Here is a 110,764-nt window from a genome sequence, read left to right as displayed (position 1 = left end):
CGTCCGGACTTTCCAGCCCGCACGCTCGACGAGTTCGTGCGCGAGGTGAAGGCGCATCCCGGCAAGTACAGCTACTGCTCCTGGGGCGCCGGCTCAGGCGGACACCTGGCCATGGAAAGCCTGAAGAAGCAGGCCGGCATCGACATGCTGCATGTGCCCTACAAGGGCACCAGCCCCTGCGTGCAGGACCTGGCGGGCCGGCAGGTGGACGCCGCCTTCGGCGACACCTCGTCGACCATCGAACTGGTCAAGGCGGGGCGCGTGCGCGCCCTGGCCAACAGCGGCCCCAAGCGGCTGCCGATGCTGCCCGACGTGCCCACGATGACGGAAGCCGGCTATCCCTTCACCACCTACAGCTGGTACGGCCTGCTGGCACCCGCGCACACGCCGCCGGACATCATCGGACGCCTCAATGCGGCCGTGCAGAAGGCCCTGGTCGACCCCGAGGTGGTGCGGCGCATGCGGGAACTCAACTTCGACGATCTTCCGCAGACCACGCCTGCGCAGTTCGGCGCGGTGATCCGCCAGGATCTCCAGGACTGGCGCGGGCTCATCCGCTCGATCAACCTCAGCCTGGATTGAAAGCCGCCGCGCCCAAAGAAAAGGGGCCCGAAGGCCCCTTGGTCTGGCGATGCGCCGGAGGTGCTCAGCGCACCACGGCGATCTGCGTGCGCGCGCCACCCTTGTAGGTGTAGAGCGTCAGCGCGCCGTTCTTGATGTCGCCCTTCTCGTCGAAGGCGATGGGGCCGGTCAGGCCCTTGTATTCGATCTTGCCGACTTCAGGCAGGTACTTGGCGGGGTCGGCCGAGCCGGCCTTGGCCATGGCGGCAGCCAGCACCTGCACGGCGTCGTAGACGTACGGCGCGTAGATCTGCACGTCCACGCCGTTCTTTTCCTTGAACTTGGCCTTCCAGGCGTCCAGCGGCGCCTTGAAGTCGCCGTCCACGCCGCCGGCTTCGGCGCAGTAGACCATCTCTTCGCCGATGGCATCGCCGGCCAGCTTGGCCAGCTCGCCCGTGCACAGGCCGTCGCCGCCCATGAACTTGACGTTCAGGCCCAGCTGCTTGACCTGCTTGAGCATCGGGCCGCCGACGGCGTCCATGCCGCCAAAGAACAGGATGTCGGGCTTGGCGCCCTTGAGCTTGGTCAGGATGGCGTTGAAGTCGGTGGACTTGTCGGTGGTGAACTCGCGGCCCACGATCGTGCCGCCGGCGGCCTTGGCGGCCTTCTCGAACTCGTCGGCGACGCCCTGGCCGTAGGCCGTGCGGTCGTCGATCACGGCGATGTTCTTGCCCTTGAGGGTTTCGACGGCGTACTTGCCCAGGGTGCCACCCAGCTGGGTGTCGTCAGCCACCACGCGGAAGGTGGTCTTGAAGCCCTGACGGGTGTACTTGGGGTTGGTCGCGGAGGGGGAGATCTGCGGGATGCCGGCGTCGCTGTAGATCTTGGAGGCGGGGATGGTGGTGCCCGAGTTCAGGTGGCCGACCACGCCGTTGACCTGGCTGTCCACCAGCTTCTGGGCCACGGCCGTGCCCTGCTTCGGATCGCCGGCATCGTCCTCGGCGATCAGCTCGAACTTGGCCGTCTTGTCGCCGATCTTCATGCCCTGGGCATTCAGGTCCTCGATGGCCATCTTGGCGCCCAGTTCGTTGTCCTTGCCCAGGTGGGCGATGGCACCGCTGGTGGGCGCCACGTGGCCGATCTTGACCGTGAGGGTTTCACCCGCCGGAGGCGCAGCAGGTGCGGGCGCCGCCGCCGTGGCTGCCGGGCTCGCTGCGGGTGCTGCGGCTTCTTCCTTCTTGCCACAGGCCACCACCGAGAGTGCAGCCAGGGCGACCGCGGTCCATTTCAATTGCATGAGAAACCTCCAGAACGATGAAGACAGGATTGATGTTGGTCTACCGGTCGATGCAACCGGCGCGCCATGCTGGAGCAAGTTCCAAGCCGACGCACCGGCTGGCGGCACCCGCGCGCCCTCCGACCTGCGAGTCAGTTTAGCCCAACGATGGTGCACGAACCCCGGCGGAAACACGGGGTTGGGCGGCCGAAAGCTCCTCGGCCAGGGCGTTCGAAATGAGCTGCCGCAGCTGGTCTTCGAGACGGTTCCGAAGCACCGGGATCATGGCATCGAGCTGCTGCTGGACGGCCTGCGAGACGACATCGGTCAGCGCCTCCTCCAGCCGCAGGTCGACGCGCTGGAGCACACGGTGCAGCAGTTCTTCCTCGATCTCGAAGACGTCCTCCGGGCGGATGGCCACCATGGAGGCGGTGGGCGCCGGCTCGGCAGAGGCCTGCGCCACGGACATGGCTTCGGCGGCCGGCGGGACCGTGGCGGCGGGTGCATCGGCCTGGAGCACCGGAGCGGGCGTCTCGGGCCAGACCAGCTCGGGGCCCACCACCGACGGCGCGTCGAGGTCGACCACCGCGGTGAGGGTCGGCACGAAGCGCGGCGGGGTGCGGGGCGGCACGCTCATGCGCTGCGCGATCCCACGTCGTGTCGCGTGATGGCGTAGCCGCGATCCGAATAGTGGCGCCAGCGCGTGCGGCCGGCCAGCCGCTCGTCGTCATCGAGGCCCACCACGTCGATCAGGCGATCGAAGCGCTCGAAGCCCTGCGGCAGGGGCCGACCCAGGTTGAGCATCACCTGGCGGTGGGACGGTGGTTCGCCTTCGGCCAGGCCCAGCAGCACGGCGGAGCGCCCGCGCACATGCACTGGCGCGTCGGCCTTGCAGTGCGGGATGAAGTCCGCCGGCGAGAAGCGCCACAGGGCTTCGTCCAGCGCGTCGAGCAGTTCGCCGGGCCCTTGCACCACGACCTGCGCATCGGCGCCGAGCACGGCCTTGCGCAGGAGCCGGCAGGCATGCTGCAGCTTGTCGGCCGTGTTGTAGTGGACGTCGATCTCGGTCACGGGGCGTTACGCTCGGCCTCAGGCCGGGGCTGGCGTCTTGCGGGCGCGCTTGCGCGGCGCCGTCGGCACGGCGCCTGCGGCAGCCTGCGACAGCAGGTAGTCCAGCAGCAGGCCCACGGGACGGCCCGTGGCGCCCTTGGCCGCACCGCTTTTCCAGGCGGTGCCGGCGATGTCCAGGTGCGCCCAGGCGAAGTCGGCGGTGAAGCGCTGCAGGAACTTGGCGGCCGTGATGGCGCCGCCCGCGCGGCCGGCCACGTTGGCGACGTCGGCAAAGCGCGTCTTCAGCCCTTCGGCGTACTCGTCATCCAGCGGCATGCGCCAGCAACGGTCCTGCGCGTTCTCGCCCGCACGCTGCAGGGCTCCGGCCAGGGCATCGTCGCTGGAGAACAGGCCGCTGCGCACGCCGCCCAAGGCCACCACGCAGGCGCCCGTCAGGGTCGCGATGTCGATGACCGCCTTGGGCGAAAAGCGCTTGGCGTAGGTCAGCGCATCGCACAGGATGAGCCGGCCTTCAGCGTCGGTGTTGAGGATCTCGATGGTCTGGCCGTCCATGCTGGTGACCACGTCACCGGGCTTCACGGCTCGGCCGTCGTTCATGTTCTCGCAGCTGGGAATGAGGCCGACCACGTTGATGGCAGGCTGGATCTCACCCAGCGCACGGAAGACGCCGAGCACGCTGGCCGCGCCGCCCATGTCGAACTTCATCTCGTCCATCTCGGCCGCGGGCTTGAGCGACACGCCGCCCGTGTCGAAGGTGATGCCCTTGCCAACCAGCACCTGCGGCGCCACGTCCTTGGCCGCGCCCTGGTAGCGCAGCACGATGAAGCGCAGCGGCTGCTCGGAACCCTGGGCCACGGCCATGAAGGCGCCCATGCCGAGCTTGGCCACCTCACGCGGACCCAGCACCTCGACCTTGAGCTTGGGGCCGCGGGCCAGCGACTGCGCGGCCTCGGCCAGCATCGTGGGCGTGGAGTGGTTGCCCGGACGGTTGGCCCATTCCTTGGCGAACTCGATGCCCCGCACCGTGGCGCGAGCGACGTCGAAGCCGGCCTGAAGGCCGGAGGCATCGGCCACGCCCAGCACGAGCTGGCGGATGGTGCGCGGCTCGGGCTTGGACTTTGTGGTGGTGTAGACGTAGCTCGCGTCGGCGGCGGCGAGCATCGCCGCATGCAGGGCCCGGGCATCGACGGCGCCCGCGAAGACCATCGCCAGCTTCTTGGGCGCGGCGGACTTGACCGCCTGCAGGGCCGCACCGACGGCACTGCGAACAGCCGTGGACGAAAGATCACCGGCAGAGCACAGCACGAGCCGCATCGCCGAGACGTCGGCCGCCCCATAGGCCTCGACCAGCTTGCCCGGCTTGCCCTTCAGGTCGCCGGCCTTGCGGGCCTGGGCCAGCAGCCGCGACACGCCGTCGCTGCCCTCGCCCTTGAAGTCGTCATGCACGAGGACGACGAGTGCGTCGCCCTTTTCCGAGGCAGCCTGCGCGAGGCCGAGGGTCTTGAGTTGGAAGTCCATAATCCGTCTTTTCGCTCGGACGATGTTATTCCATTCCACTTTGCGCAAGGAGCTGTCGCGCAGCTTCGGGGCCACGCTGGTGGTGCTGATCGCGATCGTGATGACGATCATCCTGATCCGCACGCTGGGCCTGGCCTCGCGTGGCAGCGTCAATCCCTCCGAGGTCTTCCTGGTGATGGCCTATACGGTGATCGGCTACATGCCGACCATCCTCAGCCTGAGCCTGTTCATCTCGATCGTCGGCACGCTCTCGCGCATGTACCGCGACAGCGAGATGGTCATCTGGTTCTCGGCGGGTCGCGGCCTGGCGGACTTCATCTCGCCCTTGCTGCGCTTCGCCTGGCCGGTGCTGCTGCTGATCGCCGTGCTGTCGCTCGTTGGCTGGCCCTGGGCCAACTCGCAGACGCAGGGCATGCGTGACCAGTACGAGCGCCGCGGCGACCTCGACCGCGTGGCGCCCGGACAGTTCCAGGAATCGGCGGCCCGCAACCGCGTGTTCTACATCGACAAGGACTCGCCGGACGCCACCTCGGCCTCCAACGTCTTCATCTCCTCGCTGGAGCGCAACCAGCAGATCATCACCTCGGCCCAGAGCGGCAAGGTGGAGACCCTCATGGGCGGCCGCTACCTGGTCCTGTCCAACGGCCAGCGGCTGGAGCGCAGCTTCGACAACAGCGACCTGAAGATCAGCGAATTCGGCACCTACGGCGCGCGCATGGGCAACGACAGCCCCTTGCCGGGCGAGACCGTTGCGCCGAAGGCGCTGTCCACGCTCGCTCTGCTCGCATCGCCTTCGCTGCCCAACCAGGGCGAGCTCGGCTGGCGCGTGGGCATGGTGTTGGCCGCCGTGAACTTCGTGCTGCTGGCGCTGGTGGTGTCCAACGTCAACCCGCGGGTGGGGCGCAGCGGCAACCTGCTGTTCGCCCTGTTCTGCTTCGTCATCTACTTCAACCTGCTCAACCTGGGCCAAAGCTGGGTGGGCAACGGCCGCTTCTCGCTGCCGGGCTTCCTGGTGGTGCTGCATGGCGGCATGCTCGTGGGCATGCTGCTGTGGATCGCCCTTCGCCACAACAGCTGGCGGCGTCCGCGCCCGCGCGCCGCCACATCCTGAACGCATGAGAACGCTGCGCCGCCTGATCTACGCCGAGGCGATCAAGTCGATCGCCTTCGTCACGCTGGGCTTCCTGAGCCTGTTCTTCTTCTTCGACTTCGTGGACGAGCTGTCCTCGGTGGGCAAAGGCACCGTGGCACCTTACGGCCTGCCCCAGGCCCTGCTCTACGTCACGTTGCTGGTGCCCAGCCACCTCTACGAACTGCTTCCGATCGCGGTGCTGATCGGCAGCATCTTCGTGATGGCCAATCTGGCGCGCAGCTCGGAATACACGATCCTGCGCACCAGCGGCCTCGGTCCATGGCGAGCCTTGCGCATGCTGCTGACGCTGGGCCTCGGCTTCGTGGTGCTGACCTTTGCGGTGGGCGACTACGTGGCGCCGCTGTCCGACCGTGCGGCGCAGTTGCTCAAGTCCCGCTACCAGGGCTACCTGGCGACGGCCGGCCTCACGGGCGGCTGGCTGAAGGAGCGGCAGGGCGACCATTCCTTCGCGGTCAACGTGGTGTCCATCGACCGCGACGGCACGCTGAAGCTGCCGCGCGTGTTCGAGTTCGACGACCGCGGCTTCCTGCGCTCGCTGACCACGGCCGACACGGCGCGCATCGTCGCAGGCGGCTGGGTGCTGCAGAACGCCCAGCGCCAGGAGTTCCAGACCGCGCCCGGCACGACGTCGCCCAAGGTGATCAATGTTCACCAGCCGCTGCTGGCCTGGCAGACCGGCCTGACCACGGACATGGTGGCGGTCGCACTGCTTAAGCCGGAGCGCATGCGCACGGTCGACCTGTTCGAGTACACGCGCCACCTGGATGCCAACGGCCAGGCCACCCAGCGCTACAAGATCGAGTTCTGGCGCAAGGTGTTCTATCCGCTGTCCTGCCTGGTGATGGTGGTGCTGGCCCTGCCCTTCGCCTACCTGCACTTCCGCCAGAGCGGCATCGCCGGCTATGTGTTCGGCGGCGTGATGATCGGCATCAGCTTCTTCCTGCTGAACAACGTATTCGGTTACATCGGCAATCTGCGCGACTGGTGGCCGTGGGCCACGGCGGCGGCGCCGGGCCTTCTGTATTCGCTGATGTCGCTGGGCGCCTTCGGCTGGCTGGTGCTGCGGCGATGACGATGCACGGCATCGTCCTCTTCGCCCATGGCTCGCGCGACGCGCAGTGGCGCGAGCCGGTGGAGGCCGTGGCGCGTCGCGTCGCCGAGCAGGCGCCGGACGCGCGCGTGCGCTGCGCCTATCTGGAACTGGTCGCGCCCGACCTGCCGGCGGCGGTGGCGGAACTCGTGGCCGAGGGCGTGGCCAGTATCCACGTCGTGCCGCTCTTCCTGGGCATGGGCCGCCATGCGCGGGAAGACCTGCCGCTGCTCATGGCCGAACTGCGCCAGAAGCACCCCGCCGTGCAGTTCACCCAGGCCCCAGCCGTGGGCCAGGATCCGGCCGTCATCGACCTGCTGGCCCGGCTGGCGCTCCAACCACTTCAATAGATTCATAAGGCATAATGAATCTCGATAAACATCGGGATTTGTTATGAACCTTCACCAGTTCAAGTTCGTTCAGGAGGCGGTGCGCCGCAACCTGAACCTGACCGAAGCCGCCAAGGCGCTGCACACCTCGCAGCCCGGCGTCTCCAAGGCCATCATCGAACTGGAAGAAGAGCTGGGCGTGGAGATCTTCGCGCGCCATGGCAAGCGCCTGAAGCGCGTCACCGAGCCCGGGCAGCACGTGATCGCCAGCATCGAGCTGATCATGCGCGAGGTGGGCAACCTGCGCCGCATCGGCGAGCAGTTCAGCGCGCAGGACAGCGGCACGTTGTCCATCGCCACCACGCACACCCAGGCCCGCTACGTGCTGCCCGTCCCCGTGGTCAAGCTGCGCGAGGCCTATCCCAAGGTCAACGTCAGCCTGCACCAGGGCTCGCCGGCACAGGTGGCCCAGATGGTGCTCGACGAAGTGGCGGAGGTCGGCGTCGCCACCGAATCGCTGGACGATTACGACGGCCTCGTCACCCTGCCCTGCTACGAATGGCAGCACGTGCTGGTGCTGCCCAAGGACCATCCCCTGGCCGCCAAGGAGCGCGTGAACCTGGAGGACCTGGCGGCCGAGCCGATCATCACCTACCACCCTTCCTTCACGGGCCGTACGCGCATCGACCATGCCTTCGCGCAGAAGAAGCTGTCGCCGCGCATCGCGCTGGAGGCCATCGACTCCGATGTCATCAAGACCTATGTGCGTCTGGGCCTGGGCGTGGGCATCGTGGCCGAGATGGCCGTCCGCGAGGACAACAACGAGGACCTCGTGGTGCGGCCCATGGGCCAGGTGATCGGCCAGAACGTCGCCCGCATCGCCTTCAAGCGCGGCGCCTACCTGCGCAACTTCGTCTTCAAGTTCGCCGAGCTGCTGTCGGACCGGCTGGACCGCAACCTCATCGCCAAGGCCCTGAGCGGCCATTACGACGACTACGAACTCTGATTCCGCCGCATCGCGCCTTCACTGCCATGACCGCTCCCCGCACGCCCGAGCCGGGCACCAAGCTGCCCGCCGTGGGCACCACCATCTTCACCGTGATGTCCGCCCTGGCGACCGAGCACGGCGCCGTCAACCTGGGCCAGGGCTTCCCGGATTTCGGCTGCGACCCGAAGCTGCTGGACGCCGTCACGGCCGCCATGGCCGCCGGCCACAACCAGTACCCGCCGATGACCGGCGTGCCGCTGCTGCGCGAGCGCATCGCCGCCAAGATCGAGGCGCTCTACGGCCGGCGCTACGACGCCGGCACCGAGATCACCGTCACGGCCGGGGCTACGCAGGCCATCATCACCGCCATCCTGGCGCTGGTGCGGCCGGGCGACGAGGTGATCGTGCTGGAGCCCTGCTACGACAGCTACGTGCCCAACATCGAGCTGGCCGGCGGCACGGTGGTGCGCGTGCCGCTGGTGCCCGGCAGCTTCCGGCCCGACTTCGACCGCATCGCCGCAGCGCTCACGCCGCGCACGCGCGCGGTCCTGATCAACACGCCGCACAACCCGAGCGGCACCGTGTGGACCGCCGACGAGATGCGCCAGCTCGAAGCCCTGCTCGCGCCCACCGACGTGTTCGTGATCAGCGACGAGGTCTACGAGCACATGGTCTACGACGGTGCCCTGCACCAGAGCGTGGCCCGCTTCCCGGCACTGGCGGCGCGCAGCCTGATCGTCAGCAGCTTCGGCAAGACCTATCACGTCACCGGCTGGAAGGTCGGCTACGTGGCCGCGCCGGCCGTGCTCACGGCCGAGTTCCGCAAGGTGCACCAGTTCAACGTGTTCACGGTCAACACGCCCATGCAGCATGCGCTGGCGCATTACATGGCCGATGCGGCGCCCTATGTCGAGCTGCCGGCCTTCTACCAGCGCAAGCGCGATCTGTTCGCCGAAGGCCTGGCACGCACCCGCCTGCGGCTGCTGCCCAGCGAGGGCAGCTACTTCCAGTGCGTGGACATCTCGGCGGTCAGCGACTTGTCGGAGGCCGACTTCTGCCAGTGGCTCACGCGCGAGATCGGCGTGGCGGCGATCCCGCTGTCGGCCTTCTATGGCGATGGCTTCGACCAGCGCGTGGTGCGCTTCTGCTATGCCAAGCGCGATGAGACGCTGCGCGATGCGCTGACGAGGCTGGCAAAACTCTGACACCCGACCGCGGCGAGGGCCTGACAGCGCAAGGGGCCCGCCGCCGTCTGCCCGGCCCCTTCGACATGCGCAGCATCCGCTCTGTCAACAACTCACAGAGCTCGGAGCTACGCCATGTCCCTTTCCTTCATCCTGCTCATCGTCCTGATCCTGCTGCTGATCGGCGCCCTGCCCAGCTGGGGTTACAGCCGCAGCTGGGGCTACGGCCCGAGCGGCGGCCTGGGTCTGGTGCTCGTGATCGTGATCGTGCTGCTGCTCATGGGACGAATCTAGCCCTCCGCGCGCACCACCAAGAAGCCGCCCGCGCGGGCTGGGTCGAAGACCCGGCCGACGCGGGCGGTTTTTCTCGTCGGTCTTTGGCGCAGCTCCGGCGCAAGTCGCTCTCTGCCCGAACCTTGAAGTCCGCTTCGCCCGCGCCGCTCAGGCCAGCGCCCGCACCTGCGACAGGATCAGTTCTCCCACTTGCGCCATGAGTCCGCTCTCGGTGGTCGTAGTCCGGTTCCAGAGGTAGATGGGCCGCGCCGCGGGCGGTCCCGGCCACGGCAACGACACCAGCCCGAAGCGCTGGCTCAGCCGCCGCAAGGGAAAGTCGGGCAGCACCGACAGGTGCCGCCCGCGCGCCAGCATCTCCAGTAGCACGAAGGCCTCGCCCAGCACCGTCACCTGTGCCCGCATCTGCTGCACGCCGCCGCCCACCAGCATGCTCTGCACGTCCTGGTCGAAGGGCGATGCGGTCCCCAGGCTGATCCAGTCGGCGGCGTCGGCCTCGCCGTGCGCCAGCGATGTCCGCCCGGCGAAAGGATGGCCCGTCCCGCAGTACACGCCCAGGGTGTCGGCCACCAGCAGTCGCCGCTCGATGCCCTGCGGCGGTCGCTCCAGCCAGGAGGGGCCGATGACGAAGTCGTGCTGGCCGTCGATCAACTGCTCAACGAGCACATGGGGCCGGTCGCTGCGCACCGACAGGGCCAGGTCGTCGAAACGGGCCAGCAGGGCGCGCGTCACCTCGTCGAGCACCGCGGCGCCCACCATGGGCCCCGAGCCGATGCGCAACTGGCGCCGGATGCCGCCGCGGTGCCGCGCGCTGACCTCCGCGGCGTCCTTGAGCCGGCGCGCAATGGCCCGCCCCTCGCGCGCCAGCATCTCGCCCAGCGGCGTGCTGCGCACGCCGTAGCGGCTGCGCTCGAAGAGCTGGCCGCCGGCCTGCATCTCCAGCGTCTGCATGTTGTGGGTGAGCGTGGGCTGCGTGAGATGCAGATGCCGGCTCGCCTGGGTGATCGAGCCTTTTTCCAGGATGGTCGCGAGCTGGACCAGGTGCCGAGGATCCATCGGAATTTTTATGGTTGGCGCGTGATTTTCAATTTTACGGATGGGTACATCCTGCCTAAGCTCGGTGGTTGCTCCTCGCAGTGCACGCTGTCATGACCTCCAGACCCAACATCATCTACATCGTCGCCGACGACCTGGGCTATGCCGACCTCGGCTGCTACGGTGGCCGCAGCGCCGACTTCGGCCTCGTCTCCCCGAACATCGACGCCCTGGCCCAAGGCGGCCTGCGCTTCACCGAGGGCTATGCCAACTCGCCCGTCTGCTCGCCCACGCGCTTCGCGCTGATGACCATGCGCTACCAGTACCGCCTGCGCGGCGGCATGGAAGAGCCGATCAACAGCCGCAGCAAGGGCAGCACCACGCTGGGCCTGCCGCCCGAGATGCCCACCCTGCCCTCGCTGCTGCGCGATGCCGGCTACGCCACGGCGTTGATCGGCAAGTGGCACCTGGGCTATCCGCCCAGCTTCGGTCCGCTGCGCTCGGGCTACGACGAGTTCTACGGAATCATGGCCGGCGGTGTGGACTACTTCACCCACTGTTCGGGCCGCGGCGACCACGACCTCTACGTCGGCGAAAGCGAGCACCATGAGACGGGTTACCTCACCGATCTGCTCTCCGCCCGCGCCGTGGGCCATGTGCAGGCCCGCGCGGCCGAGGCCCGCGCCGGCAAGCCCTTCTTCCTGAGCCTTCACTACACGGCGCCGCACTGGCCGTGGGAAACGCGCGACGACGCGCATGTGGCCGCCGAGACCGCCGCCAACCTGTTCCACCTGGACGGCGGCAACATCCACACCTACCGCCGCATGATCCACCACATGGACGAGGGCATCGGCCAATTGGTCGCCACGCTGCGCGCGGAAGGCCTGCTGGAGAACACGTTGATCGTCTTCACCAGCGACAACGGCGGCGAGCGCTTTTCGGACAACTGGCCGCTGGTGGGCGGCAAGATGGACCTGACCGAAGGCGGCATCCGCGTGCCCTGGATCGCACACTGGCCGGCCGCCATTCCCGCTGGCACCACCAGCGCCCAGCACTGCATGACCATGGACTGGTCGGCCACGATGCTGGAGCTGGGCGGCGGTGCGCCGCCTGAGGGCCACACGTTGGATGGCGTCTCGCTGGCGGCCGTGCTGCGCGATCCGTCGCAGGGCTTCGAGCGCCCGCTGTACTGGCGCATGAACCACCGCGGCCAGCGTGCCCTGCGCCGTGGGCCCTGGAAGTACCTCAAGGTCGACGAGCACGAGTACCTCTTCGACCTGCGCGCCGACGAGCGCGAGCGCGCCAACCTGGCGACGCGCGAACCCGCACGCTTCCAGGCGCTACGCGAGGACTGGCTCGCCTGGAACGAATCCGTGCCCGCCATCCCCGACGACGCGGCCGTGAGCCTGGGCTATTCGTACCGCGACATGCCGCAGCGCTGAGCGTTGCGCCCCCTCGACATCCAAGGAGACAGACCATGACCCCTTCAACCCGCTCGGCCGTCGCCCGCCGTACGGCGATCGCCGCCTGCCTGGCATTCGGCGCCTTCGCCGGCGTCGGTGCCCATGCCCAGGCCTGGCCCACCAAGACGATCAAGATGATCGCGCCCTCCACCCCAGGCGGCCCACCCGACGTCTATGCCCGGGCACTGGCCGACCTCATGTCGCGCGACCTGGGCCAGCCCATCGTGGTCGAGAATTCGCCGGCCGTGGGCGGCATGGTGGCCGCACAGCAGATGCTGCGCGCGCCCGCCGATGGCTACACGCTGATGGTCAGCACGGCCGGCATGCTGACCATCACGCCCAACGCCAACCCCAGGGCCAAGTACACGCCTGCCGACTTCACGCCCATCTGCCAGGGCGTGGACGCCGGCCTCGTGCTCGCCAGCCATCCGTCGCTAGGGCCGAAGGACTTCAAGAGCCTGCAGCAGTGGCTCAAGGCCGAGAAGACGCCGCCCACCTATTCGTCGTATTCGCCGGGCTCGCCGGCGCACTTCCTGGGCTTTCAACTGAGCGAAGCGCTGAACGTGCCCATGACGCATGTGCCCTACCGCAGCAGCCCGCAGCAGATCACCGACATGGTGGGCGGCATGGCGCCGCTGGGTTTCGTGCAGATCGCCACCGCCACGCCGCAGATCAAGGCAGGCAAGCTGCTCGCCTTCGCCACCACCGCGCCGACGCGTGCTCCCGAGCTGCCCGACGTGCCCACGGTGCGCGAACTCGGCCTGCCGCAGCTGGAGACCACCGTGTGGTTCGGCCTGAACGGCCCACCCGGCCTGCCCGCACCCATTGTCAAACGGCTTACCGAGGCGCACCGCAAGGTGCTGGCCTCGCCGGAGTTCCGCAGCCGCATGGCGCTTTCGGGCCTTGCGCCCTCGCCCGACATCTGCGGCGACGCCTTCCTCAAGAAGATGAACGACGAGTCCGCGCGATGGGCGCGCATCGTCAAGGCCACCGGCTTCGTGGCCGACTGAGGCGGCAGTCAGCCGGCACACACGGATACTCGGGCGATGGCCGAAAACGACACTGAACACAAGGCAGGCCCCGCCCCCCGCACCCAGCCCCGGCCGGCATGGCGCTCCAGCGGCGAAGAGCCGGACTACCGGTTCACGCTCGCCAACGAGCGCACCTTCCTGGCCTGGGTCCGCACGGCGCTGGCGGTGCTGGCGGCGGGCGTGTTGCTCGACCAGTTCTCCACCAAGTTACAGCCCCATCTGCTGGTGGTCGGCACCGCCATCCTGCTGTGCGTGGTGGCCGGCACGCTGGCCTCGCTGGCCTACACGCGCTGGCGCGACAACGAGGTCTCGATGCGGCACCGCGGTGCACTTCCCCATTCGCGCATGCTGGCCATCCTGACAGTGGCCGTGGTGCTCATCTGCGCGGTGCTCGCCGTGCTGATGGCCTGGGCCATCGCCATCCATCGCGCCTGAATGTCCACCGCCGCCGGCCGCGACCCGGGCCTGCAGCCTGAGCGCACCACGCTGTCCTGGACGCGGACCGCCGCCGGCCTGCTGCTGAATGCCGTGCTCAATCTGCGCAGCGGCTATGTGCACGACTCGGTGCCGCTGCTGGTGCTCTCCGGCGCGCTGGTCGTGGCTGCCGCGGCCGTCTTCAGCTTCGGCCGGCTGCGGCGGCGCCAATTGTCGGAGCATGGGCCCGAAGCCCTGGCCGATCCGCTGGCCATGCGCGCCGTGACGGCGGCCACGCTGCTGGCCTCGGCGACCGGCCTGGCTTCGATCCTGCTCGGCCACTGGCACTGACGCGCCCTAGATCAGGAGCCGCGCAATCGCGGGCGTCGGCCCTAAAAACAGAAAGCCGGCATGCTTTCGCATACCGGCTTCCGGGTTACCCGAAGGCATCCGCCCCGCCCTCGCCCGCTGACAACGGGCGTCGTGCTGGGCGGCGTCTATTACAGAGCCGCCTTGCGGTAGACCGACAGGCTGCCTTGCGTGTATTGCGTCGGGATCGTGCTGTTCACGAAGGCCTTGGCGTCCAGGTTGGACGTGGGATTGTGGGCAGCGGCCACGGCTTCGGTCTGGACGGCGGTGCGGCTGCGGGGAGCGGCGGGGGCCACGGCGACTTGCTGGCCAACGTATTCCAGGTTCTGCTCGGCGCGAGCAGCTTGCACGCCCTGGGCGTTCACTTCGGCGCGGCTGAAGGCCGACACGGGGGCGACGACGCCTTGGTATTCCTCGGCGCTGGCGCCGGCAACGGCGGCGAACGACAGGGCGGCGAGGGCGATGATCTTCGAGGTCTTGGTCATGATTTTTCTCCTAAGCAGAGCGTTGAACAGAGCGGGCGGGGCACCTGCCTCACCGGCTTCGGGTCTGCGTTCAATCGCTGGCCCGTGAGATGAATTGTGGACCGCCGACCCAGGGAAAACCCGAGGCATTGCCGAACGTGGTGTTCCGCCGCAAGAAACAATCCCTGTCTACCGCGGGCCGCTGGCGCGCGCTGACGCGAGGCAACCCTGCCCGGTCGCGGCCCGCTGCGCACGCGGGTGCCTTTCGTAGGCCCAGTGCAAGCCCCACGAACACGCGCGACTGATTCAATAACTCTTGTATCATCGAACAATGACCGAAAGCGAAGCCGTATCCGCCCTCGCCGCCCTGGCCCATCCGCAAAGGCTGCGGGCGTTCCGCGCGCTGGTCGTGGCCGGGCCTCAGGGAGCGACGCCCAGCACGCTGGCCGATCAGCTCGATGTGGCACGCAATACCTTGTCCTTCCATCTGAAGGAACTGGCCCATGCCGCCCTGGTGACGATCGAGCCCCAGGGCCGCAACCTGGTCTATCGCGCCGATTTCGCCCGCATGAACGATCTGCTGGGCTACATGACCGAGCACTGCTGTCAGGGCGAAGCCTGCGACGTCGTCGCCGCAGCGCCCAGGTGCACCGCCTGCTGAGTAACGACGATGACCCCTCCCTCTCTTTCGAGCCGCCGCCAGCCAGACGCGGACATGAGTGCCTTCGAGCGCTACCTGACCCTCTGGGTCCTGGCTTGCATCCTTGCGGGCATTGCCTTGGGCCAGTCCGCGCCGCGCGTGTTCGAAGCCATCGGCCGCATGGAAATCGCCCAGGTCAACCTGCCGGTGGGCATGCTGATCTGGGTCATGGTGATCCCGATGCTGCTCAAGGTGGACTTCAGTGCGCTCGGACAGGTGCGACAGCACTGGCGCGGCATCGGCGTGACGCTGTTCATCAACTGGGCGGTCAAGCCCTTCTCGATGGCCTTGCTAGCCTGGCTCTTCATCCGCCATGTCTTTGCCGGCTGGCTGCCGGCCGACCAGCTCGACAGCTACGTGGCAGGCCTGATCCTTCTGGCGGCCGCGCCGTGCACGGCGATGGTCTTCGTCTGGAGCCGGCTCACGGGGGGCGATCCGGTGTTCACGCTGTCGCAGGTGGCCTTGAACGACACCATCATGGTGTTCGCCTTCGCGCCCATCGTCGGACTGCTGCTGGGCCTGTCGGCGATCACCGTGCCGTGGGCCACGCTGCTGACCTCCGTGGCGCTGTACATCGTCATCCCCGTCGTCGTGGCGCAGTTCTGGCGACGCGCATTGCTGCGCAAAGGCCAGGCACGCTTCGATGCCGCTTTGGCGCGCATCGGCCCGCTCTCCATCGCAGCGCTGCTGCTCACGCTCGTGCTGCTGTTCGCCTTCCAGGGTCGCGCCATCCTGCAGCAGCCGCTGGTCATCGCCATGCTGGCGGTGCCGATCCTGATCCAGGTGTTCTTCAATTCCGGACTGGCCTACTGGCTCAACCGGCGAGTGGGCGAGAAACACGCCATCGCCTGCCCCTCGGCGCTGATCGGTGCGAGCAACTTCTTCGAGCTGGCCGTGGCGGCCGCCATCAGCCTCTTCGGCTTCCATTCCGGCGCGGCCCTGGCGACCGTGGTCGGCGTGCTGATCGAGGTGCCCGTGATGCTGCTGGTCGTGCGCCTGGTCAACCGCTCGCGCGGCTGGTACGAGCGTGGCGCGGCGTCCGCTTCCTGACCCCTGACCCCTGACCCCTGCCCCATGAGCGACATCACGATTTATCACAACCCCGACTGCGGCACCTCGCGCAACGTGCTGGCCCTGATCCGCAACAGCGGCGAGGAGCCGCTGGTCATCGAGTACCTGAAGACGCCACCCGACCGGCAGACCCTGGTCGGCCTGATCGCGGCCATGGGCATGCCGGTGCGCGCGCTGCTGCGCGAGAAAGGCACGCCCTACGTCGAGCTCGGCCTCGACGCGCCGACATGGAGCGACGAGCAGCTGATCGACTTCATGGGCCAGTACCCCATCCTCATCAACCGCCCCATCGTGGTCACGCCGCTCGGCACCCGCCTTTGCCGCCCGTCGGAGACGGTGCTGGACCTGCTGCCCCAGCCGCAGCGCGGCGCCTTCGACAAGGAAGACGGCCAGCCGGTCGTCGACGCGGAGGGCCGCCGTGTCTGAGGCCATCCACGATCTGCCGCAGGTCGACGGCGCGCTTTTCGAACTGCCCGACATCCGGCGCCTCATGCCGACCGAGCGCAGCACCCATGCGCCACGCTTCCTGCTGCTGTATGGCTCGCTGCGTGCGCGCTCCTACAGCCGCTTGGCCGCCGAAGAGGCCGCCCGCATCCTGCGCGCGCTCGGCGGCGAGACACGGATGTTCAATCCGTCCGGCCTGCCGCTGGTGGACGACGCGCCGGCGGACCATCCGAAAGTGCAGGAGCTGCACGCGCTCACCCAGTGGGCCGAGGGCATGGTGTGGTGTTCGCCCGAGCGCCACGGCGCCATGACCGGTCTGATGAAGACACAGATCGACTGGATCCCGCTCTCGGTCGGCGCCGTGCGCCCGACGCAAGGCAAGACGCTGGCCGTGATGCAGGTCTCGGGCGGCTCGCAGTCCTTCAATGCGGTGAACCAGATGCGCGTGCTGGGCCGGTGGATGCGCATGCTGACCATCCCCAACCAGTCCTCGGTCGCCAAGGCCTACCAGGAGTTCGACGAAGCCGGACGCATGACGCCATCGGCCTACTACGACCGCATCGTCGACGTGATGGAAGAGCTGATGAAGTTCACGCTGCTCAGCCGCGACGTGGCGCCCTACCTGTTGGATCGCTACAGCGAGCGCAAGGAGAGCGCGCAGGCCCTGAGCCAGCGGGTCGGGCAGGCGGGGCTCTGAGCGCTGTCCAGAGAGAAGCAGGCCGGCCGGAGCACGAGCCGACGTCTCAGACCAGTTCCCTGAGCACGAGCGCCCGCGGTCCCTCGGCGGTCATCAGGTGGACGGCCGTCCCAGGACGCGCGCGCAGGGCCTTGCGCAGAGTCCATCCTTGCCCTGGACCCAGAGGCAGGCCGTCCACCGCGCGCAGCAGGTCGCCCTCCTGCAGGCCCGCCAGCGCAGCTGGCCCGTCGGCCAGCACCTCGGCGACCTCGAGACCCCGATCCGTGTCGCGCCAGATGAAACCGGCGCGCGGACCCGGGAAGGCTTCGTCCAAGGCCGCATTGGGCTGCAGCGCGAGATGTCCACCGGAGGCGTCCAGCGCCAGGTTGAAGCGGCGCAGCAACTCGCCGCCGATGTTGCCCAGCCAGGCGTCGCTGCCAAACAGGCCGCCGCGCGCCAGCGACAGCTCGACCACGGGGCGCTGCAGCCGGTAGGCGCCCAAGTGCAGCGCTTGCGCGCGCACGCAATCGGCATGGTCGACGCCGCCCGTCGTCACGCCGGTTGCGAGGCGCACGCCACGGCCCCAGCGTGTGCGCAGCCCGAGGCGCTCCACGGCAGGCGCGAACAGGGTGACCGCCTGGCCTGCTCCCGTGTCGATCGAGAACCAGCCGACGACCCCGTCCAAGTCCGCCTCGACCAGCAGCTTTCCCGAGGCACGGCGCCGCAGCGGCAACCAGGGCTCAGGGCCGAGCAGTTGCCGCACGCCGTCCCGCGATGTCGCCGGGACCAGACCGAGGCGGCCACGCGGGTAGTCGACGCGAATGGCATAGGTCCGCAGGAAGTCGGCACCCAGCACGCCGTCCCAAGGAAACTCGCGCGGGAATGCCGTGACATACACCGGCTGGTCGCGCCGCAGTGCACCCCCGACGGCAAAGCGCGGCACCACGGCGCGGCGGATCTCGCCGGAGGGGCCGCTACCGCCCGAACCTGACACCACTTCCCGAGACAACGGCAGTCCCAACGCGCGCGCCAACCGAAGGTCCAGCACGGTGGCATCGGCCCCGGTGTCCAGCACCAGCGAGGCCTCAAGCGCCTGCAGCCGTGCGGTGACGATGGGATGTCAAGCGCCAAGGCAAGGAGCACGCATGCCCGCCACCCCGCCTTTTCCAGTTGCTGCCAGTCTGCGAGCGGCCCGCCACGCCCCCCTGGTAGGGTGGGCCGTGTTGCTGGCGGGCCTGCTGCTGCCGCTGCTGACCGCGTGTGCACTTTGGCAACTACCAGCCGCGCAGTGGCTCACCCGCGCGGTGCCCACAGCGCCGGACCTTGCATCGGCCGTGCCCGCGCTGCCCTGGCCTGTCTGGGCCGGTGTGGCCCTCCTGGCGATGGCGCCCGCGCTGATGATGGGGGCCGCCCTGCTCTGGGCCGGACTCGGCCTGCTGCGCATGGCGGCCGACCCGCCGCTTTCCCGGACGCTCGTGGTCCGGCTGCGGTGCTTTGCGGCATGCACGCTGGTCGCCGCGGTGTTGGGCCTGCTCTGCCCCACAGTGATCGGCCTGGTGTTGTCGGGGGCGCTCGGCGGACCGCTCCGGCTGGCCCTGGGGCTGGATTCGCGCGAGGTCATCCTTCTGCTTTTCGCGGCCGTGACCTGGCAACTCGCGGCACTGCTCGACGAGGCCACGCGCATCGCGGACGACCACGCCCAGATCATCTGACCCACCGCCATGCCGATCCATGTGACCCTGGGCGTCATCCTGGCGCAGCGCAACGTGCGCGCCAAGGACCTCGCCGCATTCGTCGGCATCACGGAGGCCAACCTGTCGTTGCTGCGGCGCGGCCATGTCAAAGGCATCCGCTTCGACACCCTGGAGCGGATCTGTGCCTACCTGCAATGCCAGCCCGGCGACCTGTTGACCTACACCGGGGACGCGACGGCACCGGCAGACGAGGATGAGGCATAGCGGGCTTCGCCACGCGTGGCAGCGACGCGCGGGAGCCGGCGGTTGAATTCACGCGGCGTATGACGGGCAGCCATCCGACTGGCGCAGTCCCCTTCGACGCCGCGAACAAGCCATCCGAACAGATCTCGGACGAGTCTGCGGGCTGACGTTCGTGGTCCTCGCCGGGCACTGCAATGCCCCGGCCGGCACGCGCCCTACTGCTGCGCAATGCGCGCCGTGAGTTCGGCGGCGGCCGTGGTCACCAGGTTGCAGAGGTAGCTTTCCTGGAAGGCCCGGAAGCGCTCGTTGCGGCCCACCAGCGTCATGCTGCCCAGCACGCGCTGCTTCTCATCGAAGATGGGCGCCGCCACGCCGGTGCGACCCGCATGCAGTTCGCTCTCGCTGATGCAGTAGCCCTGCTTGCGGATGGCGAGCAGGCCCTTGGAGAACGCCTTCCATTCCAGGCCCTGGGCCTGCGCCTCGGGCGTGCTGGCATGGGCATCGAAGATGCGGCGGATCTGCCGCGGCAGCAGGTAGGCCAGCACCACGCGCGAGGTCGCGCTATGGAACAGGTCGATGGGCCGTCCGCGGCCACCGCCCGCCGGGCCCGGGTCGGGGCCACGCCGGATCAGCACGTTGACCACCGCATCGCCGTACCACTCGCTGATCATGGCGTCCAGGCCGGTCTCGGCCACCAGCTTCTCGACCAGATCACGGCTGCGCACCAGCACCGGGTCGTAGTCGGTCATCTGGTGCTCCAGCGCAATGATGCGCGGGCCCAGCGCATAGCCGCGCGGCAGCCGTACCAGCAGGCCCGCGTCGCCCAGTTCGCGCAGGTAGCGGTAGGCGCTCGCCGGGGTGTAGCCGAGCTGCTGGCAGATGATCTCGACATCGATGACCGGCTGGTCGGGCCGGAAGAGGTCGAGGACATCGAGCATGCGTCGGAGGCTGTTCATCGTCAGGAAGCGCGGTCGGCGTGGCAAAGCGGGAGGAAGCCGCGGGGGCGCGGCAGGCCCGCATTCTCCGCCACGCACCTCGCCGCTCCGGGCCGCACCCGGCCCTGCACGGCGGGACGGCCCGCACCCGACGCGAGGAATACGTCCTGCATGCCGGGTCTCTCGCAGGCGGCTGTGGGCGGCCTGGGGTCGCTCACGCCTGCGTGATCAGCTTGGTGCTCAGGAAGGGGTCGAAGGACTCGGTGCCGCCTTCGCTGCCGAAGCCGCTGTCCTTGATGCCGCCGAAGGGCAGCTCGGGATGGGCCATGCCCGAATGGTTGATGTTGACCATGCCGGCCTCCAGACCGTCGCCCACGCAGGTGGCGGTCTGCAGCGACCGGGTGAACACATAGCTGGCCAGGCCGAAGGGCAAGGCATTGGCCTGCTGCAGGGCCTCTTCCACGGTGTCGAAGCGCGCCATCGCGGCGATGGGGCCGAAGGGCTCCTCGTGCATCACGCGCGCGCCAGGCGGCACCTGCACCAGCAGCGTGGGCGCGTGAAAGTGGCCCTGCGCGCCCAGGCCGCCGCCGCCGGTCAGCAGCTCGGCGCCGGCCGCGCGGGCGTCTTCGACCAGCGCCTGCACCGCCTGGAAGCGCCGTCCATGGATCAACGGCCCCATCTGCACGCCGGGCTCCAGGCCATGCCCCACCTTCACGGCAGCCAGCGCCTCGGCGAAGGCGGCGGCGAAGCGGTCGTGGATGCCCGACTGCACGTAGAAGCGGCTCGGCGAGACGCAGACCTGGCCGGCATTGCGCGTCTTCAGCCGCGCCAGCAGCGCGACGGCGGCGTCCACGTCGGCATCGTCGAAGACCAGCACCGGCGCGTGGCCGCCCAGCTCCATGGTCATGCGCTTCATGTGCTGCCCGGCCAGCGCCGCCAGTTGCCGACCCACGGGCACCGAGCCGGTGAAGGAGACGACGCGCACCGATGGCGCTTCGATCAGCTGGCGCGAGATGTCCGCCGGCACGCCCCACAGCAGGTTGAAGACCCCTGCCGGCAGGCCTGCGTCGTGGAAGAGCTGCGCCATGGCCACCAGGGCGCTGGGCGATTCCTCCGGCCCCTTGAGCACGATGGGGCAGCCGGCGGCGATGGCGGCAGCGGCCTTCTTCATGGCCTGGCCGAAGGGGAAGTTCCAGGGACTGAAGGCGGCACACACGCCGACGGGCTCGCGCACCACCAGCTGGCGCACGCCCGGCTGGCGGGCCGGCACCACGCGGCCGTAGATGCGCCGGCCTTCCTCGGCATGCCATTCCACATGCTCGGCGGCATTGAGCACCTCGGCCACCGCGTCGGCCAGCGGCTTGCCGTTGTCCAGCGTCATGGCGTGGCCGATGACCGCGGCGCGCTCGCGCGCCAGCGCGGCGACGCGTCGCAGCAGGTCCGACCGCTCGACGGGCGACACGCGGCGCCACTGGCCGAAGGCGGCGTGGGCGGCATCGACCGCCGAGGCCACATCTTCGGCCTCGGCCCAGGGCAGTTGCCCCAGCGTCTGAAGCGTGGCGGGGTCCTGCACGGCCTGCGTGCGGCGGCCTTCGGCCCCGATGAAGCGGCCGGCGATGTAGAGGGAGAGTTCGGGGTACATGGACTTAGGTCGAGCGGGCGGAAGGCGGCGGCAGGGTTCGCGGCGCAGGCCGACGCCTGGCGGCGGGGCCGCGCGGGGTCGGGGGATGACGGCCTCTGCCCTCGCGGGAGAGGGGAGCACGTCGTCAGGCGGCGATCGCGTCGGTCTGGGCAGGCGCAGGCTCGGCCGCCCTCCCTGCGGGCGCCATCACCTGCGCGGCAGGCGCCGCGTCCATCGGCGCAAGCACCGTGTCGCAGAAGGCGCCCAGTTCCGCCACCGCGTCGTCGCGGCGACCGACGGCCGCGATGAACCGGTCGGGGCGGATCAGCACCCAGTCCACGTCCTTGCCCTGGAACCACAGATGCAGGCCGTTCTCCAGATCCTCGATCACGGTGCCCGAGGGCTGCAGCGGCATGGGGGAGCCCGCTTCGTTGCCGGCGCTGCGCGAGCGCACCGCCAGGTAGTGGTCGCAACCCAGGCGCGCCAGCTGCTCACGCAGCGAAGGCGGCGCATCGGCCAGCGCATCGCAGCGCCAGCTGATGAGCGCGAAGCGCGCGCCGACCACATCGTCCAGCTTCTCGGCGCCACCGCGGCGGCGCTCCACGTTGGGCTGGATGAACATGCGCCCCACCAGCGCATCGCGCGCCGCAACGCCGCTGTTGCGCACCACGCCGCGCACGAAGCGCGGCATGGGCTTGAACTTCATCTGCAGCACGTAGTCGCGCACCGCGGGAATGCCGCGGATGGCCATGAAGAAGCGGTCGCGCACCCAGGCCAGCAAGGCATTGCGCTGCGAGAGCACGGCACCGAAGGTGTCGGCCAGGTCGATCATGGCCTTGGCATGGGCATGGCGCTCGTCGTGGTAGCTGGCCAGCAGTTCGGGCCGCAGCCGGCCCTGGAGGATCCAGGCCAGCTTCCAGCCCAGGTTGAAGGCATCGCGGATGCCGGCGTTGAGGCCCTGGCCGATCCACGGCGGCGTGATGTGGGCGGCGTCCCCGGCCAGGCAGACACGGCCGCTCACGAAGCTGGCCGCCACCCGCGAGTTGTGGGTGTAGACCCGCGCGCGGATCACGTTGAGCGCGGACGGATCGGCCACATGGCGGCGCAGCAGTTCGCGCACCTTGTCGGGCGCGAGCATCTGTTCGCCGTCCTCGCCGGGGAAGAGCATGAACTCCCAGCGGCGCAGGCCGTAGGGCAGGCGCAGGCAGACATAGGGACGTTCGGGCTCGCAGTGCAGCGCGGTGTAGGGCGCGTCCAGCGGGTCCTGGTCGCATTCGATCACCACCCACTTGGCCGGATGGGTGCGGCCCTCGTAGGGCAGTTGGAGCATCTCTCGCACGGTGCTGCGGCCGCCGTCGCAGGCCACCACATAGGCGGCGCGCACCTGCTGCTCCGCGCCGGTTTCGTCGCGCAGGGTGGCGGTGACGCCGGCCTCGTCCTGCGCCAGCGCGACCAGCTCCAGGCCCAGCCGCAGCTGCACGTCGGCAAAGCGTGCCAGCCCGCGGCGTAGCGTCTTCTCGCCCAGGGGCTGCGAGAACAGGTTGCGGCGGAACCAGCCGAACTCGCGCGTGCTGGGCAGGATCTCGGCGAAGCACTGCTTGCGTGCCGTGTACATGCGCATGGGCACGTTCTGGATCATGTCCTGCAGCATCTCCGCGGCCAGTCCGGTGGCCTGGAAGGTGCGTAGGGCCTCGTCGTCCAGGCCCACCGCGCGGGGAAAGTCGAGCACCGCGGGGCTGCGCTCGACCACCAGCGTCCGCACGCCGTAGGTGCCCAGCAGGTTGGCCAGCGTGGCGCCGACCGGGCCGGCGCCGATGATGAGGACGGGGACTTCTTCTTCCACGGGCGAGCTCATGGGGGGACTCCTGGATCGGGAACGGTTGGCCTCAGGCCGCAGACAGCAGCCGGCTTTCCTGCCGCACGAGCAGGTGGCGCACCTGCTTGCGGAATTCGGCGAAGGCCGGGTCGGCCATCAGCGTTGCACGGCGGCGGCTGCGCTCGTCCAGGCTGTCGAAGGCCCAATGGAAGACCAGCTGGTTCACATCGCCGCTCTCGGGCGTCATCAGTGCGACCAGGCGGCCGAGGGTGCGGGTCTGCAGCTCGCGGCCGGTCTCGTTGTAGATGCGCAGGTAGTCGCGCACGCCGCCGGGCACCAGGGTGTAGGTTCGCAGTTCGTGGATCATGGTCGGATCGGATCGCTGGCGGCGCCGTCGGGCCGCTTCAGGAAGGCAGTGACGGCCTCGGCGAACAGCGCCGGCTGGTCGTCGTGGATGTAGTGGCCGGCGTCGGGAATCGCGACGGCGGCGATGCGCGGATTGAGCGCCTGCATGTGCGCGACCATGGCCGGCTGCAGATAGTCGGATCGGCCCCCGCGCACCACCAGCGTCTCGCAGCGCAGCTGCTCCACATGCATGGCCAGATCGACCTTGCGGGCCGGGTCGGGGTTCAGCCGCGTGGCGACGATGCCGGCGTGGTCGTAGCGCCAGGTGAAGCCGCCGCCCGCCAGCGGCTTGAGCATGTTCCGCAGCCGCTGCTGGCGCGCCTCTTCGGTCACGGTGGGGCGCAGTGCGCGCATGAAGCCCGCGGCCTCGTCCCAGTTTGCGAAGGTGGTGGGCGTGGTCGCCAGTTCCTTGCGGATGCGGGTGGCGCCATCGCTGGCCTCGAAGGCGCCGGGGCCGGCGTCCTCGATGACCAGGCGGCGCAGCCGCTGCGGGTGCCGCGCTGCATAGACGATCGCATTGATGCCGCCCATGGAATGGCCCAGCAGGTCGAAGCGCTGCAGGCCCAGTTGCGCCACCAGCGCCTCGACATCGGCCACGTAGGCATCGGTGTAGTAGTCGTGCCTCGGGTCCCAGTCGGTCTCGCCGCGGCCGCGCTGGTCGAAGGCGATGACGCGCACGCCCGGCTGCAGCGCGGCGGCCACGCCGGCGAAGGTCTCGGCATAGCCGCGGATGCCATGCAGCATCAGCACCGGCCAGCCATCGGGCTCGCCCCATTCGGTGACATGGAAGCCCAGGCCGTTCAGGCTCAGGCGGTGGTCGCGGCGTTGCATCGATGGCTCTCCCGCCGCGCTCAGACCAGGCCGTCCTCGCCCTTGACCTCCGAGGCCTTCAGGCCGCCCAGGCGGGCATTGAGCCGGCCGCGGGTGGCAAAGGCCCAGATCAGCACCACCTCGTCGCGGTTGGGGCCGTCGCCGAACATGGTGGAGACGGTGTCGTAGTGCGAGCGCACGTACAGCGCGTCCTTGTGCGCGAGCGGGATGTCGATGATCGTCCCCGGACCGCCGCGCTTGCCGGTGGACGGCACCCAGGACTTGCCGCCGCCCACGCCTTCGCGCACCGGGTTGGCTGCGGGGTTGGTCAGCAGTGCGTTGCCGTGCTCGTACTCGCCGTCGATGCCCACGAGGCAGGCCTTGCCGTAGCTTTCGATGCGCTGGCCGGCGGCGGCCTCGCGGATGCGGCGGCCGAACTCCTTGCCGAGTTCGGGCGATGGGCCGATCCATTCGGACAGGTCCTGCACATAGCGGCCCGCGAAGGGGTTGCGCAGGCAGGCGGCGATGACGATCTTGCGCAGCGGCTCGCCGTCGGCGGGGGCGCCGGTCTCGCCGGCCAGGGTGTCCTCGATCTGGAGGTACCACTTGCGGATGTGGAAGGCGCTGAGGTCGGGGTTGCTCATGGTGCGTGTCGATGGATCAGTGAAGGTTCGCGGCCTGCGGCTCACAGCGGCTGCAGGTCGAAGGAATCGCTGGGCGCGTTGTACTCGCCCAGCAGCCGGCGGCCTTCCTCGTCGTCGTGGACCGTCTCCAGGAAGAACTCGAAGCGATGGCCGTCCGGGTCGTGGAAGTAGAGGCCGTAGCCCACCTTGTGGTCGGTGGTCTTGACCACCTCCACGTTCTTGCGCAGCAGCATGCCGTAGAGGCGGCGCAGGTCGTCCAGGCCGCCCTCGATCTCCAGGCCGTAGTGCTGCATGTTCACGCTGCCCCGGCTGGCCGCCTCGGGTTCGTCGACCTGGATCAGCGCGATGTCGTGGTGCTTCTGGCCGAAGGAGAGGAACACCCAGCGCGCGCCGCGCGCCGTGACCTGCATGCCCAGCACCTCCTGGTACCAGGGCGCCGAAGCGAAGGGGTCCTTCACGAACAACGCCAGATGGGTGCGGCGGATGCGGGGGCGAACGGGCTCGGCGGCAGCTGCGGGAGCGAGGGTGTTCATGGCAAAGCTGTGCGGGTCAGTTGATGGACTGCGGGTGGGCGTGCACGGGTGCGACGAAGGGCGTCCAGGCCACCGAGGTGATCTCGCTGAAGTCGCGCCATTCCTTGAACCAGGTGCGCCCGCCGTTGGTGGAGCGCAGCAAATGCCCGTACTTGGTGCCGGCGAAGAGCAGGCCGCGGTCGCTGGCATGCGTGCCGAAGGCCCAGACGGTGGAGTTGGGCGCCGTGTTCAGCAGGGTCTGCGCCCAGGTCTGGCCGCGGTCCTCCGAGCGGTAGATGCGCGTGCGCGAGCCCGGCGTGCCGTCTCCGATCGCCAGCAGCAGTTGCCTGCCTTCGGCGTCCAGCGGCTGTACCGTGCGCGTGTAGTAGAGGCCGTCGAAACGGTCCTTCGACGGGTGGCAGCGGAAGCTCTCGGCATCGTCCGTGCTCTCGCACACCGAATTGACGGTGACGACGATGTGCTTGGCCGGTGCGTCGGCCGTGGCCGGCAGCACCGCGATGGCATGGATATCGGAGTTGTTGATGCCGCGGCCGGGCGTGTCGATGCGCTCCCAGCTGTCGCCAGCGTCGCGGGTGCGCCAGGCGCCGCCTTCTTCCACGCCGAACCAGGCCTCGCCGGCCTTCTGCGGATGGAAGGCGATGGTGAGGATGCGGGGGCGGTTCACGCCGGCGCAGAACTCGGGCAGTTCCACATTCAGCTGCTCCCAGCTCAGGCCGCCGTCGCGCGAGCGGAACATGCAGGCCCGCGAGGGCGCGCCGGTGCCGGCCAGCACCAGCCGGGGGTCCGTGGGGCTGAAGGCCAGCGCCCAGACCGTCCGGCCGTCCGCGGGCGAGGTCATGCGCTGGAAGTGGGCGCCGCCGTCCGTGGACAGGCAGATGCCCACGTCCGCACCTGCCAGCACCCGGCTGGGGTCGGCAGGGTCCACCGCCAGTGCCCGCACCGTGCCGTCGAACTCGATGGCCTCCTTCAGGCCCAGGCGGTGCCAGGTCGCGCCGTCGTCCACACTGCGCAGGATGCCCTGCCCCGCCGTGCCCACCAGAATGGTTCCGTTCATGTCGCTCGCTCCTTGGATGGTTGCGTGTCTCAGAGGAAGATGCCGCGGGTGATGCCGCCATCGACCGCGATGGATTCGCCGGTGATGGCCGCCGCCCGGTCGGACGAGAGGAAGAGCACCACGTCGGCGATCTCGTCCACCTGAAGCACGCGGCGGATCGGCGTGGCCTTGGCGTAGTTGGCCTCCACCTGCGCGGGCGTCAGGCCTTGCAGCTTGGCCTCCTTGGCATAGAGCTCGTGGATGTGCGGCGTCTCCACCACGCCGGGATGGATCACGTTGACCGTGATGCCCGAGGGGCCGAGCTGGTCCGACAGTGTCTTGGTCATGTGGGCCACGGCCACGTTGCGCATGCCTGAGAGCTGCTTGCTGCCGCGACCGGTGAGCCCCCCGATGTTGACGATGCGGCCCCAGCCGCCCTTGCGCATGTGCGCCGCGCAGGCCTTGGCGAAACGCATGTAGCCCACGACCTTGATGTCGATGTCCTGCAGCAGGCCCTCGGGATCGGCGTTCTCGATCTCGCTACGCACCAGGCCGCCCGGATGGGCCGCGCCGTTGACGAGGATGTCGATGCGGCCGAAGTGCGCCGACACCTTGTCGACGGCCGCCTGCACCTGCGCCGTGTCGCTCACGTCGGCGGGGGCGGCCAGCACCTCGGTGCCGGTCTTTTCGGTGATCTCGCGCGCGGCCTGTTCCAGCGCGCCCTGGCTGCGGGCCACGATGGCCACGCGCACGCCTTCGGCCGCGAAGGCCTCGGCCACCGCGCGGCCGATGCCCAGGCTGCCGCCGGTCACGACGGCCACCTTGCCCTTGAGTCTGAGGTCCATGTTCGATTGCTCCTTGGATGCGTTGCGGCCCGTCGCAGGACGTCAGAGGGCCATTTCGATGAGCGCCGGGCCGCGGCGCCCGAAGGCGTCTTGCAGTTGGGCCGCGAGTTCTTCGGCGGTGGCGGCGCGCGTGGCGGGCACGCCGTAGGACTGGGCCAGCCCCACCCAGTCGATGCGCGGCGAGTCGAGCGCCGTCAGCGCCTCGGCCCGCTTGCCCAGCGCAGCGCCGCCGCGGCGCAGTTCGTTGCGCAGGATGGCGTACTGGTGGTTGGCGGCGATGAGCACCACCACGTCGAGCTGCTCGTGCGCCATGGTCCACAGCGCCTGGATCGTGTACTGCGTGCTGCCGTCCGACAGCAGGCCCACCACCTGGCGGCCCGGACAGGCGATGGCCGCGCCCACGGCCACGGGCAGGCCCTGGCCGATGGCGCCACCGGTGTTGGTCAGCGCCGTGTGCAGCGGCGCCGCGGCCGAGGCGGCATAGAAGGGATAGCCGCAGGTGCCGCCTTCGACCGACACGATGGCCCCCTCGGGCAGGGCGCGCGTGAGCACGGCACCGATGGCGGCGGGCGTGAGCGGGCCGGCGGGTGCGGCGGGCAGCGGATGCACGGGCGCTTCGAAGGCCGGTGCATCGAGCGCGTCGGCCAGCTGCTCCAGCGCCTCGGCCACCGGATGGCCGGGCGCGCCCAGGCTCAGCAGGCGCTCGGCCTCCACCATCAGGCTGGGATGGCCGGTGTAGCCGAAGTAGGTGACCGGCGGCAGCGCGCCGGCCAGCAGCACGAGGTCGGCGGGATCGAGCACCGCGCGCGCCGGCTCGGGAAAGTAGGGCAGCCGGTCGAAGGCCGGCAGGCCCTGGCCGCGCTCCGCACGGGCCGGAAAGGTCTCGGCATACGCGGTGGCGCCCAGCGCCGCACACAGGCGCGCGGCCGCCCGCTGGGCGCGCACCCCCAGGCCGCCGCGTTCGCCGCCACCGCCCAGCAGGATGACGACGCGGCGCGCCGAACGCAGGCGCTGTGCGCAGGCCGCCAGATCGAGCGCAGGCGCGTCGGCCGCGGCAGGCAGCGCGACTGCCGCGGGCGCCGCAGGCGCACCCGGTAGCGCCTCGGCCTGGTAGTCCGCCGGAAAGATCAGCGTGGCGCCCTGCCCGCCCCCGGCCAGCGACTGGTGCACCGCCTGCGCCGCCGCCCGCGGCGCATCGGCCGTGCTGCCAATGCGATGCACCCAGCCCGACACCGGCCGCGCCAGCGATTCGATGTCCGAGGTGAGCGGCGCATCGAAGGGCAGGTGCCAGCTGGTGTGGTCGCCGATGAGGTTGACGATCGGCGTGCGGGCGCGCCGCGCGTTGTGCAGATTGGCGATGCCGTTGGCGAAGCCGGGCCCCAGGTGCAGCAACGTGGCGGCGGGCCGCCCCGTCATGCGCCCATAGCCGTCGGCCGCGCCGGTGCAGACGTTCTCCTGCAGACCGATCACGCAGCGGATCGCGTCCTGGCCCTCCAGGGCGCGCACCAGGTCCAGCTCCGTCGTGCCGGGGTTGGCGAAGCAGGTGTCCACCCCTTCGCCGGAGAGCGCCGCCCACAGGGCCTGGGCGCCAGTCTGCTCAGTCATCGCCGATGTCCTCTTTTGCTTGTGTCTGGAAAAGCGGTGCGTCACTGCACCTTGATGCCGCGCTCGCGCACCAGGCGGCCGATGCGGTCGTTGTCGACGGCGATGCGGGCATCCAGCTCCGCCGGCGTCGACGCACCCGCACCCAGGCCGCGCTCGCCGGCCCAGCGCTTGAGCTCGGGCTGCGACAGCACCTTGGTCAGCGCTTCGTTCATGCGCGCCAGGATCTCGGGCGGCACGCCGCTCTTCGCGTGGAAGGAATACGAGGTGGACAGCAGCATGTCCGAGCCCCCCGCCTCCATGATGGTCGGCACGTTGGGCACGATGGTCTGGCGCGTGGGCGCGCCCACCGCCAGCAGCTTGAAGCTGCCCTTCTGCACATAGGGCAGCATGGCCTCGACGCCGCCGGAGGTGGCCTCGACCTGCCCGCCCAGCATGGCCGGGATGACCTCGGCCAGCGCCTTGTAGGGCACATGCAGGAACTGCACGCCGGTGCCGGACTGCAGCAGCTCCATGTTCAGGTGCATGACGCTGCCCACGCCGCCGGTCCCGAAGCTGACCTTGCCCGGGTTTGCCTTGGCGTAGGCGATGAAGGACTTGAAGTCGTTGGCCGGCAGCTGCGCGCTGGTGACCAGGTAGAGGTTCACGTCGGCGATGTTGCTGACGGAGACCAGGTCCTTCTTCGGGTCGTAGGGCGGCTGATAGAGCAGCGGATTGACCGTGAGGGTCAGCCGGTCGACCAGCAGGTAGGTGTAGCCGTCGGCCGGCGCCTTGACCAGCTCCGACGTGCCGATGATGCCGTTGGCCCCGGCCTTGTTCTCCACCACGATGGACGCCTTGAGCTCCTTGCCCAGGCCGTCGGCCACCAGCCGGGCCATGACGTCGGGCCCGGTGCCTGGTGGGTAGGGCACCACGATGCGGATGGGCCGCGAAGGCCAGTTGCCCTGGGCCGAAGCCTGCAGCGGCATCCACCACGAAGCGACCGCCAGTGCGATGGCACCGCAGGCCTGAAGAACGAATTTCCTTCTCATTGCACGATTCCTTGGCACCCCTGCGAAGACGGGGCCGGCACCAGGCGCCGGGGGAGACGCGCCTGGGCGGCAATGGACGGCGGCGGCATCGGACACCTCGTCGGCAACCAAATAGTATGCTGTTTTCTCGTTTAGACAAAACACAGCACTATTATTTGACTTTGGTGTTTTCACCTAATGCGCCATTTCATCCATACGCGATCCCGGCAATCAACTAACGTTCCATGCGCGCGCCTGCCCTGTCTTTTCGATATTCCCGCCATGCGATAACAGCCACGGTGGACAGCCTGGGCCAGCGAGACGTCGATCTCCCGAAGCAGGTGCACGGCCGGCATCCACCGGATGGTTGGCATTGAGTAGTTACACCAGCACGACGCGCCTGGCTCGGATGGCATATTTATCGCATAGCAGTAATCCAATGACCATGCATTCGACCCTATGCAACAAGCTGGTGCATGCGTGCACCAGCCCGCCTCACGGCGACCGCGACCGGAGTGCGGCGCGATGAGGCTCTATCTCACCCCCCACACCTGCGCACTGGCCGTGGACGTGGTGGCGCGCGAAATCGGCGTCGAACTCGATCTGGCCTGGGTGGACGTGCGCGCCAAGCGGCTGGCCGACGGCAGCGACCTGCACCGGGTCAACCCCAAGGGCCAGGTGCCCGCCCTGGCGACGGACGACGGCCAGGTGCTGACCGAGGCCGCGGTGATCATCCAGTACCTCTGCGACCGGCACGGTGCCGACGCGCTGCTGCCCCGCGCGCTCGGCATGGACCGCTACCGGGTGCTGGAGTGGATGAACTTCCTCGGCTCGGAGCTGCACAAGAGCTTCACGCCGCTGTTCCGCGCGAACACGCCGCCCGAGTACCGACGCATCGCCACCGAGAACGTGCAGCGCCGCCTGGCCTGGCTGGACGAGGTGCTCGCCACGCGCGAGTACCTGCACGGCGGCCGCTTCACGGCCGCGGACGCCCATGCCTACGCGATCGTCATGTGGGCCGAGCTGCAGGCCATGCCCCTGTCGGCCTGGCCGCACCTGCATGCCTATGTCCAGCGCATCGATGCGCGGCCCAGCGTGCAGGCGGCGCGCGCTGCCGAACGCGTCGAGATCGCCCGCCGCGCCGGTGCCTGAACCCCGCCCCCTTTCCGGAGAACCCCCATGAAGCTCTACCACGAAGTCCGCGGCTGCTCGCTCGCGGTCGACATCGTCGCGCGTGAACTGCAGCTGCCCCTCACCCTCGAATGGGTGGACATGAAGACCAAGCGGCTGGAGGACGGCCGCGACTACTTCAGCGTCAACTCCAAGGGCACCGTGCCGACGCTGGAGATGCCCGACGGCCAGCACCTGAGCGAGGGCTGCATCGTGATGCAGTACCTGGCCGACCAGTGCCCTGGCAACACGCTGCTGCCCTCCTCGGGACTGCCGCGCTACCGCGTGCTGGAGTGGATGAGCTTCATCGCGGCCGACCTGCACAAGGGCGGCTTCATGCCGCTGTTCAAGGCCATCACGCCGCCCGAATACAAGGCCATCGCGCGCGGCATCGTGCAGGCCAAGCTCCAGTGGGTGGACGAGCAGCTGGCCGGCCGCCCCTTCCTGACCGGCGAGCACTTCACCATCGCCGACGCGCACTGCTACACGATCGCGATGTGGACCCGCGCCCATGCCATCGATACGCAGGGCTGGCCCCATCTGGAGGCCTACCTGGCGCGCTGTGGCGCCCGCCCCAGCGTGCGCGCCGCCGAGGCAGCGGCCGCTGCGCAGGGCGTGCGCGAGCGCGAACGGGCCGCCGCAACCGCCGCCGCGCCGGCGCACTGACCGCCTTTCCCACTCCCCGCAAGGAACGACCATGCCGTTGTCGCGACGTCTTCTGATCACCGGCCTCGCAGCCCTGGCGCCGGCACTGGCCTGCGCCCAGCCGACCCCCTACCCTTCCGCACCCGTGCACCTGGTGGTGGCCTTTCCCCCCGGCGGCGGCACCGATGGCGCGGCCCGGCTCATTGCCGAGAAGCTGGCGCCCGAGCTGGGCCAGTCCATCGTCATCGACAACCGCGCCGGCGCCGGCGGCACCATCGGCGCGCAGTCGGTGGCCCGCGCCAAGCCCGATGGCCAGACGCTGTTCTTCGGTACCGGCGCGGAGCTGCTGATCAACCCGGTCACGCGCAAGACCGCGCCCTACGACCTGCTCAAGGACTTCGTGCCGGTCACCGAGGTGGGCATCGTGACCTTCGTGCTGGCCGTGCCCGCGGGCTCGCCGGTGCAGAACGTGCAGGAACTGATTGCCAGGGCCAAGGCGCAGCCCGGCAAGCTCAATTACTCGTCCTTCGGCATGGGCTCGACCAACCACCTGATCGGCGAGCTGTTCCTGAACGCCACCGGCACGCGCGCCACGCATGTGCCCTTCCAGGGCAGCCAGCAGGCAATGTCCTCGCTGCTGGCCGGCGACGTGGACTTCACCTTCGACACCACCGCCGTCGTGCTGCCGCAGATCAAGGCCGGCAAGCTGCGCGCCCTGGCCACGCCCTCGCCCAAGCGCCTGCCCAGCCTGCCCGAGGTGCCCACGCTGCAGGAGCTGGGCTACGACGGCCTGGTCGCCGAGGGCTGGATGGGCGTGTTCGCCCCCGCGGGCGCACCGCCCGCCATCGTCAAGACGCTGGGCACGGCGCTGGACAAGGTCATCCGCACGCCCGACATGGAGGCCAGGCTCGGTGCCCGTGGCGTGGTCGTCACGGCGGCCGACGGCGCGCAATTCCGCACCAAGCTGCAGGCCGAGCTGGACAAATGGCGCCGCGTGGCCCGCGAGGCCAACGTGTCGCTGGACTGAGACCTGCACCGATTGCCACGCCGACCGGAACCCGCCATGCCCCTTCTCGATGCCACCTGCCGCCGCGCCGGCTTGCTCCTCGCACTGGCAGCCGCCAGCCTCTTCGCCGGCGCGGCTGCAGGGGCCGATGCCTGGCCCTCGCGCCCCATCACGCTCATCGTCTCCTTCGAGCCGGGCGGCTCCACCGACATCTCGGCCCGCGCCGTGGCGCAGGCACTGGCGGTGGAGCTCAAGCAGCCGGTCGTGGTCGAGAACCGCACGGGTGCGGGCGGGCGCATCGGCACCAAGGCCGCGGCACTCGCGCGGCCCGACGGCTACACCCTGCTCTGGGGCAGCGGCAGCAGCCTGACCGCTGCGCCCGTGCTGTACCCCGACCAGGGCCATGTGGCCACGCTGGTGCCCGTGAGCCTGGGCGCGACCCAGTCCTTCGTCTTCGTCACCAACCCCACGCTGGGCGTGCGCACAGTGCAGGAATTCGTCGCGCTGGCCAAGCGCCAGCCGGGCCAGCTCAACTTCGCCTCGGCGGGCATGGGCTCCAGCAACCACCTGCTGGGCGAGATCTTCCTGGCCGCCACGGGCGCGCCCGTGGTGCACGTGCCCTACAAGGGCGCGGTAATGGCCAAGGACGCCGTGATCCGTGGTGAAGCCCAGCTGATGGACGAAGTGACCTCACCGCTGATCGGCGCGCTGCGCGCCGGTCAGCTGGTTCCGCTGTTCATGACCGGCGAGCGGCGCGACCCGGCTTTCCCCGACATTCCCACCGCCGCCGAGGCCGGCCTGCCCGAGATGACCATCCAGGGCTTCTTCGGTCTGCTGGCGCCCGCCGGCACGTCGCCGGAGATCGTGGCCCGCCTCAACGAGGCCATGCGCGCCGCCCTGGTCTCCGAGCCGGTGGCCAAGGCCTTCGGCAATCTGGGCTTCACCACCGCCTACAGCACGCCCGAGCAGATGGCCACCCGCATCGCCGACGGCCGCGCCACCTATGCGCGCATCGTCAAGGCGCGGCAGATCCGCGTCGACTGACGCCCAACCCTTACCGCCCCCTCCCATGCCTTCATCTCACACACCCTTCGTCCCGCAGCGCCGCCAGGCCCTGGCGCTGCTTGCCACGCTCGCCGCGACGGGCACCGGCCTGGCACGCGCCGCCACCCTGGCCGATCGGCCGATCAACCTGGTGGTGCCCTTCGCCGCGGGCGGCGGCACCGACACCGTGGCACGGCTCATCGGCCAGAAGCTGCAGGCCGCACTGGGCGGCACGGTCGTCATCGACAACCGGCCGGGCGCCAACGGCCTGATCGCGGCGCGCGCCGTGGCCCAGGCACCGGCCGACGGCCACACGCTGATGTTCGGCAGCAACTCCACCCATGTGATTGCCGCGCTGGCGTCCAAACAGTCCGTGGTGCCGGGCAAGACCATGCAGGAGGCCTTCACCATCGTCAGCGTGATGGCCAACGCCCCGCTCGTGCTCGCGGTGCGGGCCGACAGCCCGGCCAAGGACCTGCCCGGCTTCCTGCAAAGGGCAAAGGCGAACAAGCTCAGCTACGGCAGCTTCGGCGCCGGCTCGTCGGCCCATGTCATGGGCGAGGTGCTGGCCGAGTCGGCCGGCATCGAGCTGCTGCATGTGCCCTACAAGGGCTCCTCGCCGGCCATCACCGACCTGATTGGCGGCCAGGTGGATGCGGTCTTTCTGACCGTGGCTGCGGTCGAAGCGATGGTCACGGCCGGCTCCGTGCGGCCGCTGGCGGTGACCGGCCTGCGCCGCGTGCGTTCGCTGCCGGCCGTACCCACTTTCGAAGAGCTGGGCGTGCGCGACATGGGCAATGCCGGCTGGTTCGCGGTCTTCGCGCCGTCCGGAACGTCCGCGACCGTGGTGAACACGCTGGCCACGACGCTGCAGGCCATCGCTGCCGACACCGAAGTGCAGGCCCGCATGGTGGCCCTGGGGCTGGAGCCTGTGGTGAGCACGCCCGCGCAGGCGCTGGAGACCTGGCGCCGCTCGCTGGCCGCCGCGGCGCCCATCGTCAAGAGGGCGAACATCGTCTTCTGAGCGTCGCCCGCCGGTCCTGAACTGCGCCCGCTTCCCGGCAAGACGAACGGCAATGTCGAGCGATCGGCTACAGGTGTTGGTCCGCCGACAACCGCACGCTGATCATGTGGGCCGTGCGCTGCACGAGTTCGGCGATGGCCGCGGCATCGAAGAGTGCCAGCCGCGCATCGCTGCCCAGTGCCGTGACACTGGCCACCACCAGCCGCCCGCGCCCGAAGATGGGCGCCGACACGCCGGTCTTACCCGCATTGAGTTCGCCCGAGGTGCGGCAGTAGCCCTCACGGCGGATGCGCTGCGCCTCTTCGTAGAAGGCCTCCCAGGGTGGCGTGTCTGGCGACTCGCTCGCCAGCTCCTGGTGCAGCCGGCGCAGCCGCGCCGCGGGCAGGAAGGCCACCAGCGCCTTGGCGCTGGCGCCGCGCGACACGGGCACCGGCCGGCCACGGCCGTAGCGCAGGTGCGGCAGCGGGTCGTTGAATTCGGTGTGCACCGTGATGATGGAGTGGCCGTAGAGCTTGGACAGGAAGACGTCCAGCCCCGTCTGCTCGGCCAGCTCGCGCATGGGCGGTGCAGCGGCGCGGATCACGGGATCGGACTCGCGGATGCAGCGGTCCAGTTCGATGATGCGCGGCCCCAGCGTGATGCTGCGGTCCAGCCGCACCAGCAGCCCCACCTTCGACAGCTCCTGGATGTAGCGGTAAGCCGTGCTCTTGGGCACGCCCAGGCGGGTGGCGATCTCCTCGACGGTGAGCGAGGGGGTGTCGGTGGAGAACAAGCCCAGGGTGCCGAGCAGACGAGACAGGCTGGATTCGCTGGCCGCACGAGCGTTGGCAGCGTCCGCGCCTGCATCGCCGCCAGCATCGGCCGGTAAGCCGGCGCCCGCGACACCCCGGTCTGGCGCATCGAGCGCGCGAACCGTGGGATCCGCTTCTTCCTGCAGCGCCTTGCGCCGACCTTTCTGCGCCATCGAATCGACTTTCCTTGAACACCACCTGAGCGCGCGATGGTAGCCAAGGCAGAACGCTTCACATCTAGACCACCAGGTGGCGCTCGATGGCGGCGCGCCCGAGGGCTGTCATCTCACCGGAAAGCACTGCCTGACCGTGATCCAACACGAGTACATCGTCTGCGACCATCTCGACGAAACTCAGATTCTGTTCGACGACGACGAAGCTGCGACCCGTCGCCTTCAGGCCATTCACGAGGCGGGCCATGCGGTCGATGTTTTCCGGCTGGACGCCCTCGGTCGGCTCATCCAGCATGGATAGCGCTGCGCGCAGACCGAGCGTGCGAGCAAACGAGAGCAACTTGCGCTCCCCGCCGCTCAGCAGCCCGGCCCGCTGCCTCAAGCGCTCCGTCAGACGCGGAAACTCGCTCAGCACCGCCTGGTAGCGCGTGGCGTCCTGATCGGGCAGATGCAGCCACAGGTTCTCGGCCACGCTCAGTTCGCCAAACACCACGTTCTCCTGCGGTGCGTAGGCGATCCCGAGCCCCAACCGGGCATGAGCCGGGACGGGGGCCACGTCACGCCCCCGCCAGCGAACTGCGCCCTGGGATACCGGCAAAAAACCAGCCAATGCCTTCATCAAGGTCGACTTGCCGACCCCATTGCGGCCAACGATGCCCAGCGCGCGGCGGGGCGGCACGTGTCCAGAGACGCCGCGTACCACCATGGTGTCGCCATAGCCACAAACGACGTTCTCGAAGATCAGAGAGGACTCGTTCACTTGTGCGCTCCTGCATAGACCGCCCGCACCGCCGGATCCGCCTGCAGGGCTTCCAGCGATCCCTGCGCGAGCAGGCGCCCCTGGTGCAGCACGAACACCTCGCCCCCCAGCGCCGCCACCGCGGCGAGGTCGTGCTCGATGAGCAGTGCCGCCGCCTGCAGCCGATCCACGGCACGCTGGATCACCTGGATCATCTGATGCGTCTCCGATGGCGACAGGCCCGCACAGGGCTCGTCGAGCAGCAGCAGATTCGGCTCCGGCAACACGATCATGACGAACTCCAAGGCCTGACGGTGGCCCTGGGAGAGCCGGCCGGCCGGACTGTCGAGCGAAGCCGCGATCGCCGGAAAGCAGCCGAGCATGTCGTCGAGCAGCGCCGTGGACCAGTCGTGCGGCGCACTGCGCAGCGTCGCAGTGCCGCGCAGCCGACCCGCCCAGAGCGCCACGCAGAGGTTCTCACGCACCGTCATGTCGGCGAACACCGTCGGTACCTGAAGTTTGCGGCCCACGCCGAGACGCGCCACCTGCCAGGCCGGCTGCCCCGTCACGTCCCGTCCCCCGGCATGGATTCGTCCGCCGGTGACCGCGAGGCGGCCCGTCAAAACATTGAATGCGGAAGTCTTGCCTGCGCCGTTGGGTCCGATGATGGCCCGGATGCCCGGCCCGTGGAGACGAAGGCTCAATCCGTCCAGAATGCGCACCCCGCCCTGCGACGAGCGCACGTCGTCATAGACCAGCGCTGGTGCATCGCGCAGCGACGCCGCAGGCGGTGCAGTGATCGAGCGCCCCATGCCCTTCATCGACCTGGACGGAGTCGCGCGGACCAATCCCGCAAGCCCATCAGGCAGGAAGCGAACCACGGCAATAAACAGCAAGGCGACGAGAACCTCCCACATCGCAAAGTGGTCCCGAAGCTCCGCGGAGGTGTAGCCCACCGCCACCGCGCCCAGCAGGGCGCCGAGCGGACTGCCCTTGCCACCCACAGCGGCCCAGATCACGAACTCCGTGGCGAGCACGAAGCTCATGGCCTGTGGCGTGACGATGCCCTGGTGGATCGCAAACAACGCGCCGGCACCGGCCGCCAGGAGCGCCGAAATCGCATAACCCTTGGCCTTGATGCGGTCGGTCGCATAGCCGAAGAGCTGCATGCGTTCTTCGTTCTGGGCGATGGCCCGCCACAGCACGCCCAGGGGCCTGCCCACCAAGACGCCGAGCACGGCCGTACTGACCACCGCAGCGCTCGCAATCACCCAGTAGAGCGTGGAAAACCGCTCCAGGCCCGGCGGCTCCGGAATGTCGCCCAAGCCATTGAACCCTCCAGTCACGGAAGTCCATTGCTGTGCCGCCAGAAAGCCCAGCATCGTCATGGCCAGCGTGATCAGCGAGAAATACGGCCCGCTGCGCATGCTGCGCGCGAAGATGAGCCGTGCCACGCCCCACGCAAGCAGCGACGGAAGAAGCAGCGCCACGGGAAGCGCCGCCCACCAGGCTGGCTGGGCCAGCGCGGCCTTCGCGACGCCCCCAGCCAGGTAGGCACCCAGTCCGAAGAAAAGCGAATGGCCCAGCGGCAGGAAGCCCAGGCGCCCCCAGCACAGGGCCACCCCCTGGGTGGCGATGCCGTAAATCAGGAAGAGCGCGATCTGGTAGGCCAGGAAGTCGTTTCCCAGTGCCGGCAGCGCCACGAGTCCGACGGCGAGCAATGCGGCAGGCCACATCGATCGACCTCGCATGGCGCGTACGGTGGAGGCGCTGGGCGGCTCAGCGGCGAGAGAAGATGCCATCGGGCTTCAGCCAAAGAAAAAGAATTGAAATGATCAGCACGACGGCGTAGCCGCTCGTCTGCCCTGCGATGCTGCTGAACAGAGCCTGCGAGCCACCAATGACGCCAACACCCCCCGCCAGTCCACCGAGCGTGCCGAGCCCGCCGACCACCAGCACGAAGAAGGCATCCAGCAGATAGTCGACGCCGATGCCGGGCTCGATGCGAATCAGTGGCGCAAGCATCACACCGGCCATGCCCGCGAGCACGACGCCGACGACGAAGGTCTGCGAGGCCAGCCGTTGGGTGTCGATGCCCAGGGCTTGGGCCAATACGGGATTTCCTGTCATGGCTCGCACGCGCAAGCCGGCGCTGCTGCGCCGGTACCAGAGAAACAGCGCCACCAGCAGTGCGAACGCCAGCACGATCAGCCCGAGGCGATAGGCGGGGTAAGACGTGCCCCCCACCGGCACCGCCATGGTCCAGTTGCTCTCGACATTGCGGAAGCCCTTGCCCCAGATTGCTTCGACGATCTTGCGCATCAACATGGCAAGCGCCCAGGTGGCAAGAAGCGTGTCGAATGGGCGCCGGTAAAGCGGCCGGATCAGCCAGCGCTCGACCGCCCAGCCGAGCGCGGCGCACACCGCTGCGGCGAGCGGCACGGCAGCGATGGTCGGCAGCCCCCAATCCTGGACGGCCACCACGGCATAGGCGCCGATCATCACGAACTCGCCATGCGCCATGTTCATGACGCCCAGAAGGCCGAAGACCACGGCCAGCCCCAGGGTGGTCAGGGCCAGAGTGGCCAGCTCATAGACCAGGTTCAGCGCGTGCAGCAACGTTCCCCCGTCCATGTCATCCCACCTTGCAGCTCTGGCCTGAGCCGACCCGAGAGAAGGTCTTGACCACGCGAAAGCCCTTGTCCCCGACTTCGGCGACGTAGATGTCCTGTTCGACATGGCGGGACTTCATCGTGACCGTGCCCCGCGGACCGCTGTAGGAAGCGCCTTCGCTCGCCGCATCCATCTTGGCGACGGACAGTGCCCCTGCCCTGCCCGCGATGGCCTCGAGCATCATGAACCCTTCATAGACCGACTCCCCCAGACCGTTGAGCCCAGGTGCCTGTGGACCGAAGCGCTTGGCATAGGCCTGTGCAAATGCTGTGGCTGCCGGCGTTTCGAGGGTGGCGAAGTAGCCCGCGCTCGAATACAGGTTCTTCGCGTTGGCGACGCCGATGCCGGCGAGCGTGTTCTCTTCGATCAGCGTGCCCAGGCGAAGCGCCTTGTCGACCAGGCCGAAACTCGCGAAGGCCTTGTTGAAGCCGACGGACGCGCCGCCGACGAGCGACACCAGCACCGCGTCTGCGCCACTGTCCCGGATGCGCGCCAGGCTGGCGTCGAAGTTGTCGACCGTGAACGGCAGGTATTCATCACCGACGACCCTGGCGCCGGCCTTCTCGATGTAAGTCTTGGCCGCGGCATTCGTGTTGCGGCCCCAGACGTAGTCGTTGCCGATCATGTACCAGCGCTTCGGCTTGCGTTCTGCAGCGATCCAGGGAATCACCGGCTCCAGTTGCTGTTGGGGTGTCTCGCCGGTCAGATAGGTGCCACGGGCGCATTCGCCGCCTTCGTAGACCGGCGTGTAGAAGTACGGCACCTGGCCCTTGAAGAGGCCCACGAGGGCGCCGCGCACGGCGCTGTCGTGCATTCCGATCACCGCGGACGCACCTGCGCCCTTCCAGAGCTTGAGCGCGGTCTGCGCCGCTTCTGCGGGCGGCAGACCGGCGTCACCGAACAGCAGTTCGACCTTCTGGCCAAGCAGGCCGCCACGCGCGTTGAGGGTGTCGGCGGCAAGCTCGGCGCAGGCCTTGGCCGAGGGGCCGAACAGCCCGCCAGGGCCGCTTTGCGGGATCATCACTGCCACCTTGACGGGGCTGGCCGCGAAAGTCGGGCGCAGTGCGCCGAGAGCGGAGGCAGCTGCGCTCGATTGCAGGAACAGGCGACGGTCCATGAAATATCTCCTGGTGGGTGGGGGGGGGGGTAAGAAATCAGTACGGAAACGGTGCACGTGCCATGGGAGGCAGCAACGCCTCAACCGCACGTGCGAGGGACAACAGATGCCGGTCGCTTCCCGCCGGTCCGTCGAGCGCCAGCCCCACGGGCATACCGTCACTCAGGCCGATCGGCAGTGAAACGCCAGGGATACCGGCGCAACTGCCGGGATCGGTGTTGCGGATGAAGGTGGGGAACACCGGGCAGAGGCGTCCGTTCAGTGCGAACTGCTGATCCTGCCCGACCGGTATCGCCGTGCTTGGGGTGGTCGGGAAGATCAGCGCAGCCAGTTGCTGGCTGGCGAAGACGTCGTCGTAGAGCGCCTGCAGCCGCCGGCGCCCCTGCATCGCCTGCCGGTAGGCATCCGCGGGAACGGCGGCAAGGCCTGTCAGCTCACCCACGATGGAGCGGACGTCTTCGCTGCGCACCTCGGCGATCAACTGGTCGTACGAGACGCCTCGCTGCCGACTTTCAAGGTAGTCGCCCATGTCGCGCACAAATTCATGGAGCACGATCGCCATGCTGATTTCGCCAGCGAGCTCCGCCAGGCCGGGTACATCGACCTGCACTATTTCGGCGCCGGCCTCCCGCACAGCAGACAGCGCAGCATCGGCACGGGCTCGCACACCTGGCGAGAGGTCGTCCCAGAAGTGAGAGCGGGGCACCCCCAGGCGCACGCCGCGCAGCGAAGTGGGTCCGAAGGTGGACCTGTCGCCCGCGAGCACGCCATCCAGCAACGCGAGGTCGTCGACGCTGCGGGCCAGCGGGCCCGCCGTATCGCGGGTGGTGGAGATGGGGGCGATGCCTTGTCCGCTGACACGTCCGGCCGAGGGACGAAAGCCGGCGACGCCGCACAGCGCCGCGGGAATGCGCACCGAGCCCCCGGTGTCGGTGCCGATGGCGACCGGTACCAGTCGTGCAGCCACGACCGCACCCGATCCGCCGCTGCTCCCACCCGGGATGCAGGAGGGTTCCCATGGATTTCTCACGGCGCCCGTCACGGCGTTGTTGCTCGTGATGCCCATGGCCAGTTCGTGCATGCCCACCTTGCCGGCGATCAGCGCGCCGGCGTCGCGAAGCCGCCGGACCACGTCAGCGTCCCGCGCCGGACGACGGCCATGCAGCGCCCCGGTGCCTGCGCCGCAGGGCATGCCGGCGACGTCGATGTTGTCTTTCAGCGCCACGGGAATGCCTAGCAGCGGCAGCCGCTCGCCGGCTTCCAGGCGTGCGTCCGCCTCGGCCGCCTGGCGCAGCAGTCCGACCGCATCGAAGTGCACGTAGCAGTTCAGCGAGGAGGCCGCTTCGGTGCGGGCGATCAATTGCTCGGCCAGGCGGGTGCTTCGCACCTGCCCACTGGAAAGAGCCTCAGCGAGCTCAGTGGCGGTGCAGTCGATCAGATCCATGGAATCTCCGGTTTCGAAGCCAGCAGGTTAGGGCCCGGGATTCCGATGGGCACCTATCGAGAAAGCTAGGGGGGGTCTGCACCAATGCGAGCTCCGCCGCCACTTCCTAGCATGGCCGCCATCACGCTTGCACGAAGCTTGCTTCCCGTTCCTCATGCACCTGAACTCAACCCAGACGCGGGCACTCGGCGACGTCATGCGGCTGCTCGCGGAAGCGGTCGATGCCGATGGCCTGCGAGAGGCACTGGCTCTGCCCATGCTCGAGTTGATGGCGGCCGATCGCTACGTCTCGATGGTCTGGAATGCCGACGCTCAGCGCTTTGGCAAGCTCACCTCGGCCCATGTGTCATCCGCCAGCCTGCGGGCCTGGGACGACTACTACCGGTTCATCGATCCGCTGACGAGCCCCATGATGGAGCGGCGCCGGCCCACCTTGGCGACGCAGATCCTTCGGCAGACCGACCTGATGCGCACGGAGTTCTTCAACGACTTTCTGGTCCCCGAGCAGATGCACTGGGGAATCAACGTCTACTTCTTCGAGCGCGATGTCGCGGTCGGCGACTTTCGCATCTGGCGCAAGCGCGAGCGTGGCAACTTCGACACCAACGAGATCGAGCTGCTTCGTATGGTGGAGCCCGCGATCTCCGCGGCGTTGGGCCGTCTCTGCTGGAAGCAGGAGAAAGCGCCGTCTCCCGAGTCGACCGAGCGCGCGGAAGAGGTGCTACAGCGCGCAGCGCACCTCAGCCAGCGCGAAGCCGAGGTGGCCTGGTTGGTGGCATGCGGCTGCCCCGACAAGGAGGTTGCTCGCAGGCTGGCGGTGGGCTACCCGACGGTGCGCTTCCATCTTGCCAACGCCTTCCGCAAGCTGCAGGCCGACAACCGCGCTGCGCTCGCCTCCCGCGTGCAGGCATTGGTGGAACTGCGCCGCCAGACGGTGGGGCGAGCCGCCATCAACTGACGCCGCCTTGTTCACAGTCGGGGCGACGTGGCGCGATAGCCCCGCGGCTGTGCGACCTGAGCTTCAACGACCGTTCGGGCTCGTCGCCGTCGACGTCGGCAGCGAAGCGATGTGCCATCTAGAGGTTCGCATTCATCGAGGCATCGCACGAAGCGATGCGGGGCTCACCCCTCACCGCCAAAACGCGCTCCCAGCTCGTCGACATTGCGGGCGCCGAGCAGGACCATGGTACGAACGAGATCCTCGCGCAGCGTATGCAACCATGCCTCGACGCCCGGTTGCCCGGACGTTGCGAGTGCGTAGAGGACGGGCCGCCCCACCAGCACGGCTTTCGCGCCTAACGCCAGCGCCTTCGCAACGTCGGTACCTCGCCGAATGCCGCTGTCCATGAGAACGGGAATTCGTTCTTCCACGGCAGCGATCACCGACGGAAGCGCCGAGATCGCCGACGGCGACGCGTCTAGCTGTCTTCCGCCGTGGTTGGAGACGATGAGGCCGTCGACACCGTGATCGAGCGCCCGGCGGGCGTCTTCGGCGTGCAGTATTCCTTTGAGCAGCAAGGGGCCCTTCCACAGCTCGCGTAACCAGCCGAGCTGCTCCCACGCCAGTGTGCGGTCCATCGCGCGTGCCAGCAGTGCCGCCTGCAAGGCCGGAGATGCCGCCTCGCCATCGTCGGGTCTCAGATTGGCAAAGTCTGGTGCGCCATGGCGTGCCATGCGCAAGGCCCAGCCGGGATGTCGCGCCACATCGAGCGCGAGCCGTGGCGTGGGATTGAACGGCAGGCGAAACCCGTTGCGCAGGTCGAGTTCCCGGTTGCCGCTGACCGGCACGTCCACCGTCAGGACCAATGCCTGGTAACCGGCGGTCTGCGCGCGACGCACAATGCGCTCGGCCATCTCCCGGTGCATTACGTACAGCTGCATCCACTGTTCGCCCTCCGGCGCCGCTGCCCGCACGTCCTCCAGCCGGGTGTTCGACGCCGTCGACAGCGCAAATGCGATTCCGGCTCCCGCCGCACTGCGCGCAATGGCGCGGTCGCCGTCGGGACGAATCAGACCGTTCAGCCCCGTCGGTGCGATCCCGACGGGCATCGTCCACCGCCGGCCGAAGAGCTGCACGCCGATGTCGAGCCCGCTGGTGTCGCGCAGAACCCTTGGCTTCAGGGTGCAGGCATCGAGGTCGGCGCGGTTGCGCTGCAGGCAGAGCCCCTCATCCGCAGCACCGTCGATGTAGTCGAACACGAACCGCGGCAGATGGCGCCGGGCCGCGGCACGCCAGTCATGCGCACTGAGCAACATGGAGCCGCACGCGCTCAGTCGAGCTTGATGTTGGCCGCCTTGATGACCGCACCCCAGCGGGCGCGTTCGGCCTTCACATACGCATTCATCTGCTCGGGCGTTCCCGGGACGGCTTCGATGGCCAGAGCCTGCATGCGTGCCTTGACCGGCTCGGACGCCAGCGCGCCCTGCAATGCCTTGGTCAACGCCGCAACCTGTTCTGTCGACGCACCGGATGGCACCACCAACCCCTGCCAGGCGAAGGCCTCGAAATCCGGCAAGCCCTGTTCTGCCAGCGTGGGCATGTCGGGCAACACCTTGACGCGGTTTGCGCTGGCCACCCCCAGTGCACGCAGGCGGCCACCCTGCAAGTGCGCGACCACGCTCGCGCTGTCCATCAGCGCCATCTGGACCTGACCACTCATGATGTCCTGAACCGCCAGCGCACCACCGCGGTATGGAACGTGCTGGAGGTTCAGCCCCGTCTTTTCCCGGAACAGCTCGCCGGCCAGATGCTGTGGGCTGCCGATGCCCGACGACGCGAAGCTGACGGGGGTCTTGCTGGCCTTGGCCCAGGCGACGAATTCCTTGAAGTTGGTCGCAGGCACCTGCGGACCGACCACCAGCACCAGGGGAAAGCGCCCGAGCAGACCCACCGACTTGAAGTCCTTGTCGGGATCGAAGGGCAGTTTGGAGAAGAGCCAGGGATTGGCCGCCAGCGTTGCGAAGTCGGCCGTGAACAGCATGTGGTCCGGCGTTTTCGACTTCGCGACATATTCGGCCGCAATGTTGGTGGCACCGCCCGGCTTGTTGTTGATGATGATGGTGCGACCGAGAGTCCTGCCCATCTGTTCGGCGATGGTGCGGGCGAGCGCATCGGAGCCGCCGCCTGCTGCATAGCCGACGACCCATTCTGTGGTGCGCCCGTCCTGCGCGAAAGAACACAACGGTACGGCGAGTGCGAGTGCCGTCACGGCACGGCGGGTGAGCTGGAATGCGGTCATGGGTTGTCTCCTGGGACTCGGTTGAAAAGCGGCTGTAAGAAGGTCATGCTTCCTCTGGTTGGGAAGCTGAACGCATGCGGAAATCACGGTGCGGTTCGCCACGTCGGGCGCATGGCTGCGAGGCCACCGTGCGTGTGGCGTCGAACCCCTCGCCCGCGGCTCAGAACGGGTAGTGGCGCTCCGAGGTCTGCACCGTGATCCAGCGCAGCTCTGTGAATGCATCAATGCCCGCCCGGCCACCGAAATGGCCGTAGCCCGACTCCTTGACGCCGCCGAAGGGCATCTGAGGCTCGTCATGCACGGTCGGCGCGTTGATGTGGCAGATGCCCGATTCGATGCGGCGGGCCACGTTCCAGGCCTTGGCGACGTCGCGGCTGAAGACCGCCGCAGAAAGCCCGAAAGCGTTGTCGTTGGCACAGGCGATGGCCGCCTCCACCCCATCGACGCGCACGATGGGCTTGACGGGTCCGAAGCTCTCTTCCTGATAGATACGCATGTCAGGCGTCACGAGGTCCAGCAGCGTGGCCGGCATCAGCGTCGAGTCGGCCTTGCCGCCGCACACCAGCTTCGCACCCTTGGCGAGCGCGTCGTCGATCAGCGCGTTGCAGCGCTCCACGGTGCGCATGTCCACCACCGAACCCAGCACCACCGGGCCTTGGCGCGGATCGCCCAGTGGCAGCGCGCTGGCTTTGGCGACGAGCTTGTCGACGAAGGCATCGGCCACTTTGCGGTCCACGATGATGCGCTCGGTCGACATGCAGATCTGGCCCGAGTTGGCGAAGGCGCCGAAGGCTGCGCCGTTGACGGCTGCGTCCAGGTCTGCGTCTTCGAGCACCAGCAGCGGCGCCTTGCCGCCCAGTTCCAGCACGCAGGGCTTGAGGTATTTGGCCCCCAGCGCCCCGATGATCCGGCCCACCTTCGTCGAGCCGGTGAAGTTGACGCGGCGCACTGCGGGATGGGCCACCATGGCCTCGACCACTTCTGCGGCATCCGCCGGGTCATTGGTGACGAAGTTGACCACCCCGGGCGGCAGTCCTGCTTCCTGCAGGGCTTCGATGATCAGGCCGTGGGTGGCGGGCGACAGCTCGGAGCCTTTCAGGACCACGGTGTTGCCACAGGCCAGCGGCGTCGCCACGGCCCGCACGCCCAGGATGACGGGTGCATTCCACGGCGCCATGCCCAGCACCACCCCTGCCGGCTGGCGCACGCCCATGGCCAGGCTGCCCGGCACGTCGGAAGGGATGACCTCGCCGCCGACCTGCGTGGTCAGCGACGCGGCCTCCTGCAGCATGCCGGCGGCCACGTGCACATTGAAGCCAGCCCAGATCGCCGAGCTGCCGGTCTCGGCGGCCATGGCGTCGGTGAACGCTTCGGCCTTGGCTTCCAGGGCAGCGGCCGCCTTGAGCAGCAGACCGCGGCGCGCTGTGGGACCCATCTGCGACCAGGCCGGAAAGGCCTTCTGTGCCGCCTCGACGGCGCGGATCGCGTCCTGCGTGCTCGCGGCGGGCGCACGCGTGGCCACCTGGCCGTCGAGCGGGTTGCGGCGCTCGAAGAAGCGTGCGCCGGCGGCGTCGCACTTCTGGCCGTCGATGAGAAGCTGGATCTGTTGCATGGGATGTCTCCGTTGGATCTGGGGAAGAAAAGCGGCAGGCCAGGCTTCAGGCCACGACCAGTTCGATGAGGCAGGGACCCGCGTGCGCCAGGGCGCCGCGGAGCGCGTCGCGCAGTGCCTCCGGCCGCTCGACGCGCTGGCCCGGCATCCCATGGCCGCGCGCCAGGGCCACGAAGTCGAGCCCGCGCAGGTCGGTTCCCTCCGGCGTGTCGCCAGGGGCATAGCCGAACACCGGCGCGAAGTCCTGCAGCGCGGCATAGCGCTGGTTGTTGAGGATCACGAAGGTCATATCCAGCTTCAGGCTCGCCGCAGTAAACAGCGCCTGGATCGAGTAAAGGCTGGAGCCATCGCCGATGAGCGCGATCACGCGCCCGGGCAAGCCACGCTTGCGCCGGCCCAGCGCCACGCCCACGGCGGCGGGCATGCCATGGCCCAGGCCGCCGCTGGCCATGGTGTAGAACGAATCGGCGCCATGCATGGGCAGGCAAGCCTGCATCACACCGCGCGAGCCCGGGGCCTCCTCGACGACCACGTCGTGCGGCTGGCGCGCCACATCCAGGGCCTGCAAAGCGTAGGCGACGGACATCGGCAGTTCGGCCTCGGCGCGGGGGGCGGTCGCGCGCGGTTCTGGCGCTTGGCGCTGCCGCCCCGGGCCGGGCGCGGTCAGCAGCGCAGGCACGGCGATCTGCAGGCTGGCGACGATGCTGTCGCCCGATGGCGTCCAGGCCGCCACGTGCGGGTCGTCGACGATCTGCCAGAGCACAGCGTGGGCCGGCACGTGCGGCCCCTGACCCTCCACGTGGTAGCTGAAGGCCGGAGCACCGAGCACCACGACCAGGTCGTGCGGCGCCAGCGCCTGGACGATGCGCTCGCGCAGCGGTGGCAGGAAGCCGGCAAACAACGGATGGCGCTCTGGAAAGCCGCAGCGGGCGCTCATCGGCGCGGTGTAGACGGTGGCGGCATGCCGCTCGGCCAGTGCGACGACCGCGTCCATGGCCCCGTCACGGTCGACGCCGGCGCCGACCACGAAAGCCGGGCGCTCGCAGGCGGCCAGCGCCTGCGCCAACCGGTGCAGCGCAGATGGCTCGGGCGCAACGGCATGGGTGACCTGACGCACCGGAACCCAGTCGGTAGGTCGGTCCCAGTCGTCCGCGGGAATCGAGATGAACACCGGACCGCACGGCGGCTGCATGGCGATCTGGTAGGCCCGCAGCAGCGCCAGCGGCACGTCTTCCGCACGAGCTGGCTCGATGGACCATTTCACATAAGGCCTTGGCAGCTCAGTGGCCTGGCTGGCCGACAGGAAGGGATCGAAGGGAAGAATGGAACGCGCCTGCTGGCCGGCCGTCACGATCAGCGGCGTCTGGTTGCGGAAGGCCGTGAAGATATTGCCCATGGCGTGCCCGACCCCTGCCGCGGAATGCAGGTTGACCAGGGCCGCATTGCGCGTGGCCTGCGCGTAACCGTCGGCCATGCCGACGACCACCGACTCCTGCAGGCCCAGCACATAGCGCAAATCCTTGGGAAAGTCCCGGAACATGGGCAGCTCGGTGGAGCCGGGATTGCCGAACACCGTGTCGATGCCCAGGTCGCGCATCAGGCGGAGGAAGGCATCGCGCACGGTGGGGCGCTGGGAGATGTCGGCGGGCATCGTGTCTCTTTTGGCTCAACAATCGAAGTGGCCGCAGTGTGGGCGCGCCGGCATCGCCGGGCAACAATATGAGCCTACTAAGTGATATTGGGCATACCAATAATGGAACAGCTCGACCTGAATCTCCTCCGGGTGTTCGACGTCATCTACCGCACGCGCAACGTCAGCCATGCCGCGCGGGAGCTGGGCATGTCTCAACCCTCCACCAGCCAGGCACTCACACGGCTTCGCCTGGCGCTGGGCGACCCCCTGTTCGAGCGAACGCATGGCGGCGTCCGGCCCACGCCGCGCGCCGACGATCTGGCCCGTACGGTCCAGGCCGGCTTGGCGCTCCTCGAGTCGGGACTGACGTCACGCAGCACCTTCGACCCCACACAGTCTTCCGCGGAGTTGCGCGTTCACCTCACGGACATCGGCGAAGCGCGCTTCCTTCCTGTCTTGATGCGGGAACTGCGCCGCGCAGCACCGGGCATCACGCTTCAAGCCCGCGCATGGCCTCAGGCGGAGGTGGGCAAGGCCCTGGACAGCGGCGACATCCATCTGGCCATCGGCTTTCTCCCAGAGCTCAAGAGCTCGGGCCATACCCAACTGCTGACGGATCGCTACGTCGTCCTGATCCGCGCCGGGCATCCGATCACACAACTGCTCAAGCGCAATGCGCTTTCCCTGAAGAGGTTGCAGACGCTGGACCTGATCGCCGTGCGCTCCCACACGCAGACCGTCGAGATGTTGCGCGCAGCGAATCTTGACAAGCAGATCAAGCTGACGACCTCCACTTTTCTTGCGCTGCCGGACCTGGTCAGAACGACGGATCTGGCAGTCCTGATGCCGCAGGCCATCGCCCGCGAGTTCACGCCGGCCAGACATCTGCTGCTGATGGACACGGATCTACCTGCGAACGAGTTCACCGTGTCAGTTCACTGGAGCCGAAGGCAGGAGCACACACCCCTGATCCGGTGGGCGCGGGATCTCGTCATCCGCTTGTTCCAGTCAACATAGCCGCATCGAGCGAATACTGCGCAGTGCTGGGCGGGTGAGCCGAAGTCAGCTTTGCGGGTGCCATGCTGGCACACGAACCGCGGCTTCAACCCGCCAGCAACGGCGTGTTCGAGCGCATAAGCACGCCGGGCACTGGCGAGCACGTCTGTCGGTCCAGCATTCCGGGAGGCCGGCTTGGATCGTCCCTGACTATTTCCGCCGCACTGCTAGGCATCCTCACCGACGAAGCGTTGCACAAGGGGCCCTACACAGCATTCCCGTTGCAGGCGTGGGACGCCCAAACCCTGTGCCTGTCCTATGCGGAGCTCCCTGCGATGCAATCGCAGTCGGTGTCGAGCGGCCCTTGCGCGCCTTCGACGTTGCTTCGGGGGCGCGGCTCGCCGAATCGCTGACGAGCCAGGCTTGCGGGCATTTACAGGCGGCTCGGGCTTTTGTCCTCCAGCCGCCTCGTTCGATGACATGGACGACGATATCCCGTTCTAGGCTCACCGCCGACAGGTGCTTGGCCCAGCGGGACTTCGCTCACAAGCGGACGGTCCCACAGTGGCGCGACGCCACCAGACTTGCACAGCAGGCGCGGTGGTCAGTAGCTGTCGATCGCCAGCGCCGAGACACTCTCTGCGCCGTCGACGATGCTGTCTCGCAGGCCAGGCGCCTTGGTGAGGATGTGTTCGGCGTAGAAGCGCGCCGTGGCCACCTTGGCCTGCATGAAGGCCGCGTCCTGCTCCTGGGCCTCGGGCGTCAGCGCCACCAGCAGCGAGCGGCCCAGTTGCCAGCCAGCCACCAGGTTGCCGGCCAGCATCAGGTAGGGCACGCTGCCCGCGTACACCGCATTCGGGTCGCCCTTGGCCTGGCCGGCGATGAAGTCCACCACGTCCAGGTAGGCCTCACGCGCGGCCTTCAGGCGCTGCGCCACAGCTTTCGCGTCGTCGCTGGGGCTGGCCAGCAGTTCGGCCTCGGTCTTCTCGACCTGCGCCGCGATGGCACGCGCGGCCTGGCCGCCGTCACGCGCCGTCTTGCGGCCCACCAGGTCGTTGGCCTGGATGGCGGTCGTGCCTTCGTAGATGGTCAGGATCTTGGCGTCGCGGTAGTACTGGGCGGCGCCGGTCTCCTCGATGAAGCCCATGCCACCGTGCACCTGCACCCCCAGCGAGGTCACCTCCAGGCTCATCTCGGTGCTGTAGCCCTTGACCAGCGGCACCAGGAATTCATAGAAGGCCTGGTTCTGTTTGCGCACCTCGGCGTCCTCGTGGTGGTGGGCGGCGTCGTAGGCTGCTGCGGCCACGCTGGCCATGGCGCGGCAGCCCTCGGTGTACGCCCGCATGGTCATCAGCATGCGGCGCACGTCGGGGTGGTGGATGATCGGCGCGCTCTTCGTCATCGAACCGTCGACCGGTCGGCTCTGTACGCGTTCTCGCGCATAGGCCACCGCGTGCTGGTAGGCCCGCTCCGCCACCGCGATGCCCTGCACACCCACGGCATAGCGGGCGGCGTTCATCATGATGAACATGTACTCCAGGCCGCGGTTCTCCTCGCCCACCAGGTAGCCGATGGCGCCCCCGTTGTCGCCATACTGCAGCACGGCGGTGGGGCTGGCCTTGATGCCCAGCTTGTGCTCGATGCTCACGCAGTGCACGTCGTTGCGCGCGCCCAGTGAGCCGTCCTCATTGACCATGAATTTGGGCACCACGAACAGGCTGATGCCCTTGACGCCCTCCGGCGCGCCGCTCACGCGGGCCAGCACCAGGTGCACGATGTTCGGCGCCATGTCATGCTCGCCGTAAGTGATGAAGATCTTGGTGCCGAAGACCTTGTAGCTGCCATCGGGCTGCGGCTCGGCCCGGCTGCGCACCAGGGCCAGGTCGCTGCCGGCCTGCGGCTCCGTGAGGTTCATGGTGCCGGTCCATTCGCCGCTGACCAGCTTTTCCAGATAAGTGGCCTTCAGCTGGTCGGAGCCGGCCGTCAGCAGCGCCTCGATGGCGCCATCGGTCAGCAGCGGGCACAGCGCGAAGCTGAGGTTGGCGCTGTTGACCATCTCGCCGCAGGCCGCGCCGATGGTCTTGGGCAGGCCCTGGCCGCCGAAGTCGGCAGGATGCTGCAGGCCCTGCCAGCCGCCTTCGGCGTACTGGCGGAAGGCGTCCTTGAAGCCGGGCGTGGTGCGCACCTCGCCGTCCTTGAAGGACGAAGGGTCGCGGTCACCCGCCACGTTCAGCGGCGCGATCACGTCCTGCGTCAGCTTGGCGCATTCCTCCAGCACGGCGGCGGCGGTGTCCAGACCGGCATCTTCGAAGCCGGGCAGCTTGGCGATCTCGTCGATTTGCGCCAGATGCTGGATGTCGAACAGCATGTCCTTCATGGGGGCGGTGTAGCTCATATCAGCGAATTGGTTGGTATGCCTGCGCCGCAGGCGTGAACGCTACCGGCACGACGCCGTATGCGCCGCGCCGCCCGAGGCAGTGCTCGAGGGTGTTGACCCTCGGCTATTCCGGGTGCTCTTGCTGCTCCAGTTGCAGCTCCATCTTCTCGTGCGCATCGACGAGTCGCGCCAGGAGCTTCATGAAGACCTCCCGGTCCTCCGGAGGCAGCGGTTCGATCAGCAGTTCCTGCGATCGATGAATGCTCTCCTGCAGGTCGTTGATGAGCTTCAAGCCCTCCGCGGTGATGACGGACAGCCTGGAACGGCGGTCCTCGGGGTTCACGCGCGTCTCGACAAGTCCCTTGTCCGCCAGGCGCTTGAGCACCTCGGCCGTCGTCGTACGGTCCAGCGAGAGCTCCCGACCGATGGCCTTCTGATCCAGCCAAGGGTTCATCGATAGTGCCGTGAGCATGCCCACCTGGAGAGGCGTGATGCTCTCGGATTTGCACAGATCGAAAAACAGTGCCTGGCCAATCTGGGTAAGTCGGCGAATCAGGAAGCCAGGGCGACGCCACATCACCTCGCGCAGCGGATTAAAGGGCTGGGCACCCTGCCGCTTCACCGGCGCTGCCGACCCACCCTTCTTCTCTTTGGCCACGGAGGAACGCTTCGTCATGTCGAGATTGCCAATACTTGCTCCATCGAGTGTATCGACTGCCTCATTGGCCAAAGCACGATGCAAACGTCCCAACGCCGCTGCCGACGCTAGGAGAATTCAACCTCAAGATGCTCGCCCAGCAAACGGTAGAACGAATCTTCGTCGTCCCAGGGGATCATGTGCCCGGCGCCGTGCACTACGCACTGCGTCAAGCCCGGCGCCAGCACCTTGATCTCTGCCAGGTCGTCCGGGAGCACTGTGCCGCCCTTCCCCGCCGCCATCAGTAATCCGGGTGTCCTGAGGCTGGCCAGATCGCTATGGATGTCGTCGTCGTGGAAGCCGGCATGCGCCTGGGCAATCGCCTCCTCGCTGCACGTGTGCAGCCATTCGGCCCGCAGTTGCAGCTGTTCGTCGGTCCAAGTGGGCGCGTAGGGGCGCAGTTCCTCGGCCGAGATACCCTGTGCAGCCAGCCGGATGGAATTCACGTACCACGACAGCGGCACCGGATAGGGGCGGCGACCCGGGCCGGAGACTGGGGGATCGATCAGCAGCAACCGATCGATGCGCCGAGCGTCTCGCGTGGCCGCGCGGATCGCGACGCGGGCGCCCATGGAGTGCCCGAGCAGCGTCACAGGAGCCCAACCCTGCAGCGCCATCAGCTCGACCACATCGCTTGCCATGGCGTCGAGACTCGCGTCCATGCCGGGCCCGCTGAACGACAGGCCCCGCCCCCGGAAGTCCAGGACGTGGACGTCGAAGTGGCGAGCCAGCCGCTCGGCGACGAAGCCCCAGGTGATCGCGGGACTGGTGATGCCCGGAAGCAGCAGCATGCAGGGACCCTGCCCGCCATAGCGCAGCAGGTGCAGGCGAACCCCGTTGGCACGGACTTGGTACCCATGAAGAAAGTGGCTCAATGCAGTTCCTCGGTTGTCCGCTCAGCAGCCCCGATCAGCCCGTGGCACGTCGGAGCTTGGGTCGACAGAAGTGGGCGCCGTCTTCTCTCAGGCGTGGCGACACATGACGGGGAAAGTCTCATGAGCGCGGCCCCGCTCCGAACCAGCTGCGAATCCGGTCCCACAGCACGCTCCACATCATCCCGGCCATGGACACGGTGGGGGGTGTTCCCTCAATCGGACCCGCTTGCCCGCTTAGCCGGCGCGAGATCTGGTGGCCAAAGTCGGCCACCATGCGGCGCACGAAATCCTTCACGAGGCCCGAGCGCGAGAATTGCGCGAGCGGGCCCTGCAGCGCGTAGATCATGTCCACGTGGACCCGGGTGCTGTCGGCGGACAGCGCCTCGAGCCGATAGGTGATGTCGCCCTGGGTGCGCGACTTGCTCAGGCTGTCCTGGCCTGCGCCCCTCAGGACGGCGCGCTTGGCGGCGTCATCGCGCTCCAGCCGCGCCGCGCCGGCGAACGCGGCGGACATCGGGCCGAACTTGATCGCGATGGTGCCCTTGACCCACTCCCCCTCGTGCGAGTCGACAGTCGCCCCGGGCAGGCATGACGCCACCGCAGGAAGGTCGCCCATGAACTCCCACACCCTCTCAAGCGGATGGGGCACATCGAAGAAGACCTCGATCGCGTTGCCCTTCGCCTTGGCCTTGGCCATCGCCACGGGATCGACTTCCGCCATGTCGGCCGCACCGGCCGGGTTGGCCGTGGCGCCCTTGCCCGGCGCGGGCGCCGACGGATCGGCAGCCACCACAGCGGCAGCACGCTGAACTGCCACTGTCCGCGGCGCCGTCAATCGGTGGCGCAGTCGCTCGAACTGCGCGTCGGGCGTGTCGCGCTGCTGCTGCAGCACATCCAGGATGGCATCCACGATGCCTTGGTAGCCCGTGCATCGGCACAAGTTACCGGACAGCTCCAGACGCACGCGCGCCTCGTCGGCATCCGGCAGCCGAAGCACGATGTCCCGCGCCGTGGCCAGCATCCCGGGCGTGCAGAAGCCGCACTGCAGCGCATGGTGTCGCGTGAACGCCTGCCGCAGCAACTGCATCGCGGCGTCCCCGTCGTAGCCCTCGATGGTGGTGACTTCATGACCTTCGCACGCCACGGCGAAGGTGATGCAGGAGCGCGTGGGCTGGCCATCCACAAGCACCGTGCAGGCGCCGCATACGCCATGTTCGCAGCCGAGGTGCGTGCCGGTGAGGCGGAGCTCATCGCGCAGGAAGTCGGCCAGATGCGTCCTGGGCTCGGCCGCCCGGCTGACGCTTCGACCATTGACGTGAATGCTGATCGGGTCCAAGTGCTTCTACTCCGCGGGTTGTGTGCCGGCCAGGACGCCGGACTGCTCGAGTGCGCGCTCCACGCATGCGGTGAAGAGCTTCTGGTCGATGGCGTCGCGCTCGGGCAGCGCAGCGCGCACGGCTGCCCGCAGCGACTCGCGATCAGCGGCACTGGCGCCCCGACGCTGGATCTCGGCCGCGAGGGCATGCAAGAGGATTGGAGGACCATCCGCGGCCCCCAGGACGATCCGCGCACGCTGCAGCGAAGCGTCGACGTAGACCGCCGCGCTCGCTTCCGCGAACTCGCCCGGCTTTCGACAGACCTTGTGGTAGCCCCAGTGCGTCGCAGCGGTCTGCGCCGGCACCGCGACGGAGACGATCAGTTCATCAGGCTCGAGCACAGTCGTATAGGCGCCGAGCATGAACGCATCGACCTCGACCGTGCGTTCGCCTCGCGGCGATCGGGCCACCATCCGCGCGCCGAGTGCCGCCAGCACCACCACCCAATCGGCCGCCGGATCGGCATGCGCCAGGCTTCCGCCCAGGGTGCCTCGCGTGCGGATTGCGCGGTAGGCAATGCCGGCGGCCACCTGGCGCATGGGGTGCTCGGCCAGAGGGGTGTGTATGCCGTCCTCGATCTCCGCATGGGTGACGGCGGCGCCGATCTCGATCCAGCCAGCCTTGCGGCTGACCGTGCGCAAGCTGGCGATCTGGGCGACATCGACCACCTGCGCCGGCCGCGCCAGCCGCAGATTGAGCATGGGGCCGAGGGATTGGCTGCCGCCCATGGCCTTTGCCGTGCCCGCGCCCGCCACCAGTGCCGAGATCGCGTCGTCGATCGAGAGAACGCGCGTGTACGCAAACTTCGGTGCCTTCATTGCGTGTCCTCCTTCTCGCGCTTGGTGTTCTCGAGTGCCGCGAGCAATCGGCGTGGCGTCAGCGGCGTCATGAGCACCTCGGCAGCACCGGAGCCGCGCAGGGCGTCATTCACCGCATTGAAGATCACCGCGGGCGGTGCAATCGCCCCTCCCTCCCCCACGCCCTTGGCGCCGAACTCCGTGTGCGGCGACGGCGTCTCGAAATGGTCGATGCGAATGCGCGGCACCTCGGTCGCGCCGGGAAGGATGTAGTCCGCCAGCGTGGACGCCAGAGGCTGACCCTGTTCGTCGTACGGGCTCTCCTCGTACATCGCAGTGCCGATGCCTTGCGCAATGCCGCCAATGGTCTGACCCTCGACGATCATCGGATTGACCATGGTCCCGCAGTCCTCGACGACCACGTAGTCGAGGATCTCGACCTCTCCCGTCTCGGTGTCGACGGCCACCACCACGGCGTGTGTGGCATACGTGAAAGTGCCGGTGTCGACGGCAGGCTTGTACGCGCGTGAGACCTCCAGGCCGCCCAGATGAACGTTGGCGGGCAAGTCCTGCGGCGTCAGGTACCAGGCGCCACCGACCTCCGACAGTGGAATCGACTTGTCGCCCGACACTGCGCGTCCTTCGATCAATGCAACGGTCTGCGCATCTACCCCCATGAGATAGCCGGCGATCGACTGGATGCGCGGCAGGAGCTCCTTGCAGGCGACCGAGATGGCACCGCCCGACATGACGGTGGCGCGCGACGCGTAGGTCCCCGAGGAGAACGGCGTGAGCGCGGTGTCGCCATGCACCACCCGGATCCTTCCGACCGGAATGCCGAGAACGTCATTGGCGATCTGCGCGAAGCTGGTCTCCATGCCCTGACCATGCGAGTGCACGCCTACGCGAACCTCAAGGCCGCCGTCCGCCGTCATCCTGACGACTGCCTGGTCGAAGCCGGGCACCACGGGCAGGCCCCAGTTGGCGAACACCGTCGTCCCATGGGCCGACTGCTCGGTGTATGTGGCGGTGCCGAAGCCAATGAGGCGTCCGTCCGGCTCACCACGCGCCTGGCGCTTGCGAACGGCGTCCAGTCCGATCATCTCGACCGCACGGCGCAGGCTTGCCGGAAAGTCGCCGCTGTCGAAGTGCTTGTTGGCCACGTTGACGTAGGGCATGGCTGAGGCCGGCACCAGGTTCTCCAGCCGGACCTCCCAGGGCTCACGGCCCACCTCCCGCGCCACGGCATCCATGAGAAGTTCGATCGCGAAGCACACGCCAGTGCGCGCCACGCCGCGGTAGGCCATGAACCCGGGCTTGTTGGTCGCCACGCACACGGTTTCACACCGGTAGCCTCGGAAGCTGTACGGACCGGGCAGGTTTCCGATCGCCTGGCCGGGCTCAAGTCCGACGAAGAAGGGATAGTAGGAATAGGCACCGCCATCAATGGTGATGACCGCATCAAGGGCCAGCAGCTTGCCCGTGCGGTCCGCATAGGCCGTGAGCTGGTAGTGATGCTGCCGCGTGTTGGCGCCGACGATCAGGTGCTCGCGCCGATCCTCGAGGTAGCGAAACGGCGTGCGGTAGGTCTTGGCCAGCCAGGCGACACAGAGGTCTTCGGGATAGAGCTGCCCCTTATAGCCGAAGGCACCGCCGACGTCAGGCGACACGACGCGCACCGCCTCCTCGTTCATCCCAAGGTGCTGAGCGATGCCGACGCGAAGCAGATGCGGGACCTGGGTGGCACTGACGACGACCAGCTGATCGGTCTGGAAATCCCAGTAGGCCAGGACCGACTTGCCTTCCAACGGAACGATGCACTGGCGCGACAGCTCGACTGTGCGGCTGACCTTCACCTCGGCCTGGGCGGCAAGCGCGTCGAAGTCGCGGTCAGCACGCAGCGTGAGAAAGACGTTGTCCTTCCATTCGGGATGCATGAACTCGCCCGTTGCCGCGAGAGCCGACTCGGCGCTGTAGTAAACGGGCAATTCTTCGTACGAGACGTCCACCTCTTCCAGCAGGTCTTCCGCGATGGCACGCGTGGGAGCGACCGCCATGGCGACGGCCTCCCCAACGTGACGGACCTTGCCCGACGCCAAAGGCGGCAATGCCGAGTACTGGTACGTGGGCACCGAAGACGGCGATCCGATGTCCGCCGCGTCCGCCATCATGTCCCGCACGAACACCTTTCCCGCCAGAGCGTCGGGAATGTCCACATCAGTGACCTTCGCATGCGCCAGAGGGCTACGCAGAAACGCAACCTCCTGAAGGCCCGGCAGCACGAAATCGCCCACGAAGTTGCCCTTGCCCACCAGGTGGCGCGCATCTTCCTTTCGAGGAACCCGGGCGCCGATGCCCTCGCGCTTCAAGAGCCTCGCTGGAATGTCTGCTCGGTCCATGCAATTCCTTTTCCTTGAGTTGTTTGCTGGTGCCCGACCCCGTCGAGCCTGTCCACCACCGGTCAAGCCCAGGCGATCCACATGCGAGAGCAGGACTCTTCTCCGCATACCGCTCGGAACCCAGCGCCAGCTTCAGCAGCACCGCCACTATATGACAGTTCACTGAGCACTAGTATAGGAGCAATGCTGGGCACAGAGAGTTTGCTTCCGTCGATGCAAACCCTAGATGTCATGAAGCCTTAGATTGGTGCATTTCATTGGTAATAACGCCCATATTTGGGGTTTTTACTGATCACTCGAAGCCTACTCTGGTGCAGTTTCCGCCAGTGCAAACCCGCACTTGAAGTCAACCGCGAATCTCAATAATATGACAGTTCACTGACTACTTTTGAGAGATCCGGGAGCCACCGGATGAAGCCATGAACTGGATCAAAGTCGCTTCGGCGCGAGACCTGCAAAACGATGAAGCGAAGACCGTCAACGTCGCGGGCCACGGCGTCGCGCTCTTTCGTATAGACGACGAATTCTTCGCCACGGACAGCATGTGCACGCATGCCACCGCGCTTCTGGCGGAGGGTTACATCGAGGACGGTTGTGTCGAATGCCCGCTGCATCAGGGGCGTTTCGACATTCGCACTGGCAAGGCGATGTGCGCGCCGGTCACCGTCGACCTGCGCACGCATGCCGTCAGGCAGGATGGCGATGACATCTACGTGATGTCGCCGGATCAGAAATGACCGCACCTGGCGTTGTCATCGTGGGTGCCGGACAGGCTGCGGCAGTGGCTGCGCACGCGCTGCGCGAACACGGCTACCGCGGTCGCATCACGATGCTCGGGCGGGAGCCCCACAAGCCGTACGAGCGGCCCCCACTGTCCAAAGCCGTATTGGTGGCGCCCGAGGAGCCGAGCCTCGACGTGTTCGCCCAGGATGTCTGGGCACTGGGCGACATCGATGTGCAGAGCAGCAGCGAGGCGATTGCCCTCGATCTCTCCGGCCAGTCGGTTCGCCTTGCCGACGGCGAGGTGCTTCCGTACGACATGTGCCTGCTTGCCACCGGCGGTGAAGCCCGCACGCTCGCATGTGCCCCGATGGGCAGACCGCACGTGCACTACGTGCGCACGCTCGACGATGCGCGACGACTTCGCGCCGCCCTCCAGGGCCAGCCACAGGTCGCGATCCTCGGCGGCGGCTTTCTCGGCCTCGAGATCGCCCATTCCGCGCTGGCGACCGGGGCGGCTGTGACGGTGATCGAACGCGCGCCATCCCTGCTCGATCGCTTCCTCCCGCCGGAGGCGTCGGCCTGGCTCGAATCCGGTCTGCGGCAGGCAGGTGCGCACCTCCTGCTCGGCGCCGTCCTCGAACGCATCGACATTCTGCCCCTGGGCCGCATGCGCCTGTCGACCCATGCCGGCGCACTGGAAGCGGACGAGGTCGTCGTCGCCATCGGCCTCTCGCCAAACGATGCACTGGCGCGCGCGGCCGGCCTGGATGTCGCCGAAGGCGGCGGCGTCCTCGTCGACGCGCAGTGCCGCACCAGCGACAGGAACGTGTTCGCGTGCGGCGACTGCACCAGCCAGCAACGCCCTGGGTACGAAGCACCAATGCGCCTGGAATCCTGGCAGAACGCCAACGAGCAGGCTCGTAGCGCCGTTGCCGCCATGGTCGGTGCGACCGCCCCAGCACCGGCGGTGCCCTGGTTCTGGACCGACCAGGGCCGGCACAACATCCAGATGCTGGGTCTGCCAGCCCCTGGTCTCGAGTACGTGCGCCGCGGCGACCCCGCCACCGGCAAGGCGCTGTGGATCGGCCACCGCGGCGGCGTTCCGTTGCACGGCGTGGCGATCAACGCCGGCGCCGATCTCCGCGCCATCCGGCCCCTCTTCGAGCAGGGGGAGCCGGTGCTGCTTGATGAATTCCAGCGTGACGCTGCCGAGCTGCGCGCATGGGCCAAGCAAATGCGAGGCGGCACACCGCCCACCGTTCAACCACCTCTCACAGCCTAAGGAGCATTCATGTATCAATCGCAGGCGGTCATCGGCATCACCAATGCCCGGAAGAACCCGCCCCTGGAGCAATGCGTCTGGCCCGCGGACGCACTCAACAACATTCCGGACTGGGTCTACACCAGCCAGGCCATCTACGACCAGGAGATCGAGCGCATCTTCCGGGGCGATACCTGGAACTTCGTTGCGCTGGAAGCCGAGATACCGAACCCCGGTGACTTCAAGCGCGGCTATGTCGGTGCCACGGCGGTGGTGATCGTTCGCGCGGAAGACAACACGATCTCCGTCTTCGAGAACCGCTGCGCCCACCGCGGCGCCGAATTCTGCCGCGCCAGCCAGGGCAACGCCAAGGAGTTCGTCTGCCCCTACCACCAGTGGTCATACGACCTCAAGGGCAACCTCCAGGGCGTTCCGTTCAAGCGCGGAATCAACAAGGTCGGCGGCATGCCACCGGACTTCAAGAACACGGAGCACGGCACCCGTCAACTGCGCGTCGCCACGCGCAACGGTGTGGTGTTCGCCACCTACTCTGACAAGACGCCGCCGCTGGAGGAGTACATGACCAAGGAGATCGTCGAGGAGTTCGACGTTCCGTTCTCGGGCAGGAAGCTCAAGATCCTGGGGTACTGCCGCAACGAGCTTCCGTGCAACTGGAAGATGTACCACGAGAACCTCAAGGATCCGTACCACGCGACGCTGCTGCATTCGTTCCTCGTGGTGTTCGGCCTGCTGGTGCCCGGCATTAAGTCGATCGTCTTTGCCGACAAGGAGCATGGCCGCCACGGCTACATGGCCTCCTCCAAACCCGACCAGGTCTATGCCACGGTCGCCGCCGACGACAAGGCGGAAATGCGGTCGTTCAGCGACAACCTCAGGCTGCGCGACGAGCGCTTCCTGGACTACGTGCGCGAGTTCGACTCGCCCTGGTCCGCCAACATGATGACCATGTGGCCGAACCTGATCGTGCAGCGCCAGATGAACACGATGGGGGTGCGCCAGATCATTCCGAACGGCCCAAACAGCATGGTGATGCAGTGGACCATGTTCGGCTACGAAGACGACACGCCCGAGATGACGCGGCATCGCCTTCGACAGGGGAACCTGATGGGCCCATCCGGCTTCCTGGGCCTCGAAGACAACGAGGCACTGAAGTTCGTCCAGGAAGGCATCCGCAATTCGTCCACGGACAACAATGTCGTCAAGCTCGACGCGGGTTACCAGGGAACGGCGCGTAACCTGATCTCCGAGTCGTGCATCCGGTCGCTGTACGAGTACTACCGGGACGTCATGGGCATCCCCGTCGCGGAGATGGCGGCATGAGAGAGCGGCTCGCCTACACCAGATCATCGATCTCGCCGCGCCGCGCCGCAGATCTGCGCGCAGAGATCGACTCCTTCCATGTCGAGTACTGCGCCGCCCTCGATGCCAACGACATCGAGCGCTGGCCCGAGTTCTTCAGCAAGGACGCGACCTACCGGATCACCTCGCGCCAGAACGCGCTGCTGGACATGCCCGTGGGCCTCATCTACTGCGAGGGCCTGGACATGATCATCGACCGCGCACTCGCCGTGGCGCACTCGCAGATGTTCGCCCCCCGGCACATCCTGCATGTGCTGGGAATCACGCGTGTGCTGGAGGAAGCGGGCGACACGATCAGCTCGCAGACGCCCTTCATCCTGATGCAGACCCTGGTCGAGGGGCCTTCGACCGTCCATCTCTCGGGCATCTATCACGACCGCTTCGTGCGCGACGGTGAGCGGCTGCTCATCGCAAGCCGCGAGGTGGTGCACGACACAGAGATTCTGGACACGGCCCTGGCTTACCCGGCCTGAACGCACCAAGGACCCCAATGAAATCAACCCCCAAGATAGCGCTTGAAGAACACTTCAGCGCTCCCGGATTCGACGCCTATTCCGCGAAGTACACGCGAGCGTTGCCGGCCGACTTCGTCGCCAGGCTCGACGCCCGGCTGAGCGACTTCGACGACCAGCGCCTGGCCGAGATGGACGCCGGGAACATCGAGTACGCCGTGCTGTCGCAAACGATGCCCGGCGTCCAGGCCGAGGTCGATGGCGCCGCCGCCGTGCGGCGCGCACGCGAGAACAACGAGTTCCTCGCCGAGCGCGTCGCGCGACATCCGAAACGCTTCGGCGCGTTCGCGCATGTCGCGCTCCAGGACCCGGCCGCTGCAGCCCGGGAACTGGAGCGGACTGTCGCCGAGTACGGCTTCAAGGGCGCGCTGATCAACGGCCACACCCTGGGCCGCTACTACGAGGGCCGCGAGTTCGACGTGTTCTGGGAGCGTGCGGAAGCACTCGGCGTGCCCATCTATCTGCACCCCAACGCGTTCAGCCAGCCGCCGGCGTTGCTGGAGGGCATGCCTGTCCTTCAAGGGGCCACCTGGGGCTGGGGTGTGGAGACGGCCGGGCACGCACTGCGCCTGCTGTTCGGTGGGGTGTTCGACCGCTTCCCGCGGCTGACCCTCCTGCTGGGCCACATGGGCGAGGCGCTGCCGTATCAACGCTGGCGCATCGACAGCCGCTTCGCCGCGTACCCCTCGGGCATCACGCTGGCGCGCAAGCCCAGCGAGTACATCGGCAGCAACATCCTGATCACGACGTCTGGCGTGTGCTCCGCACCGGCACTGCTGGGCGCCCTCGGCGAGCTCGGCGCCGAGGCCGTGCTCTTCTCCGTGGACTACCCCTACGAGTCCACCGCCGAGGCCTGCACCTTCATCGAGGAGGCGCCGCTCGACGCGCGCACCCGCGAGCTGGTGTGCCATGGCAATGCGCGCCGGCTCTTCAAGCTAGGCAGCCCGCAGGACCTCGCACTTCTGCAGATCTGAAACTTTCAAACCAAGGACGAAAAATGCCAGTCAGCGATTACCAGATGGTCAAGGCCTGGGACGCGGTTCTTAAGCTCAGCAAGGTGGAGCGCGGCCAGAAGGTCACGATCCTCTGCGGTCCCCACACCCATCCGCAGACGCTGCAAACCGCGACGATCGCAGCGCAGGCCGCGGGCGCGGTCGTCACCCGGATCGATCTGCAGCCCATCAACGCGGAGAAGGCCACCAGCCGCGACCTGATGAACTATCTCGGGGAGACGCCCCTCACCAACAACCCGGTCGCGCTCGCGGCGATGAAGAACAGCGACATCGTCCTGGACCTGATGCTCCTGCTGTTCTCGCCCGAACAGATGGAAATTCTCGAATCCGGGACGAAGATCCTCCTGGCTGTCGAGCCACCGGAGGTGCTGGTCCGGGCAGTGCCCACCGAGGCCGATCGAGAACGCGTGCTCGCCGCATCGAGGCTGCTCAAGTCCGCCAAGCGGATGCATGTGACCTCGCCGGCCGGCACGGACGTGACCTTCAAGCTTGGTGAGTTTCCGACCATCTCCGAGTACGGCTTCTGCGAGGAGCCAGGGCGGTGGGACCATTGGCCCAGCGGCTTCCTCTTCACCTTCGCCAATGAAGGCGGCAGCGACGGCACCATCGTGATCGACCGCGGCGACATCCTGCTGCCGCAGAAGAACTACGTCTCAGACAAGATCACCATGCACCTGCGCGAAGGCTTCGTGCGCAGCATCGAAGGTGACATCGATGCCGCCCTGCTTCGCGAGTTCATGGAGGCCTACAAGGACCCCGAGGCCTATGCCATCGCGCACATCGGCTGGGGGATGCAGCCGCGCTGCTACTGGCACACGCTGTCGCTGGTGGACCGCGAAGCCACCTCGGGGCAGGACGCGCGTGCGTTCGAGGGCAACTTCCTGTTCTCGCTGGGCCCCAACAACGAGGCCGGGGGACCTCGCACCACGCCTTGTCACCTCGACATTCCCTTGCGCAACTGCACGGTGACGCTCGACGACATCGTCGTGGTTCGCGACGGCAAGGTCATTGACGAGGCCTTCCAATGAGCGCCAATACGGACGTCTACCAAAGGCAGGGCTTCGGCCATGCCGTCCCGCCAAAGGCGCCGTACGCCCTGCTGATCATCGACTTCGTCAACGGATTCGCGGATCCGCTCACGTTCGGCGGCGGCAACATCACGGCGGCCGTCGAATGCACACGCGGCCTGCTGGGGGCGGCGCGCGAGCGTGGATGGCCCGTCGTCCACACGCGCGTCGTGTACCAGGACGACGGCGCCGACGCCAACATCTTCGCGCTCAAGGTTCCGCCCATTCTGGCCCTGCGCGAGGACGCGCCGCAGAGCCAGATCGTGCCGCAACTGCAGCCGCTCAGTGGCGAGCTCGTGCTGCGCAAGATCCACCCGTCGGCCTTCTTCGGTACCTCTCTGGCGTCCTGGCTGTCTCAGCGCGGCGTGCAGACCCTGCTGATCGCTGGATGCACCACCAGCGGGTGCGTCCGTGCCAGCGTGGTGGATGCCATGTGTCACGGCTTTCGCCCTCTGGTCGTGACGGATTGCGTGGGCGACCGGTCGCTGCAGGCGCACGAGGCCAATCTTTTCGACATGGAGCAGAAGTACGCGACCTTGATGCCACGCGATGCCGCCCTGAAAGCCACCGAGGCGGCGCACGGCACCGCTGCCTGACGCCCACTGTTCCCCCACCCTCCCCACACCACCTCTCGTCGAATCCCGGGCACATGCCCGCAGAGACCCCCACTCCCTGGAGAAGAAGATGACCCCCAAACTCATTGCCGCGATTGCGGTATCGCTCGCGACGCTCGCCTTCCAAAGTCGCGCGGACGTCATCAAGGTGGGCGTGATCGCGCCCATGTCCGGACCGTTCTCGGCCGTCGGGCAGACCTGGGAAGGCGCAACCAAGGCCTACCAGAAGCTCAACGGCACCACGGCGGGCGGACACACGATCGAGCTCATCTACCGCGACCTGCCGGAGATCAATCCGGCGCAGGCCAAGGCGTTGGCGCAGGAGCTCATCATCAAGGATGGGGCCCAGTACATCGCCGGCCTGTATTTCACGCCCGACACCCTGGCGGTCGCCGCGCTCGCGCAGGAGGCCAAGGTGCCGGTGGTGATCTTCAACGCCTCGACCTCTTCGCTTCTTGAGAGGTCCGAGTATCTGCTGCGAACCTCGTACACGCTGCCGCAGATGGCGGTGCCCGTGGCCAAGTACGCCATCGAGAAGAACATCAAGACCGTGGTTTCTCTCGTGAGCGACTTCGGGCCCGGCCTCGACGCCGAGAAGGCGTTCAACACCGAATTCATCGCCGGCGGCGGCAAGCTGCTCGAAGCCATCCGTGCGCCGCTGAAGACGACGGATTTCGGCCCTCTGATGCAACGCGTGAAGGCGCTCAAGCCCGATGCGCTCTACGTCTTCGGCCCCGGCGGGCCGGCGACCTACGCCATGATCAAGGCCTACAACGAGGCGGGATTGCGGGCCGCGGGTGTGCGCCTTTTGGGGACGGCTGAGACGGACGAAGACCAGTTGCGCGCGATCGGACCTGAGCTGTTGGGGATCGAGACCGGCATGTTCTATTCGGCAACGCACAACTCGCCACTGAACAATGCCGTCGTCAAGGCTCTGGCCGAGGTGGCTCCCAAGGCCATCCCGACCGTCCAGCTCGCGAATGCATTCGACGGCCTGCATGTGATCTACCACATGGTCAAGGCGACGGACGGCAAGCGCAATGGGCCCAAGGCCCTCGCCGCCGCCAAGGGCTTCTCCTGGGAAAGCCCGCGCGGCCCCGTGAAGATCGATCCGGTATCCCGCGAGTTCGTGCAGAACGTCTACATGCGGGTGGTCGAGAAGGACTCCTCGGGGCGCTTCGTCAACCGTGAGTTCCGGACCTTCGAGATGCAGCCCGACTATGGGCGCATCCAGAGCGCAGCAAAGTAGCGCAGGGACCGAAGCATGTCGCTTGCTCTTTTCAGCAGCATCCTGATCGATGGAGTCACGTACGCCATGATCCTGTTCATGATCACGGTGGGCCTGTCGATGACGATGGGCCTGATGCGTGTGGTGAACCTGGCCCATGGCGCATTTGCGATGCTCGGCGGATTTCTTGCAGCGAGCATTCCTCAGCGCCTGGGCGTTCCCATCGGACTGGGCTTCGTCCTGGCGATCGCCCTGGTGGCCGTGCTGGCCGTCGTCTTCGAGCGTACTCTGCTGCGCCGCTTCTACGGGCGGGACGATCTCGACCAGATGCTGGTGACGATCGGCCTGATGTTCGTCGCAACCGCGGCGGTCAACCTGATGTTCGGATCATCAGTGACTTCCGTCGCGCTTCCGGAGGCATTCGCCGGCTCCGTCGACCTTGGCTTTCGCGCCATCCCCCGGCACCGGCTCATCGTCGTCGCCTGCGGGCTGGCGGTCGTCATTGCCCTCTGGCTGACCGTGGACCGTTCGTCCTTCGGCATCCGGGTGCGCGCCGCAGTGGACAACGCCCCCATCGCACGCGCCATCGGTATCGACACGACGAAGATCTACGCAGGCACCTTCGCCATCGGTGCCGCGCTCGCGGCGCTGGGAGGCATTGCCGGCGCCGAGATGCTGCCGATGGAGCCGACCTACGCCTCCAAGTACCTGGTGATCCTCCTGGCCGTCGTCGCCGTGGGAGGCAACGGCAATCTGTTTGGTTCGTTCTTCGCAGCATTGCTGCTTGGCATCGTGGAGACCTCGATGAAGTACATGGTTCCGCAGCTCGCATCGGCTGCGTTCTTCCTGACGATGATCATCGTCTTGCTGTTCCGGCCTCAGGGGCTGTTCGGGAGGCAAGCATGAGCACGGTGATCCCGCCCATGACGCTGGCTGCGCCACCTCGCATTCGCCCGTGGACGCACCTGCGTGCCGAAATCGTTCTGACGCTCGCGGGACTGCTGGCCTTCGTGCTGTTCCCAACGGATCTCGGATTGCTGACCAACATGGCAACGATGTCGATCTTCGCGCTTTCGCTGAGCCTTGTGCTGGGTCAGGCCGGCATCGCGACCCTGGGGCAGGCCGCGCTGTATGGCACAGGGGCCTATGTCGCGGGCTGGACAGCGCTATACCTGACATCCGATCCGATCGTCGGGCTGCTGCTCGGGGCACTGGGCGGCGGCTTGATCGCCCTGCTCAGCGGCGCCGTCATGCTGCGTTCGACGAAGCTCACGCTGGTCATGCTCACCATCGCTGTGGCGCAACTGCTGCTCGAGCTTGCCAACTGGGCCAGATGGCTCACCGGCGGCGACGATGGACTGGCCGGCTTCGAAGTCGCTCCGCTGTTCGGCATCTGGGAGTTCAACTTCATGGGCCACACCGGCTACTTCTACGCGCTCGGTACCCTGGTGCTGGTGTACTTCCTCGTGCGCAACCTCGTGGAGTCGCCCTTCGGCCTGACGGCCAGGGCGATACGGCAGGACCCGGGCCGAGTTCAGGCGCTGGGAGGCCGCGTCTACCTGCACCTCCTGGCCGTCTATACCGTCGGTGGCGTCGTGGCAGGCCTCGCAGGCGCACTGACGGCGCAGACCAGCAAAGTGGCCAATCTCTTCATGCTGGATTTCACGACGTCGGCGGGCGTCGTCGTCATGATCGTCCTGGGCGGCACACGCCGCCTCGCGGGTGCGGTACTTGGAACTGTTGCATACATGACCATCCACCACATCGCATCGACCTTGAATCCTTACCACTGGCTCTTCGTGATCGGCTCGATGTTGATCTTCGTCCTCGTCGTCCTGCCTGAAGGTCTGGTCGGACTTCTGGACCGGGCCGCGGCAATGGCCAAGCGTCTGCGCCGCGCCGGAGGTACCCGATGACGCCCCGGCTGCAAACCCAGAACCTCAGCCACTCCTTCGGAGGCCTGGCTGTCACGCAGAACGTCACACTCTCTCTGCCGCAGGGTGCGCGCACGGCCCTGATCGGCCCCAACGGCGCTGGCAAGACCACGCTGGTCAATCTGCTCAGCGGCGCGGTACGTCCACGGTCCGGCGACATCCAACTCGACGGCCGCTCGATCGTGCAGCTGCCGCAGTACGCACGCGTGCGCAGCGGCATCGTTCGCACGTTCCAGATCAGCCGCCTGTTCAAGGAGCTGACCGTGGCGGACAACGTCAAGGTCGCCGTGCTGCAGCGGCTGCGCGCCTCCATGCAGTGGTGGCCTTCGCCGCGCCGTTCCGCCCGCGTTCACGACGAGGTTCACGAGACACTGGGCATGCTGGGCCTGCACCCCTATGCGGACCGGGTCGTCGGGCGGCTGGCACTCGGCGAACAGCGGCTTGCGGAGATTGCGCTTGCACTCGCCATGAAACCCGAGGTGCTGCTGTTGGACGAGCCAGGCGCCGGGGTGCCGCAGGGAGAAGGCGGCCGCATCATGAGCGCCATCGAGCGCCTTCCGAAAGACCTGTCGGTCCTGCTCATCGAGCACGACATGGACCTGGTATTCCGCTTCGCGACGCACATCATCGTCCTGGTGGCCGGCGCCGTGTTGGTGGAGGGGTCGCCGCAGGAGGTCGCGGCCAATGAACAAGTCAAGCAAATCTACTTCGGACGAGACGGCCACCATGCCCAGCACCCCCATTGAACTTCGGTTCGACGACGTGACCACTGGCTACGCCGGTGTGCCCGTGGTCGAGCATCTGAGCTTCAGCGTGCGCGAAGGCGAGCGCCTGGGGCTGATCGGGCGCAACGGCGCGGGCAAGACGACCACGCTCGCGACCGCCATGGGTCTGGCCGATCTGATGAAGGGGCGCGTGCATTTCGCCGGCAACAACATCAGCGGCGCCAGCACTTTCGCTCGGGCCCGGGCCGGCCTCGGCTACGTGCCGCAGAGCCGCGACATCTTCCCTTCGCTCACAGTGGAGGAGAACCTGCTGTCGGGCCTGCAGAGGCGCTCGGCAGGACCGGCCCTTCAGGAGGTCTATGCCTTGTTCCCACGGTTGAAGGAGCGCAGGCGCAACGGAGGCACCCAGCTGTCAGGCGGTGAGCAGCAGATGCTCTCCGTGGCCCGGGCGCTCGTCGGGCAGCCGCGCATCCTGCTGCTCGACGAGCCGCTTGAGGGCTTGGCCCCGATGGTGCGCGAGGAACTGATGGACGCGATCGTCCGCATGAGCGACCAGCTGGGAGTCGGCTGCGTTCTCGTGGAGCAGCACGTCGACGTCGTCCTCGACTTCTCCACGAACGTCATCGTGCTGGAACGCGGCGTTGCCGCCTATTCCGGGTCTGCGGTGGCGCTGCGCAAGGATGAGGAACTGCTGAACCGAACCATCGGCATTCAAAAATGTTGATGTCGATCCGTACGCCCGGACAGCGGCTGCGCCTGCCATCGGGGCTCTCGGCCTCCTCTGCCGCGGCACCGGATCTGTGGAGCTGCGGCCCGCCATGCAGAACCTTCGCGCTTTTCTGAGTCCGCTGCGTGCCTTTGATGCGGTGTACCGCGCCAAGGGCGTGTCGCGGGCGGCCCAACTGCTTCACGTCACCCCGGGAGCGGTGAGTCAACAGATCAAGCAGCTCGAGGCGGGGCTGGGCGTGCAGCTGTTCCGGAAGTCCGGCCGCGCGATCGAGTTCACGGCGGTGGGAGAGAGGCTTGCCCACCGCGTCTGCGATGCGTTCGACCGCCTCCAGGATGCACTCGGCGACCTGGCCGACGACCAGAGGCAGAAAAAGCTGCGGCTCAAGGTGACGCCCAGCCTGGCCATTCGCTGGCTTGTGCCTCGCCTGCACGGCTTCTATGCGGAGCACCCTGACATCGCACTGGAGATAGCGACGATTGCCATCGCCGACGATGTGCGGCTCGAAGGCGCAGACTGCGCCATCCGCCACGGCATGGGCGAATGGGCCGACGTTGAGCTGGACCATCTCTTCGATGACGAGTTCGTCCCGGTTTGTGCGCCGGGCCAGACCGTACAGTTGCAGACACCCAGCGACCTGCTCAAAGCCAACCTCCTGCACTCCATGATGCGGCCACAGGCGTGGCCGATCTGGTTCGATTCTGCGGGCCTTGCCGAGCCTGTTCCCGCGCGCGGCATCACCCTGGCGAACGCCGCCCTGTGCTATCAGGCTGCCGCGGACGGGTTGGGTGTCGCCATGGCCCAGCGCGCCTATGTCGCGGACGACCTGCGCACGGGTCGGCTGGTCGTTGCGGTCGACCATCTGGCGCGGACGGAGCTTGGCTATTACCTCGTCTGCGATCCGGTCAAGGCCTCCACGGCGCCGGTGCAGCTCTTCAGGGCTTGGATTCGAACCGTCCGCTAGGCGCGCCCGCCGCCTGCTAGTCAGCCTTGAAGCCCGAGGCCCTGACAACAGGCTCCCAGAATGCCCGCATCTCGCCGAACCTTGCACGTGCATCGGTGGGCGAGCTCCCTCTGTTCACGAAGCCGAGCGTGCGAATCTTCTTCGCGAACCGATCGGTCGCTGCCGCCCTTCGCACGGCGTCACTCCATTCGGCGACGACAGGAGCTGGCGTGCCAGGCGGAAGGCAGATGGCCAGCACGCCGCCAGTGGTGAGCTCCTTGCGGCCGAGTTCGGAGAAAGTCGGCACGTCCGGCAACAGCGCGGAGCGCTGGGCCGAGGTGACCGCAAGCACGCGCAGTTTGCCGGCCTCGTGGTGCTGCGCGAAGTCGCCGACCGTGGACGTGCCGGCTGCGATATTGCCCCCGGCCAGATTCACGATCATCGGGGCTGCGCCTTGGAAGGGGACGTCCTGCAGCGGCGTACCGATGATCTTGCCAATCTGCAGCCCCAGGAAATGCGTAGGACCGCCCGACGCCGCGTGACCGAAGTTGGCACTCTCGGGATGCGTGCGTGTCCATTGCGCGTATTCGCCGAAGGTCTTGATTGGCGAGGATGCGGGCACGGCCAGCGCCAGCGCGAACTCGACCACCGTCGACACCGGAAGGATGTCGCGCAGGGGGTCGTAGTTGAGCTTGTTGAAGACGAAGGGGTAGATCGAGACAAGGAAGTCGGGACAAAGCATGGCCACGCTCCCATCTGCAGGGGCCGCGCGCATCGCGTCGATCGCGATCTTCCCGCCGGCACCCGGCTTGTTATCCACCACCACCGTGCGGCGGAGCCCATCCTGCAGCTGATCTGCAAGCGCACGCGTCACCACGTCGAGGGTACCGCCAGGTGAGAAGCCGACCAGAATCCTGGCCGGGGGTCGGCCGGCTTGCTGGGCGCCGGCCGGCGGTGCGCCGAAGAAGGTCGCGATGGCGAGTGCGAGGCTGCAGCGCAAGAATGCCGATGGTGTCTTCACGGGATGCTTCAGGACGAGGGTGGATCGGACGCCTGCCAGGCAGACCCGGGACGCGCGAACAAGCGGCAAGGTCGCCGTCTACCGCGGTCGTACCGCGGTCGACGAACTCAGCGGCCCCGGAACACCGGAGCGCGCTTCTCGGCGAAAGCGCGGCGTCCTTCCAGCCGGTCCTCGCTGTCCCGGAGCAATCCAAAGGCCTGGCGCTCCAGCACCAGCCCACCAGCCAGTGGCAGCTCCCTTCCGGTCATCGCGAGCCGCTTGGCGGCCGTCATCGCGAGCGGGGCATTGGCCGCCATGATGCGCGCGATACGGACAGCCGTCTCCTGCAGCGCTGAAAGCGGCACGACCCTGCTGACCAGACCGATCCGCAGCGCTTCGGCGGCGTCGATGCGTTCACCCGTCAGCAGCATCCACATGGCATCGGACTGCCCCACCGCGCGGATCAGACGCTGGGTGCCGCCCGCTCCCGGGATGCTGCCAACTCGCACCTCCGGAAGACCGAACTGGGCGTTGTCCGAGCAGATGCGGATATCCGCCAGCAGGGCCAGCTCGAGTCCGCCACCCAGTGCATAGCCGTTGATTGCGGCGACGACGGGCTTGTCGGTGTGCAGCGTACCGAAGTTGAAGTGCCGGTTACCGCTTCGAAAGACTTGACGGGCGACGCCATCGGCCGACGGCATCGTCTTCTTGAGGTCCGCACCCGTGCAGAAGGCACGCTCACCCGCACCTGTGAGCACGAGCACGCGGATGTCCTCGTTGTTGGAAACCTCATCCCAGATGCCGAGCAGTTGCTCGTTGGATTCCGGGTCGATGGAGTTCATGGCCTCAGGCCGGTTCAGGGTGACGATGGCGACGCCATCCTGGACTGTGTAGATGATGGGCATGGGTTTCGTTGTTCAGGTGAGTGAAGCGCTGGCGGGGGCCGCCGGATCGATGGCGATGGCCGACATGCCCAGCTCGGCGAGCACCTCGCGCGTGTGCTCGCCCAGCGTGGGTGCGGCGCGGCGCGCAGCCGGCCGCTCGCCCACCGCGCCGAGCACGCTGCGCGGCAACGTCAATGAGCCGGCGACGGGATGCTGGACGTTCTCTGCAAGTTCTGCCTCGACAAAGGCGTGGGACTGCGACACCTCGGCATAGTCGTTGATGGGGCCGCAGATGATGTCCACCGCGGCGAACTTCTCCAGCCAGAAGGCGCGTCGATGCGGGAGCATGTGCACCTGCAGCAAGTCCAACAGCGCCTGGCGGTGCTGCAAGCGGCTCCTGTTATCGGCGAAGCGCGGATCGCAGGCGATTTCCGGTGCACCGATGGCAGTGCACAGGGCTTGCCACCTCGCAGGGTGATAGGCCGCCACCATGATCCACCCGTCGGCGCAGCGCAGGGCCTCGTTGGGCGTCGAATACGGCGCCGCGTTGCCTTGCGGCCCGGGCACGATGCCGTCCGCGAAGTAGGACGCGAAACTTACGTGCTGCAGCGCAATGGCGCTGGCGAACATGCTGGCCTCGACATGCTGACCCTTGCCGGTGCGCAGGCGGTCTTGAAGGGCGGCCAGCACCGATATGGCTGCAAGCGATCCGGTGACCAGGTCGACGACCGGCACCGGCACCTTGCACGGATCGCCATTCGGCGCTCCAGTGACGCTCATCAGACCACTCACGGCCTGCAGCACACCATCCACGCCGGGCAGGTCCTTGCTGGCGCCCTGCTGACCGTAAGCCGAGACCGAGCAGTAGATCAACCGCGGGTTGTCCGCAGCCACCGTGGCGTAGTCCAACCCGAACCGCGCCATGACGCCGGGCCGGAAACTCTCGACCAGCACATCGGCCTGCGCGATCAGTTCCTGCGCGGCCTTCTGGTGCGACGGCTGCTTCAGGTCCAGCACGATGCCGCGCTTGTTGCGATTCAGCGCCAGGAACGGGACACCCTCCCCGTTGATCCATGGCGAAAGGGCGCGGGAGAGATCGCCGGTGGGCGCCTCGACCTTCACCACATCGGCGCCGAGGTCGGCCAGACACAAGGTGCAGGTCGGACCGGCCATGACCTGGGTGAAGTCGATGACCCGCAGGCCCTCGAGAGCGTTTGCCAGCATCCTAGGATCCCATCTGGATGTTGTTGGCGCGGATGATCGGCTCCCATTTGGCCCGCTCCGATCGCAACATACGTCGATAGTCCTCCGGCGTCGCCGCCATCGGCTCCAGCCCCGCCGCAGTGAGCGACGTCCGTACCTCGCGGTCCTGGACGGCCTTGGTGATTTCGGCATGCAGGCGTTCCACAACAGGCTGTGGCACACCTCTGGCCACACAGATGTCGTACCAGTAGCTCGCGTCATACCCGGTCAGCCCGCCTTCGGCCAGCGTCGGTATGTCGGGTGCCAGCTGGGAGCGCTGCGCGCTTCCCACGCCGAGAACCTTCAACTGACCGCTCCGGGCAAACTGAATTGCCGTCGACAGTCCGACGATGGCCAACGGAAGGTGCCCACCGACGACATCTTGGACAGCAGGCGCAGTGCCGCGATAGCCCACGTGCGTCATCTGCAGACCCGCCATCGAGGCGAACAGCACCCCTGCCAGATGATGTGGCGTCGCGGGGCCCGGCGTTCCGAAGCTCAATCCAGGGTGCCGCTTCACATAGGAAATGAGCTCGGCCACGTTTCCTGCGGGCACCTTGTTGCTCGCGACCAGAACAATCGGCACGCTTGCCAGCGGTGCAACCTGCACCAGTTCTGTCGCGGCGTCGAATGGCAACTTGCTGTTGAGAAGGTTCAGCAGCGATGTCACGCCGGAGCCTGTCGTCAACACGTAGCCGTCAGCCCTGCTGCGCAGGAGCTCGATGTACGCCAGTGCAGCCCCGCCCCCAGGCTTGTTTTCAACGACGATCGGCTGACCCAACTGTTCGCTGAGCTTCTTCATCACCACGCGCGCCGCCAGATCGGTGCCTCCACCGGCGGTATAGGGAACGAGCAATCGGAGTTGCCGGGCCGGATACTCCTGCGCAAACACCGAGGCCGCCGATGCCGGCCCCAGCGCAGCGAGAGACTGGATAAGTTTTCTGCGATTCATTCCGGCCCTGCCGATGTCGTCTGGCCTCAGACGGAAGGACTGCTCAAACTACGGCCGCCGCAGACGTACAGCAGCTGACCCGTGACGTAGCCCGACCCGGGCTCCGCAAAGAAGCGCACCGCGCGGGCGATGTCCTGCGGCTGACCGATGCGCTCCATCGGCACGGTCTTGTGCAGGCTCTGCCGCACTTCCTCGGTGAGCGTGGCGAACAGCGGCGTCTCCACGATGCCAGGCGCGATCGCGTTCACAGTGATGCCCTTGCGCGCATATTCGAGCGCGAGCGAGCGGGTCAGGCTCACCACGGCGCCCTTGGAGGCCGAGTAGGCCGCTTGGCCGCGGTTGCCCAGCCATGCGCGAGAGCCGATGTTGATGATGCGCCCGAAACGGTTCTGCGCCATCTGCGCCAGAACCGCCTTCGCGCAGATGAACTGGGAGTTCAGGTTGATCTCGATCACGCGGCTCCAGAACGCGAGATCCATCTTGGCGACCAGCTTGTCGCCGCCGATGCCAGCGTTGTTGACGAGGATGTCGATGCGTTCGTGCGACGCCAGCAGCCGCGCCACCGCCGCCTCCACCTGGTCCACGGAACTGACGTCGACCTTGAATGTGCTCACGTCCGCGCCTTCGCTCGACAACGTCCGCTGCGCCTCCTCCAGCGCGGCATCGTCGAAGTCCCACAGGGCCAGGCGGCACCCGCCCTGTGCCAACTCGCGCGCAATGCCGAGGCCGATGCCCTTGGCGCCACCGGTCACCACGGCGACGAGGCCGTGCAGCGAGGTGGGGGTGATGATGTCTGTCGGGTTCATGGGGAGGGCCATCACAGCGAAAGAATGTTGATCGAGCAGGCGGCGTGGTCGACGCCCCAGATACCGCCGCCGGTGACCTGCGTGAGGCCAATGCGCGCGTTCTGCACCTGCCGGGCGCCGGCACGGCCTTGCAGTTGTTCGCAGACTTCCACCACCTGTGCGACGCCTGTCGCACCTGGCGGGTGTCCCTTCGCGATCAGTCCGCCGCTGGGGTTGACCGGCACCCGACCGCCCAGAGTGGTCGCGCCGCTCTTCAGCAGGCTCGCCGCTTCGCCGCGATTGCAAAGGCCAAGGGCCTCGTAGTACAGCAGCTCGGAAATGGTGAACGCGTCGTGTACTTCAAGCAGGCTGAGGTCCCGCGGCCCGATGCCGGCCTGCTCATAGGCCAGCCTGGCGGCACGGGCGGTGATCTCGGCCTCGGTCATGTCGACCGGCGTGGTCTCGAACAGTCCCGACTGCACCACGGACGCCAGCACACGCACTGGCTTGGCGACGCCCCTGGACGGCTTGGTGGTGAGCACGAGGGCTGCGGCGCCGTCTACGACGGCGGGGCAGCACTGCAACAGCGTGAGCGGCTCGGCTACAGGGCGGGACGCCATCACCTCCTCGCGGCTTGCCAGCTTGGCAAACTTGGCAATCGGGTTCAAGGAGCCGTGCTTGCGGTTCTTCACGGAGATGTCCGCCAGTGTTTCCAACTCGAGGCCATGGTCGTGCATGTAGCGTTTGGCACGCATGGCATACAAGGCGGGCATGATCATGCCCCGCCGGTTGTTCCAATCCTTCTGGCTGAGTTGCAGTGGGCCGCCGCCCAGGCCGCTCAGGTGGTCCATGCCGAACACCACCACGGTGTCGTACTGACCGACCTTGAGTGCTTGCAGCGCAAGATTGAGCGCCGTGGCCCCGCTGGAGCAGGCGTTGTCCACGTTGTAGACCGCGCCGCCGCTGGCGTGCAGTTCACGCAGCGCGCGCTGCCCGGGAAGCATCGCGCCGAGCGCGTTTCCGCAGTAGAACGCCTGCACCTCGGACAGCTGTGTACCAGCATCGGCCAGCGCATCGAGGATGGCCGCCTGGGCCATGGCCTCTTCGGTCAGTTCGGGAAAGCGGCCGAAGTCAGTGATGCCGACGCCGGTGATCAGTGGTTGCTTCATGGCGCGTCACTCCTGGAATGCATAGTCGGGCGTGCCGTCCGGCAACGCGAAGGGCACCACCCTCAGGCGGGCACCAATGGCTGGCGGCTGCGCGCCGTACAGCAGCCGACCGAACGCACGCACGCCAGGTTCGAAATCGACCATGGCCAGGCCGTAAGGCGCCTTGTCTTTGCCGGGGTGCACGATCGTGAAGCTGTAGAGAGACCCGGCGGGCCCAAGCTCGATGACTTCGACCTCCTCATCGTTGTGGGTGAATTCGATGGGCGGGAACTGGGCTGGCTGCCCGGCCACTCGCGTGGCGACAAGCACCATGCCGCCGGGGGATTCACGGAACGGGGATTCCGTTCGCTTGATGATCTTCAAAAGTCTCTCCTGTTCGTGTGGAGTTCGTCACAGGAGGAAAAGTATGGAGATCAAGATGCGTGCGGTCATTGCACTTCTGCTGGCCACTCTTTAGTGCCGCTAAAGCATTCCAAGCGTTTAGCCCACCTCAATGAAGGCGAGCAAAACTCAAAGGACAGGCATCCGTTGCAGCCGCATACTGAGTTGATGAAAGAACAAGTTCGCGTTCCCGTCACCTTGATGCGCGGTGGCACCAGCAAGGCCGTTTTTCTGTCGCAGCATGACGTGCCGAGCGACCCGCAAGAGCGTCTTCGCTTTCTTCTGGCTCTGTTCGGAAGTCCGGATGTGCGACAGATCGATGGGCTCGGGGGCGCCGACATGTTGACCAGCAAATGCGCCATCATTGGACCGCCCTCACGCCCCGACGCGGACATCGACTACACCTTCGTGCAGGTGGGCATCGATCAGCCGACCCTCAGCTTCGAGATCGTCTGCGGCAACATCTCATCGGCCACGGGCGTCTATGCGTTGCAGGAAAAATTGATCCCCGTGCTTGAGCCCATTACCACCGTCCGGGTGCACAACACAAACACCGGAAAGATTCTGCGCATGGCCGTGCAGTGCGTCGATGGCGAGCCGCGTGTGGAAGGCGACAGTGAGGTCGACGGCGTGCCCGGCACAGGGGCGGAGGTTGCGCTGGACTATTCGGACACAAGCGGCTCCACGACCGGCAAGCTTTTGCCGACGGGGCAGGCCCGCGATTGGGTCCGCATATCGAAGCTCGGGCGCGAAATACCGGTGTCGGTTGTCGATGTCGGCACGGCTTGCGTCTTTATTCGAGCGGCGGATCTGGGCATCACCGGCACAGAGCTGCCGGGACAGCTCAGCGCAGACATCTATGAGATGGCCGAGGAAGTCAGGCGCTGGGCCGTGGAACGCTGCAACCTTCCGTCGTCAGGGTTCTTGACGCCATACCAGATCCTGATCGGCGAATCACAGGACTACCGCACCATCGCCGGCGACCGCGTCGTGGAATCATCGGAGGTCGACTTCGTTGCTCGCATGGTGCTCAACGGTGGCGCGATGCACAAGGCGTTCCCCGGCGGCGGCTCGGTCTGCCTTTCGGTGGCTGCACAGATCGCGGGGACGATTCCCGCCGAAGCGCGAGGCACGCACGCCGGACCGACGCGCATCCGGATCGGTCATCCGAGCGGCGTGCTCAGGATCTTTGCGGACGTCGAGCATGTGGGTGGTGACGAATGGAGGGTTCGGGAGGTCCACTTCACGCGCACGGCCCGGCGGCTGTTCGATGGGACGGCCTATGTGCGGCGATCGCGCCTGGAGGCAGGCGGCCAAGAAGACAGCGGCGTGCGCACGGCTGTGGGGTCGACGTCATGAGTGGGAGAAGCCTTTTCTCGCTGCAGGGGCGCACGGCACTCATCACCGGCGGTTCGCGAGGCATCGGTCGCATGATTGCCGAGGGCTTTCTTGCACAGGGCGCTCGCGTCTACATCACCGCGCGAAAGGCGGAGGCCTGCAGTCTGGCGGCGCAGGAGCTCGCGCGCGCGGGTCATTGCGTTGCGTTGCCGCACGACGTGTCCACGCTCGCAGGCTGCCAAGCCTTGGCGGACGCCTATGGGCGCCACGAGTCGATGCTCGACATCCTGGTCAACAACGCTGGCGCGGCCTGGGGAGAAGATTTCGACGCCTTTCCCGAAGGCGGGTGGGACAAGGTGGTCGACCTGAACCTCAAGACGCCCTTCTTCCTGACCAAGGCTCTGGCCCAACCGCTTCGCGCTGCAGCCCAGGCGCGCGTGGGCAAGATCATCAACATCGCTTCCACCGACGGCATCGGGCTCAATCCCCAGGAAAACTACTCCTACGTTGCCAGCAAGGCGGGGCTGATTCACCTGACGCGGCGTATGGCGATGCGGCTGGCACAGGACAACATTGCGGTCAGCGCCATTGCGCCGGGCGCATTTCCGTCCGAGATGAACCGCAACGCTCGCGACCATGGTGAGGCGCTGTCGGAGCACATTCCCGCAAGACGCATCGGCACGCCCGACGACATCGCAGGCGCAGCTATCTTCCTGGCCTCGCGTGCCGGCGATTACGTGATGGGCGCCACCCTGGTTGTGGACGGCGGCGTGACCCACGCGCGCCCCTATCGGTAGAACTCCTGAGCCGGAACTTCGGCCGCGTGCACGCTGGCACGGCGTGCTGCCGGTCGATCAGCGCCCCTGGAGGCGTCACCCTACCGCCCCCAGCCGGTCATTGATGTACGTGGCCGGAGGCTTGCCAAACGCCTTCTTGAACATCGTGATGAAGGCCGACGGCGCCTCGTAGCCGAGGTCGTAGGCGACCTGCTGAACGGTCGCGCCGCCCGACAGCTCACGAAGCGCGACCATCATGTGCAGTTGGCGCCGCCAGCGGCCGAAGCTCAAGCCGGTCTGCGATGTGCAGAGGCGATTCAATGTCCGCTCGCTCATGCCGAGGTGACGAGCCCAATCCGCCTGAGTACGGCGGTCGGATGGATCTCGCATCATGGCTCGCGAGACCTGTCGCAGGCGGGTGTCCCCAGGCATGGGCAGTGAGACCTCTTCTGCGGGCATGGCGCAGAGCTGGTCGAGCAGCACCCGCGCCAGCCGGTCCGTCGGTCCGCCCGCCTCATAGGAAGGCGGCTGCGCTGCCAAGTACTGGATCATCTCGCTGAGCATCGGGCTGATGCGCAGGGTGCAGCAGCTGGCAGGCAAGGGGGCGGCGTCGCGCGCCACGAACAGGTAGTAGATCACCGCATTGGCAGTGCCGTGGTTGCTGTGCGGCGTTCCGCCCGGAATCCACACGCCCGCCTGGGGCGGAACCATCCACATCGCACCGGGCACGTCGCACGAAACGGCCCCGCGCAGCGCCATCACCAGTTGGCCGGAGCGATGCCTGTGAACCGGGACCTCGCGCTCACGCTCCACGACATCCACACGATGTGCCATGACTGGCACCGACGGCTCGTAGTGCAGGTCGAGGTTGGCGTGAGAGGTGGAGCGAAACGAGCGCGTCACTCGGCATGACCGAAAAGAGAAATCATTTGTCCAAGTTTACGATTTCTGCCTGGTTTGCCGATATCTAGCATCGCTACATGCAAACCATTCTCAACAACTACAGGGCCGGATCGACCCTGTCGAACCCGCTCTCCAGAGGCGCCACATGACCGCGTGGCCCGGCTTCTCAAGGCAGGAGTGGCTCTTTTCGCTCAAGAGCTTTCTGGCGGCCATGCTCGCGCTGTACCTGTCCAGCCGTTTCGGGCTGCCCCGGCCCTTCTGGTCCTTCATGACCGCGTACATCGTGGCCCATCCCCTTGCGGGCCATGTGCGCTCGAAGTCGCTGTACCGCCTGTGCGGCACTTTGCTGGGGTGCGCAGCCACGGTGGTGCTGGTCCCATCGCTGTCGGGCTCGCCGGTGCTTCTGTCGCTTGCCATGGCGATGTGGGTTGGCGCGTGCCTCTACCTGTCATTGATGGACCGAAGCGCGCGCTCCTATGCGTTCATGCTTGGTGGCTACTCTGCCGCCCTGATCGGCTTCCCGCTGGTGGATGCACCTGCGTCGATGTTCGACACCGCCGTCGCCCGAGCCGAGGAGATCGCGCTCGGCATCGTCTGCGCGAGCCTCGTGCACAGCATCGTGTTACCCACCAGCCTTGCGCCATCAGTCCTCGGAGTGATCGACCGCACACTGGGCGACATATGCCAATGGGCCCGCGACCTCATGAGCCCGGGTGCCGACGATGAGGCTCGCGCGCGGCTGGCGCAGGACAGGCGGCGCATCGCCAGCGACATCACCCAGCTGCGCTTGCTGGCCATTCACGTCCCCTTCGATACCGGCGCCCTGCGATGGACTCGCCATGCCGTAGGTGAAATGCACGACAGCCTCGCGGCAATGACGCCTTCGCTGTCGGCCTTGGAGGATCGGCTCTCCGGCTTGCGCGACGAAGCAGGCGGCTTGCCGGAGCCGGTCGCGCGGGCCATGGCGAACGCCGGCGCCCACCTCGAGGCCGACGCGTCGTCTCGTGCCTTGAATGGCGTGCTCGAGGCTGCGCGCCTGGAAAGCGTGGACCGGCGGAACTCGTCCTGGGTGCGCGCGCTGCACATCGGTGTGGCTGCCCATGTCGATGAACTGGCGGCCGGATTGCGCCGGTGCAACGGGCTTCGCGTCGACATCGCCGCCAGCCTGTCCGGCCATGCAGCGCCTCCTGAGCGAGGAACGCCTTCCCGGCCTTCCGTGCTTCACGTGGACCGAGGCCTGGCGCTGCGTTCTGCGTTCACCGTCGTGCTTTCCACCTGCACTGCATGCGCTGCATGGATATTGAGTGGTTGGCGGGCGGGATCGTCGATGGCCATGGCGGCGGCGGTCTTCTGCAGCTTCTTCGCCACCCTGGACGACCCCTTGCCGGGCATGCACAAGTTCCTGGTCGCGCTGCTCTGGTCGATGCCAGTGTCTGCCTTCTATATCCTCGGCGTCATGCCGCTGGCGCAGGACTTCGGCATGCTTGTGCTGTGTATCGCGCCGCTGTTCCTGGTCGTGGGCGGCTACCTCGCTCGTCCGGCAAACAGCCTCACGGCCCTGGGCATGTTCTTCGGCGTGGCCGGCACGCTGGCCCTGCACGACATCGCCAGCGCCGACTGGGTCAGCTTTCTCGAGGGCAATCTGGCGCTCTTTGCCGGCGCCCTGATTGCCGCGCGCCTCACCGCCATCGTCCGCAGCGTGAGCAGCGACTGGAGTGCGCGACGCATCCACCGGGCCACCTGGCACGACCTTGCCGGGATGGCCGGGGCGGCACGACCAAGACGCGCATGGGTGCGTGACGCATTCGCCGGCCGCATGCTGGACCGCATTGCGCTGCTGGTCCCGCGCACGGCCGGCAGCGCTGCAGACCACCGCGGTGAGGCGGCGCAGCTCGCCATGCGCGAACTTCGCTTAGGCGCAAGCATCGGCGTCCTTCAGCAGAACCGTCATCTGCTGCCCGAAGCACCTGTGCGCGAATTGCTGGCCGGCCTCGAGCGCGCCTTCCTTGCCCAAGCCTTGGAATCGCCGCCACGGCTCGACGCGCTGTTGCCGCAGATCGACCGGCTACTGGCCCTTTGCCTTGCGAGCACCGCAGGCGAGTCCGCTGTTTCGGCCCTCGTCGGGTTGCGCCGGGATCTTTTTCCTTCTGCGCCTTCGGACCTTCAAACATGATCGAAACAAGCTTTTCTGGAATCTATGTTCCTGGCCTGCTCCTGTTCGCAGGCAGCGCGATGGCATGCGCCTGGTGGGTTCGCCGCCTGCTATCGCTGCTGGGCGTCTACCGGTGGGTGTGGCATCCACCGCTCTTCGACCTGGGCCTGTACCTCCTGTCGCTCTATGCGTTGGTCCGTCTGACCGGCGCCATCTCCATCTGAACTGACGCGTTGTCCTGCTGATCGACCATGAACGCCAAATCCGTCCGTCTTCCCCAATGGCTGTCGCGCCCGGCTCCAGCCCTCTTTCGCATGCTCCTGACCGGGTTAGTCGCGGTTGCGGCCTGCTGGGCAGCCCTCCAACTCTGGGACCACTATGAGCTGGCACCCTGGACACGCAACGGCCGGGTGCGGGCCGACGTCGTTCAGGTCGCGCCCGATGTTTCCGGCATGGTGGCCGTCGTGGCGGTGCGCGACAACCAGCCGGTCGCAGCGGGCGAGTTGCTCTTCACGATCGATGAAGCCCGCTTCAAGCTCGCGCTTCAGCAAGCGGAAGCTGCATTCGCCGCGCAACGGATCGTCATCGCCAATCAGCGGCTCGCGCTGGCCCAGGCGCAGCGCGAGCGCCGCCGCAATGACGAATTGGATGGGCTTGTCGCGCAGGAGGTGCGCGAGCAGTCGCGCCTGCGCGTCGAGCAGGCCCGGGGAGCGCTGCTGGGCGCCGAGACGGCGCTACGCCAGGCGCAGGTGGCGCTCGATGTGGCACGCCTGAACTTACAGCGCGCAGAAGTGCGCGCACCCGCGGCGGGCCGTGTGACGAACCTCGATCTGCGCCAGGGCGCCTATGCGACGACGGGCCACCCCGCATTGGCGCTAGTGGCTGACAACTCGATCTACGTCGAGGGTTACTTCGAGGAAAACAAGCTCTCGCGCATCCGGCCGGGCGACAGGGTACGAGTGACCCCCATGGACGCGCCCCCCCTTGAAGGCTCGGTTGAGAGCCTTGCCGCTGGCATCGGCGATCGCGATCGAAGCACCGGCGCGAACCTGCTGTCCAGGGTGAATCCGACCTTCAACTGGGTGCGGCTCGCCCAGCGCGTTCCTGTGCGGGTGAAGCTCGACCCGTTGCCGACCCATGTTCATCTGGTCGTCGGCCAGACCGTCTCCGTCGAGGTGCTGAAGCCCCGGGTAGCGGCTACAACCGCAGCGACTCGCGTTCAGGAGCCGCGGTCATGAAGCCGCTTCATGTCCTCGCTCGAACAGCCGCTGTCGCATGCGGGATGCTGGCGGGCTGTGCCCATGTTCCCATCGGCCCCGACTACGTAGCGCCAGCAGCGCTCAGCGCAGAACAGTCCGCTTCGGCAGGGCCGTTCCTCTCGGGCGGCGCGGTCACATCAGATGAAACCATGCCCGCGCATTGGTGGCGCCTGTTCGACGAACCGCAGCTCGACGGCCTGATTGCCAGCGCGTTGGCGCACAACACCGATTTGCGCCAAGCCATGGCCAACTTGGAGCGCGCCGGGACGATCGAGGCCGAGGCGTACGGCAGCAGGAACCCGTCGCTCGCCCTCCAGGGCGGGCCGAGCTTTGGTCACGCTTCGGGCTTGTCCGTCCTGCAGCAGGATCATGCGCCGCCCAGCCGAGCCAACTACAGCGCGGGGTTGGCCGTCTCCTATCAACTGGATCTGGTTGGTCAGCTGCGCCGCGCCATCGAAGCTGCCGAGTCGGACACGGGCGCCGCGCGCGCAGCGGTGGACATGGTGCGCGTGAGCGTCGTGGGCGGCACGGCGCAGGCCTACGCTTCGGCGTGCTCCGCCGGTCTGCAGTTGCGCGTGGCGCATGCGTCGATACGCTTGCAGGAAAAGGCGCTCGCGCTCGCGCTGCGCTTGCAACGCGCCGGCAAGGCCAGCACCATGGACGCCGCGCGTACGCGCGCGCAGCTCGAAACCCTGCGCGCCGCGATTCCCCCGCTGGAGGCCCAACGCCAGCAGGCGCTGTATCGGCTTGCCGCGCTCACGGGTGCGCCGCCGCGCAACTTTCCTCATGCCGTCAACCAGTGCGAGCAGCCTCCGCGTGTGGCCGGTTTGCTCCCGGTCGGTGATGGCACCGCGCTGCTTGCGCGTCGACCCGATGTGCGGCAAGCCGAGCGAAGCCTGGCATCGGCCACGGCACGAATCGGCGTGGCGACGGGCGATCTCTATCCCAAGGTGACACTGGGTCTGACATCGGGATCATCAGGCTTTCTCGAACGCTTCGCCAACCGCGAGACCTTCAGCTACAGCGTCGGTCCGCTGATCAGTTGGACGGTTCCAAACACGGGTGTGGCCCGCGCGCGGATCGGCCAAGCCGAAGCAACGTCGCGCGGTGCGCTCGCACGATTCGACGGCACCGTTGTGAATGCGCTAAGCGAAGTCGAGACCGCACTGGACGCTTACGCGCGGGAGCTCGATCGCCATGCGGCGCTCGCCGCCGCACGGGACCAGAGCCTCATCGTGGCAGAGCAGTCTCGGGCGCTTCTGATCAGCGGGAAGATTGGCCAGCTCGATGTCCTGGATGCGCAGCGCACGCTGGCGTCCCAAGAGGCTGCGCTGGCTGTCTCGGATGCGCAGATTGCGCAGTATCAGATCGCCGTGTTCATGGCATTGGGGGGCGGGTGGGAACAAGCGCCAGACAGCGATCCTCAAACTCGGCCGGCACGACCGACGGCCGGCAAGACCTGAACAACAAGCCCCCGCGACGAGCTTCAGGGAAGCATCCGGAATTCCTCAGCATCGCATCGAGACGAGCGCACATGACGAGCCCAACATCAAAGTCCGAGATCTCGAGCATTCAGTCTAGGCACGCATCTTTCGCCAACATCTGGGACGCCAGCTCCCGACATAGTCTCCGAGGACCCCGGCTTCACTCCCACTCGATCGTCGCCGGCGGCTTGCTCGACACGTCGTAGGTGACGCGGTTGATGCCGCGCACCTCGTTGATGATGCGGCTCGACACCTTCTTGAGCAGCGCGTAGGGCAACTCGGCCCAGTCGGCGGTCATGAAGTCGCTGGTCTGCACGGCACGCAGCGCCACAACGTAGTCGTAGGTGCGGCCGTCGCCCATCACGCCCACGCTCTTGACCGGCAGGAAGACGGTGAAGGCCTGGCTGGTGAGGTCGTACCAGGTCTTGCCGGTGGCGTCGTCGCGGAAGTTGCGCAACTCCTCGATGAATATCGCGTCGGCCCGGCGCAGCAGGTCTGCGTACTCTTTCTTCACCTCGCCCAGGATGCGCACGCCCAGGCCGGGGCCCGGGAAGGGATGGCGGTACACCATCTCGGACGGCAGTCCCAGGGCCACGCCCAATTCGCGCACCTCGTCCTTGAACAGGTCGCGCAGCGGCTCCAGCAGCTTCAGGCCCAGCTGTTCGGGCAGCCCGCCCACGTTATGGTGGCTCTTGATGGTGACGGCCTTCTTGCTCTTGGCGCCGCCGGACTCGATCACGTCCGGATAGATGGTGCCCTGGGCCAGGAAGGTCGCGCCCTTGTGTCCGCCGGTGCCGGCCTTGAGCTTGGCGGCCTCGGCCTTAAAAACCTCGACGAACTCGCGGCCGATGATCTTGCGCTTCTGCTCCGGGTCGCTCACGCCCTGCAGATGGCCCAGGAACTGATCGCTGGCATCAACGTGGATGACGCGCGCATGCAGCTTGCCGGCGAACATCTCCATCACCATCTTGCCTTCGTCCAGCCGCAGCAGGCCGTGGTCGACGAAGACGCAGGTGAGCTGGTCGCCGATGGCGCGGTGGATCAGGGCAGCGGCCACCGAGGAGTCGACGCCACCCGACAGGCCCAGGATCACCTCTTCGTCGCCCACCTGCTGGCGGATGGCTTCCACCGCCTCGGCGATGTGGTCCTTCATGACCCAGTCGGGCTGGGCCTGGCAGATGCCCAGCACGAAGCGATCCAGGATCGCCTTGCCCTGCTGCGTGTGCGTGACCTCGGGGTGGAACTGCACGGCATAAAACTTGCGCGCCTCGTCGGCCATGCCGGCGATGGGGCAGCTGTCGGTGCTGGCCATCAGCTTGAAGCCCGGCGGCAGCTCGCTCACCTTGTCGCCGTGGCTCATCCAGACGTTGAGCATGCCGTGGCCTTCGTCGGTCGTGAAGTCGGCAATGTCGCGCAGCAGCTCGGTGTGGCCGCGGGCACGCACCGCCGCGAAGCCGAATTCCCGCTTGTGGCCGCCCTCAACCTTGCCGCCCAGCTGGTGCGCCATGGTCTGCATGCCGTAGCAGATGCCCAGCACCGGCACGCCCAGTTCGAAGACGGCCTGGGGTGCCTTGTCGGTGGTCTCTTCGTACACGCTGGCATGGCTGCCCGACAGGATCACGCCCTTGAGCGAACCATCGGCCGCGTATTGGCGCACCCAATCGTCGGTCACGTCGCAGGGATGCACTTCGCTCAGCACATGGGCTTCGCGCACGCGGCGGGCGATCAGCTGCGTGACCTGCGAGCCGAAGTCGAGGATGAGGATCTTGTCGTGTTGCATGGTGGGCTCCGAAAGAAGGGAGATGCGGCCGCGTTGGCGCCGCGTCAGGTCAGGTCGGTGATGACGGGATGGTCCAGCTGAAGGCAGGCGCGGTGCAGCGCAGGCGCCATGGTGACCAGCGGCGCCTTGAGGTCGACGGCCAGCTTGAGGTAGGCCGCATCGTGAGGGCCGAGCTGCATCGACTGCGCCCAGGTCCAGAACTCCAGCGGCGAGATGCGCATGGGCGCCAGGGCCACCGGCAGCCGGCTCAGCAGCCGCAGCACGTGCTGGTGGACGGCCGTCGTGAACCGGCCGGTGGCCAGCGCGCAACCGGTGGCGTGGAGCACATCGAGCGGGAAGGTGGCGGCGCTGGTTGCGCTTTCTTCCTCCGTCATGACGCGGATCAGCGCCTGCGACACGCGATCGCTGCCTTCGGACGGGAAGGCCCAGCGGGTGAAGGCGGAGGCGTCAATGACCAGCATCGTCGTCCTTCGGGTGCCCGGCCGTGGGGGGGTCGCTCTTGACCCATGACCCCGTGCGCGCTGCCTGCGCGGCCTCGTGCTGCTGCCACAGCAGGTCGAAGCCGGCGCCCTGCTCAGCCGCCGTCGCAGCCACCTTGGCGCGCAGCGCCTGCAGCTCTGCCACGATGGCCTGCCGCCGCGCCTCGATGCTGGGCTGCAACGACTCGGGTTCCTTGATCAGCCGGATCACCCGCTTGCCGTGACGCGTCAGCACCACCTCCTCGCCGTTCTCGACAGCGCGGATCAGTTCGGAAAGCTGGCTCTTGGCTTGGTGGATCGGGACGGTGTGCATATCGAATCTGGCCCGTCTATGAGGAATTCGGACCATATTCTAACGGAGGAAGGAAAAAGGGCCAGAAAAATCTGGCCCTTTTCAAGATGCAACTGGATCACTCCGCCCGGTAGTTCGGTGCTTCCTTGGTGATTTGCACATCGTGCACATGGCTTTCGCGGATGCCGGCTGCCGTGATCTCAACAAACTCGGCCTTCGACTTCATCTCGTCGATGGTGGCGCAACCGCAGTAGCCCATCGAGGCGCGCAGGCCGCCGGCCATCTGGTAGACGATGGACAGCATCGACCCCTTGTAGGGCACACGGCCTTCGATGCCTTCGGGCACCAGTTTGTCGGCATTGGGGTTGCCCGTGCTCGACTCCTGGAAGTAGCGGTCGGCACTGCCTTGCTGCATCGCACCGATGGACCCCATTCCGCGATAGCTCTTGTAGCTGCGACCCTGGAACAGGATGATCTCGCCCGGCGCCTCTTCGGTGCCGGCAAACATGCCGCCCATCATCACGGTGCTGGCGCCGGCCGCGATGGCCTTGGCGATGTCGCCCGAGTAGCGGATGCCGCCGTCGGCGATCAGTGGAATGCTGTCGCCCAGCGCCGTGGCCACGTTGTCGATGGCCATGATCTGCGGCACGCCCACGCCGGCCACGATGCGCGTGGTGCAGATGGAACCCGGGCCGATGCCGACCTTGACCGCATCCGCGCCCGCCTCGGCCAGCGCCTTGGCGGCGGCGCCGGTGGCGATGTTGCCGCCGATCACATCGACCTGCGGATAGTTCTGCTTGACCCAGCGCACCCGCTCGATAACGCCCTTGCTGTGGCCGTGGGCGGTGTCGACCACGATGGCGTCCACGCCGGCCTTGACCAGGGCCTCGACACGTTCCTCGGTGCCTTCGCCCACACCCACCGCCGCGCCCACGCGCAAGCGGCCCGATGCGTCGCGCGCCGCGTTCGGGAAACTGGTCTGCTTGGTGATGTCCTTGACGGTGATCAGGCCCTTGAGTTCGAAGTCGTCGGCCACAACCAGCAGACGTTCGAGCTTGTGCTTGTTCAGCAGTGCCTTGGCCTCGGCGGGCGAGGTGCCCTCGCTCACCGTGATGAGCTTGGCCCGTGGCGTCATGATCTCGGTGACGGGCACGTCGTAGCGGGTCTCGAAGCGCAGGTCACGGCCGGTGACGATGCCGACGACCTTGCCGCCGTCGATCACCGGGAATCCGGAAATGCCCAGCTCTTCCGACAACTGCAGCACCTGCAGCACCGTGTGCTGGGGCGTGATCACGACCGGGTCGCGCAGCACGCCGGATTCGTAACGCTTGACCTTCGCCACCTCGGCCGCCTGCTGCTGGGCCGTGAGGTTCTTGTGCACGATGCCGATGCCGCCTTCCTGGGCGATGGCAATCGCCAGGCGGGCTTCGGTCACGGTGTCCATCGCCGCCGAAACCAGGGGCAGGTTCAGCTCGATGTTGCGGGAAAGGCGGGTCTTGAGGGAGGCGTCCTTGGGCAGGACCTGGGAGAACGCAGGCACCAGCAACACATCGTCGAAGGTGAGCGCTTTGCCGAGAAGGCGCATGGTGAAGCTCCAAAAGACGGATTGTAACGAGCCGCCATTGCTGCCACTACACTGGCCGGATGAGACCCGCAACCTGCGTCCTGTTGGCCCTGCTGGCACTGCCGCTGGCCGCCCAAGCCCAGTGGCAGTGGATCGATGGCAACGGACGCAAGGTGTTCAGCGACCGCCCGCCGCCCGCGGATGTTCCGGCGCGCAACATCATCGGCCGGCCGGCAGGCGGCGGCGCTGGCGTGCCGGCGATGGCTGCGCCGCAGGCCCCCGTCCCCGCTGCGCCCGCCTCCGCGCCGCGCGTGGACCGGGCGCTGGAAGAAAAGGCCCGTCAGGCGGAAGAGGCTGAGAAGGCCAAGCGGGCGGAGGCCGAGGCCAAGGCAGCCAAGGCCAGGCAGGACAACTGCGCCCGCGCCCGCCAGGGGCTGGCCACCCTCGACAGCGGCATCCGCATTGCCCGCGTCAATGGCCAGGGCGAACGCGAGATCATGGACGACGCCGCACGCGCGGCCGAACAGCGACGGCTGCAGGGCGTGGTCCAGAGCGATTGCTTGGCGCGCTGAAGTCCGCCGCAGGGATGTGCCGCCGGCGCATCGGCGTCCGCGCTGGCGAAGCCCTGGCCAATGGGCCTCAGTAGCCCGCCTTGGCGCCCTGCCTTCGTTTGGCAAACAGCCCAGCCGTCCGAGAACCTTGCCGTTGAAAGCGTTCGCGCCGCGCCACCTTCGGATCCACCAGCAGAGGGCGGCACAACTCGACGCGGTCTCCAGGACGCAATGGCGTCTCCCAGGGCACTGCTCGCCCCCAGATGCCAGGGCCGGCTTCAAGGGCCCAGCCGGGCCACTGCTCGCCCACAGCGCTTGCAGCGGCCGCCTGGCGCAGCGTCGTGCCTTCGGCCAGTTGCAACCGCTGCTCGCCCACCTGTCGCGGCGCGGCCGACCAGCACACGACGATGTCGATCATGCAGCCGGGCCGCCCTCGCCATAGACCTGCTCGGCCCGCTTGACGAAGGCCTCGACCAGCGTCGATGCGATCTTGTCGAACACCGGGCCCACCAGCGCCTGCAGCGCGAAGTTGTCGAAGCCGTAGTTAAGGTCCAGCGTGACGCGGCAAGCCCGTTCACCCTCCTGGCCGACAGGGGCGAACTTCCAGATGCCTTCGAGTTGCGAGAACGGCCCCTTGACGAGCTTGAGTTGCACCTCGCGGCCGGGCACATGGGTGTTGCGCGTGGTGAAGCTCTGGCGCATGCCGCCGAAGGCGAGGCCGACTTCGGCCGTCATGCCTGCCTCGTCCTGCTCGATCACCTGGGCCCGGTCGCACCAGGGAAGGAACTCGGGGTAGCGGGCCACATCGGTCACCAGGTCATACATCTCGGTGGCGCTGTACCAGATCAGGACGGACTTATGGACACTTTTCATAGAATCTGCACGTGTGTGCGGGCCGATTGTAGGAATGCCATGCGCCCCCAAATGGAATCCACATGGCCAACAAAAAGCAGGACAACACCAATCCCCGCATCGCCGACAACAAGAAGGCGGCGTACAACTACTTCTTCGAGGAGCGCTACGAGGCCGGCATGGTCCTGGAGGGCTGGGAGGTCAAGGCGCTGCGCGAAGGCAAGGTGCAACTGACCGACGGCTACGTGCTGATCCGCGACGGCGAGATGTTCATCGTCGGCTGCCAGATCAACCCCCTCAAGAGCGCGTCGACCCACGTCAACCCCGACGCCATCCGCACCAAGAAGCTGCTGCTGCACAAGGAAGAGATCCGGCGCCTGACCGGCAAGGTCGAGCAGAAGGGCTACACGCTGGTGCCGCTCAACCTGCACTGGAAGGCCGGCAAGGTCAAATGCGAGATCGCCCTGGCCAAGGGCAAGGCCGAGCACGACAAGCGCGACACCATCAAGGACCGCGAGGGCAAGCGCGAGGTCGAGCGGGCGCTCAAGGTGCACAACCGCTGAGGGCCAGACGGGCGGATGCGCGCCAGCGCGAATCCAGCAGCCGGGCACCGCGCCCGCACACTTTTTTCGGCTCGCCTGGAATAAACCGCGATGCGCTGGCGTTCATGCAGTCAATGAGCGCCTCCCACGCCATCGTCGGCCAGATCCCCGCCCTGCGGCGCTACGCCCGCGCGTTGACGGGCGACGCCTGGGCCGCCGACGATCTGGTGCAGGACACGCTGGAGCGCGCCTGCCACAAGTGGTCGCTGTGGACGCCGGGCACCGATCTGCGGGCTTGGCTGTTCACCCTGATGCACAACCTGCACGCTAGCCAGCTGCGGCGAGCGCCGGCACCCGCGGTGGATATCGACGCGCTGGAAGCGGAACCCGCGGCCATGTCCTCGGCAGCCGATGGATCGCTCGACCTCCAGCGCTGCCTGTTGCTGCTGCCCGACGAACAGCGTGCGGTCCTGCTGCTGGCTGCGCTGGAAGACCTCTCCTATGCCGAGATCGGCCGCGTGCTCGGCGTGCCCATCGGCACCGTGATGTCGCGGCTGTCCCGCGCCCGCGAGCGGCTGCGCCAGCTCATGGATGGCCATCCCCCCGAGCGCGCCGGCGCGGGCCCCAGCGGCCGCCCTGCCCTGCGGCGCCTCAAATGAGCCCCCGACCCGCGCCATGAACCGCCCCGACCCACCGCCAACGCACCGCTCCCCCGACGAGGAATGGGATCGCCTGCGCCAGCAGTTGCGGCAGCTGCACGCGCCGGTGCTGGAGGAAGCCCCGCCCGCTGGCCTCCTGGCCGCCGCCAAGGCATTCGAAGAAGCCGTGGCGCGCAAGCGCCGCCAGGCCCAGGCGCTGCGATGGAGCGGCATGGCCGCCGCCCTCGTGCTCGCCTTCGGCGCCGGCTGGTCGGCCAATGGACTGCAAGGTGCAACCGGCGGACACACCATGGCCGCAACCCAGGCGCCGCCCTTGCGTGGCTTCGTCCGCGAAGCCGCGGTGGCCTACAGCCTCTACGTGCCCGAGAAGCGCCACCCTGTCGAAGTCGGGGCCGCGGAGGAGCAGCACCTGGTGCAATGGCTGTCTCGTCGGCTGGATCGGTCCCTGAAACTGCCTGACCTGGTATCTCAAGGCTACGCGCTGGTCGGCGGCCGCCTGCTGCCGGGCACGGCGGGCGCGCGTGCGCAGTTCATGTACCAGAACGCCGAGGGCCAGCGCCTGACGCTCTACCTCGGGCAGCTCGATGCCGGCACACCCGAAGCCAGGGGCGCCGCCTTCCGCTTCGAGGCCGGCCCGCAGCTGTCGACCTTCTATTGGGTGGACGACGGCTTCGGCTATGCGCTGAGCGCGCCCCTCGGCCGCGACCGCCTGCTTGCGCTGGCGCAAACCGTTCATGGGCAGCTGTGAGACAGGCACCGAATTCGCCCTGCGCCTACGCGGCAGGCCCCGACCCCCTTCCTACACTCGTCCCGCTGTCTTTCGTTCAACCAGGAGAACCACATGATTGCCATGAAGAAGACCACCCTGATCGGGGTACCCGCCCTCGCACTGGCTGCGCTGCTGGCCGGCTGCGCCACCACCCCCGCGCCCGACATGCCCACCCGCACCGTGGACGGCGTGCTGATCGGCCCGAACGGCAAGACGCTCTACACCTTCGCCCGCGATGCGCAGAACAGCGGCAAGTCGATGTGCAATGCCCAGTGCGCCGCCAACTGGCCGCCGCTGATGGCCCCGGCCGATCCCAAGCCGATGGGCGGCTACACCATCGTGATGCGCGATGACGGCAGCAAGCAGTGGGCCTACAACGGCTGGCCGCTCTACTACTGGTCCAAGGACGCCAAGCCGGGCGACCGCACCGGCGAAGGCATGCTCAACGGTGCCTGGAAGGTTGCCCGTCCTTGAGAAGAGGCTGAAAAGCGCCGCGGTCGCACTTGAAGGGCGACCAGGTCAACAAAAGCACGAAGGGGGCATTCCGCCCCCTTTTCTTTTGCTGCGCGGCCACGCCGCGCCATTGAGGGTCAGCACGGCCCACGCGCCGCACGCCATCCAAGCCATTCGTTGGCCACCAGCGCACCGATCACCAGCAAGCCACCGCTGAACACCGTCGGCGCCGGCACCTCGCCCGCTCCGACCCAGGCGAGCGCGATGCCGAAGAGCACTTCCAGCAGGGCCAGCAGTGCCACCTCGGGCGCCTTGAGCACGCCCGCGGCCATCATCGACAACATGCACGGAATGGCAAGCTGGAACACGCCCAGAAAGCCCAGCAGCGCCAGGTCGCGTCCGCTGGCCGTGAAGGGCCAGGCCAGCGGCAGCGTGCAGGTGGCCGACACGGCGGCCCCGATGAGCACGGCTGGCAGGAGATCGACGTCAGCCCCGCTGGCATGGGCCTGCTGCACGTTGGTCCAGTGGCAAGCCCCGGCGATGGGCACGCACAGGGCCACCAGCGTGCCCGCCAGCGCGCCGTCGTCGCCGATCTGCGCGCCATACATCCAGGCGATGCCCGCACCGGCCACGGCAATGGCCGCCCAGGTGCGCGCCGGCAGGCGGTGGCCGATGAAGAGGCGCGCCGCCAGGGCCGCGAGCAGCGGCCCGGTAGCCAGCGTGACCAGCACGTTGGCCGTCGTGGTCAGCGTGAGCGCCACCATGAAGGCGGTGAACATCACGCTCCAGCAGGCGCCGGAGATCCAGAGGTGACGTCCGCCCTCGCGCAGGCTGCGCCAGAGGCCACGGCCGCGCCAGGCACCGAGGATCAGCACCATGGCCAGCAGCGTGAAGAAGCTGCGCCAGAAGGTGACCTCGAAGCTGACCGCCCGCTCCAGCTGGCGGGTGACGACGCCAGCCGTCGCCCACATGAGCGTGACCAGCACCATCAGGGCGACAGCGCGCCCATGTGTGAGGCCGCGCCGCGCCGAGCGCGCAGGATCAGGCTTCGCGGCTGGCGCGCTTGCGCTCATGTTCCTTCAGGAAGCGCTTGCGCAGGCGGATGCTCTTGGGCGTGATCTCGACCAGTTCGTCGTCCTCGATGAACTCGACGCCGTATTCGAGCGTCAGGTCGATGGGCGGCGTGATCTTGATCGCGTCTTCCTTGCCGCTGACGCGGAAGTTGGTCAGCTGCTTGGTGCGCGTGGCGTTGACAACCAGGTCGTTGTCGCGGCTGTGGATGCCGACGATCATGCCTTCGTACACCGGATCATTCGCCTTCACGAACATGCGGCCACGGTCGTCCAGCTTGCCCAGGGCGTAGGTGAAGATTTCACCGTCATCCATGGAGATCAGCACACCGTTCTTGCGGCCGCCGATGTCGCCCTTGTGCGGCTCGTAGCTGTCGAAGATGTTGCTGATGAGGCCCGAGCCGCGCGTCAGGTTCAGGAACTCGTTGGTGAAGCCGATCAGGCCGCGCGCCGGAATGCGGTATTCCAGGCGCACACGGCCGCGGCCGTCCGGCTCCATGTTGACCAGCTCGCCCTTGCGCTCGCCCAGGGCCTGCATCACGCCGCCCTGGTGGCCTTCCTCGATGTCGGCCGTCACCAGCTCGATGGGCTCGTGACGCTCGCCATCAATCGTCTTGAAGACCACACGCGGCTTGGAGACGGCCATTTCATAGCCCTCGCGGCGCATGTTCTCCAGCAGGATGGTCAGGTGCAGCTCGCCGCGGCCCATGACCTCGAACACGCCTTCCTCGTCCGTCTCGTTCACGCGCAGCGCGACGTTGTGCTGCAGTTCCTTCTGCAGGCGGTCCCAGATCTGACGGCTGGTCACGAACTTGCCTTCGCGGCCGGCCAGCGGGCTGGTGTTGACGCAGAAGTTCATGGTCAGGGTGGGCTCGTCCACCTTGAGCATCGGCAGCGGCATGGGGTTGGCCGGGTCGGTGACCGTCACGCCGATGCCGATGTCGGCGATGCCGTTGATCAGCACGATGTCGCCGGGGCCGGCCTCGGTGGCCTGCACGCGGTCCAGCCCCTGGAAGGTCAGCACCTGGTTGACGCGGCCCTTGTAGCTCTTGCCGTCCGGGCCTTCGCACACCAGCACGTCCTGCATGGGCTTGAGCGTGCCCTGGCTGATGCGGCCCACGCCGATGCGGCCCACGAAGGTGGAGAAGTCCAGCGCCGAGATCTGCAGCTGCAGCGGCGCAGACGGGTCGCCCTTCTGCGACGGCACGTGCTTGAGCACGGTGTCGAACAGGGCCGACATGTCGGGGCCCCACTGCTCGCCCGGCGCACCCTCTTCCAGCGAGGACCAGCCGTTGATGCCCGAGGCATAAACGACCGGGAAGTCCAGCTGCTCGTCGGTCGCGCCCAGCTTGTCGAACAGGTCGAAGGCGGCGTTCACCACCTTGTCGGGATTGGCGCCGGGCTTGTCCACCTTGTTGACCACGACGATGGGCTTGAGGCCGAGGGCGAGGGCCTTCTTGGTCACGAAGCGCGTCTGCGGCATCGGGCCTTCCTGCGCATCGATCAGCAGCAGCACGCCGTCCACCATGGACAGCGCCCGCTCCACCTCGCCGCCGAAGTCCGCGTGGCCGGGGGTGTCGACGATGTTGATGTGCGTGCCCTTCCAGCTCACGGCGCAGTTCTTCGCCAGGATGGTGATGCCCCGTTCCTTTTCGATGGCGTTGTTGTCCATCACCGTGTCGACCACCTTCTCGTGGTCGGCGAAGGTGCCGGACTGGCGCAGCAGCTGGTCCACCATGGTGGTCTTGCCGTGGTCGACGTGGGCGATGATGGCGATGTTGCGGATCTGTCGGGTCATGGTGTCGTTACCTCCTGCGAGGGCTCTGGTGACTTTGAATGGGTTTGCAATAGGGTCTGCTGGATTTCGAGCGGGCTCAGCAGTCGCCCGGGAATCAATTCGCCGGCCTTCACATGGGCACTGCCCAGGAAGGCTTTGGGCTGTGCGCCAAAGACGGCCACCGCCTCGGCATCGGTCCAGTGGCCACGCCGGCGCATGCCGGACAGGAAGCGACCAGCATCGTCCGTGCCCAGCGTGACGGGCACATGGCCGGCCACGAGCGCATCAGTGGGCAGCAGTGCTTCGAGGCGCTGCGCGTCGTCCATGGCCTCCAGCGCCTGCAGCGACACGCACTGGTGGGCCGCGAAGGGTCCGGTGCGAGTGCGGCGCAGGGCCGTCAGGTGGCCGCCGCAGCCCAGCGCCGCGCCGATGTCGGCGCCCAGCGTTCGGATGTAGGTGCCTTTGGAGCACTGCACCGCCAGGCGCAGGAAGGGCTCCGGCCCCTCCAGTTGTGCGTCGAGCAGCGTCAGCGCATGGATCACGACCGCGCGCGGCTCGCGCTCCAGCACGATGCCTTGCCGGGCGTATTCATAGAGCGCCTTGCCGTCCTTCTTGAGGGCGCTGTGCATCGGCGGCACCTGCGAGATGGGTCCGCGAAAGCGCACCAGCACCGCCTGCACTTGCTCGGGCGTGCAGTCGACCGGCTGCTCGCTGGTCACCTCGCCCTCGGCATCGCCCGTGCTCGTCGTGCGGCCCAGGCGGACCGTGGTCTCGTAGCACTTGTCGGCGTCCAGATGCAGCTGGCTGAACTTGGTGGCAGCGCCGAAGCACAGCGGCAGCACGCCGGTCGCAAGCGGATCCAGCGTGCCGGTGTGGCCGGCCTTTTCGGCGCGCAGCAGCCATTTGGCCTTCTGCAGCGCCTGGTTGCTGGACAGGCCCAGCGGCTTGTCGAGCAGCAACACCCCATGCACAGGGCGCCGCTGCACCCTGACACGGGATGGCGACGTCATCGGTCTACTCTTCTTTCGAGCGCGAGGACACCGCCTTGGCGATCAAGGCGTTCATGTCCGCCGCACGCTCGGTGGTGCGATCGAACACGAAATGCAGCGTCGGCACGGTGTGAATGTGCAGCCGCTTGAACAGGCCGTTGCGCAGGAAGCCGGCAGCCTGGTTCAAGGCCTCCTGCGTCTCCTGCGGATCACCCACCAGCAGGCTGAAGAACACCTTGGCGTGGGCATAGTCGGGCGTGACCTCGACGGCCTGCAGGGTGACCATGCCCACGCGCGGATCCTTCAGCTCGCGGGCGATCAGCTCCGACAGATCGCGCTGGATCTGGTCCGCGACCTTGAAGCCGCGGTTGGGGACGGATGACTTCTTCGCTGGCATGGCGTAGGGACCTCTGACCGGCGCTTACAGCGTCCGGGCGATTTCCTTGATCTCGAAGAGCTCCAGCTGATCACCCTCGCGGATGTCGTTGTAGTTCTTGAGCTTGATACCGCACTCGAAGCCTTCGCGCACTTCCTTGACGTCGTCCTTCATGCGCTTGAGCGAATCGAGCTCGCCGGTGTAGATCACCACGTTGTCGCGCAGCAGGCGGAAGTGGGCGTCGCGCTTGACCACGCCGTCCAGCACATACGAGCCGGCCACCGTACCGATCTTCGTGGCCACGAACACCGTGCGGATCTCGGCGTGGCCGATGACCTCTTCGCGACGCTCGGGCGCCAGCATGCCGGCCATCGCAGTCTTCAGCTCGTCCACGGCGTCGTAGATGATGCTGTAGTACTTGATGTCCACGCCATTGCCTTCGGCGAGCTTGCGCGCGCCCGAATCGGCACGCACGTTGAAGCCGATGACGATGCCCTTGGAGGCGATCGCCAGGTTGACGTCCGACTCGCTGATGCCGCCGACGCCGGCGTACACCACCTGCACGCGCACTTCTTCGTTGCTCAACTTGAGCAGCGACTGCGACAGCGCTTCCTGCGAACCCTGCACGTCTGCCTTGATGATGATCGGCAGCGTCTTGACCTCGCCGGCCGTCATCTCGGAGAACATGTTCTCCAGCTTGGCGGCCTGCTGGCGGGCCAGCTTGGTGTTGCGGAACTTGCCCGCGCGGTAGGTCGCGATCTCGCGGGCACGGCGCTCGTCGGCCATGACCATGAAATCGTCGCCGGCCTGCGGCACCTCGGTCAGGCCCTGGATCTCCACCGGGATGGAGGGACCGGCCGACTTGGTGTTCTTGCCGTCCTCGTCGGTCATGGCACGGACACGGCCGAAGGTCGCGCCCGCCAGCACCACGTCGCCCACCTTCAGCGTGCCCGATTGCACCAGCACCGTGGCCACGGGGCCGCGGCCCTTGTCCAGCTGGGCTTCGATCACCAGACCCTTGGCGGCGGCATCCACCGGCGCCTTGAGCTCCAGCACTTCGGCCTGCAGCAGCACCTGCTCCAGAAGCTCGTCGATGCCCTTGCCGGTCTTTGCCGAGACCTCGACGAAGGGCGAGTCGCCGCCAAATTCTTCCGGCACCACCTCTTCGGCCACCAGCTCGCTGCGCACGCGTTCGGAATTGGCATCGGGCTTGTCGATCTTGTTGATCGCCACCACGATCGGCACCTTGGCCGCCTTGGCATGCTTGATGGCTTCCTTGGTCTGGGGCATGACGCCGTCGTCCGCCGCCACCACCAGGATGACGATGTCGGTGGCCTGCGCACCACGGGCACGCATGGCCGTGAAGGCCTCGTGGCCCGGGGTGTCCAGGAAGGACACCATGCCGCGCGGCGTCTCGACGTGGTAGGCGCCGATGTGCTGCGTGATGCCGCCGGCCTCGCCCGCCGCCACCTTGGTGGTGCGGATGCGGTCCAGCAGCGAGGTCTTGCCGTGGTCGACGTGACCCATGACGGTGACCACCGGTGCCCGCGGCAGCGCGTCGGCCGCTGCGGCTTGCACTTCTTCCTCGGTGAAGGCTTCGGGATCGTCCAGCGCGGCCACGACGGCCTTGTGGCCCATTTCCTCGACGAGGATCATGGCCGTGTCCTGGTCCAGCGACTGGTTGATGGTCGCCATCTGGCCCAGCTTCATCAGCTGCTTGATCACCTCGGAGGCCTTGATGGCCATCTTGTGCGCGAGCTCGGAGACGGTGATCGTCTCGGGCACGTGCACTTCGATGATGCGCTGCTCGACCGGTGCCGACTGTTGCGGCGAGTCGTCGCGATCACCGCCGCCACGGCGGCTGCGGGGCCCGCTGCGCCAGTTGTTGCGGCCCACGCCGCCGCTGGCATCGCCGCGGGTCTTGATTTCCTTCTTCTTGGCGTTGTCGTTCGCCCAGCTGGAGGACAGCTTGGCCGACTTGACCTCCTTGCCGGCGCCAGGCGCGGCAGCCGGCGCGGCCGTCGTGCCAGCAGGACGCGTGCCGGTACCGGTGGCAGGCTTGTGCAGCGTGCCCTTGACGGCCGGCTTGGCCTCGACGGGCTTCGGCTCTTCCTTCTTGGCGACGAGCACGCGCTTGGGCGCGTTCATCATCTGGCGGATGGCCTCGGCCTCGGCCAGGGCCTTGCGGCGGCGCTCGTCCAGGTCGCGGGCACGGGCGGCTTCGGCGTCGGCGGCCGCCTTGGATTCGGCGGCGGCCTTGGCGCGCGCCTCTTCGCGGGCGTCCTCGCGGGCCTTCTCGGCAGCGGCGCGGTCGGCAGCGACCTTGTCGGCGCTGGCCTTCGCGGCGGCTGCGGCATCGGCTTCAGCCTGGGCGCGGGCACTGGGTGACGACGCCACGCGGGCCTGGTGCGCGGCGGCGTTCAGCGCGGCAGCCTCGGCGCGCGCACGCTCGACCTGCACCTCGCGATCACGGCGGGTACGGTCCACGGCGTCCACGGCATCGGCCTTCGCACGGGCAGCCGCCTCTTCAGCGTCTTCTCTTGCCTGGCGCTCGCGCTCGGCAGCCTCGGCCGCCTCACGCTCGGCGCGCTGCCGGGCGAGTTCCTCTTCCTGCCGGCGCAAGGCCTCGGCGGCCTGACGGGCCTCCTCCTCGCGGCGGGCCAGCTCGGCCGCACGGCGGGCGAGTTCGGCCTCTTCCTCCTGCTGCGCGGCGGCGTTGTCGACCGGCGCATCGTCGCGCTGCATGAAGGTGCGCTTCTTGCGCACCTCCACCTGGATCGTGCGCGCACGGCCCAGGGCGTCGGCCTGCTTGATTTCGCTGGTCGATTTCTTGGTCAGCGTGATCTTCTTGCGCTCAGGCGGCGCGGCAGTGCCATGGCTCGCCTTGAGGTGGCTGAGCAGGCGCTGCTTGTCGCCCTCGGTGAGGGCATCCGAAGCGGCAGACTTGGCCACGCCGGCGCTGCGGAGTTGGTCAAGCAAGGTTTCGGGCGTCTTCTTGAGTTCTTGTGCGAACTCTGCAACGGTAGTGCTGGACATAGGATCTGGTGCCTCCCATCACATCACTCTTGCGCGCCGTCGAACCAATGTTCGCGTGCCTTGAGGATGAGGGACTTTGCTTCGTCGGCGGTCTGGCCGGTGATTTCGGTGAGTTCGTCGACGGCGAGGTCGGCCAGGTCGTCGCGGGTGTGGATGCCGGCTTCCGCCAGCTTGCCGATCAGTTCGGGCGTCAGGCCTTCCAGGTCGCGCAGGTTCTGCGACACGGCCTCCACCTTCTCCTCGCGGGCGATCTCCATCGTGAGCAGCACGTCCTTGGCACGGGCGCGCAATTCGTTGACGGTATCTTCGTCGAAGGCCTCGATCTCGAGCATCTCGGCGATGGGCACGTAAGCCACCTCTTCCAGGCTGGAGAAGCCTTCCTGGATCAGGATGTCGGCGATTTCTTCATCGACATCCAGCTTCTCCATGAAGAGCTGGCGCGTGACGGCGGTTTCCTCGGCCTGTTTCTGGGCCGATTCGTTCGCGTCCATGATGTTGATCTTCCAGCCCGTGAGCTCGGAGGCGAGCCGCACGTTCTGGCCGCCGCGGCCGATGGCGATGGCGAGGTTTTCCTCGTCCACCACCACGTCCATGGCGTGCTTCTCTTCATCGACGACGATGGACTGCACGTTGGCCGGGGCCAGCGCGCCGATGACGAACTGGGCCGGATCCTCCGACCACAGCACGATGTCCACGCGCTCGCCGGCGAGCTCGTTGGTCACGGCGTTGACGCGGGTGCCGCGCACGCCGACGCAGGTACCGATGGGGTCCACGCGCTTGTCGTGGCTCAGCACGGCGATCTTGGCGCGGCTGCCGGGGTCGCGGGCGCAGCTCTTGATCTCGAGCAGGCCCTGCTCGATCTCGGGCACTTCGTTGCGGAAGAGCTCCATCATGAACTCCGGCGCCGAGCGCGACAGGATGATCGGCGCGCCACGCAGCGTCAGGTCGACCTCCATGATCATGGCCCGCACGCGGTCGCCATTGCGCAGGTTTTCCTTGGGGATCATCTCGCCGCGGCGCAGGCGCCCCTCGACCCGGCCGGACTCGACGATGATGTCGCCCTTGTCCATGCGCTTGACGGTGCCGGTGAAGATTCGCTCGCCGCGCGACATGAAGTCGTTGAGCAGCATCTCGCGTTCGGCGTCGCGGATCTTCTGCAGGATGACCTGCTTGGCGGCCATGGCGCCGATGCGGCCGATGGGCAGCGACTCGACGGGCTCCTCGATGTACTCGTCGACCTGGATGTCCGCCACTTCTTCCTTGGCTTCGAACAGCAGGATCTCCTGGTCGGGCAGCTGCAGGCCGGCCTCGTCGGGCACGACGTGCCAGCGGCGGAAGGTTTCATAGGCGCCGGTGTCGCGGTCGATGGCCACACGGATGTCCACATCGCCCGGATACAGCTTCTTGGTCGCCTGTGCCAGGGCGGATTCCACGGCGGCGAAGACGACGTCGCGCTCGACGTTCTTCTCGCGCGAGATCGCATCCACCAGCATCAACATTTCGCGATTCATTCGATGACCCTACTGTTCGTTCTTGTCACTGCGGCGTCGCCGCGCCGCTCTTGGGCTTGCGCCCCTTGAAATCCACGATGGGGGCGAGTCGCGCCTCGCGCAACTCGTCCAGGGTGAAACCCAGCGCCTGCAGCGTGGCGGGCGCGCGCTTCTTGCTGATCTTCTGGCCCGGCTTGGCGGGCGTGGGCTCGTCGCTCCAGACGATCTGCCAGCCATGGCTGCCGTCGGCCGCCTCCACGCGCTCGAGCGTGCCGCGGAACTTCTTGCGGTTGGCGCTGACCTGGCCGGCGGCCGCCTGGCCCATGGGCGCCTTGAGCACGATGTCGATGACCTCGCCCACGAAACGCTCGAAATCGCGGTCGTGGCGAAGGGGGCGGTCGATGCCGGGCGAGGAGACCTCGAGCCGCTGGTAGTCGACGCCTTCGACCTCGAGGGTGTATTGCAACTGGCGGGTGACCTTCTCGCAGTCCTCGACGGTCACGAAGGCTTCTTCAACGCCTTCGGCAACGGGGCCCGCCCAGGGCAGATCGATCGTGACACGCAGCAGCCCACCGGCCGAGCGCTCGATCTCGACCAAGTCGTAACCCAGCCCAGACACTGTCTGGGCTACCGTTTTTTCTACCGTCTGCTGCAATGCCACCGTTCGCGTGCGTCCTTCTGACTGAGAGCCCTGGCCGATCTTTGCTGCCGCACCAGAACCGAAGGCCTGCCGGACGGCAGTGCATCCGGCGGGCCTGAACATCAAGTACCCGAGGCGGCGAAGAAGGGGGGACAACCAAAAAAAAAAGGGCGGTGAGTACCCGCCCGTTTGGTCGTGAGCCTCCGATTATAGGGAATTTGTGTCGCAATTGCACCTGCTGCGCAGCAGGGCGGCCAACACTCACGCAGAAAGGCAAATAGGAGCCCGAATGGCCGCTCTTTCCTTTCGCATTCCTTGCCGTACCGAGCGCGCCGGATTCAGCGCCCTCGCCCCTTGGATGCAGTGCGGTGCCAGACGATCACGAACAGCAAAGCCCCCAGCATCAGCGCTGCCGCAGCCACCCACAGTGCCGGCGCAAAGCTGCCCCAGCGCTGCGCCACCGGTGCGGCGAAGAGCGGCCCCACGATCTGCCCCAGTCCGTAGGAGGCCGTGGCATAGCCGATCAGTCCGGCCGCGGCATTGCCGCGCAACCGGCGCGCCTCCCGCACCGCGAACAGGGTGACCGCGGTGAAAGGCAGGCCCAGGAGCATGCTGCCGACCGCAAAGCCCGTGATCGTCGGCCACGTCACCGACAGCAGGACACCCAGCGCCTGCATGACATAGCCACTGGCGAGCAGCAACCGATTGTCCCAGTGCTGCGGTGCCTGGCCGCCGATCAGCACCCCCGGCACCACGGCCAGCCCGAAAAGCGGCCAGAACAGGTCGGGCCAGGTCGAGCCCGGCAACGCCTGCCGGGCGATGACCGGCAGGAAGGTCGCCGTGATGATGTAGCCGAAGCCCGCCAGGCCGTAGAGCCCGACCAGCCAGGCCGCCTCGGCGCCGCCGCTGGCCGCGGCCGGCGGGATGGGCGAAGCCGCTGCGGACGCAGGCACTCCCTCGCGCCCATCGTCGAAAACACGCCACACCAGCGCAATCAAGGCCATGGCCAAGCCGCCATATACGCACCAGGCGATCGAAGCCCCCCAACGCCCTGCCGGCCCACCCAGGAAGCCCGTGATCGCAATGCCCAGGCCCGGCCCCGCATAGATGACGCCCCCCAGTCCGGGCGCATGCGCCTCGGCCAGGCGGCGCGCACCCCATCCGCTGGCAAAGACGAAGACCCAGGCGCTCGCGAGCCCGGCCGCCGTGCGCAAGGTGGCCCAGGCGGCAAAGCCATGCAGCAACCCCATGCCGACCAGCAGCGCGGCCGTGGCCATCAGCCCCCCGCGAACCAGCGTGCGCGCAGGCGCACACAGCCAGGCGCTGGACAAGGCGCCGAGGAAATAGCCCAGGTAGTTGAGCGAGGCAAGCACGCCGCCCGCCTGCAGATCGATCTGTCCCTCGCCGAGCATGACCGGCAGCATGGGCGTGAAGGCGAAACGGCCCAGACCCATGGCGACCGCCAGCGCCACCATGCAACCCAGGGCGGCGCGCCAGGCCTGGGCGCTTTCGGAGCGCGGGCCGCCCTGGCCGGCGCCGCTCACGTGGAATGCCCCATCAGCGCCGCGGAGACGAGCTGACGGGTATAGGCATGGACCGGTGCGCCGAGCACGGCATCGACCGGCCCCTGCTCGACGATGTGTCCGTCCTTCATGACGACCACCCGGTGCGCCATCGCCTGGACGACCTCGACGTCGTGCGTGATGAGCAGGTAGGCCAGGCCCTGCTCACGCTGCAGCCGCTGCAGCAGGGCCAGCACCTGCTTCTGGATGGTGACGTCGAGCGCGCTGGTGGGCTCGTCCAGCACCAGCAGGCGCGGCTGCACGATCAGCGCGCGCGCAATAGCGATGCGCTGGCGCTGTCCGCCCGAGAACTCGTGCGGATAGCGCGACAGCAACTGCGGGAACTGCGCTTCTTCGAGCCCGACTTCTGCGAGCGCCTGCACGACCCGCGCATGCCGTTGCGGCGCCTGCAGTTCGGGGGCGTGGACCGACATGCCCTCCCCCACGATCTGCGCCACCGTCATGCGCGGCGACAGCGACGAAAAAGGATCCTGGAACACGGCCTGCACCTGCCGCCGCAGCGCCCGGTCGGCCCTGGCGCCGCGGCGCCACGCCAGCCCGGCCACGCGCATCTCGCCCGCAAAGGGCAGCAAGCCCAGTGCAGCCAACGCCAAGGTCGACTTGCCGGATCCGGACTCGCCGACGACGCCCAGCGTCTCGCCGGGTCGGATCAGAAGGTCGGCGTCCTGCACCGCGACGAACCGGTCGCGGCCGAACCAGCCGCGAACGCCCGGACGCGGCACGGGATAGCTGACCGCGACCTCGCGGGCCGACAGCACCGGCGCTTCGTCGCCCTTCGCCGGCACCTCGGCCACGCGCCGCTCGGGCCGGCTGTCGATCAGCTTGCAGGTGTAGGGATGCCGCGGCGCGTCGAAGACCTGCCGCACACTCCCCTGCTCCACCATGCGCCCATGCTCCATCACGGCCACACGGTCGGCAAAGCGCCGCACGAGGTTGAGGTCGTGCGTGATCATCAGCACCGCCATGCCATGGCGCTGCTGAAGGGTGTCGAGCAGGTCGAGGATCTGCACGCGCAAGGTGACGTCCAGTGCCGTCGTTGGCTCGTCGGCGAGCAGCAGCCGCGGCTTGCAGGCCAGCGCCATGGCGATCATGGCGCGCTGGCGCTGCCCGCCCGACAGCTGATGCGGAAAGGCGCGCGCGCGCCGCGCCGGCTCCGGCACGCCGGTGTCGGCCAGCAGTTGCACGGCCGCCTCATGGGCGGAGCGGGCGTCGAGGCCTTCGTGCAGTCGCAGCACCTCGGCGATCTGGTCGCCCACCGGGTAGAGCGGGTTCAGGGCCGTCATCGGCTCCTGGAAGATCATGGCGATCTCGCGGCCACGGATGCCGCGCAACGCGCGTTCGGGCAGCGCCAGCAGATCGCGCGGCGGATCACCCGCCAGCCGGGCCTCGCCGCTGACCTGCGCATCGGGCAGCAGACGCAGCAGACTGAGCGCCGTGACGGTCTTGCCCGAACCGGACTCGCCCACCAGCGCCAGCTTCTCGCCCGGTGCCAGCTCGAAGTCGACGCCATGCACCACCGGCTTGCCGTCGAACGCGATGCGCAGGTTGTTCACACGAAGAAGCGCTTCGGTCATGAATCAGGCCTTCCGCGGATCCATGGCGTCGCGCAGCGCGTCACCCATGAAGGTGAGCAACATCAGCGTCACCACCAGCACACCGAAGGTGGACAGCGAGATCCACCAGGCGTCGATGTTGGCCTTGCCCTGGTTGAGCAGTTCGCCCAGGGACGGCGTGCCCGGTGGCACCCCGAGGCCGAGGAAGTCCAGCGAGGTCAGCGCCAGGATGGCCGCGCTCATGCGAAAGGGCAGGAAGGTCACCACCGGCACCAGGCTATTGGGCAGGATGTGTCGCCACATGATGGCCAGGTTGCCCACGCCCAGGGCGCGGGCCGCGCGCACATAGTCCATCTGTCGGTTACGCAGGAACTCGGCCCGCACATAGTCCGACAGTCCCATCCAGCCGAAGAGCGAGAGCAGCACCAGCAAGAGCGCCACGCTGGGCGCGAAGATCGCGCTGAAGATGATCAGCAGGTAGAGCTCGGGCATGGAGCCCCAGATCTCGATGAAGCGCTGGAAGGCCAGGTCGGTCCTGCCGCCGAAGAAGCCCTGGATGGCGCCGGTGATCACGCCGAGCACCACGCCGATGGCTGTTAGCGCCAGCGCGAACAGCACGCTCACCCTGAAGCCGTAGATGAGCTGTGCCAAGAGGTCGCGGCCGCGGTCGTCGGTGCCCAGCAGGTTCTCGGACGAGGGCGCAGCCGGGTTCGGCCGGCTGGCGAAGTAGTTCAGGGTGCGGGGCCCGTACGGGTTCGGCGCGTACAACGCCCAGTTGCCCCCCTGCGTGATGCGCTCACGGATGAATGGGTCGAGGTAGTCGGCCGGTGTCTCGAAGTCGCCGCCGAAGGTCTTCTCGGAATAGTCGGTCAGCACCGGAAAATAGAGCTGGCCGTCGTAGCGCACCACCAGCGGCCGGTCGGACGACAGCACCTCGGCGAAGAGGCTCAGCACCACCAGCACGGTGAACAGCACCAGGCTGACGAAGCCCAGCCGGTTGCGGCGAAAGCGCCGCCAGGCACGGCGCCCTGGCGACAAGGGAACGGAAGGCGCGGAGGTGTCGCTCATGCTCAGTCGAACTTCACGCGCGGATCCACCCACACGTAGCAGAGGTCGCTGATCAGCTTGGTCACCAGGCCGATCAGCGTGAAGAGGTAGAGCGTGCCCAGCACCACGGGATAGTCGCGGCGGATCACGCTCTCGTAACTGAGCAGGCCCAGGCCGTCGAGCGAGAACAGCGTCTCGATCAGCAATGAGCCGGTGAAGAAGGCACCGATGAAGGCGGCCGGGAAGCCCGTGATGATGGGGATCAGCGCATTGCGCATGACGTGCTTCCACAGGATCTGCTTCTCGCGCAGGCCCTTGGCGCGGGCCGTCAGCACGTACTGCTTGCGGATCTCTTCGAGGAAGGCGTTCTTGGTCAGCATGGCCGTGACGGCAAAGCTGCCCAGCACCATAGCCGTGATGGGCAGCGCGATGTGCCACAGGTAGTCAACGATTCGCGCGCCCCAGGACATCTGCTCCCAGTTGGCCGAGGTGAGCCCGCGCAGCGGAAACCACTGCAACTGGCCGCCAAAGATCACCAGAAGGGCCACGCCAAGTACGAAGCCCGGAATCGCATAGCCCACCAGCACGAGCAGCGTTGTCACGAAGTCGAAGCGCGTGCCCGCCCGCACCGCCTTGGCGACGCCCAGCGGCACGGCGATGAGGTAGCTGATGAAGAAGGTCCACAGGCCCAGGCTGACAGACACCGGCAGCTTCTCCTTGACCAGGTCCCACACCGCCTTGCGCTGGTAGAAGCTCTGGCCGAGGTCGAAGCGCGCGAAGGCTTTAAGCATCTGCCAGAAGCGCTCGGGCGCCGGCTTGTCGAAGCCGTAGAGGGCCTTGATCTCGGCCACCTGCTGCGCGCTGAGCCCTTGCCGGCCGCGGTAGGCCGACCCACCGGCAGAAGGCCCCTCGCCCCCGGCCGATCGGCCCTGCAGTTGCGACACCATCTGCTCGACCGGACCGCCCGGCACGAACTGGATGACCGCGAAGCTCACCAGCAGCACGCCCAGCAGGGTCGGCACCATCAGCAGCAGACGTTTGAGGATGTAGATGGGCATGCCGCGCTGCCTACTTGTTGCTGGGGGACGCCCACCACGTTGCCGCGGCCCAGCTGTCCGGTTCGTAGTAGGGCGGGACGCTCGGCGGCAGCACGAAGCCGGCGGGCCGGTAGCCCACCAGGAAGCCACTGCTGTACCACTGCGGGATGCCGTAGTAGCCGTTGGTGAGCACGCGGTCGAGCGCGCGCATGGCGGCGCCCAGCTCGTCGCGCGTGGTGGCGGCCAGCACGCGGCGAATGAGCGCGTCCACCGCCGGATCCTTCAGGCCCCAGTAGTTGGCCGACCCATGCGTGCCGGCTGCTTCGGAGCCGAAGTATTCGAGCAGTTCGCTGCCCGGCGTGGTCCGTGCCGGGATGCGGATGCTGCCGAGCTCGAAATCGAAGTCGTTCATGCGCTGCTGGTACAGCGCACCGTCGACGTTGCGCACCGTCATCTGGATGCCCAGCTTGGCCATGGCGGCCTGCATCGGCAGCACCAGCCGCACGCCCGAAGGCTGGGCGTTGAGGTATTCGAGCGCGAAGGCTTCGCCCTTGGCATTGCGCAGCGCGCCGTCGCGATAGGTCCAGCCCGCTTGGGCGAGCAGATCGCGGGCCTTGCGCAGGTTCTCGCGCAGGCTGGAGGGCGGCACGGTGCTGGGCGACAGCGGCACCGGCCCGAAGACCTCGGGCCGGAGCTGGCCGCGCAGCGGCTCCAGCAAGGCCAGTTCATCGGCGCCCGGGAGGCCCTTGGCCTGGAAGGGGCTGTTGGGAAACCAACCCTGCACGCGCGTGTAGATGCCATAGAACATCTGGCGGTTCAGCCATTCGAAGTCCATGGTCAGGGCCAGCGCCTGGCGCACCCGCACGTCCTGCAGCTTGGGGTTGCGCAGGTTGAAGATGTAGCCCTGGTAGTCGCCCGGTGCCCCGCTGGGAAAGACCTGCTTCTTCACCTCGCCGCGGTCGAAGGCGCGGCCGGTGTACTGGCGCGCCCAGTTGCGCGAGATGAACTCGCGCTTGAGGTCGTACTCGCCCGCCTTCAGGCCCTCGAAGCGGGCCGTATCGTCCAGGTAGAGCTTGTAGGTGATGCGGTCGAAGTTGTACTGCCCGCGGCGCACCGCGAGGTCACGCCCCCAGTAGTTCTTGTCGCGCACGTAGGTGATGTCACGGCCCAGCCGGGCGCTGGATGGCCGATACGGACCAGAGCCGATGGGCAGTTCGGTGATGACTTGGTCGAAGGGCTTGCCCTGGCCCCAGCGCTGGCTGAAGACCGGGATGCCACCGGCCAGCAGCGGCAACTCGCGGTTGTCCGAATCGAAGTCGAAGCGCACCACGCGCTCACTGACGGCCTTGACGCTGCGGATGCCCGCCAGCAGCGTGCGGTACTGCGGCGCCGCCTGCTTGCTGATGAGCGTACGCCACGAATACACGACGTCTTCGGCCAGCACTGGCGTGCCGTCGCTGAAGCGCGCCTCGGGCCGCAGGCGGAATACGGCAGAGCGATGGTCGGGCGCCACCTCCACATCCTCGGCCAGCAGGCCGTAGGCCGTCGAGGGCTCCTGCAGATTGCCCACGAGCAGCGACTCGAACACCAGGTCCGTGAGGCCTGCGGGCGCGGTGCCTTTGAGTGTGAAGGGATTGAACTTGTCGAACTGCGTGACCGCGATCGGCGGCACCAGCCGGATCTCCCCGCCCTTGGGTGCGTCCGGATTGACGTAATCGAAGTGGGTGAAGCCGGCGGAGTACTTGATGTCGCCGAACTGGGCATAGGCGTGCGCACCCCACACGGGCAGCGCCGCAACCAGGAGGGCCGGGAGCAGCCAGAGTCGCATGCGAGAATTCTGCCCAAGTTTTTCTCAAGGCAGACCCATGGGCTTTCTCAGCGGCAAGAAACTTCTGATCACCGGCGTCCTCTCCAACCGTTCCATCGCCTACGGCATCGCCAAGGCCTGCCATGCGCAAGGCGCAGAACTCGCCTTCAGCTACGTGGGCGAACGCTTCAAGGACCGCATCACCGAGTTCGCTGCCGACTTCGATTCCAAGCTGGTCTTCGACTGCGACGTGGGCGACGATGCCCAGATCGCCAAGCTGTTCGAGGACCTCTCGCAGACCTGGCCCAAGTTCGACGGCTTCGTCCACAGCATCGGCTTTGCGCCGCGCGAGGCCATCGCCGGCGACTTCCTCGAAGGCCTGTCGCGCGAGGCTTTCAAGATCGCGCACGACATCAGCGCCTACAGCTTCCCGGCCATGGCCAAGGCCGCCCTTCCCTACCTCAACGACCAGGCCGCGTTGCTCACGCTGACCTACCTGGGCGCCGTGCGCGTGGTGCCCAACTACAACACGATGGGCCTGGCCAAGGCCAGCCTGGAAGCCTCGGTGCGCTACCTGGCCGGCTCGCTGGGCCCCAAGGGCGTGCGCGTCAACGGCATCAGCGCCGGCCCCATCAAGACGCTGGCTGCCAGCGGCATCAAGGGATTCGGCAAGCTGCTGCCCGCAGTGGCGGCCGTCTCGCCCATCCGCCGCAACGTGACCATCGACGACGTGGGCAATGTGGCGGCCTTCCTGCTGTCCGACCTGGCCGGTGGCGTGACCGCCGAGATCACCTACGTGGATGGCGGCTTCAGCAACGTGGTCGGCGGCATCGACGAGCCGTCCGAAGGCTGATCATCCATCTCCTCGCGTGACGGTCATGTGGCGTCGCGGTTTTCTGCTGGCGACGTTGTCGGCCGCCCTGTGCGCGCCGGCATGGGCCGCGCCGCCTGCCCTCATGCTGGCAGAGGTCTGGCGCCCGGGCATGCCGCTCGACGGCTACTGGGTCAGCGAGAAGTACGACGGCGTTCGCGGCTTCTGGGACGGGCAGGCCTTGTGGACGCGCGGCGGCGAGCGTATCGCCGCGCCGGCGTGGTTCACGGCCGGCTGGCCGCAGCAGCCCATGGATGGCGAGCTCTGGGCCGGCCGCGGGCGCTTCGAGCATGCCTCCGGCACGGTACGCAGCCAGGCACCTGACGATGCAGCGTGGCGCGCCATGCGCTTCATGGTCTTCGACCTGCCCGCCGAATCCGGTGACTTCGACCATCGGCTGCAGGTGCTGCAGCGGCTGCTGCCGGTCAAGGCCACCCCCTGGCTCGAGCCCGTTCGGCAGGAACGCGCCACCACGGCCGAGGCACTCCGGCGGCAGCTCGACGCCACGGTGCGGGCTGGCGGCGAAGGACTGATGCTGCATCGGGGCAGTTCGCTCTATGGCGCAGGCCGCAGCGCGGACCTGCTCAAGGTCAAGCCCTACGATGATGCCGAGGCGGTGGTGCTCGCGCACCTGCCGGGCCAGGGCCGGCATGCGGGCCGGATGGGCGCGCTGCAGGTGCGAACGCCCGAAGGCCTGGTCTTCAAGCTGGGCGGTGGCTTCACCGATGCACAGCGCGACGATCCGCCGCCGGTGGGCAGCACGGTGACCTACCGCTACAACGGGCTCACGGCACAGGGCGTTCCACGCTTCGCGCGATTCATGCGCGTGCGCACGGACCGCTGAAGCCCGTGGAGCCCAATCCGCCGCCCTCGCCGCCACGGCAGTACGAGGCGCCGCGCCATCTGCGTGGCCCGGCGCGCTGGCTGATGATGGCGCTGGCCGTGGTGG

The 110,764-nt window shown here is 67.5% G+C and carries 111 protein-coding genes (2 of these 111 cut by a window edge); 51 read left to right on the top strand and 60 right to left on the bottom strand.

Going from position 1 to position 110,764, the window contains the following annotated elements; all coding sequences use genetic code 11:
* Positions 1-582 carry the 3' portion of a Bug family tripartite tricarboxylate transporter substrate binding protein gene (locus ACT54X_RS06245; protein WP_294365439.1) on the top strand. The gene continues 387 nt to the left of window position 1, outside the view, so 582 of the gene's 969 nt are visible here — the last part of the coding sequence; its start codon lies off the left edge, out of view; the stop codon is at positions 580-582.
* A 64-nt stretch (positions 583-646) separates the two neighbouring features.
* On the opposite strand, the gene ACT54X_RS06240 is transcribed toward ACT54X_RS06245, so the two are convergent.
* The 4 genes from ACT54X_RS06240 to ACT54X_RS06225 all read right to left on the bottom strand — a co-directional run bounded on the left by ACT54X_RS06240 (position 647) and on the right by ACT54X_RS06225 (position 4,426).
* Positions 647-1,858 (bottom strand): branched-chain amino acid ABC transporter substrate-binding protein, encoded by a 1,212-nt coding sequence (locus ACT54X_RS06240; RefSeq protein WP_017761929.1) that lies wholly within the window; start codon positions 1,856-1,858, stop codon positions 647-649.
* A gap of 136 nt (positions 1,859-1,994) precedes the next feature.
* Entirely contained in the window at positions 1,995-2,474 is a 480-nt protein-coding gene (locus ACT54X_RS06235) for a hypothetical protein (RefSeq protein ID WP_294365434.1), read from the bottom strand.
* On the bottom strand, positions 2,471-2,908 hold the full coding sequence (locus ACT54X_RS06230; protein ID WP_354320555.1) for a DNA polymerase III subunit chi: 438 nt from the start codon (positions 2,906-2,908) through the stop codon (positions 2,471-2,473). Before ACT54X_RS06230 ends, ACT54X_RS06235 begins: the two co-directional genes overlap by 4 nt.
* An 18-nt stretch (positions 2,909-2,926) precedes the next feature.
* A complete protein-coding gene (locus ACT54X_RS06225; RefSeq protein WP_476345583.1) occupies positions 2,927-4,426 on the bottom strand; it encodes a leucyl aminopeptidase in 1,500 nt (499 codons plus the stop codon).
* 22 nt (positions 4,427-4,448) lie between these two features.
* Here ACT54X_RS06225 and lptF point away from each other — a divergent pair, with 22 nt between their 5' ends.
* The 6 genes from lptF to ACT54X_RS06195 all read left to right on the top strand — a co-directional run bounded on the left by lptF (position 4,449) and on the right by ACT54X_RS06195 (position 9,464).
* Positions 4,449-5,537 (top strand): LPS export ABC transporter permease LptF, encoded by a 1,089-nt coding sequence (lptF, locus tag ACT54X_RS06220; protein WP_354320557.1) that lies wholly within the window; start codon positions 4,449-4,451, stop codon positions 5,535-5,537.
* 4 nt (positions 5,538-5,541) lie between these two features.
* The gene (gene lptG / locus ACT54X_RS06215) at positions 5,542-6,651 is read left to right on the top strand and encodes an LPS export ABC transporter permease LptG (RefSeq protein ID WP_294365419.1); all 1,110 of its coding nucleotides are present in this window, start codon (positions 5,542-5,544) and stop codon (positions 6,649-6,651) included.
* On the top strand, positions 6,648-7,019 hold the full coding sequence (locus ACT54X_RS06210) for a sirohydrochlorin chelatase (RefSeq protein ID WP_294365417.1): 372 nt from the start codon (positions 6,648-6,650) through the stop codon (positions 7,017-7,019). Before lptG ends, ACT54X_RS06210 begins: the two co-directional genes overlap by 4 nt.
* Positions 7,020-7,062: 43 nt before the next feature.
* Positions 7,063-8,004 (top strand): CysB family HTH-type transcriptional regulator, encoded by a 942-nt coding sequence (locus ACT54X_RS06205; protein WP_234191764.1) that lies wholly within the window; start codon positions 7,063-7,065, stop codon positions 8,002-8,004.
* Between the two features lie 26 nt (positions 8,005-8,030).
* Positions 8,031-9,191 (top strand): pyridoxal phosphate-dependent aminotransferase, encoded by a 1,161-nt coding sequence (locus ACT54X_RS06200; RefSeq protein ID WP_476345581.1) that lies wholly within the window; start codon positions 8,031-8,033, stop codon positions 9,189-9,191.
* Positions 9,192-9,305: 114 nt separating this feature from the next.
* A complete protein-coding gene (locus tag ACT54X_RS06195; protein ID WP_017761920.1) occupies positions 9,306-9,464 on the top strand; it encodes a DUF3309 family protein in 159 nt (52 codons plus the stop codon).
* A 147-nt stretch (positions 9,465-9,611) separates the two neighbouring features.
* On the opposite strand, the gene ACT54X_RS06190 is transcribed toward ACT54X_RS06195, so the two are convergent.
* Positions 9,612-10,517: a LysR family transcriptional regulator gene (locus ACT54X_RS06190; RefSeq protein WP_294365397.1), complete on the bottom strand. Its 906-nt coding sequence runs from the start codon at positions 10,515-10,517 to the stop codon at positions 9,612-9,614.
* A gap of 92 nt (positions 10,518-10,609) precedes the next feature.
* Here ACT54X_RS06190 and ACT54X_RS06185 point away from each other — a divergent pair, with 92 nt between their 5' ends.
* The 4 genes from ACT54X_RS06185 to ACT54X_RS06170 are packed head-to-tail and all read left to right on the top strand — an operon-like array spanning position 10,610 to position 13,755.
* Positions 10,610-11,938: a sulfatase family protein gene (locus ACT54X_RS06185; RefSeq protein ID WP_354320559.1), complete on the top strand. Its 1,329-nt coding sequence runs from the start codon at positions 10,610-10,612 to the stop codon at positions 11,936-11,938.
* A 35-nt stretch (positions 11,939-11,973) separates the two neighbouring features.
* On the top strand, positions 11,974-12,969 hold the full coding sequence (locus ACT54X_RS06180; protein WP_354320560.1) for a Bug family tripartite tricarboxylate transporter substrate binding protein: 996 nt from the start codon (positions 11,974-11,976) through the stop codon (positions 12,967-12,969).
* A gap of 36 nt (positions 12,970-13,005) precedes the next feature.
* Positions 13,006-13,425, top strand: a complete 420-nt coding sequence (locus ACT54X_RS06175; protein WP_354320561.1) for a YidH family protein — start codon at positions 13,006-13,008, stop codon at positions 13,423-13,425.
* Positions 13,426-13,755 (top strand): DUF202 domain-containing protein, encoded by a 330-nt coding sequence (locus tag ACT54X_RS06170; protein ID WP_294365386.1) that lies wholly within the window; start codon positions 13,426-13,428, stop codon positions 13,753-13,755.
* A 149-nt stretch (positions 13,756-13,904) separates the two neighbouring features.
* Here the strand turns inward: ACT54X_RS06170 and ACT54X_RS06165 are convergent, their stop codons facing one another.
* Entirely contained in the window at positions 13,905-14,258 is a 354-nt protein-coding gene (locus ACT54X_RS06165; protein WP_294365383.1) for an alpha/beta hydrolase, read from the bottom strand.
* A gap of 310 nt (positions 14,259-14,568) precedes the next feature.
* Here ACT54X_RS06165 and ACT54X_RS06160 point away from each other — a divergent pair, with 310 nt between their 5' ends.
* The 4 genes from ACT54X_RS06160 to arsH are packed head-to-tail and all read left to right on the top strand — an operon-like array spanning position 14,569 to position 17,149.
* On the top strand, positions 14,569-14,898 hold the full coding sequence (locus ACT54X_RS06160; RefSeq protein WP_354320562.1) for an ArsR/SmtB family transcription factor: 330 nt from the start codon (positions 14,569-14,571) through the stop codon (positions 14,896-14,898).
* 9 nt (positions 14,899-14,907) lie between these two features.
* The gene (arsB, locus tag ACT54X_RS06155) at positions 14,908-15,987 is read left to right on the top strand and encodes an ACR3 family arsenite efflux transporter (RefSeq protein ID WP_476345576.1); all 1,080 of its coding nucleotides are present in this window, start codon (positions 14,908-14,910) and stop codon (positions 15,985-15,987) included.
* 24 nt (positions 15,988-16,011) lie between these two features.
* Positions 16,012-16,434: an arsenate reductase (glutaredoxin) gene (gene arsC / locus ACT54X_RS06150; protein WP_294365375.1), complete on the top strand. Its 423-nt coding sequence runs from the start codon at positions 16,012-16,014 to the stop codon at positions 16,432-16,434.
* Positions 16,427-17,149 (top strand): arsenical resistance protein ArsH, encoded by a 723-nt coding sequence (gene arsH / locus ACT54X_RS06145; RefSeq protein WP_354320564.1) that lies wholly within the window; start codon positions 16,427-16,429, stop codon positions 17,147-17,149. Before arsC ends, arsH begins: the two co-directional genes overlap by 8 nt.
* 46 nt (positions 17,150-17,195) lie before the next feature.
* On the opposite strand, the gene ACT54X_RS06140 is transcribed toward arsH, so the two are convergent.
* Positions 17,196-18,227: an aspartyl protease family protein gene (locus tag ACT54X_RS06140; RefSeq protein WP_476345665.1), complete on the bottom strand. Its 1,032-nt coding sequence runs from the start codon at positions 18,225-18,227 to the stop codon at positions 17,196-17,198.
* A 46-nt stretch (positions 18,228-18,273) separates the two neighbouring features.
* On the opposite strand from ACT54X_RS06140, the gene ACT54X_RS06135 reads away from it, so the two are divergent.
* Both ACT54X_RS06135 and ACT54X_RS06130 read left to right on the top strand, forming a co-directional pair.
* Complete coding sequence (locus ACT54X_RS06135) at positions 18,274-18,840, top strand: hypothetical protein (protein WP_476345574.1); 567 nt, start codon at positions 18,274-18,276, stop codon at positions 18,838-18,840.
* Positions 18,841-18,849: 9 nt separating this feature from the next.
* On the top strand, positions 18,850-19,086 hold the full coding sequence (locus ACT54X_RS06130; RefSeq protein WP_354320567.1) for a helix-turn-helix domain-containing protein: 237 nt from the start codon (positions 18,850-18,852) through the stop codon (positions 19,084-19,086).
* A 194-nt stretch (positions 19,087-19,280) separates the two neighbouring features.
* Here the strand turns inward: ACT54X_RS06130 and ACT54X_RS06125 are convergent, their stop codons facing one another.
* The 11 genes from ACT54X_RS06125 to ACT54X_RS06075 form a co-directional block, all read right to left on the bottom strand.
* Positions 19,281-20,021 carry an IclR family transcriptional regulator gene (locus ACT54X_RS06125; protein ID WP_043118971.1) on the bottom strand — a complete coding sequence of 247 codons (741 nt, stop codon included), beginning with the start codon at positions 20,019-20,021 and terminating at the stop codon, positions 19,281-19,283.
* A 193-nt stretch (positions 20,022-20,214) separates the two neighbouring features.
* Complete coding sequence (locus ACT54X_RS06120) at positions 20,215-21,642, bottom strand: NAD-dependent succinate-semialdehyde dehydrogenase (RefSeq protein WP_476345572.1); 1,428 nt, start codon at positions 21,640-21,642, stop codon at positions 20,215-20,217.
* 124 nt (positions 21,643-21,766) lie between these two features.
* Entirely contained in the window at positions 21,767-23,476 is a 1,710-nt protein-coding gene (locus ACT54X_RS06115; protein ID WP_476345571.1) for a bifunctional 3-(3-hydroxy-phenyl)propionate/3-hydroxycinnamic acid hydroxylase, read from the bottom strand.
* A gap of 31 nt (positions 23,477-23,507) precedes the next feature.
* Positions 23,508-23,804: an NIPSNAP family protein gene (locus ACT54X_RS06110; RefSeq protein ID WP_294365349.1), complete on the bottom strand. Its 297-nt coding sequence runs from the start codon at positions 23,802-23,804 to the stop codon at positions 23,508-23,510.
* Complete coding sequence (locus ACT54X_RS06105; protein WP_476345568.1) at positions 23,801-24,673, bottom strand: alpha/beta fold hydrolase; 873 nt, start codon at positions 24,671-24,673, stop codon at positions 23,801-23,803. Before ACT54X_RS06105 ends, ACT54X_RS06110 begins: the two co-directional genes overlap by 4 nt.
* Positions 24,674-24,693: 20 nt before the next feature.
* Positions 24,694-25,296 carry an amino acid synthesis family protein gene (locus ACT54X_RS06100; RefSeq protein ID WP_294365346.1) on the bottom strand — a complete coding sequence of 201 codons (603 nt, stop codon included), beginning with the start codon at positions 25,294-25,296 and terminating at the stop codon, positions 24,694-24,696.
* 41 nt (positions 25,297-25,337) lie between these two features.
* Positions 25,338-25,829 (bottom strand): VOC family protein, encoded by a 492-nt coding sequence (locus tag ACT54X_RS06095; protein WP_476345566.1) that lies wholly within the window; start codon positions 25,827-25,829, stop codon positions 25,338-25,340.
* 16 nt (positions 25,830-25,845) lie between these two features.
* Complete coding sequence (locus tag ACT54X_RS06090; protein ID WP_476345564.1) at positions 25,846-26,883, bottom strand: WD40/YVTN/BNR-like repeat-containing protein; 1,038 nt, start codon at positions 26,881-26,883, stop codon at positions 25,846-25,848.
* Positions 26,884-26,912: 29 nt separating this feature from the next.
* Positions 26,913-27,707, bottom strand: a complete 795-nt coding sequence (locus ACT54X_RS06085) for an SDR family NAD(P)-dependent oxidoreductase (RefSeq protein ID WP_476345562.1) — start codon at positions 27,705-27,707, stop codon at positions 26,913-26,915.
* A gap of 42 nt (positions 27,708-27,749) precedes the next feature.
* Positions 27,750-29,312, bottom strand: coding sequence for an acetolactate synthase large subunit (locus tag ACT54X_RS06080; protein WP_476345560.1), 1,563 nt, complete (start codon positions 29,310-29,312; stop codon positions 27,750-27,752).
* 41 nt (positions 29,313-29,353) lie between these two features.
* A complete protein-coding gene (locus tag ACT54X_RS06075; protein WP_476345558.1) occupies positions 29,354-30,340 on the bottom strand; it encodes a Bug family tripartite tricarboxylate transporter substrate binding protein in 987 nt (328 codons plus the stop codon).
* Positions 30,341-30,844: 504 nt separating this feature from the next.
* On the opposite strand from ACT54X_RS06075, the gene gstA (ACT54X_RS06070) reads away from it, so the two are divergent.
* Genes gstA (ACT54X_RS06070) through ACT54X_RS06050 form a run of 5 tightly spaced genes read left to right on the top strand, consistent with a single transcriptional unit; the run spans position 30,845 to position 35,208 of the window.
* The gene (gene gstA / locus ACT54X_RS06070; protein WP_476345557.1) at positions 30,845-31,471 is read left to right on the top strand and encodes a glutathione transferase GstA; all 627 of its coding nucleotides are present in this window, start codon (positions 30,845-30,847) and stop codon (positions 31,469-31,471) included.
* Positions 31,472-31,498: 27 nt separating this feature from the next.
* Positions 31,499-32,155, top strand: coding sequence for a glutathione transferase GstA (gene gstA, locus ACT54X_RS06065; protein ID WP_476345555.1), 657 nt, complete (start codon positions 31,499-31,501; stop codon positions 32,153-32,155).
* A gap of 31 nt (positions 32,156-32,186) precedes the next feature.
* Positions 32,187-33,161 carry a Bug family tripartite tricarboxylate transporter substrate binding protein gene (locus ACT54X_RS06060; RefSeq protein ID WP_476345553.1) on the top strand — a complete coding sequence of 325 codons (975 nt, stop codon included), beginning with the start codon at positions 32,187-32,189 and terminating at the stop codon, positions 33,159-33,161.
* Between the two features lie 36 nt (positions 33,162-33,197).
* A complete protein-coding gene (locus ACT54X_RS06055) occupies positions 33,198-34,184 on the top strand; it encodes a Bug family tripartite tricarboxylate transporter substrate binding protein (RefSeq protein ID WP_476345551.1) in 987 nt (328 codons plus the stop codon).
* Positions 34,185-34,209: 25 nt separating this feature from the next.
* The gene (locus tag ACT54X_RS06050; RefSeq protein ID WP_476345550.1) at positions 34,210-35,208 is read left to right on the top strand and encodes a Bug family tripartite tricarboxylate transporter substrate binding protein; all 999 of its coding nucleotides are present in this window, start codon (positions 34,210-34,212) and stop codon (positions 35,206-35,208) included.
* Between the two features lie 67 nt (positions 35,209-35,275).
* Here the strand turns inward: ACT54X_RS06050 and ACT54X_RS06045 are convergent, their stop codons facing one another.
* The 6 genes from ACT54X_RS06045 to iaaH form a co-directional block, all read right to left on the bottom strand.
* Entirely contained in the window at positions 35,276-36,172 is an 897-nt protein-coding gene (locus ACT54X_RS06045; RefSeq protein WP_476345548.1) for an IclR family transcriptional regulator, read from the bottom strand.
* Between the two features lie 64 nt (positions 36,173-36,236).
* The gene (locus tag ACT54X_RS06040) at positions 36,237-36,932 is read right to left on the bottom strand and encodes an ATP-binding cassette domain-containing protein (RefSeq protein WP_476345547.1); all 696 of its coding nucleotides are present in this window, start codon (positions 36,930-36,932) and stop codon (positions 36,237-36,239) included.
* On the bottom strand, positions 36,929-38,713 hold the full coding sequence (locus ACT54X_RS06035) for a branched-chain amino acid ABC transporter ATP-binding protein/permease (protein WP_476345545.1): 1,785 nt from the start codon (positions 38,711-38,713) through the stop codon (positions 36,929-36,931). The genes ACT54X_RS06040 and ACT54X_RS06035 overlap by 4 nt, the downstream gene beginning before the upstream one ends.
* The gene (locus ACT54X_RS06030; protein WP_476345543.1) at positions 38,691-39,545 is read right to left on the bottom strand and encodes a branched-chain amino acid ABC transporter permease; all 855 of its coding nucleotides are present in this window, start codon (positions 39,543-39,545) and stop codon (positions 38,691-38,693) included. The genes ACT54X_RS06035 and ACT54X_RS06030 overlap by 23 nt, the downstream gene beginning before the upstream one ends.
* Position 39,546: 1 nt before the next feature.
* Positions 39,547-40,701, bottom strand: coding sequence for a substrate-binding domain-containing protein (locus ACT54X_RS06025; protein WP_476345541.1), 1,155 nt, complete (start codon positions 40,699-40,701; stop codon positions 39,547-39,549).
* 37 nt (positions 40,702-40,738) lie between these two features.
* Positions 40,739-42,145 carry an indoleacetamide hydrolase gene (gene iaaH / locus ACT54X_RS06020; RefSeq protein WP_476345539.1) on the bottom strand — a complete coding sequence of 469 codons (1,407 nt, stop codon included), beginning with the start codon at positions 42,143-42,145 and terminating at the stop codon, positions 40,739-40,741.
* Between the two features lie 196 nt (positions 42,146-42,341).
* Here iaaH and ACT54X_RS06015 point away from each other — a divergent pair, with 196 nt between their 5' ends.
* Positions 42,342-43,103 carry a helix-turn-helix transcriptional regulator gene (locus tag ACT54X_RS06015; RefSeq protein WP_476345537.1) on the top strand — a complete coding sequence of 254 codons (762 nt, stop codon included), beginning with the start codon at positions 42,342-42,344 and terminating at the stop codon, positions 43,101-43,103.
* 164 nt (positions 43,104-43,267) lie between these two features.
* On the opposite strand, the gene ACT54X_RS06010 is transcribed toward ACT54X_RS06015, so the two are convergent.
* From ACT54X_RS06010 to mdlC, 4 genes are all read right to left on the bottom strand, one after another.
* Positions 43,268-44,401, bottom strand: coding sequence for an alpha-hydroxy acid oxidase (locus tag ACT54X_RS06010; protein WP_476345535.1), 1,134 nt, complete (start codon positions 44,399-44,401; stop codon positions 43,268-43,270).
* 14 nt (positions 44,402-44,415) lie between these two features.
* Positions 44,416-45,384, bottom strand: coding sequence for a Bug family tripartite tricarboxylate transporter substrate binding protein (locus ACT54X_RS06005; protein WP_476345534.1), 969 nt, complete (start codon positions 45,382-45,384; stop codon positions 44,416-44,418).
* A gap of 160 nt (positions 45,385-45,544) precedes the next feature.
* Positions 45,545-46,996, bottom strand: coding sequence for an aldehyde dehydrogenase (locus ACT54X_RS06000; protein ID WP_476345532.1), 1,452 nt, complete (start codon positions 46,994-46,996; stop codon positions 45,545-45,547).
* 46 nt (positions 46,997-47,042) lie between these two features.
* Entirely contained in the window at positions 47,043-48,647 is a 1,605-nt protein-coding gene (gene mdlC / locus ACT54X_RS05995) for a benzoylformate decarboxylase (RefSeq protein ID WP_476345530.1), read from the bottom strand.
* A 102-nt stretch (positions 48,648-48,749) separates the two neighbouring features.
* On the opposite strand from mdlC, the gene ACT54X_RS05990 reads away from it, so the two are divergent.
* Positions 48,750-49,646 (top strand): LysR substrate-binding domain-containing protein, encoded by an 897-nt coding sequence (locus ACT54X_RS05990; RefSeq protein ID WP_476345528.1) that lies wholly within the window; start codon positions 48,750-48,752, stop codon positions 49,644-49,646.
* Between the two features lie 583 nt (positions 49,647-50,229).
* Here ACT54X_RS05990 and ACT54X_RS05985 read toward each other — a convergent pair.
* The 6 genes from ACT54X_RS05985 to ACT54X_RS05960 form a co-directional block, all read right to left on the bottom strand.
* Complete coding sequence (locus ACT54X_RS05985) at positions 50,230-52,020, bottom strand: acyl-CoA dehydrogenase (protein WP_476345526.1); 1,791 nt, start codon at positions 52,018-52,020, stop codon at positions 50,230-50,232.
* Positions 52,021-52,126: 106 nt separating this feature from the next.
* Positions 52,127-52,678, bottom strand: a complete 552-nt coding sequence (locus ACT54X_RS05980; RefSeq protein ID WP_476345524.1) for a MarR family winged helix-turn-helix transcriptional regulator — start codon at positions 52,676-52,678, stop codon at positions 52,127-52,129.
* A gap of 89 nt (positions 52,679-52,767) precedes the next feature.
* Positions 52,768-53,574, bottom strand: a complete 807-nt coding sequence (locus ACT54X_RS05975; RefSeq protein ID WP_476345522.1) for an alpha/beta fold hydrolase — start codon at positions 53,572-53,574, stop codon at positions 52,768-52,770.
* Between the two features lie 118 nt (positions 53,575-53,692).
* Positions 53,693-54,910, bottom strand: a complete 1,218-nt coding sequence (locus ACT54X_RS05970; RefSeq protein WP_476345520.1) for a xanthine dehydrogenase family Fe-S subunit — start codon at positions 54,908-54,910, stop codon at positions 53,693-53,695.
* Between the two features lie 6 nt (positions 54,911-54,916).
* Positions 54,917-55,768 (bottom strand): FAD binding domain-containing protein, encoded by an 852-nt coding sequence (locus ACT54X_RS05965; RefSeq protein ID WP_476345519.1) that lies wholly within the window; start codon positions 55,766-55,768, stop codon positions 54,917-54,919.
* On the bottom strand, positions 55,765-58,146 hold the full coding sequence (locus ACT54X_RS05960) for a xanthine dehydrogenase family protein molybdopterin-binding subunit (protein WP_476345518.1): 2,382 nt from the start codon (positions 58,144-58,146) through the stop codon (positions 55,765-55,767). The genes ACT54X_RS05965 and ACT54X_RS05960 overlap by 4 nt, the downstream gene beginning before the upstream one ends.
* 419 nt (positions 58,147-58,565) lie before the next feature.
* On the opposite strand from ACT54X_RS05960, the gene ACT54X_RS05955 reads away from it, so the two are divergent.
* The 13 genes from ACT54X_RS05955 to ACT54X_RS05895 all read left to right on the top strand — a co-directional run bounded on the left by ACT54X_RS05955 (position 58,566) and on the right by ACT54X_RS05895 (position 70,294).
* Complete coding sequence (locus ACT54X_RS05955) at positions 58,566-58,883, top strand: non-heme iron oxygenase ferredoxin subunit (RefSeq protein ID WP_476345516.1); 318 nt, start codon at positions 58,566-58,568, stop codon at positions 58,881-58,883.
* Complete coding sequence (locus tag ACT54X_RS05950) at positions 58,880-60,151, top strand: NAD(P)/FAD-dependent oxidoreductase (RefSeq protein WP_476345514.1); 1,272 nt, start codon at positions 58,880-58,882, stop codon at positions 60,149-60,151. Before ACT54X_RS05955 ends, ACT54X_RS05950 begins: the two co-directional genes overlap by 4 nt.
* 9 nt (positions 60,152-60,160) lie before the next feature.
* Entirely contained in the window at positions 60,161-61,471 is a 1,311-nt protein-coding gene (locus ACT54X_RS05945) for an aromatic ring-hydroxylating oxygenase subunit alpha (RefSeq protein ID WP_476345512.1), read from the top strand.
* Positions 61,468-61,983, top strand: coding sequence for an aromatic-ring-hydroxylating dioxygenase subunit beta (locus ACT54X_RS05940; protein ID WP_476345510.1), 516 nt, complete (start codon positions 61,468-61,470; stop codon positions 61,981-61,983). Before ACT54X_RS05945 ends, ACT54X_RS05940 begins: the two co-directional genes overlap by 4 nt.
* 17 nt (positions 61,984-62,000) lie before the next feature.
* The gene (locus ACT54X_RS05935) at positions 62,001-62,996 is read left to right on the top strand and encodes an amidohydrolase family protein (protein WP_076512057.1); all 996 of its coding nucleotides are present in this window, start codon (positions 62,001-62,003) and stop codon (positions 62,994-62,996) included.
* Positions 62,997-63,019: 23 nt separating this feature from the next.
* Positions 63,020-64,063, top strand: a complete 1,044-nt coding sequence (locus tag ACT54X_RS05930) for a 2,5-dihydroxypyridine 5,6-dioxygenase NicX family protein (RefSeq protein ID WP_476345509.1) — start codon at positions 63,020-63,022, stop codon at positions 64,061-64,063.
* Positions 64,060-64,698: an isochorismatase family protein gene (locus tag ACT54X_RS05925; RefSeq protein WP_476345507.1), complete on the top strand. Its 639-nt coding sequence runs from the start codon at positions 64,060-64,062 to the stop codon at positions 64,696-64,698. Before ACT54X_RS05930 ends, ACT54X_RS05925 begins: the two co-directional genes overlap by 4 nt.
* Before the next feature lie 88 nt (positions 64,699-64,786).
* The gene (locus ACT54X_RS05920; RefSeq protein WP_476345505.1) at positions 64,787-65,965 is read left to right on the top strand and encodes an ABC transporter substrate-binding protein; all 1,179 of its coding nucleotides are present in this window, start codon (positions 64,787-64,789) and stop codon (positions 65,963-65,965) included.
* Between the two features lie 15 nt (positions 65,966-65,980).
* Complete coding sequence (locus ACT54X_RS05915; RefSeq protein WP_354320598.1) at positions 65,981-66,850, top strand: branched-chain amino acid ABC transporter permease; 870 nt, start codon at positions 65,981-65,983, stop codon at positions 66,848-66,850.
* Positions 66,847-67,860 carry a branched-chain amino acid ABC transporter permease gene (locus tag ACT54X_RS05910; protein ID WP_354320599.1) on the top strand — a complete coding sequence of 338 codons (1,014 nt, stop codon included), beginning with the start codon at positions 66,847-66,849 and terminating at the stop codon, positions 67,858-67,860. Before ACT54X_RS05915 ends, ACT54X_RS05910 begins: the two co-directional genes overlap by 4 nt.
* Positions 67,857-68,624: an ABC transporter ATP-binding protein gene (locus ACT54X_RS05905; protein WP_476345503.1), complete on the top strand. Its 768-nt coding sequence runs from the start codon at positions 67,857-67,859 to the stop codon at positions 68,622-68,624. The genes ACT54X_RS05910 and ACT54X_RS05905 overlap by 4 nt, the downstream gene beginning before the upstream one ends.
* On the top strand, positions 68,605-69,327 hold the full coding sequence (locus ACT54X_RS05900) for an ABC transporter ATP-binding protein (protein ID WP_476345501.1): 723 nt from the start codon (positions 68,605-68,607) through the stop codon (positions 69,325-69,327). The genes ACT54X_RS05905 and ACT54X_RS05900 overlap by 20 nt, the downstream gene beginning before the upstream one ends.
* Before the next feature lie 94 nt (positions 69,328-69,421).
* Complete coding sequence (locus ACT54X_RS05895; RefSeq protein WP_476345499.1) at positions 69,422-70,294, top strand: LysR substrate-binding domain-containing protein; 873 nt, start codon at positions 69,422-69,424, stop codon at positions 70,292-70,294.
* A 16-nt stretch (positions 70,295-70,310) separates the two neighbouring features.
* Here the strand turns inward: ACT54X_RS05895 and ACT54X_RS05890 are convergent, their stop codons facing one another.
* The 7 genes from ACT54X_RS05890 to ACT54X_RS05860 form a co-directional block, all read right to left on the bottom strand.
* Positions 70,311-71,294 carry a Bug family tripartite tricarboxylate transporter substrate binding protein gene (locus tag ACT54X_RS05890; protein WP_476345497.1) on the bottom strand — a complete coding sequence of 328 codons (984 nt, stop codon included), beginning with the start codon at positions 71,292-71,294 and terminating at the stop codon, positions 70,311-70,313.
* Positions 71,295-71,401: 107 nt separating this feature from the next.
* Complete coding sequence (locus tag ACT54X_RS05885) at positions 71,402-72,178, bottom strand: enoyl-CoA hydratase/isomerase family protein (protein WP_354320605.1); 777 nt, start codon at positions 72,176-72,178, stop codon at positions 71,402-71,404.
* A 12-nt stretch (positions 72,179-72,190) separates the two neighbouring features.
* Positions 72,191-73,381, bottom strand: a complete 1,191-nt coding sequence (locus ACT54X_RS05880; protein ID WP_354320606.1) for a CaiB/BaiF CoA transferase family protein — start codon at positions 73,379-73,381, stop codon at positions 72,191-72,193.
* A 1-nt stretch (position 73,382) separates the two neighbouring features.
* A complete protein-coding gene (locus ACT54X_RS05875; RefSeq protein WP_476345495.1) occupies positions 73,383-74,351 on the bottom strand; it encodes a Bug family tripartite tricarboxylate transporter substrate binding protein in 969 nt (322 codons plus the stop codon).
* 26 nt (positions 74,352-74,377) lie between these two features.
* Positions 74,378-75,157 (bottom strand): SDR family NAD(P)-dependent oxidoreductase, encoded by a 780-nt coding sequence (locus ACT54X_RS05870; RefSeq protein ID WP_476345493.1) that lies wholly within the window; start codon positions 75,155-75,157, stop codon positions 74,378-74,380.
* A gap of 11 nt (positions 75,158-75,168) precedes the next feature.
* Positions 75,169-76,305, bottom strand: a complete 1,137-nt coding sequence (locus ACT54X_RS05865) for a thiolase family protein (protein ID WP_354320609.1) — start codon at positions 76,303-76,305, stop codon at positions 75,169-75,171.
* A gap of 6 nt (positions 76,306-76,311) precedes the next feature.
* Positions 76,312-76,668, bottom strand: coding sequence for a Zn-ribbon domain-containing OB-fold protein (locus ACT54X_RS05860; protein WP_354320610.1), 357 nt, complete (start codon positions 76,666-76,668; stop codon positions 76,312-76,314).
* Between the two features lie 186 nt (positions 76,669-76,854).
* Between ACT54X_RS05860 and ACT54X_RS05855 the strand changes: the two genes are divergently transcribed.
* The gene (locus tag ACT54X_RS05855) at positions 76,855-78,045 is read left to right on the top strand and encodes a PrpF domain-containing protein (protein ID WP_476345491.1); all 1,191 of its coding nucleotides are present in this window, start codon (positions 76,855-76,857) and stop codon (positions 78,043-78,045) included.
* Positions 78,042-78,821, top strand: coding sequence for an SDR family oxidoreductase (locus ACT54X_RS05850; protein ID WP_476345489.1), 780 nt, complete (start codon positions 78,042-78,044; stop codon positions 78,819-78,821). Before ACT54X_RS05855 ends, ACT54X_RS05850 begins: the two co-directional genes overlap by 4 nt.
* Positions 78,822-78,896: 75 nt before the next feature.
* Here ACT54X_RS05850 and ACT54X_RS05845 read toward each other — a convergent pair whose 3' ends face one another.
* Positions 78,897-79,703, bottom strand: coding sequence for a helix-turn-helix transcriptional regulator (locus ACT54X_RS05845; RefSeq protein ID WP_354320613.1), 807 nt, complete (start codon positions 79,701-79,703; stop codon positions 78,897-78,899).
* Positions 79,704-79,848: 145 nt separating this feature from the next.
* On the opposite strand from ACT54X_RS05845, the gene ACT54X_RS05840 reads away from it, so the two are divergent.
* From ACT54X_RS05840 to ACT54X_RS05825, 4 genes are read left to right on the top strand one after another with little or no spacing between them, the layout of a single operon-like run.
* The gene (locus ACT54X_RS05840) at positions 79,849-81,876 is read left to right on the top strand and encodes an FUSC family protein (RefSeq protein ID WP_476345487.1); all 2,028 of its coding nucleotides are present in this window, start codon (positions 79,849-79,851) and stop codon (positions 81,874-81,876) included.
* On the top strand, positions 81,873-82,079 hold the full coding sequence (locus tag ACT54X_RS05835) for a DUF1656 domain-containing protein (protein WP_354320615.1): 207 nt from the start codon (positions 81,873-81,875) through the stop codon (positions 82,077-82,079). Before ACT54X_RS05840 ends, ACT54X_RS05835 begins: the two co-directional genes overlap by 4 nt.
* 27 nt (positions 82,080-82,106) lie before the next feature.
* Entirely contained in the window at positions 82,107-83,093 is a 987-nt protein-coding gene (locus ACT54X_RS05830; protein WP_476345485.1) for an HlyD family secretion protein, read from the top strand.
* Entirely contained in the window at positions 83,090-84,577 is a 1,488-nt protein-coding gene (locus ACT54X_RS05825; RefSeq protein WP_476345483.1) for an efflux transporter outer membrane subunit, read from the top strand. The genes ACT54X_RS05830 and ACT54X_RS05825 overlap by 4 nt, the downstream gene beginning before the upstream one ends.
* A gap of 181 nt (positions 84,578-84,758) precedes the next feature.
* Here the strand turns inward: ACT54X_RS05825 and guaA are convergent, their stop codons facing one another.
* The 4 genes from guaA to guaB all read right to left on the bottom strand — a co-directional run bounded on the left by guaA (position 84,759) and on the right by guaB (position 88,734).
* Positions 84,759-86,378, bottom strand: coding sequence for a glutamine-hydrolyzing GMP synthase (guaA, locus tag ACT54X_RS05820; protein ID WP_476345481.1), 1,620 nt, complete (start codon positions 86,376-86,378; stop codon positions 84,759-84,761).
* Between the two features lie 44 nt (positions 86,379-86,422).
* Positions 86,423-86,839 (bottom strand): type II toxin-antitoxin system VapC family toxin, encoded by a 417-nt coding sequence (locus ACT54X_RS05815; RefSeq protein ID WP_354318994.1) that lies wholly within the window; start codon positions 86,837-86,839, stop codon positions 86,423-86,425.
* On the bottom strand, positions 86,826-87,170 hold the full coding sequence (locus ACT54X_RS05810) for a type II toxin-antitoxin system Phd/YefM family antitoxin (RefSeq protein WP_476345479.1): 345 nt from the start codon (positions 87,168-87,170) through the stop codon (positions 86,826-86,828). Before ACT54X_RS05810 ends, ACT54X_RS05815 begins: the two co-directional genes overlap by 14 nt.
* Positions 87,171-87,267: 97 nt before the next feature.
* Entirely contained in the window at positions 87,268-88,734 is a 1,467-nt protein-coding gene (guaB, locus tag ACT54X_RS05805) for an IMP dehydrogenase (protein WP_304309297.1), read from the bottom strand.
* Between the two features lie 59 nt (positions 88,735-88,793).
* Between guaB and ACT54X_RS05800 the strand changes: the two genes are divergently transcribed.
* Positions 88,794-89,285 carry a DUF4124 domain-containing protein gene (locus ACT54X_RS05800; protein ID WP_294365060.1) on the top strand — a complete coding sequence of 164 codons (492 nt, stop codon included), beginning with the start codon at positions 88,794-88,796 and terminating at the stop codon, positions 89,283-89,285.
* A 67-nt stretch (positions 89,286-89,352) separates the two neighbouring features.
* On the opposite strand, the gene ACT54X_RS05795 is transcribed toward ACT54X_RS05800, so the two are convergent.
* The gene (locus tag ACT54X_RS05795) at positions 89,353-89,682 is read right to left on the bottom strand and encodes an RnfH family protein (RefSeq protein ID WP_294365057.1); all 330 of its coding nucleotides are present in this window, start codon (positions 89,680-89,682) and stop codon (positions 89,353-89,355) included.
* Positions 89,679-90,137 carry a type II toxin-antitoxin system RatA family toxin gene (locus ACT54X_RS05790; RefSeq protein WP_294365052.1) on the bottom strand — a complete coding sequence of 153 codons (459 nt, stop codon included), beginning with the start codon at positions 90,135-90,137 and terminating at the stop codon, positions 89,679-89,681. Before ACT54X_RS05790 ends, ACT54X_RS05795 begins: the two co-directional genes overlap by 4 nt.
* 62 nt (positions 90,138-90,199) lie before the next feature.
* On the opposite strand from ACT54X_RS05790, the gene smpB reads away from it, so the two are divergent.
* The 4 genes from smpB to ACT54X_RS05770 all read left to right on the top strand — a co-directional run bounded on the left by smpB (position 90,200) and on the right by ACT54X_RS05770 (position 92,560).
* The gene (gene smpB, locus ACT54X_RS05785; RefSeq protein ID WP_294365049.1) at positions 90,200-90,679 is read left to right on the top strand and encodes an SsrA-binding protein SmpB; all 480 of its coding nucleotides are present in this window, start codon (positions 90,200-90,202) and stop codon (positions 90,677-90,679) included.
* Between the two features lie 113 nt (positions 90,680-90,792).
* Positions 90,793-91,317: a sigma-70 family RNA polymerase sigma factor gene (locus tag ACT54X_RS05780; protein ID WP_294365046.1), complete on the top strand. Its 525-nt coding sequence runs from the start codon at positions 90,793-90,795 to the stop codon at positions 91,315-91,317.
* Positions 91,318-91,333: 16 nt separating this feature from the next.
* Positions 91,334-92,065 carry an anti-sigma factor family protein gene (locus tag ACT54X_RS05775; RefSeq protein ID WP_294365043.1) on the top strand — a complete coding sequence of 244 codons (732 nt, stop codon included), beginning with the start codon at positions 91,334-91,336 and terminating at the stop codon, positions 92,063-92,065.
* Positions 92,066-92,167: 102 nt separating this feature from the next.
* The gene (locus ACT54X_RS05770) at positions 92,168-92,560 is read left to right on the top strand and encodes a COG4315 family predicted lipoprotein (RefSeq protein WP_294365040.1); all 393 of its coding nucleotides are present in this window, start codon (positions 92,168-92,170) and stop codon (positions 92,558-92,560) included.
* 116 nt (positions 92,561-92,676) lie between these two features.
* Here ACT54X_RS05770 and ACT54X_RS05765 read toward each other — a convergent pair whose 3' ends face one another.
* From ACT54X_RS05765 to ACT54X_RS05710, 12 genes are all read right to left on the bottom strand, one after another.
* The gene (locus ACT54X_RS05765) at positions 92,677-93,528 is read right to left on the bottom strand and encodes a DMT family transporter (RefSeq protein ID WP_294365037.1); all 852 of its coding nucleotides are present in this window, start codon (positions 93,526-93,528) and stop codon (positions 92,677-92,679) included.
* 52 nt (positions 93,529-93,580) lie between these two features.
* Positions 93,581-95,407 (bottom strand): translational GTPase TypA, encoded by a 1,827-nt coding sequence (gene typA, locus ACT54X_RS05760; protein ID WP_294365034.1) that lies wholly within the window; start codon positions 95,405-95,407, stop codon positions 93,581-93,583.
* Complete coding sequence (truB, locus tag ACT54X_RS05755; RefSeq protein ID WP_294365031.1) at positions 95,404-96,396, bottom strand: tRNA pseudouridine(55) synthase TruB; 993 nt, start codon at positions 96,394-96,396, stop codon at positions 95,404-95,406. Before truB ends, typA begins: the two co-directional genes overlap by 4 nt.
* A gap of 4 nt (positions 96,397-96,400) precedes the next feature.
* Positions 96,401-96,772: a 30S ribosome-binding factor RbfA gene (gene rbfA / locus ACT54X_RS05750; RefSeq protein ID WP_114804132.1), complete on the bottom strand. Its 372-nt coding sequence runs from the start codon at positions 96,770-96,772 to the stop codon at positions 96,401-96,403.
* Between the two features lie 24 nt (positions 96,773-96,796).
* A complete protein-coding gene (gene infB, locus ACT54X_RS05745; protein ID WP_294365026.1) occupies positions 96,797-99,787 on the bottom strand; it encodes a translation initiation factor IF-2 in 2,991 nt (996 codons plus the stop codon).
* Between the two features lie 23 nt (positions 99,788-99,810).
* Positions 99,811-101,298: a transcription termination factor NusA gene (gene nusA, locus ACT54X_RS05740; protein ID WP_294365023.1), complete on the bottom strand. Its 1,488-nt coding sequence runs from the start codon at positions 101,296-101,298 to the stop codon at positions 99,811-99,813.
* A 25-nt stretch (positions 101,299-101,323) separates the two neighbouring features.
* Positions 101,324-101,938 (bottom strand): ribosome maturation factor RimP, encoded by a 615-nt coding sequence (gene rimP, locus ACT54X_RS05735; RefSeq protein ID WP_294365019.1) that lies wholly within the window; start codon positions 101,936-101,938, stop codon positions 101,324-101,326.
* Positions 101,939-102,255: 317 nt separating this feature from the next.
* The gene (locus ACT54X_RS05730) at positions 102,256-103,392 is read right to left on the bottom strand and encodes a YbfB/YjiJ family MFS transporter (protein ID WP_294365929.1); all 1,137 of its coding nucleotides are present in this window, start codon (positions 103,390-103,392) and stop codon (positions 102,256-102,258) included.
* Positions 103,393-103,457: 65 nt separating this feature from the next.
* Complete coding sequence (locus ACT54X_RS05725; RefSeq protein WP_294365017.1) at positions 103,458-105,074, bottom strand: ABC transporter ATP-binding protein; 1,617 nt, start codon at positions 105,072-105,074, stop codon at positions 103,458-103,460.
* Positions 105,075-105,077: 3 nt separating this feature from the next.
* Complete coding sequence (locus tag ACT54X_RS05720) at positions 105,078-106,121, bottom strand: ABC transporter permease (protein WP_294365014.1); 1,044 nt, start codon at positions 106,119-106,121, stop codon at positions 105,078-105,080.
* Between the two features lie 2 nt (positions 106,122-106,123).
* On the bottom strand, positions 106,124-107,158 hold the full coding sequence (locus tag ACT54X_RS05715; RefSeq protein WP_294365011.1) for a microcin C ABC transporter permease YejB: 1,035 nt from the start codon (positions 107,156-107,158) through the stop codon (positions 106,124-106,126).
* Between the two features lie 10 nt (positions 107,159-107,168).
* Positions 107,169-108,965: an extracellular solute-binding protein gene (locus tag ACT54X_RS05710; protein ID WP_294365008.1), complete on the bottom strand. Its 1,797-nt coding sequence runs from the start codon at positions 108,963-108,965 to the stop codon at positions 107,169-107,171.
* 37 nt (positions 108,966-109,002) lie between these two features.
* On the opposite strand from ACT54X_RS05710, the gene fabI reads away from it, so the two are divergent.
* The 3 genes in view from fabI to ACT54X_RS05695 are tightly spaced (at most 25 nt apart) and all read left to right on the top strand, a layout consistent with a single transcriptional unit that may run on beyond the window.
* Positions 109,003-109,797 (top strand): enoyl-ACP reductase FabI, encoded by a 795-nt coding sequence (gene fabI / locus ACT54X_RS05705; RefSeq protein ID WP_017762261.1) that lies wholly within the window; start codon positions 109,003-109,005, stop codon positions 109,795-109,797.
* Positions 109,798-109,822: 25 nt separating this feature from the next.
* Positions 109,823-110,659, top strand: coding sequence for a DNA ligase (locus ACT54X_RS05700; protein WP_294365927.1), 837 nt, complete (start codon positions 109,823-109,825; stop codon positions 110,657-110,659).
* 5 nt (positions 110,660-110,664) lie between these two features.
* Positions 110,665-110,764, top strand: partial view of a YbaN family protein gene (locus ACT54X_RS05695; protein WP_294364998.1) — the beginning only. Its footprint extends 320 nt past the window's final position; only the first 100 of its 420 coding nucleotides appear in the window; it begins with the start codon at positions 110,665-110,667; the stop codon falls past the right edge of the window.

This window comes from Pseudacidovorax sp. DMC4 (assembly GCF_056314265.1).
The sequence above is the reverse complement of the archived record's forward strand: the minus strand, read 5'-3'. Positions and strand labels throughout refer to the sequence as shown.

Coding starts and splice junctions, on each gene's coding strand:
- ACT54X_RS06240 (WP_017761929.1), bottom strand. CDS start 1,858: ATGCAATTGAAATGGACCGCGGTCGCCCTGGCTGCACTCTCGGTGGTG.
- ACT54X_RS06235 (WP_294365434.1), bottom strand. CDS start 2,474: ATGAGCGTGCCGCCCCGCACCCCGCCGCGCTTCGTGCCGACCCTCACC.
- ACT54X_RS06225 (WP_476345583.1), bottom strand. CDS start 4,426: ATGGACTTCCAACTCAAGACCCTCGGCCTCGCGCAGGCTGCCTCGGAA.
- lptF (WP_354320557.1), top strand. CDS start 4,449: ATGTTATTCCATTCCACTTTGCGCAAGGAGCTGTCGCGCAGCTTCGGG.
- lptG (WP_294365419.1), top strand. CDS start 5,542: ATGAGAACGCTGCGCCGCCTGATCTACGCCGAGGCGATCAAGTCGATC.
- ACT54X_RS06210 (WP_294365417.1), top strand. CDS start 6,648: ATGACGATGCACGGCATCGTCCTCTTCGCCCATGGCTCGCGCGACGCG.
- ACT54X_RS06205 (WP_234191764.1), top strand. CDS start 7,063: ATGAACCTTCACCAGTTCAAGTTCGTTCAGGAGGCGGTGCGCCGCAAC.
- ACT54X_RS06200 (WP_476345581.1), top strand. CDS start 8,031: ATGACCGCTCCCCGCACGCCCGAGCCGGGCACCAAGCTGCCCGCCGTG.
- ACT54X_RS06195 (WP_017761920.1), top strand. CDS start 9,306: ATGTCCCTTTCCTTCATCCTGCTCATCGTCCTGATCCTGCTGCTGATC.
- ACT54X_RS06190 (WP_294365397.1), bottom strand. CDS start 10,517: ATGGATCCTCGGCACCTGGTCCAGCTCGCGACCATCCTGGAAAAAGGC.
- ACT54X_RS06185 (WP_354320559.1), top strand. CDS start 10,610: ATGACCTCCAGACCCAACATCATCTACATCGTCGCCGACGACCTGGGC.
- ACT54X_RS06180 (WP_354320560.1), top strand. CDS start 11,974: ATGACCCCTTCAACCCGCTCGGCCGTCGCCCGCCGTACGGCGATCGCC.
- ACT54X_RS06175 (WP_354320561.1), top strand. CDS start 13,006: ATGGCCGAAAACGACACTGAACACAAGGCAGGCCCCGCCCCCCGCACC.
- ACT54X_RS06170 (WP_294365386.1), top strand. CDS start 13,426: ATGTCCACCGCCGCCGGCCGCGACCCGGGCCTGCAGCCTGAGCGCACC.
- ACT54X_RS06165 (WP_294365383.1), bottom strand. CDS start 14,258: ATGACCAAGACCTCGAAGATCATCGCCCTCGCCGCCCTGTCGTTCGCC.
- ACT54X_RS06160 (WP_354320562.1), top strand. CDS start 14,569: ATGACCGAAAGCGAAGCCGTATCCGCCCTCGCCGCCCTGGCCCATCCG.
- arsB (WP_476345576.1), top strand. CDS start 14,908: ATGACCCCTCCCTCTCTTTCGAGCCGCCGCCAGCCAGACGCGGACATG.
- arsC (WP_294365375.1), top strand. CDS start 16,012: ATGAGCGACATCACGATTTATCACAACCCCGACTGCGGCACCTCGCGC.
- ACT54X_RS06135 (WP_476345574.1), top strand. CDS start 18,274: ATGCCCGCCACCCCGCCTTTTCCAGTTGCTGCCAGTCTGCGAGCGGCC.
- ACT54X_RS06130 (WP_354320567.1), top strand. CDS start 18,850: ATGCCGATCCATGTGACCCTGGGCGTCATCCTGGCGCAGCGCAACGTG.
- ACT54X_RS06125 (WP_043118971.1), bottom strand. CDS start 20,021: ATGAACAGCCTCCGACGCATGCTCGATGTCCTCGACCTCTTCCGGCCC.
- ACT54X_RS06120 (WP_476345572.1), bottom strand. CDS start 21,642: ATGTACCCCGAACTCTCCCTCTACATCGCCGGCCGCTTCATCGGGGCC.
- ACT54X_RS06115 (WP_476345571.1), bottom strand. CDS start 23,476: ATGAGCTCGCCCGTGGAAGAAGAAGTCCCCGTCCTCATCATCGGCGCC.
- ACT54X_RS06110 (WP_294365349.1), bottom strand. CDS start 23,804: ATGATCCACGAACTGCGAACCTACACCCTGGTGCCCGGCGGCGTGCGC.
- ACT54X_RS06105 (WP_476345568.1), bottom strand. CDS start 24,673: ATGCAACGCCGCGACCACCGCCTGAGCCTGAACGGCCTGGGCTTCCAT.
- ACT54X_RS06100 (WP_294365346.1), bottom strand. CDS start 25,296: ATGAGCAACCCCGACCTCAGCGCCTTCCACATCCGCAAGTGGTACCTC.
- ACT54X_RS06095 (WP_476345566.1), bottom strand. CDS start 25,829: ATGAACACCCTCGCTCCCGCAGCTGCCGCCGAGCCCGTTCGCCCCCGC.
- ACT54X_RS06090 (WP_476345564.1), bottom strand. CDS start 26,883: ATGAACGGAACCATTCTGGTGGGCACGGCGGGGCAGGGCATCCTGCGC.
- ACT54X_RS06085 (WP_476345562.1), bottom strand. CDS start 27,707: ATGGACCTCAGACTCAAGGGCAAGGTGGCCGTCGTGACCGGCGGCAGC.
- ACT54X_RS06080 (WP_476345560.1), bottom strand. CDS start 29,312: ATGACTGAGCAGACTGGCGCCCAGGCCCTGTGGGCGGCGCTCTCCGGC.
- ACT54X_RS06075 (WP_476345558.1), bottom strand. CDS start 30,340: ATGAGAAGGAAATTCGTTCTTCAGGCCTGCGGTGCCATCGCACTGGCG.
- gstA (WP_476345557.1), top strand. CDS start 30,845: ATGAGGCTCTATCTCACCCCCCACACCTGCGCACTGGCCGTGGACGTG.
- gstA (WP_476345555.1), top strand. CDS start 31,499: ATGAAGCTCTACCACGAAGTCCGCGGCTGCTCGCTCGCGGTCGACATC.
- ACT54X_RS06060 (WP_476345553.1), top strand. CDS start 32,187: ATGCCGTTGTCGCGACGTCTTCTGATCACCGGCCTCGCAGCCCTGGCG.
- ACT54X_RS06055 (WP_476345551.1), top strand. CDS start 33,198: ATGCCCCTTCTCGATGCCACCTGCCGCCGCGCCGGCTTGCTCCTCGCA.
- ACT54X_RS06050 (WP_476345550.1), top strand. CDS start 34,210: ATGCCTTCATCTCACACACCCTTCGTCCCGCAGCGCCGCCAGGCCCTG.
- ACT54X_RS06045 (WP_476345548.1), bottom strand. CDS start 36,172: ATGGCGCAGAAAGGTCGGCGCAAGGCGCTGCAGGAAGAAGCGGATCCC.
- ACT54X_RS06035 (WP_476345545.1), bottom strand. CDS start 38,713: ATGGCATCTTCTCTCGCCGCTGAGCCGCCCAGCGCCTCCACCGTACGC.
- ACT54X_RS06030 (WP_476345543.1), bottom strand. CDS start 39,545: ATGGACGGGGGAACGTTGCTGCACGCGCTGAACCTGGTCTATGAGCTG.
- ACT54X_RS06025 (WP_476345541.1), bottom strand. CDS start 40,701: ATGGACCGTCGCCTGTTCCTGCAATCGAGCGCAGCTGCCTCCGCTCTC.
- iaaH (WP_476345539.1), bottom strand. CDS start 42,145: ATGGATCTGATCGACTGCACCGCCACTGAGCTCGCTGAGGCTCTTTCC.
- ACT54X_RS06015 (WP_476345537.1), top strand. CDS start 42,342: ATGCGGCTGCTCGCGGAAGCGGTCGATGCCGATGGCCTGCGAGAGGCA.
- ACT54X_RS06010 (WP_476345535.1), bottom strand. CDS start 44,401: ATGTTGCTCAGTGCGCATGACTGGCGTGCCGCGGCCCGGCGCCATCTG.
- ACT54X_RS06005 (WP_476345534.1), bottom strand. CDS start 45,384: ATGACCGCATTCCAGCTCACCCGCCGTGCCGTGACGGCACTCGCACTC.
- ACT54X_RS06000 (WP_476345532.1), bottom strand. CDS start 46,996: ATGCAACAGATCCAGCTTCTCATCGACGGCCAGAAGTGCGACGCCGCC.
- mdlC (WP_476345530.1), bottom strand. CDS start 48,647: ATGCCCGCCGACATCTCCCAGCGCCCCACCGTGCGCGATGCCTTCCTC.
- ACT54X_RS05990 (WP_476345528.1), top strand. CDS start 48,750: ATGGAACAGCTCGACCTGAATCTCCTCCGGGTGTTCGACGTCATCTAC.
- ACT54X_RS05985 (WP_476345526.1), bottom strand. CDS start 52,020: ATGAGCTACACCGCCCCCATGAAGGACATGCTGTTCGACATCCAGCAT.
- ACT54X_RS05980 (WP_476345524.1), bottom strand. CDS start 52,678: ATGACGAAGCGTTCCTCCGTGGCCAAAGAGAAGAAGGGTGGGTCGGCA.
- ACT54X_RS05965 (WP_476345519.1), bottom strand. CDS start 55,768: ATGAAGGCACCGAAGTTTGCGTACACGCGCGTTCTCTCGATCGACGAC.
- ACT54X_RS05960 (WP_476345518.1), bottom strand. CDS start 58,146: ATGGACCGAGCAGACATTCCAGCGAGGCTCTTGAAGCGCGAGGGCATC.
- ACT54X_RS05955 (WP_476345516.1), top strand. CDS start 58,566: ATGAACTGGATCAAAGTCGCTTCGGCGCGAGACCTGCAAAACGATGAA.
- ACT54X_RS05950 (WP_476345514.1), top strand. CDS start 58,880: ATGACCGCACCTGGCGTTGTCATCGTGGGTGCCGGACAGGCTGCGGCA.
- ACT54X_RS05945 (WP_476345512.1), top strand. CDS start 60,161: ATGTATCAATCGCAGGCGGTCATCGGCATCACCAATGCCCGGAAGAAC.
- ACT54X_RS05940 (WP_476345510.1), top strand. CDS start 61,468: ATGAGAGAGCGGCTCGCCTACACCAGATCATCGATCTCGCCGCGCCGC.
- ACT54X_RS05935 (WP_076512057.1), top strand. CDS start 62,001: ATGAAATCAACCCCCAAGATAGCGCTTGAAGAACACTTCAGCGCTCCC.
- ACT54X_RS05930 (WP_476345509.1), top strand. CDS start 63,020: ATGCCAGTCAGCGATTACCAGATGGTCAAGGCCTGGGACGCGGTTCTT.
- ACT54X_RS05925 (WP_476345507.1), top strand. CDS start 64,060: ATGAGCGCCAATACGGACGTCTACCAAAGGCAGGGCTTCGGCCATGCC.
- ACT54X_RS05920 (WP_476345505.1), top strand. CDS start 64,787: ATGACCCCCAAACTCATTGCCGCGATTGCGGTATCGCTCGCGACGCTC.
- ACT54X_RS05915 (WP_354320598.1), top strand. CDS start 65,981: ATGTCGCTTGCTCTTTTCAGCAGCATCCTGATCGATGGAGTCACGTAC.
- ACT54X_RS05910 (WP_354320599.1), top strand. CDS start 66,847: ATGAGCACGGTGATCCCGCCCATGACGCTGGCTGCGCCACCTCGCATT.
- ACT54X_RS05905 (WP_476345503.1), top strand. CDS start 67,857: ATGACGCCCCGGCTGCAAACCCAGAACCTCAGCCACTCCTTCGGAGGC.
- ACT54X_RS05900 (WP_476345501.1), top strand. CDS start 68,605: ATGCCCAGCACCCCCATTGAACTTCGGTTCGACGACGTGACCACTGGC.
- ACT54X_RS05895 (WP_476345499.1), top strand. CDS start 69,422: ATGCAGAACCTTCGCGCTTTTCTGAGTCCGCTGCGTGCCTTTGATGCG.
- ACT54X_RS05885 (WP_354320605.1), bottom strand. CDS start 72,178: ATGCCCATCATCTACACAGTCCAGGATGGCGTCGCCATCGTCACCCTG.
- ACT54X_RS05880 (WP_354320606.1), bottom strand. CDS start 73,381: ATGCTGGCAAACGCTCTCGAGGGCCTGCGGGTCATCGACTTCACCCAG.
- ACT54X_RS05875 (WP_476345495.1), bottom strand. CDS start 74,351: ATGAATCGCAGAAAACTTATCCAGTCTCTCGCTGCGCTGGGGCCGGCA.
- ACT54X_RS05870 (WP_476345493.1), bottom strand. CDS start 75,157: ATGAACCCGACAGACATCATCACCCCCACCTCGCTGCACGGCCTCGTC.
- ACT54X_RS05865 (WP_354320609.1), bottom strand. CDS start 76,305: ATGAAGCAACCACTGATCACCGGCGTCGGCATCACTGACTTCGGCCGC.
- ACT54X_RS05855 (WP_476345491.1), top strand. CDS start 76,855: ATGAAAGAACAAGTTCGCGTTCCCGTCACCTTGATGCGCGGTGGCACC.
- ACT54X_RS05850 (WP_476345489.1), top strand. CDS start 78,042: ATGAGTGGGAGAAGCCTTTTCTCGCTGCAGGGGCGCACGGCACTCATC.
- ACT54X_RS05840 (WP_476345487.1), top strand. CDS start 79,849: ATGACCGCGTGGCCCGGCTTCTCAAGGCAGGAGTGGCTCTTTTCGCTC.
- ACT54X_RS05835 (WP_354320615.1), top strand. CDS start 81,873: ATGATCGAAACAAGCTTTTCTGGAATCTATGTTCCTGGCCTGCTCCTG.
- ACT54X_RS05830 (WP_476345485.1), top strand. CDS start 82,107: ATGAACGCCAAATCCGTCCGTCTTCCCCAATGGCTGTCGCGCCCGGCT.
- ACT54X_RS05825 (WP_476345483.1), top strand. CDS start 83,090: ATGAAGCCGCTTCATGTCCTCGCTCGAACAGCCGCTGTCGCATGCGGG.
- guaA (WP_476345481.1), bottom strand. CDS start 86,378: ATGCAACACGACAAGATCCTCATCCTCGACTTCGGCTCGCAGGTCACG.
- ACT54X_RS05815 (WP_354318994.1), bottom strand. CDS start 86,839: ATGCTGGTCATTGACGCCTCCGCCTTCACCCGCTGGGCCTTCCCGTCC.
- ACT54X_RS05810 (WP_476345479.1), bottom strand. CDS start 87,170: ATGCACACCGTCCCGATCCACCAAGCCAAGAGCCAGCTTTCCGAACTG.
- guaB (WP_304309297.1), bottom strand. CDS start 88,734: ATGCGCCTTCTCGGCAAAGCGCTCACCTTCGACGATGTGTTGCTGGTG.
- ACT54X_RS05800 (WP_294365060.1), top strand. CDS start 88,794: ATGAGACCCGCAACCTGCGTCCTGTTGGCCCTGCTGGCACTGCCGCTG.
- ACT54X_RS05795 (WP_294365057.1), bottom strand. CDS start 89,682: ATGATCGACATCGTCGTGTGCTGGTCGGCCGCGCCGCGACAGGTGGGC.
- ACT54X_RS05790 (WP_294365052.1), bottom strand. CDS start 90,137: ATGAAAAGTGTCCATAAGTCCGTCCTGATCTGGTACAGCGCCACCGAG.
- smpB (WP_294365049.1), top strand. CDS start 90,200: ATGGCCAACAAAAAGCAGGACAACACCAATCCCCGCATCGCCGACAAC.
- ACT54X_RS05780 (WP_294365046.1), top strand. CDS start 90,793: ATGAGCGCCTCCCACGCCATCGTCGGCCAGATCCCCGCCCTGCGGCGC.
- ACT54X_RS05775 (WP_294365043.1), top strand. CDS start 91,334: ATGAACCGCCCCGACCCACCGCCAACGCACCGCTCCCCCGACGAGGAA.
- ACT54X_RS05770 (WP_294365040.1), top strand. CDS start 92,168: ATGAAGAAGACCACCCTGATCGGGGTACCCGCCCTCGCACTGGCTGCG.
- ACT54X_RS05765 (WP_294365037.1), bottom strand. CDS start 93,528: ATGGTGCTGGTCACGCTCATGTGGGCGACGGCTGGCGTCGTCACCCGC.
- typA (WP_294365034.1), bottom strand. CDS start 95,407: ATGACCCGACAGATCCGCAACATCGCCATCATCGCCCACGTCGACCAC.
- truB (WP_294365031.1), bottom strand. CDS start 96,396: ATGACGTCGCCATCCCGTGTCAGGGTGCAGCGGCGCCCTGTGCATGGG.
- rbfA (WP_114804132.1), bottom strand. CDS start 96,772: ATGCCAGCGAAGAAGTCATCCGTCCCCAACCGCGGCTTCAAGGTCGCG.
- infB (WP_294365026.1), bottom strand. CDS start 99,787: ATGTCCAGCACTACCGTTGCAGAGTTCGCACAAGAACTCAAGAAGACG.
- nusA (WP_294365023.1), bottom strand. CDS start 101,298: ATGAATCGCGAAATGTTGATGCTGGTGGATGCGATCTCGCGCGAGAAG.
- ACT54X_RS05730 (WP_294365929.1), bottom strand. CDS start 103,392: ATGGTGGCGCTGGCGGTCGCCATGGGTCTGGGCCGTTTCGCCTTCACG.
- ACT54X_RS05725 (WP_294365017.1), bottom strand. CDS start 105,074: ATGACCGAAGCGCTTCTTCGTGTGAACAACCTGCGCATCGCGTTCGAC.
- ACT54X_RS05720 (WP_294365014.1), bottom strand. CDS start 106,121: ATGAGCGACACCTCCGCGCCTTCCGTTCCCTTGTCGCCAGGGCGCCGT.
- ACT54X_RS05715 (WP_294365011.1), bottom strand. CDS start 107,158: ATGCCCATCTACATCCTCAAACGTCTGCTGCTGATGGTGCCGACCCTG.
- ACT54X_RS05710 (WP_294365008.1), bottom strand. CDS start 108,965: ATGCGACTCTGGCTGCTCCCGGCCCTCCTGGTTGCGGCGCTGCCCGTG.
- fabI (WP_017762261.1), top strand. CDS start 109,003: ATGGGCTTTCTCAGCGGCAAGAAACTTCTGATCACCGGCGTCCTCTCC.
- ACT54X_RS05700 (WP_294365927.1), top strand. CDS start 109,823: ATGTGGCGTCGCGGTTTTCTGCTGGCGACGTTGTCGGCCGCCCTGTGC.